This is a genomic window from Ulvibacterium sp., assembly GCF_965248315.1.
Lineage (GTDB): Bacteria > Bacteroidota > Bacteroidia > Flavobacteriales > Flavobacteriaceae > Ulvibacterium.
In genome coordinates, this window is record NZ_CBDFIX010000002.1 from 2,193,650 (window position 1) to 2,308,992 (window position 115,343).

A 115,343-nucleotide genomic window follows, 5' to 3' on the forward strand; every position below is an offset into this window, starting at 1 on the left:
TTGTCCGACTATTGTCCGACCACTTAAAAAAACCATGATTCAATCAAAAAATGTAAGTTTCTGAAAATCAGTATATTACAAGGTATTGTTGTCGGACAATGGTTGGACAGATTATAACAAAATCCTCATAAATAGCTGATTATCATATATTTATGAGGATTTAAATGTGACCGCGGCAGGATTCAAACCTGCAACCTTCTGAGCCGTAATCAGATGCGCTATTCAGTTGCGCCACGCGGCCTTTGCTATCTTTGGGCATGCCATCCGAAGCATGAGGCTTTAACCGACTGCAAAGGAGGGCTGCAAATATATTTCTTTTTAAATTTAAGGCAAAATTACGATCATCAAAATATGGACCTAAAAACCTTTGTACGCGATATACCCGATTTTCCATCCCAAGGAGTTCTTTTTAAGGATATAACCCCACTATTAAAAACCCCTGAGGCACTTAGGACGGCAACAGAGAGATTGCTTCAAATGGTCAATGGGGAAGTAGATATTGTAGTAGGTATGGAAAGCCGGGGTTTTTTCTTCGCCCCAATTTTGGCCTCTACATTAAACGCTGGTTTTGTTCCCGTGCGTAAATCAGGGAAACTTCCAGGAAAGGTAGTGGGGGAGACCTATGCTTTGGAATATGGGCAGGATACCTTGGAAATTCTTGAAGATAGTATTTCCACAGGAGATAGGGTCTTGATACATGATGATGTCTTGGCCACTGGTGGTACAGCCTTGGCTACTTGTGCTTTAGTGGAGCGCTTGGGCGGAAAAGTTGTACAATGTAATTTTCTTATTGAATTGGAATTTTTAAAAGGGAGGGGGCAATTGAACGGTTTTGATGTAAAATCGCTAATGCGCTATTGACCCAGGGCATTTGTAGTAACATAATAGCGCCATCCAATAATGGCCAACTGTAGTTTGGATGCCTTGGACAAATCCAATCCTTTCTTGGAGTAACTCGGCAACAACGCCTTATTTATTTTGGCCAAGAGCTTAAAAAAAGCCTTCTTCAAGATGTTCGATTTTCTCAAAAATACAAAATAAAAACTCGGCCAAGGGCCGAGTTTTTTAAACAAGATACTATTTTGAGTTGCTTTCCATCATCTTTTTGGCCAATTCCGCACCTATCAAGGATTGTAGTAAGTTGGCATCCGTTTTCTGGGAATCTCCGCCACCCTCAATAAAGATTTCAGGTAGGTTAAGCTCCTTTAGCTCCCGAGCTACGCCTACAGAGGTTTTGTACTGCCATTCGGCACGTTCCTGGGGCGTAAGGCCGGCATTGACCAATTTAGCATTTTGATAAGCCTCTGCATCTGCGGCAACTTTTTTACTTTGAGCCTTGAATTTTTCCACTTCAAATTGCTTCTTTTCCTTAACAAGGTTGAATTCCGCTACCTTGGCCTCGGTCTCTGCAGCAATCGTTTTTTGTATCTGCTCTTTCTCCAAACGGGCTCGTTCCGCTGCTTTTTCGGCCTCTCCCCGGGCCTTTTCCTTCTGTGCACGGTAGAACTCGCGCTCCGCTTGCTGCTTTTCCAATTGGGTCTGGGCTACCTCTTCTTTTTGTAATTGGAGGCGCTTATCAAAGGTTTCTTCCCAATCAATTTCTGTAACAACGGCCTGGATTACAGTAAGACCATAGGCTTTTAAGGAATTGCCTTGCTCGCGAACAGGCTCTCCGTTTATTCGCTTTATCCGAAAACGCTTTTGTTTGGATTCTTTGTTTACCACGGTCCGTACTGTTGTACTGTCCCCAATAATTTCCCTTCGCTCACTTTCCGTATATTCTTCAAGGACGTACATGCCATTTTCCAATTGATCTTTAAAGTATCGATCAAAATCCGAGGCTTGTCCGGAAATATAATCCTGGGCATCCATAAGCTTACAGGTATTCTTTATGGATTGGTCAATATTGGGAATAATCCTGGATCGTATCAAGTTTTGTTCCGTCTTGTTGCGATCCGCAACAGATAGGAATTGGGCTTCCCCATCTGTATTTATGCTGATAACTACAGAGGTTGCGATTCTTGCCTTTACGGCATCACTAAAGGCCCAATATTTGGCGGCATCCACATTGGCATATTCGCTTTGCTCGCCCAGTTCACCATTGGCACTGGGTATTACATATTTTATGGGCAGTTCAAATTGGATAGGAATGAGTCTTCCCCACATCTTGGTGTGGATGCCCTGGCGAAAAACCGCCTTTTGTCCGCCCCATGGATATTGAACCGCGTACGCGGTTCCCGGTTCAGCATAGAATAGCGTTCCTGTGACAATGCTCAATACAATGCCCAAAAGTATAATCTGTAGGCTTTTACGTTGGGTAAACCACCCAAGTAAGCTATGATTTTTAAATATTGGTTTCGCTAACAAAGTGAGAATCCCGATACCAATGATGAGTATTCCAAATAAGGTTAACATAATATGAAGTTTTATAGGTTAGACAATAAGGACAGTAACAAAAGGCAAATAATAATTTTTATGATGATGATCATTGCTTTAAATCTTAAAAGGGTTAGGAAATGGATATGAATAATCGATTATCCATTTAAGATATATAATAAAAATCTATACTTCCTAACGATTTGATGGAAAACAATACAATTGAATATAGTATTGTAAGTAAAAAAACGAGTTGAATTTCAAATTTTTTTAGAATCTCTTGAAGTATGTTTTGAATTGTAAACGTAGAAATTCTGGATATTACAGTTTATAACAATTGAAGGGGCTTTTTGGGCACTTTTTTCTAAACCAAGGGCCTTTTCATCCAAAAAAATACGTTTTTTATCATTTTGATTTTTTGATAGCCATTTAGAATTGTCAAATTATGGAAATTCGGCCCTCTCAAGAAATCAAATTCTTAAAGGTATATTTGTTTCAAATATGGGGCATGCAAAATGTATTTTACATTATAGTTGGGCTTATACTATTAATAGCAGGAGGCAATTGGTTATTAAAGTCAGCTGTTGCACTTTCACTTCGTCTTCATATTTCAAGAATTATAATAGGGATGACCGTAGTCTCCTTTGCTACTTCAGCTCCAGAGTTAATAGTAAGTGTTAATGCCGCTTTGAACGGATTTCCTGATTTGGCCTTAGGTAATGTCATAGGGTCTAATATTGCGAATTTAGGATTGGTACTGGCCATTATCATTATTATAGGCAGCATAGATGTACGAAAGAGCTTTTATGTTACGGACTGGCCCGTAATGATGGCATCCTCTCTCTTGTTTTTTGTATTCATTTATTTTGATGGGGAATTGCAACGATATGAAGGAGGAATCATGTTCCTGATTCTATTTTTATTCTTGGTCTATCTTTTGCGTTATCAAAAGCCTGCCGTGGTAGAAGGGGTATCCAAAAATATAACGCTATTACCACTACATAAGGCAGTATTATTATTGGGTATTGGCGGAGGTGCGCTTTGGGGAGGTTCGGAAATATTGGTTAAGGGTGCTGTTGGCTTGGCCACCTTTTATGGTGTTAGTGACCGCATCATTGGGATTACCGTAGTCTCCGTTGGAACCAGTATTCCCGAATTGGCCGCATCCATTATTGCTATCATCCAAAGGGAAAAGGCCATTTCCGTAGGTAATCTTATCGGATCCAATATCTTTAATCTTTTAGCCGTTCTAGGCATTACCGCCATGATTACTCCTATCGAGGTTCGAGATCAAGGATTATTGGAAAATGATATTTTTTGGATGCTGGGTATTTCCTTTTTGATATTGCCCTTGGTCTTCTTGCCCAAAGGACTGCGTTTAGGTTGGCGGGATGGCATAATTCTTGTGGGAATTTACGTGGTATTTGTGTATCTTACTGTAACGTAAAAACCCCAGCCGGCTATGAACAGGACACTTTTTTTAATCTTATATTTCTTACTTTCTCTTGGACCTGTTTCCGCACAACAGGAATTCATACAGGGTAAGCTCCTTGATGCGCAAACCGGGGAGCCCGTCGTTTTCGCCACGATACGGGTAAAGGACCGGGCCAAGGGAGTAATCTCCAACCAGGACGGCGGTTTCCGTATCCCAACCAGGTTCAAGGAGCTCGGGGACGTACTTATCATCTCGAGCATGGGATATCAGAAAAGGGAGATCCCCATTGGGGGCCTATCCCCGGAGCATATCAACATAATAAGGCTCACCCCGGGTGTTCTGAACTTGTCCGAAGCCGTGGTAACCGGCCAAAAAAAGAGGAAACTTTCTGCTAGAAGGATTGTTCGGAAGGCCCTAGCGAATATGGAAAGGAACTATCCGCTAAATACTTTCTCGACCATTGGTTATTACAGGGACTATCAATTGAAACAAGGGAATTATGTGAATCTGAACGAGGCCGTCTTGGAGGTATTCGACCAAGGTTTTTCTCGGATCGATTCGGCGACCACTAAGGTGCGCATCTACGATTACAAAAGGAACACCGATTTTGAACGGGATACCTTGGCCGAGGATCCCTACGATTACAGGCGCTTGCTGAAAATAGTGGATAACGCCTATCTCGATAGTTATGGGGGAAATGAATTTTCGATATTAAGGGTTCATGATGCCATACGCAATTATAAGGTAGGTTCGTATTCATTTGTGGACCAGTTGGATGCCGACCTGTTGAAAAACCATAGCTTCTCAAGGGACAATAATACTTATCTCAATGGGGAGGCGCTGTACACTGTAAAATTCAGGAAGCGACATCCGCATTACAGCGCGTTCGGTATTCTGTACGTTTCCCATGGTGATTTTGCCGTACATAAAATGGAATACACCCTCTACGATGACCGAAAACGGTTACCCGATCGAAAATTGAATAGGCACCAGGGCCGTGGGCAATTGATTTTTGAAATTACCACCGAATATCAGCGGCACGACTACGGGAAGATGTTCCTAAATTATATTTCGTTTGAAAACAGCTTTATTCTGTGGCAGCCACCAAAATTCAAAGTAGAGAACAGTGCCATTGGATTGATGAAGAGTCCCTCTGGCGGAATCGGCGGTTTCAGGCTTGAATTAGTATTCAATCGTGATCCAAATGTTACTGAGGCCGAAGATGTGCGCAACTATTTGGTAAAATATAAGGGGAAGCGTTTGAAAATTAAGACGGCAGGCCTAGTCAAAAATGAAAGAAAAGTGTTTTTACTACCTGACATGACCCAGAAAGAAAGAAAGGAGATTCTTGAGGGACTTTTTGAGGCCATTAAGAAAAAAATAGACTTAAATAATTTATTTTCCATTGATATAAAACCGATTTTGGATTTGGAGGGGATTCATAGACTGCACGAATGGAAAAAAAGGGACTACGACCAATTTAGGGAATATTTTGTACAGCAGGTAAAACCTTCCACCGAATTACCTGATGATGATAAATTCATGGACAAACACAAACCCATCTTCGAGGATCAGCCCATTGTTAAACCTGATGATTTTGAGGAGTATTGGATGAATACCCCTTTGAAATAGGTCATAAAATGGCAGCATAAAACTAGAATACTTTCAAAATGGTATTGAGAAATTTTAAATGTATATACTTTTTGATTTTGTTCTGCTTCAATACAATTTTATTTTCCCAAGAAAATGACTTCATACGGGGCAAACTTTTGGATACCGGATCCGGTGAACCGGTGGTATTTGCTACCATCAGGATAAAGGAAAAGGCCATTGGGGTCATCTCCAATCAAGATGGCGGGTTTCGCATCCCCAAAAAGTTCAAGGAGTTAGGGGATATACTTGTCATTTCCAGTATGGGCTATCAAAAAAAAGAAATTCCCATGGCCGGTCTATCCCCTGATGCCATAAATGTTATTCAACTTTCCCAAGGAGTCATGGAACTGTCCGAGGCCGTGGTTATTGCGCGAAAAAAGAGGAGGTTGTCAGCGAGAAGAATTGTAAGGAAAGCAATAGAGGCTATACCCGCAAACTATCCCCAAAATTCGTTCTCCTTAACCGGATATTACAGGGATTACCAACTTGACCAAAACAATGACTACATAAACCTTAACGAGGCTATTCTTGAAGCCTTTGACTTGGGTTTTGACGAAATCGATAGCACTACGACCAAGGTTAAAATCTATGAATACAAAAAGAACACGGATTTCGAAAGGGATACGTTGGCAGATGACCCCTATAACTATAGGACTTGGAAAAAGGTAATCGACAGGGCCTATTTGTTCAATTATGGGGGTAATGAATTTACAATTCTTAGGATTCATGACGCCGTGCGGAACTTTAAAATCAATTCCTACGATTTTGTAAATCAATTGGAAAAGGATTTTTTGAACAATCATTTTTTCGATCGGGAAGACGATGTGTATTCGGATGACCAGGCCTTGTACGGAATAGACTTTAGAAATTCCAAACCGGGATTAAGAATATCCGGAAAATTTGCAATATCCAAAGAGAACTATGCCATCCATAAGATGGAATATGCCATTTACGACACCGGTAATGAAAAACGGAAACGAAAAAGGAAAGATAAGGACCAACTTATTTTCAAGGTAGTATCCGAGTACAAACCAAAGTACGGTAAAATGTACTTGAATTATATTTCATTCCACAATAGTTTTATGTTGGGTATGCCACCCAAATTTGTAGTAAGTAAAATCTACTTGGATGACTCACGCAAATGTTTTACGGTCAGGTTCAGTGAAGCGGTAGATTTTTTCTCTGCTAAAAACAAAAAGCACTATAACTTCAGTTTCCATAATAGGAAAACTTCCTTTTCAAAAATACTACCTTACCTATACACCGTTGACCTCTATCCTGATTGGACCAAAAGGAAGTTTACGGATATCCGGTCCGAAATAGATGAAATAGTGCGAAGTTTTAAGTTGGATCCCAAGAATACCCCCAGGGAGATGTCCCAAGAATTCAAGTACACCACCGGAGACCTCCATATATACAGAGCACGACTTGACCCCGATTTAATAGAGGAAGGATTGGGGAATATGTTTCAGGTAGAATTGAAGGAAGGAAGTTTTGAATTGAACATGCCAAAGGCGTTTAGCGTAGCTATCGAAAGACTTAAGGATGTCAATGGCAATTATCTTAATAAACGGGTTTATAAGGAATATAAACAATTTAGGGAGTTTTTTGTGCAGCAAGTAAGACCAGGCAAAACTGTCTCGGACGATAGTCTCTTTATGAACAATCGCAGGCCAATTTTTGAAAACCAGCCAATAGCAAAACCCGAAGACGTTGAAAACTACTGGATGAATACACCATTACAAAAAACAGAAAATTAAAAAAGCGTACCGAGGAGGTACGCTTTTCTAGGTAGTACAACAATCAATTAATTATTTATACGTCAGCGGATTTAACGGTTTTTATTATTCTGCCCGCTATCTTATAAGGATCCCCATTGGAAGCTGGTCTTCTATCTTCCAGCCATCCTTTCCATCCTTTTTCAACGGTTATGATTGGAATACGAATAGAAGCGCCACGGTCAGAAATACCATAACTAAAATCATCTATAGAAGCTGTTTCGTGGAGACCTGTTAGGCGTTGGTCATTAAACTCTCCGTAAACCTCGATATGTTCTTTAACGACCGGTCGGAATGCTTCACAAATTTTTTCATATGTTTCTTTAGAACCACAAGTTCTCAAGGTTGTATTAGAAAAGTTAGCATGCATACCGGATCCGTTCCAATCCATGTCTTTTCCAAGTGGTTTTGGGTGGTATTCAATATAGTAACCATATTGTTCCGTTAAACGGGCCAATAAGTATCTAGCGATCCAGATTTCATCCCCAGCTTTCTTTGCACCTTTAGCAAATAATTGAAATTCCCATTGACCAGCAGCAACTTCTTGGTTAATCCCTTCAAAATTAAGTCCGGCGTCGATACATAGGTTTGCATGCTCTTCAACTAATTCCCTTCCCCACGTATTTTTTCCACCAACAGAACAATAATACATGCCTTGGGGACCAGGATAACCACCAACAGGGAATCCTAATGGCAATTGGGTTTCGGTATCCATAATGAAGTATTCTTGCTCAAAACCAAACCAGAAATCATTATCATCATCGTCAATAGTAGCTCTACCGTTAGAAACATGAGGTGTACCATCCGCATTTAAGACTTCGGTCATAACCAAGTATCCATTTACTCGAGCAGGGTCTGGATAAATCGCAACGGGCTTTAACAAACAGTCAGAAGATCCTCCCTCAGCCTGTTTTGTTGAGGAACCATCAAAAGACCACATTCCAAGTTCTTCAAGTGTTCCTTTGAAATCTTCGTGCTCCTCCACTTTTGTCTTACCTCTTAAATTTTGGGTTGGATAGTAACCATCTAACCACAGATATTCCAATTTAATCTTTGCCATAATTTTTTGGTTGTTAATATTTATATTTTTAAAGACCAACAAAAATATATTTTTTGATGAATTAATCTAATTTTTCGGGGGTTAAAAATCAAAAAAGCAAACATAATTTAAGATACCCCTATTTTGGCTGGGGTATTTTAGAAAAAGTTTATTTTTTTGAGGATATATTATTAATTCCTTAAATGATTATTTTAGCCAAAAATTACAAAGAAGCCATGTTCAAAATGCGATTTAATGCCATATCGGAAAGCCTAAGGAGAAATAGGATAGTTATTGAAGAGAAAGGCCGTCGTTCCGAGCTGTTCGGTATTCAAGTATTCAATGACGAGAAAATGTTGCAATACCTAACTAAAGATGCTTTGGAAAGCGTTCGGGGAGCCATATTTTCGGGATCTAAAATTGATAGAAAAATTGCCGATCAAGTGGCGGAGGCCATGAAGGGTTGGGCGATAGCTAACGGGGCTACACACTATACACATTGGTTTCAACCGTTAACCGGGTCCACAGCAGAAAAACACGATGCTTTCTTTGACTTGCTACCCGATGGAAAAGGCTTGGAAAAATTTGGAGGAGGACAATTAGTCCAGCAAGAACCGGATGCTTCCAGCTTTCCCAGTGGTGGAATTCGGAACACTTTTGAGGCCAGGGGGTATACCGCCTGGGACCCTACATCACCAGCATTTGTATATGGCACCACCCTTTGTGTGCCGACTATATTCGTTTCCTATACCGGAGAGGCCTTGGATAACAAAGCTCCTTTGTTAAGGGCCTTGCATGCCGTGGATGAAGCTGCGACGGCGGTGGCAAAATATTTTGACAAGAATGTGTCCAAGGTGAATGCTACCTTGGGTTGGGAGCAGGAATACTTCTTAATAGACAAGGCCTTGGCCTATTCTCGTCCGGATATTATTCTAACCGGTCGCACCCTTGTAGGTCACTTGGCCGCTAAGGGACAACAATTGGACGATCACTATTTTGGGGTAATTCCGAATAGGGTACTCAGTTTTATGAGCGATTTGGAAAAGGAGTGCACGAAATTAGGAATTCCGGTAAAAACAAGGCATAATGAGGTTGCACCCAACCAATTTGAACTGGCACCTGTATTTGAGGAGGCCAATTTGGCCGTGGATCACAACCTCTTGCTTATGGACGTTATGGAAAAAATAGCGGATACGCATAATTTTAAGGTTTTGTTCCATGAAAAACCCTTCGCCGGTATCAATGGTTCAGGAAAGCATAATAATTGGTCACTGGCCACGGATACTGGGACCAACTTGTTGAGTCCAGGCTCCACACCCATGAAGAATCTTCAATTTTTGACCTTTTTCGTAAATACCATAAAGGCCGTAGACCATTATGAGGAGTTGTTGCGATCTTCCATAGCATCGGCAAGTAACGATCACAGGTTGGGAGCAAATGAGGCGCCTCCTGCCATTCTTTCCATTTTCATTGGAAAACAGCTCGGCCAGGTGTTGGATGAATTGGAAGGAGTTTCCCAAGGAAAATTATCCCCTGAGGAAAAAACCGAACTTAAATTGAACGTTGTTGGAAAAATTCCGGAAATCCTACTGGACAATACGGATAGGAATCGTACCTCACCCTTTGCCTTTACCGGTAACAAATTTGAAATGAGGGGAGTCGGTTCAAAAACCAATTGTGCCAAACCCATGACAATTTTGAACACTATTGTTGCCAAACAATTGAAGGCGTTCAAAAAAGAAGTGGACGTTCTTATTGACAAGAAAAACCTGAAAAAGGATGAGGCCATTTTTAATATTCTTCGAGAGTATATTAAAACTTCTAAAAAGATACGTTTTGATGGCGATGGGTACAGCGAGGATTGGGAAAAAGAGGCCAAACGAAGAAAATTGAGCAATAACAAAACTACTCCTGAGGCCCTGCAAATAATGACCGGCAAAGATAGTATCGCTCTTTTTAGGGAAATGAAGGTAATGAGCGAAATAGAGGTGAGGGCCCGTCAAGAGGTTGAATTGGAAGCCTATATTCTACATATTCAAATAGAAGGCCGAGTGCTCAATGAGCTGATGTACAATCACGTTATACCATCGTCCATACACTATCAAAACAAACTTATTACCAATGTCAATGGTTTGAAGGAGATTTATGGAGCAGCATATAAAAAGTTAACCGAGGGGCAACTTAACATCATTGAACAGATTGCCGAGCATATTTTGGAAATCAAGAAAAAGACGGACCATATGGTAGAAGCAAGAAAAAAGGCCAATACCCTTAATGATTTGAACAAAAAGGCTACGGCATATTGCGAAAATGTACGCCCTTATTTTGATGAAATCCGCTATCACTCAGATAAATTGGAACGTTTAGTGGACGATGCCGAATGGCCTTTGACCAAGTATAGGGAACTTTTGTTTGTCAAATAAACCCTGCTCCAAACCCATGACATACAGCAGACATGGAAAGACTGTTTCAAAGGAGAGTTGGTTAGGGCAGAATTTCCAATCCATAATCCTTTAGATTGTTCCGATCTTTTAAACCCTAAAGTGTGTGTATTCCTTCAATTCCCCTATTTTTGAGCACAAACAATGAACATGAGCTCTGCCAATAGTAAAAGATATGATTTGCGTGGTGTTTCCGCTTCTAAGGAAGACGTACATAATGCAATAAAAAACTTGGATAAAGGTCTGTTTCCAAAGGCCTTTTGCAAAATTGTACCCGATTACCTAACAAACGACGATGAATATTGTTTAGTGATGCATGCAGATGGTGCCGGGACCAAATCTTCCTTGGCCTATATGTATTGGAAAGAGACTGGTGATATTTCGGTCTGGAAGGGCATAGCCCAGGATGCGTTGATAATGAACATTGATGATTTGGTGTGTGTTGGGGCGGTGGACCATATTATGCTTTCTTCCACCATAGGAAGGAACAAAAATTTGATTCCCGGTGAGGTAATCTCTGCAATCATCAATGGTACGGAGGAGCTGATTTCGGATTTAAAAGAATATGGCATTACAATCCATTCCACTGGCGGGGAAACGGCAGATGTAGGGGATTTGGTGCGCACTATAATCGTAGATTCCACTGTAACTGCAAGGATAAAACGTAGTACCGTCATTGACAATGCCAATATCAAAGCCGGTGATGTCATCGTTGGTCTTGCTTCTTATGGACAAGCTACCTATGAAAAGGAATATAACGGGGGAATGGGGAGTAATGGATTGACTTCCGCCAGACATGATGTTTTTGCCAAATATTTAGCTGAAAAATATCCGGAAAGTTATGATGCCGCGGTTCCCGAGGAATTGATATATTCTGGAAACATTAAACTCACGGAGACTATTGAAGATGCACCGTTGGATGCCGGGAAATTGGTGCTTTCACCTACACGTACCTATGCACCCATAATCAAAAGGATTTTGGAAAAATATACCTCGATCGATATACATGGAATGGTGCATTGTAGTGGTGGAGCCCAGACTAAAATTCTTCATTTTATAGATGACCTTCATGTCATAAAAGACAACCTTTTTCCGCTGCCACCATTGTTTAAATTGATTCAGGAACAATCCAGGACAGATTGGAAGGAAATGTATCAGGTTTTTAACTGTGGCCACCGTTTGGAACTTTATGTAAACGAGGTTGTGGCACAGGATTTGATAAATATCTCCGAAAGCTTCGGGGTGCAAGCCCAAATTGTGGGTAGGGTGGAAGAAAATACATCCAAAAAACTCACGATTGTAAGTGAGTATGGCACCTTCGTATATTAAGGCATACGATTACCCCAAATGCTACGTTGTGTATAGTAAATATAATGCTATGGAACGAAAGGAATTTCTTAGAAGCATAGGAGCCGGAGCGGCCTTTGCCATTACATTTCCCTGTTTGCAAGGATGTTCGAACAGTGATGATACGCCCGGCAATATATCCGAAGTGCCATCTGGAGTGGATTTTACTATTGATCTAACCTCTGAAGAGGGAACCAAATTGATGAACAACGGAGATTTTATCCTAAAAAATTTGGTCGTTGTCGTTAAAAATTTAGAAGGGGAATTCGTTGCCGCGAGCCAGGTATGTAGCCACGAAGCCTACGATCAGGTGCGCTTTGCAAATGTGGACGGGGGTATCTTTTACTGCGATGTTCACGGTTCTCGTTTTGAACAGGACGGTACTCCTCTGAATCAGGTAGACAGCAACCCCGCCAGACCTTTAAAAATATTTAATACCGAGCTGAGCGGAGACACACTTCGCATTTTTGAATAATTTGAATCGATTTTTTGCCCTAAAGAAATATCTTGAGAAAGCTGACCTACATAGTGGTATTTCTTGTATCCGTTACCGGCCACGCCCAAAATTGGCAACGTAGCTATACGGATGCTGTGGCACTTGCCCAAAATGAGGATAAACCCATTATTTTGATTTTTTCTGGATCTGATTGGTGTGCACCTTGTATTAAATTGGATAGAACTATTTGGCAATCCCAGGATTTTAAGGCCCATGCCAGGGATAACTATATACTCTATAAGGCGGATTTTCCAAGAAAAAAAGCAAATCAATTACCGGAAAAAATCAAGATTGAAAACCAAGGGTTGGCCAATACATTTAACCCGGAAGGACATTTTCCGTTGGTCTTGGTTCTTAATAAGAATCAAAAAGTTTTGGGAAAAACAGGATACCAAAAAATATCTCCGGGAGCGTATATATCACTTTTAAATACTTTTTTAAAGTGAGACGACTAATCACCCTACTCTTTGGTCTATGGGCCATAATAGGTTATGGGCAGGGGCGTGAGTACGTTACCGTCAAAAAGACTATGGGTCTTATGGGTAGTCGTTTTGATATCACAGTGGTGGCTGCTACGGAAGAATTGGGATATATCAATATTGAAGAGGCCGCAGCGGAAATTACCCGAATCGAAAAAATGATTTCATCGTGGAATCCGGAATCTGAAACTTCGTTGATCAATAAAAATGCTGGAATAAAACCGGTAAAGGTAAGTTTAGAGCTTTTTAAACTTATTGAAAGAGCTAAACAAATCTCGGAAATTACTGACGGCGCCTTTGATATTTCATATGCTTCAATGGATTTAATTTGGAAATTTGACGGAAGCATGAAATATCTTCCCACAGAAGCGGAAATCAAAAAATCCATTGCCAAGGTCGGCTATAAAAAGATTATTTTGAACTCCGACGAACAGACGGTTTTCCTAAGGCAAAGAGGAATGAAAATTTCGTTTGGGGCCATAGGAAAAGGCTACGCCGCGGACAAGGCCAAAGAGTTGTTGGTTTCCAAACAGGTTATAGCAGGTATTATCAATGCCGCTGGGGACCTTACCACTTGGGGTACCAAAGCAAGTGGCGAAAAGTGGTTGATCGGTATTGCCAACCCTTTGAGCAAGGACAAGATTTTTTCATGGTTGCCCATTGTAGAATCTTCGGTAGCTACCTCGGGTAACTATGAAAAGTACGTATTGTTCAAAGGGAAAAAATATACACATATTATAGACCCAAGAACTGGATGGCCTTCTTCCGGGGTCAACAGTGTATCGATTTTTTCGAAAAGTGCCGAACTCTGTGATGCCTTGGCAACAGCCGTTTTTATTATGGGCAAGGATGCCGGACTTGCACTTATCAATCAACTGGGAGGTACCGAGGTAATTCTGGTAGATGATAATAACAAAATCTATAAAAGCAATGGGATTATGTTTGAGAATAATCCCTAACTTTAAAATATGAAGCAAGTATTGTTCATTTTACTATATGTCCTTCTTCTGACGTCCTGTGTGGCCGTAAAAGAATACGATAAGGTATACATTAACGATGAGGAAATGGTGTTATCTGCCAAAGGAAGCGAACGTTTTGAAACCAATTTCCAAATTTATCGCGAAGGTGCTTCCGGAGCCAATGGTGGTAAGACAGGAGGGGGTTGTGGATGTAACTGATTTAGGCAGTTGGGAGTTCTATCAATGTTCTTAAGCCGTTGGATAGATTGCACTCAAACATTAAAACTTAAAGAATACATAGTAACAATACCATTTAGAAACCCCTTAACTTTTTTCATTGAAAGGAACTTTCTTTTTTGTTTTTATCCTAATTACCACCTTGGGTTTTTCCCAGAACGAGTCTACCACTTATAAAAAAAGAGTCCTGGAGGCCACCGAGATTGATTTGCTATTCAGTTACTATGGGCAGGATGGCAACAATGCGGCGGTAACAGGTGGGGAAGGTACTGAAGAGCTTACCGATGCCACCTCCAGTATTGTGGTTCAAATTCCAATGAATGAGGATGATGTGCTTACCGTGGACGTTGGAATTTCTGCATATACTTCAGCCTCGTCCAGTAATGTGAATCCGTTGGATGGAAACCCCAATAGGCAAATAAGCCCGTTTAGTGCATCTTCTGGAGCGTCCCGCAAAGATCAATTGGTGCATTTTAACCCCTCGTACCGTCACAGTTCGGATGACCGGAATTCCATCTGGACGGGAAATGCCTATGTGTCGTCCGAGTATGACTATTTTTCCATTGGTTTTGGAGGCGGATACACCCGTTTGTTCAATCAAAAAAATACAGAGTTATCGATTAGCGGACAACTCTATTTTGATAGCTGGAATCCGCAGTATCCTATAGAACTACGGGAAGGTTTTTTTGACAACCGTATTACGGGTAATGGAACTTATGCCCCTTCCTCTACCGTCTTTGATCAAGAAAACCGAAATTCATATGCATTATCCTTAGGACTTTCCCAGATTTTGGGAAAAAGGATGCAGGCTTCACTCTTTACCGACCTCGTGCTACAAAGAGGGTTGTTGAGCACGCCTTTCCAACGGGTCTATTTTGAGGATGCAAATGATTTCTTTATTGATGATTTCCAGTTGGCTGATGATGTGGAACGTTTACCGGAAAGCAGGTTTAAATTGCCCATCGGTGCTCGCTTGAATTATTTTTTGGGCGATGCCATTGTACTCCGGAGTTACTATAGATTCTATACGGATGATTGGGGGATCACTGCGCATACGGCTAGTTTGGAAGTTCCTATAAAACTTAATGATACCTTTACCTTATATCCGGCCTACCGATATTACACCCAATCCGAAGCAGACTACTTTTACGCCAAGGAAACCGCGCTTTCTACCTTGGATTTTTATACTTCGGATTATGATCTCTCCAAATATCACGCACATCAGTACGGTATGGGCATACGATACAAGGATATTTTTACCCGGGCCAAACTTTTTACTTTTGGTTTAAAGTCGGTAGACCTTCGTTTTAATGCTTATGACCGAAGTGACGGACTTAATGCCTTTATTATGACGTTGGGAACTACTTTTGTAGGGAATTGATTTTTCCTGAATTATTGAACCTAGCGGTTTTGTTCAAAAATACTATTTTCTTATTCCTGTCCATTTGTAGGCTGTAAACGCCTATTTTGTACCCGTGGAGCGGCCTATGTTCTTGTTTCTTTTTATCGTAAATTCGCAATCTTAGGAGCACGGACTATGATAGACAAGTTGAACATTGTAAAGCAGCGTTTTGATGAGGTTTCGGACCTTATCATTCAGCCTGATGTTATTTCGGATCAAAAGCGTTATGTACAATTGACCAAGGAATATAGCGATCTCAAAGACCTTATGGCCAAACGAGACCAATATATAGAGCTTTCCAATAATTTTAAGGAAGCAGAAGAAATCATATCCGACGGTAGTGATGCCGAGATGTTGGAAATGGCCAAGATGCAATTGGAGGAGGCCAAAGAAGCCCTACCTCAACTGGAAGAAGAGATAAAATTGATGCTTATACCCAAAGACCCTGAAGATGCCAAGGATGTGGTCGTAGAGATTCGTGCAGGAACAGGAGGTGACGAGGCGAGTATTTTTGCGGGAGATTTGTTCAGGATGTACACCAAGTATTGTGAGTCCAAAGGGTGGAGAACCAATGTTATCGATTTGAGTGAGGGTACCAGTGGCGGTTACAAGGAAATCCAGTTTGAAGTAAACGGGGAGGACGTCTATGGGACGTTGAAGTTTGAGGCCGGGGTCCACCGTGTTCAGCGCGTTCCCCAAACCGAGACCCAAGGAAGGGTCCATACCAGCGCAGCAACAGTAATGGTACTTCCCGAAGCCGAGGATTTTGATGTACAGATAGATCCGAAGGATGTTCGGATAGACTTTTTTTGTTCCTCAGGACCGGGCGGCCAATCTGTAAACACAACATATTCTGCCGTTCGCTTAACACATATTCCTACTGGTTTGGTGGCACAGTGCCAAGACCAGAAATCACAGCACAAGAACAAGGAAAAGGCATTTAAGGTATTGCGTTCACGTTTATATGATCTGGAACTGGCAAAGAAGCATGAAGAGGATGCGGCCAAACGCAATTCCCAAGTAAGTAGCGGTGACCGTTCTGCAAAGATTCGCACATATAACTATCCGCAAGGCAGAGTTACCGATCATCGCATTGGACTTACCCTCTACGACCTACAGAATATCATTGATGGGGATATTCAAAAAATCATAGACGAGTTGAGTTTGGTTGAGAATACGGAGAAATTGAGGGAAGCTTCGGAGATTTTTTAAACATGTTTTTATAATCTTGAAGGTAGTTTAAGGCATTTACTAAGTACTAAAAAAACCTCTTGATCGTAATTGAGAGAAACCTAGGTTATGACCACGCAGCAACTCATTGAACAAATACATCTAAAAAAATCCTTTCTCTGTATTGGTCTGGATACCGATTTGGAGAAGATCCCCCCCCACCTTTTAAAAGAAGAAGATCCTATTTTTACATTTAATAAATCCATAATAGACGCTACACATCATTTATGTGTGGCGTATAAGCCTAATATAGCGTTTTATGAGGCCTATGGTCTAAAGGGTTGGCATGCACTGGAGAAGACTATTGCTTACCTAAACAAAGAATATCCGGATATTTTCACTATTGCGGATGCCAAGCGAGGAGATATTGGCAACACCTCCACACGTTATGCGAAGGCATTTTTTGAAGACTTGAGCTTTGACTCCATAACGGTTGCCCCATATATGGGAAAGGATTCAGTGGAACCTTTCTTGGCGTTTACGGATAAGCATACCATATTATTGGCTTTAACCTCTAATGAGGGAGCCTATGATTTTCAGACCAAATTGGTGGATGGCAAAGCGTTGTACAAAACTATTTTGGAGACTTCAAGGGGGTACACAAATTCTAAGAACTTGATGTATGTTGTCGGAGCTACAAAAGCTTCGTATTTAGCGGAAATTCGCAATATAGTTCCTGATAATTTCCTTTTGGTTCCTGGCGTGGGAGCCCAGGGTGGAAGTTTGAGCGAAGTCTGTGAGTATGGTATGAACAAAAATGTTGGGTTATTGGTAAATTCTTCTCGAGGTATTATCTATGCTTCCGGAAAAGAAGATTATGTCCAAGCAGCAGCCAAAAAAGCAAAAGACTTACAAGGTCAAATGACAAAAGAACTGGAAAGGCTCAAATAACGTTATTGCATCAAGCTTTCCAAAGTCCTTTTGACTTTTAATGCCTTTTGCTCAAAAAACTCACTCAATTTCGTATCGGCGTACTCCCTTGAAGCTTTGTCCATAAAATTTTGATACTGATATTCCAAAAGCGCAATAGCTTTTCTTCCTGGAGTTAAGGGGGTAACCGTTCCTACTCTACAATACTGTTTTTCCATAATCAATTTTTGTTCTTACAAATATACGGCCGTAAACAGGTTTTGGATGTCCGGTTATTACTTCATACAACTAAAATAACGGCTATTTGGCTAATTTTTAACTATTTCGTCAAAGAACGTCCAAAGAATCAAGGTTTTGTTCATAAAAAATGCTTTTATGGTGGAGATACAATAAAAAGATTTAATACATTGCAATTTGCTCTAAAATAGGGGCTTTTTAGAGAACACTTTGCTAAACTATACTACACATCTTCACAAGGATTCAACTACCTGGGTTACTTTTGTACACGGGGCTGGTGGAAGTTCATCAATATGGTTCAAACAGGTAAGGGAATTTACAAGACACTTTAATGTGCTGCTATTGGACCTTAGAGGACACGGTAACTCAAAACCGAGTCTTAAAAGAGTATTTAGCGAAAAATATGATTTTGATTCTATAACTCATGATATCGTTGAGGTCATTGATCACTTAAAAATTAAAAAATCCCATTTTATTGGGATTTCACTGGGTACTGTTTTGATTCGGAATCTAGCGGAAAAATACCCACACAAAGTGGAGAGCATGGTCATGGGCGGTGCCATTATGAAATTGGATGTAAGGTTCAAGTTTTTAATGGGTTTTGGAAAAGTTTTTAAGAATATTATACCTTATTTATGGCTTTATAGATTCTTTACTTTTATAATCATGCCCGATAGTAACCATAGGGAATCCAGGTCCGTTTTGGTGCGTGAGGCTAAGAAACTATATCAAAAAGAATTTGTAAAGTGGTTTAGGCTATCCTCTCAAATAAATCCGTTATTGCGGTTTTTCAGGGCCGTTGATTTAAAAATACCTACACTATATGTTATGGGAGGTGAGGATTATCTTTTCTTGCCTTCGGTAAAAAAAGCGGTTCAACGGCAAAGTACTTCCAGTCTTCTATTGATAGAGCACTGTGGTCATGTAGTAAATGTAGAACAGTCTAAGCTCTTTAATGATGTGGTCATTCAGTATGTGGCCGATATGAGTTCCTAACCATTCATATTTGTTTCCATTGACCGGGCGTGGTATATATTTTCTCGTTGTTTTCATTTTATGGATAGGCTCCGTAGTACATGCACAGGAAGATACATGCGCGTGTTGTACTGACAACCATATGGCTTTTGATTTTTGGGTAGGTACATGGAAAGTTAGCGATACCAAAGGGTCTTTTGTTGGAAGAAATAGGATTGAAAAAGTTGAGGATGGCTGTGTGCTTAGAGAACATTGGACCAGCTCCAAAGGGAATTTTTCCGGGACAAGTCTCAATTTTTATAATTCAAAGACTCGGCAGTGGGAACAGCTTTGGGTGGATAACTTTGGAAATCACTTAAAACTAAAGGGCAATAGGTTAGGAAATCAGATGATTCTTTCATCGGAAGATTTTGTACATACAGATGGAAATACCTATCAAAATAGGATTACCTGGACATTGAAAGATAACGGTACCGTTCGACAGCTTTGGGAAGTTTTACATGATGGCAAGGTATCCAACGTAGTTTTTGACGGACTCTATTCTAAAGAAGAAGAATAGTATTGGTTACGTGTAATTTATTGAAATCTATCTGGGTAGTATAGATATGTAAATTGCGACCCTGAATATTTTTGATAGCTAATTCAAATAATTACCCTAAAAAATGAGACAGAAAGTTTTTTTAAGAGTAAGTGCTTCAGGGCCGCTTTACATTTAACTGGTTGTTTTGTCAAAATAACATCTTCTTTGATTAATTGTAGGAAAGACTTATAAACGTTTACGATTCCGATAAATATTTACGTGTATTTTACATTGAACGGATGCCGTTTTATTGACTTTCCACTTTCCAAAAAAATAAAAGTTTTCGAATTCTTTACTTTTTATAGTTGAAAATAGGATAAAAGGCGGCCAAATTTACTTTGGTCGCCTTTCTAGTTTGAGTTAGTTAGTATTTGAACCAATTTTTAGTTAATTGTATCCTGGATTTTGACCTAGATTGGGATTGGCATCGGTTTCCCTTTGTGGAACAGGTGCAACCAAGGAGTTATCGTCATAATTTAGACTTCCGACCATACCCTTTAATCGTTTTATATCATGAAGTGCAAAACCTTCAAATGACAATTCCCTTTTGCGTTCGTCCAGAATATCCTGCAACGTTAGACCAACAATTGCTCCAGCCTCAGATCTGGCCCTAAGGGCATTTATTTCTTCTTCTGGGGACAATCCCACGGAAGTACCTTCCCTAAAGTTACATTCGGCTCTAATCAAATGCATTTCGGCCGTTCTTAGAAACGGAATATTGGAAAACTCTCCCTGCCATTTTGTGGTAGCTGTTCCACCGGTGGTTTCATAGAAAAACATACTTCGTTGATCGTTTGCATCATCATAGATATCAAAATGTTCCTCACTGATAGCCACATCGGGATTTCCCGATCTCCCTCCAAAATCATCTCCCGCCCAAAAGGTATTCATATCGTTCTCCCCATCTTGGGCGGTAATCTGCCATGCAAAAATATCCTCACTGGAATCTTCATCATTATTAAAGGCCGATGCAAAATCTATAGCAAGTGTGTGACCGCCGTTTTCGAGCACATCATCAGCTGCATCCCTGGCCGCCGCATAGTTTTCCTGTTGTAGATATAATCGGGCCAAGAGGGCTTGGGCGGCGTATTTATCCGCAAAAACATCGTTGCTTTCGGGCAATAGGTTGTAGGCTTCCGTCAAATCTGAAATAGCCTGGCTATATACCTCTTCTACCGAATTTCGGCTGGGAGATTCTACCTCGGATGCATCCGTTACGGCATTTAGCACAATGGGAACGGCAGGTTGTGTATTTGATTGTCCAGCCTCGTACGGAAGACCATATATTCTCGCTAAGTCAAAATACATCAAACCTCTCAAGAACTTAGCCTCTCCCTCTATCCTACTTCTGGTTTCCGCATCTTCTACAATTTCTAGGTTTTCCAAGATTAAATTGGCCTGGTTGTTTACCTCATAGGCATTCAACCATATGTCCCTTGCATTTACATTATCCGTCAAAATGGCCTTCTCATTGAACTCTGCCGGCTCCTCAAAAGTTCCATTAAACAAAAGTTCGCCGGAATTGGCCCATAGTTCAACGGATAAATTCAAGATTCCTCCGTAAATGTTTTCTTCAAAGCTTGGGGTTTCCGCACTGCCGTGAGCTGCTTCATCATAAAGACCGACTAAGAGGTTTTCCAGGTTTGCGGCGTTGGAAATTACCACTTCGGGAGACAAACTCTGTTCAGGTAGTAGTTCTAGGTTGTCCTCGCAACTTGATATTGCAAAAACGACAAGTACTGTATATAGGATCTTTTTCATGTGTATTGATTTAAAAGTCGATGTTTAGTCCAATTGTATAGGTTTTGGCCGGTGGTGCCGAATAGAAATCTTCCCCAACTTGAATATCGCTCAAGGAATCATTGAAATCCGCCGTTGATTCTGGATCGTACCCTATATAATCGGTAAAAGTCAACAGATTGAATCCTGAGAAATAAACGCGGAGCCTATCTATATGAAATTTTTGGGTGATGTCCTTAGGGATGGTATAGCCCAAAGTGAGGTTACGTAAACGGATAAAATCGGTCTCATCCAAATAACGGGTAGAAGGCTGTTGTCCATTGGTGGAGAACAGTCTTGCCTGTGGAACATTGGTGATATCCCCAGGTTGTTGCCATCGGTTCAACTGATCTGCTGTTTGATTGTCAAAAAAGCGGGCATTCCCGGATTGAAATCTTCCCGAGTCGTTGTAGATGCTTGCACCCCATTCTCCTTGGAAGGTGAACGAGAAATCGATGTTTTTATAGTTTAGATTGCTGGATAGACCGGCTATCAAATCTGGATAAGGGCTTCCTGCTACGATGCGCTGTGCCTCGTTGAAATTGCTCGTTGTGTTTTTATTTAAGGTTCCGTCGGCATTTGGGGTATTCAATACAAAAAGGGCATCCCCATTTTCGGAATTTACCCCGGCATACTCTACCATATAGAAGGAAGATAAGACCTCCCCTTCCCGTACAATGTTCCTGCCTTCAATAATATCCCCACCGGGTAAGCTTGTTACCTCATTATCCAAAGTTGAAATATTGAAAGAAGTGCTCCATCGTAGATCTTCCGTCTGGATGTTTCTTGTGTTCAAGACAAATTCAAGGCCTTTATTCTGCAACTCTCCTACATTTCTGGTAATGTTAACAAAACCTGTGGTGCCGGGAATAGGCTCATTGAGCAAGAGGTCATTGGTGGTCTTTACGTAATAATCGATTTCCCCGGATATCCTATTGCTGAAAAACCCAAAATCCAGACCTACATCTACCTGTGTGGTCCGTTCCCACTTTACATCTGGATTGCCCAACTGGGTAGGAGCCAGGGCGGCCTTTTGATTATATGGGGAGCCTTGGAAAAGGCTTAGACTTGCAAAATTACCTATTCCTGCATTACCTGTAATACCCCAACTACCCCTAATCTTTAAAAGGGAGAGCGTTTCCGAATCTATCAAAAAATCCTCTTCGGAAACAATCCAGCCTACAGCTGCGGCAGGGAAAATACCAAATCGGTTGTCGGCACCGAATCGGGAGGAACCGTCATATCGTAAGCTACCCTTAAATAGATATTTATTGTCAATGGCGAGACTTGCCCTACCGAAATACGATAAGAAATTGAAGGCAGTTCTACTTGATCCCCCAGCTACTATTTCAGAGGCGCTATTAAGGGTTTCTAGGTCGTCCGAAGGAAAACCTTGTGCTTGTATCAATTGAAGTCGCCTTCTGCTCTCTTCAAAACTCATACCAGCGGTTGCTTCAAAATCAAATCGTTCCCCAAAGATTTTGTTGTAGGAGAAATAATTGGTTAGCACATACTTTTCAGTCTCTACCGTATTTGCCGTGCCAAATCCACCAACAGAAGCTGATTCTGTTAAACTGCCCGAGAAGCGCTCCGCAAGCTGTACACTTAGGTCATAACCTACTTCCGACCTAAAACTAAGTTCAGGCAATATCTGGTATTGCAGGTATGTATTTGCAATGACCCTCCACATATTGGTCTCAAAACTGCCATTGAATTGTTCTGTTAAGAAATTGTAGTATTCCGTGGTATCGTTGTTGGGTGTTACGCCGTCTTCCAGATAGGCAGGGGAAACGGGTACTTGGGCAACAGCCTGTAGGGGAGTGGCAAAAGCATTATCATTCGATATCCTATTGATCTTGCTTTTTGAAATTGTCATATTGAGGCCCGTTTTGAATTTATCGGATATATCATGGTCAAAATTCCCTCTTAAAGAGTAACGTTCCAGAATATTACCGCGTACGATGCCATGGGTCTTGTTGTATCCGCTGGAAAGAAAAAATCGGGTTTTGGCACCGCCTCCGGATATGGATACGCCAAAATCCTCTATGGATCCGTCTATTAGGGCGAGGTCTTGCCAATCCGTGTCCACATTGGCCTGTCCGTTGGAATAGAAATCAAATTGGTCTTGTATTTCTTGTTCGGTAAAACCGTTATTGAGTCCTGCTTCCAAGAAGATCTCCCTGTATTGATCTGCATTCAGAAAATCTAGTTTATTGGTAGCGGTACTCCAGCCGTAGGATGAATTAATAGATACTTTGGTCTTTCCTTCCTTACCCTGTTTTGTGGTAATTAAAACAACTCCATTGGTACCCCTTGCTCCGTAAATAGCCGCGGACGAGGCATCCTTTAAAATTTGAATGGACTCGATATCGTTCGGATTTAATGATACCAAAGGATTTATGGGAGAATCATTTATGGACTCGTCTTGGTTTGTAAGGGGTACACCATCAATTACGTAAAGAGGCTCTTGGGAAGAGGATATGGTGGCCACACCCCTAACTCTTACTTTAATACCTCCTTCTACCTTACCGTTCAATTGTGTAATACGAACACCTGCGGCCTTTCCCGTTAATGCGCTTTGTAGACTGGGGGTGGGGATTTCGTTTATTTGTTCCGAGGATATAGTAGCAATATTATCCGTTATTTTTCTTTTGGATTGTGAACCATAGCCTACAACAATAACCTCTTCCAATTGGGAAGCGTCTTCTTCCATCTGAACATCCAGGGTACTTGAAGTACCAACAGTAAATTCAATGGTTCTTTGTCCTAAATAGGAGAATACCAGAACCTGCCCTTCTTCGGCCTCGATCGTATAATTACCATCAAAATCGGATTGGGTTCCAGAGGTGGTGCCCTTTACCAAAATATTAACGCCAGGCAGCGGAATGGCATTCTGATCGGTTACATTACCGGTCACTGTTTTTTCTTGTGCATAGGCATATGACATTCCAATAAGGAATAGCATACACATGCACTTCAGTTGTTTTTTCATACGTATAGTTTTATTTGGGTTAGTCATGAATAGACTAATGAAAAGAAAAGTAAAGACCTAAATTGTTTAGAGATTCGATTTAAACCTTTGCTCAAAACATGAGGTGAAGATTTTGAAAGCACAGTCGCGAATAAACAAAATGAATTTAGAGTTACTTTAACATTTAATTAGTCATTCGCCCTCAAAGTAACATGCTCTCATTTTGTTAAAGGGAAAATCTTATAAACGTTTACTTTTCCGACAAATACTTACGCTTGTTTTACCTTTCATAACAATTTCAAGGATATATGTTATATTCTGTCTTAAAATGACGGATTTACCTTAGGTTTAAGTAGCAGTTTTTGCATTTTTAAGAATGGCTATTTTTTTAGTGAAAGTATCTCTCTTTCTTTACTGGATTTTTTAGAAGGGAAACATAAGTGGAAAGCGTAATAAGGAGTGAAGAAAAAAAATGCAGCCCCACTGGTTTTGATGACTAATTCAAATATATTACTCTAAAAATGAGAAAAATGTAAAATTTTAGGAATATGACCGGCAGAGCTGCTTTTACAAAATCTTGAATTCATGAGCAACCAAAATATAATGCTTCCGTCTTATTTAAGGAAAATCTTATAAACGTTTACGCTTCCGATAAAAGCTTACGAATTTTTTACGCCGGTGCCCGCATAGCGGTCTTTTGATATTCACTAGGGGTAAGACTCGTATCTTTTTTAAAAGCCTTGTTAAAGGTAACTTTGTTATTGTAACCTACTTCATAGGCTATATCTATGATATTGAGGTTTTTTTTCTGATCACTGTTCAATATGTCCTTGGCTTCCCGAATCCTATACTTGTTTACGAGTTCGTGAAAATTCATGTTGAAATGTTCGTTGATTACCTGCGAAGCGTTATGCCGCGTGGTGTCCAATCGCTGGGCTATCATTTCCAGGCTAATATCACTTTCCTTGTAAATTTTTTCAATATCGAACAAGCGAATCAATTTTTCTCTTAGTTCCTTGGATAAACTGTCCGTCAAACCAGATTTTTCATATTTGAAGAACAGCGCATCGGTAAAGTGGTACATGCCACTAAAAACATTGGGCTGTACATTGGCTGAATAACCGACATACATAACCATAAATGCCATACTTATCACTTGCATATGATAAAGAAAACCGGAAGTGATATTATTGCTTAGCAAGATTCCATAGGCGGCATAGCAGAAAACATACATGATATGAATTCTGAATATATTTTTCTGCCATATTTTACTCTCTTTTGTTAAGCTCTTGCTCTGTCTGGAGCGCATATAAATTTTGCTTATGAAGTAACCATAAATAGCAAGAGAGGATAGTTTTAACACGATTATAGCTATATCATGAAAGCTCCGCCCGCTGGTAATTCTGTCTAAAAGCAGTCCTAGCTTTTCTTCAGCGGACATCATATAAATCGGAAACACATAAATTAAAAACAACAACGTAGGAAGTAAATGGAGCAGGTCCCTAAGTTTAAATCGATATTCTTGAGCAATCCTTTTAAAATAAAAGTAGAGCAAAGGGCCATACAAAAAGGAGAAACCAGTGGACATTGCATAGGTATGGGGATACTGGTAGTGATTGTTGGTGAGATTTACAAAAATGTGTAAAATAAAAAATGAATGGATAAAAATGAAACTGCTAATAAGTATTTTGGCGGTCACTTCAATTTTTTTATTGAAATGTATGATGGCCGCAATGTAAAAGCCAATAAGTGCTACATATAGGTACAGAAAAGACCAAAAATTGAATTTTGGAACATATTTTTTTACTACCCCCTTGAATGCTTCCGTGTTTCTGATGCTATCAAAACTTGGATCCGAAAGGATTACAGGTTTGAAATCCTGTAATAGATATTTCTCAACATATTTGACCGCTTCAGCATTATTTCCTAAGGCCGCTTCGCTTACAGCCAATTTTCTAAGAACCGGCGCCTGTTCAATTTCTGGATAGGTCAATAGCTTGTTGAACTCCTTGATGGCTACGGTGTAATTCCGTTCCATAAAAAGGCTATCCGCTCTTTTGTTTAATAGTGTTGCTATGTTCTCCCTGCCCTGTCCTAAGGAGAAGTCAACCTTATGCGACGCGGAAGTTTTGGTAGAATTGCCTAACAATAGTAAGAATGTAAAGATTACTCCTATAGGCCTCATTTATGGATGGGTGAATTAGCTTAAGTATAAGTTAGAAAATATCGTACTATAAGACCTTAAAATTTTCTTAAAAAAAGTAAGCCCCGATAATAGTTTACTTCAAGTGAGCTCTTGTAAAAGCATATAAAATCAAGAATTATGGATAATGTAACAGAAGATACTATTGATTGTTAAAATCATAAAAAAAACCGGTGCTCCCACCGGTTTTAAAACTAACTAACTCAAAAAAATACTAACTCAAACAATTCAGTACGAAGTCTTTAAGGGCCTTTAGCAACATTAACAAATGTAAAGTAATGCCCTGTTCTTTTACAACGACTTACTAGTGGATATATTGTGCAAGCTAAATGGAATAATTGTTCGTTAATCCTGCAAGGCGAATACCTTTCTTAAAATATCGGTTGTTCTTGCCGATACTTTGTCCCGAATCTCTTTTTCCTCCACAGCAATCATAGTAAATACGCCATCTAACGCTTGAGTGGTAACATAGTCCGTTAAATCTGGATTTACGTTGTTGGTAAAAGGTAAGTTGTTGTACTTATTGATTAGATTGCTCCATATTTTATCGGCCCCCACTTTCTCAAAGGATTCCTTTATTATGGGGTTGAATTTAGCATAAAGCGATGTTTGTGTTCCATTTCTTAAGTACAAGGTGGCTGCATTTTCATTTCCCATTAGTATATCTCTGGCATCGGAGAATGTAATACCTTTTATGGCATCTACAAAGATAGGGGTGGCCTCTCCTACGGCATCTTCTGCGGCCCTGTTCAATATTTTAAGTCCTTCGTCAGCTAAATTGCCGAGGCCTATATCTCGCAAGGTTTTATCCACTTTTCTCAATTCCTCAGGCAAAAGTATTTTAACCAATTCATTTTTGAAAAAACCATTTTCAAGGGTGAGTTTTGATACTTGTTTGTCTACTCCTTCGTCCAAGGCTTGTCGAAGACCTTGTGCAATCTGTGCATTTCCAATCCCTGTTTCCCCTTGTGGAAGTTGATCTACCACCTGCTGTAATTCCGCGCAGGACAAAAACTGAAAGACGATACATAAAGAAATGATTTTTTTGTACATAAGCTTTAATTTCTTAGGTGGGAAAGTTTCTTTGTTCGGTTCACTACTAACTTTTACGAAAAAATCACAGTTTTATTGTTGTAGACCATAGTCTTTCTTTTTACATGGAGTTGTACTGCCCGTGATAGTACAATTTTTTCCAAGTCGCGTCCCTTGGCAATGAAATCCTTAATGGTATGTGAGTGGGACACAGCTGTAACATCTTGTTCTATAATAGGCCCTGCATCCAGTTCTTCGGTAACGTAATGGCTCGTTGCCCCTATAATCTTTACCCCTCTTGCAAAAGCGGCATGGTAGGGTTTGGCCCCTGCAAATGCGGGAAGGAAAGAATGATGAATATTAATGATCTTGTTGGGGTATTCGTTTATAATTTTACTACTAACAATTTGCATATATCTGGCCAATACAATGAAATCCACATGATATTGATTTAAATATTCCAATTGTTTGCTTTCTGCTATATTCTTGGTATCCTTAGTAACCGGAATGTGATAAAACGGTATTTCAAATTGTTCCGCTATATAAGTGAGGTCATTGTGGTTGCTTATGATAAAAGGAATTTCCACAAGAAGCTCACCGGACTTATACCTACTTAAAAGGTCGTAAAGACAATGATTGTATTTGGAGACGAACAAGGCCATTTTTGGTTTTACACCGTCCAAGTGGTGAGACCATTGCATTTGATAGGGTAGTGCCAATGTAGCATTGAACTCTTCATTAAAATTGACGATATCCGGCAGATCCCCTTCAAAGTCACTTTCCAAACGCATAAAGAAAACATCAGCTTCCTTATCAACGTGCTGATCTAAATAAACGATGTTACCGCCTTGCCGATGAATAAAGGCCGTTACGGCACTGATAATGCCGGATTGATCTGGACAGTGTATAAGAATGGTTGTTTTCAAGTCTGGTATTTTAGTGTTCAAAATTAGAACAATAAAAAATAGACAACCAAAAAAATAGGAGGTTTTTCCAAAGAAGTGTATTGAAAATTTGGGTCTTAGCCCCAGCTGCTAGCTTCATCATCAGAAAGGGACTTTCTCCATTCCTTAAATGACCGTCGGAAACTGCGTATTTCCTCCCGCAGAAGATTCAGATATTCCTTTTCCCTTACGCCATCCTTTTCAAGCCCGGTACAATACGAATTGATATTTCGTATCATGATATTGATGTAGGTTGCGCTTTTCATCCTTTCGGAAAGTGAGCTCGAGGATTCTGCCTGTGCAATTTTCTGTGGTATAAGAATGGTATCCGTTAACAAGGAATCGGCAATAATGTCCCTAAGACTGTTGGATTTATACAGCTTTAGCAAATCCTTGTTAAAAGATACATAGGATGCAATTTCTCTGCTCATTTGACAAAGTTCCAAGGCCTTTCTGTAGACGGGCAAACTTCTAAAGCTCTGATAGGACATTATTTCTTAAACTAGCAATTGACTATCATAAAGTTACAAACGTAAAATGTAAGTTTGCTTTGGAATATAAAGCAATTTTGTAATTTTACCTTGGATACTAATTTTTTTTACTAGTAAACTTTGGATAGAAAGATAGATGATTTGAATTGGAAGATACTGGAGTGTCTTCAGCAAAATGCCCGTGAATCTTTTGCGGACATTGGAAGGAAAGTGGGTCTTTCACCACCTGCAGTCGCTGAGCGGGTAAAGAAGATGGAGGATGCAGGAATCCTAATAGGTTACAAAGCGGTGGTCTCCCATTCCTTATCGGGATATCAACTCAAAGCCATTATTACTTTGCGTGCATTTATGGGGAAACTAAAACCATTCCTCGCCATGGTGAGCACACTTAACGAAGTGGTTAACTGCTACCGGATAACGGGGAACGAAAACATTGTTATGGAAGTAGTCTTAAAGGACCAATTCCATTTGGAAAAATTCATTGATAAATTAATTCAATATGGGGAAACTCGTACCCATATTGTTTTGTCACAAGTGGTTTCATATGCCCCTTTGGAAAAGGTGTCCTTTTAAACCGTAATTGCACGAGATATCTCATGGGAAAAACAATTTCAAAAATTTGTCGGTAATTTATTTAATCACTTATTTTATTTTATGGAATTTGACAAACTAAACGAGTATTTTCAAATAGCCGTTGATAAGGCCGTTTTTTATCTTCCTAGAATCATAGCGGCGGGCTTCATACTTTGGATAGGATTCAAGATTGTGAGGAAACTGGTACAGCTGATTTCCACTGCTCTGAAGAAAACGGGTTTTTCAGAAACACTAAGGCCCTTTTTGTCCTCCACGGCCAGTATTATCCTAAAAGGCACGGTATTGTTTATCATCGCCTCGGTTCTCGGGGCCGACCTCACTGGGTTAGTGGCTATCCTTGCGGCTGCGGGATTTGCGATAGGAATGGCATTACAAGGTAGCCTGGGGAATTTTGCCTCCGGTATCTTGATATTAACCTTAAAACCTTATAAAATAGGGGATTGGATACAAGTTGAAGATAAATTTGGACGTGTTGAGGAAATAGGCATTTTTAGCACTGATGTTTTGACGCCGGGGAACAAGATTTTAATCATTCCCAATTCCAAGGTTACGGATTCCGTGGTCACCAACTATTCCGAAAAAGGAATGATTCGCTTAGAATTGGAAGTCACTATGCCCTATGAAGAAAGCTTTCCCAAAGTACAGCAAATAATATCCTCTGCTCTTCAAGGAGTCCCTAAAATATTGGAGGCTCCAAGACCGGAAATAGGAATTCTCAATTTTGATTCGCATAACATACAGCTAATAGTACGTCCTTATGTACTTCCGGACGACTTTTGGGAAGTGACTTTTACCGCCAATAAAGCCATAAAAAGGGCGTTTAATAAAAGCAACATTGCCGTTGCATATTCGGAGGGTATAGAAATTGGAAGTATCGGGGAATAATTTGTAGCAGAGGTATTTTATCTTTTTTAAACTATTTCTATTGACTCAGTATTTTTTTGGCCGGATTTTTGATGAAATATATGGTATGAAGAGATTTTTACTGTTCCTGGCCCTTGCTGTAGCTTTTACTTCGCATGCACAACTATTAACCCTAAAAAAAGGAACCATAACCGACGGTATTATGGTTCATGATACCATTCCAGAGACTTTTGCCCTATACCTTCCTGCCAATTTTGATGCTTCCAAGGAATGGCCGGTAATTTTTGTTTATGATATGAAGGGCCGCGGGAAGCAAGCCCTAAGTATGTTTACCGGTGCGGCCGAGGAGGAAGGCTATATTTTAGCAGCCTCCAATGACATTAGGGATAGCCTGTCCATTACACAAAATATTAAGATTTCCACCAGAATGTTCAACACGGTCTCATCAATGCTCCCCATACACACAAAAAGAGGTTATACCGCTGGATTTTCCAATGGTGCGCGTTTTGCAAGCTTAGTGCCCACTTTTGTAAAAAATATCCAGGGCGTTATTTCATGTGGAGCCTCTGTTGCCAATACTGAAGTTTTGACCAGTAAAAGGCCGTTTCACTTTGTTGGAATTGTAGGAAATTCCGATTTCAATTATCCAGAGATGTTGGCCCTGGAAAAAATATTGAATAGATTGAGATTTCCCAACCAACTATTGGTTTTTGAAGGCGGGCATCAATGGCCTACACAAGAATATCTCTCCACCGCGATGGAATTTTTGACCTTGGCATCAATGGCCAAAGGGCATATTCCAAGTGACAACGGTTTTATAAAGAAGGTTTATGAGGAAAATCTTGTAATGGTCAATAACTGGGTCGCCTCACAAAAGCCTTTGATTGCAAATGGACTGTTGGATGAAGTAATCGATGTATTTAGGCCACATCTGACTGTTGATTCTTTGGCAAACAGCAAAAAGATATTAAAAAGGAGCAAGCTTTTCAAGGTGCAAAGTCGAGATCAAAATGCTATTTTTTTTAAGGAGACACTTATTAAGGAAGATTATGTGTACTATTTAGAAGAGGACATCCTTACCTATAACTACAATAACCTTGGGTGGTGGAATTATCAAATGGAGGAACTTAAGAAATTGGGTAAAAGCGCAAAAGTATTTGAGCGTCAAATGGGAAAACGGTTAAAAGGTTATGTCAACGCCCTTATAGAAGACAATATTGATATAATCAGTATAGAGAAAGACGTAGATCGGGAAGCCTTAATCTTTTTGTGGATGTTAAAGACCATTACGGATCCAGATAACTTTTCCTATTATCTAAAAGTGATTTCCGAAAGCTCAAAAATGGAGGATTATGGAACGGCGTTATTTTATTTGGAAGAACTCTTAAAGAATGGTTTTCAAGACAAAAAAGAACTTTACAGCTTGGAGAATACGGCCCTATTGCGGATTACACCTCAGTTCAATGAAATTGTGGAGAAATATTTGAAAGAGGCCAGATATGACATTATTGACGAATAAACCTTGGAACCTCTTCCAGATCCCAATCTATGACCAGGCCCTTGGCGATGGACTTGGCGATTTCCTTCCCGTACAATAACTCACATAGATATAAGGCAGCCTCAAAGCTTTTGGCACCTCCGGCTGAGGTAATGTACTTACCATCATGGACAAATAGTACTTCGTCCTTTACCTGTAGATTTGGAAACATTTCTCTATACTGGTCAATATCACTTGGGAAAGTCGTAGAGGACACATGGTCCAAAAGTCCGGCCTTGGCCAAAACAAATGCACCATCACAATGTGAGGTCATGAATAATGCATTTCTGTCTATACGTTTTACAAAATTCAACATAGCCGTATCCTTCAAATCCGTGTTCAGATGATGTTCCGCGCTGGGTATTACCAAAATGTCAATTTTAGGGAGGGAATCCTTGGTATAATCCATATCAGGTAGAATCCGTAAACCTTCAAAAGTGGTTACAGGCTCCAAAGTATTGGCTACCGTAAAAGTATTCATTGCTCGTATCCCTTTCCGATATTGCGTGTGTTGAAAAATATCGTAGGGAGCGGTAAATTCCGTGTTGTAGGTACCTTCCATTATTAAAAAAGCGACATTGTATCTGTCCGGTTTAAGCTTTGGCCTTAAATGCACAGGTTCAGGTTGTTGCGTTTTTGAGGTACTAGCCCTATTGCAGGATAATAGGACCAATGCAGAAATCAATATCCCAAATATTTTGACCATGAATTTTAATTTATGACAATGTAAGGCGGTTCAATCAAAGTACGAATTCTTAAAATTGTATTTTTGAAGAAACCTTTAATGGAAATGCGTTTTTATACCTTTATTTTAATTTGTTTTTTTCTCGGTTGTAAACAGGGGAAAAAATACCATGACCTATCGCTACGGGAAAGTAATGCCGTTCAAGTCGGTGCGATTCAGGATATTTTGGATTTTCAAAATGAACTGAACAAAGAATTCAAAGATCCGGAGACATCACCTTTGCCCGATAGATATCGCAAGAATTTTGAAAGTTTGGATTTTTTTGCTCCGGATACCAACTTTATCGTTCATGCCAAATTTATGCGAACCCCGAATGCCGTTCCTTTTTTAATGCCCACCACCACGGATAGAAAATCCAAGGAAGTAGTATATGGTATCGCCCATTTTATGTTAGATGGAAAAAGACGGCAACTGGAAATCTATCAAAACCCGGAATTGATGCTTCAAGAGGGCTATGAAGACTATCTCTTTTTACCTTTTACGGACAAAACTAACGGTGAAGAAACCTATACCGGAGGGCGGTATATCGATTTGCGGATTCCAAGGGGCGATATTATGACTATAGATTTCAATAGGGCTTACAATCCCTATTGTGCCTACAATAAAAAATATTCATGTCCTATAGTACCCAGTATCAATGCTTTGGGTACACGGATTTTGGCGGGTGTAAAGGCATTTACACCGGATGTTGAATAAAAAAGAACCCTGGCATTGCTGCCAGGGTCTTCGATTGCTCGAAATATATAAATAAATCAACCAATTAAAGGTTTAGAACTGATAGATAGCGGCCAATAAAAAAGATGAAAGACTTTTTTGAGGATTTAAATCGCTATCCAGAAAATTTCCGGATTCCTCAGATGCACTATCCAATCGTAATTCAGGCTTGATGATTAAATCTCCAATAGTAGCACTACCTGTTAGGGTAACTGCAAAAACACTAGCATCTCCATCGGCATCCGATCCTCCGATAGCTCCAAAAAAATCGGTCTCCGTAAAGTATTCGCCCCTAAGACCTATGGTAAAGTTTTCGGAAGTTGCCAATTGGGGATAAAGTGCTACCCCTGCAAAATCACCGGCACCATCGCCATCAAAATAGGCAGCGTTTATACCTAGGAAAAATGAATCAGAGAGATCAAAACCTCCTGTAAAATCTATTTCATAAGCCCCATTGTCAATGAGTAGGTTCAAGTATTGGCCACTATAACCCAATTGTAGGCCATAGGCGTACTTTCCGTCTAAATTAAGCTCGGTAACATCAGTCCGGTTCATTACCGCCAGCATCAAACTAAAATCATCAGACAATGCAAAATCCGCCTTTAACCCAGTATGGCTAAAAGGCCCGTAGGAGAATAAGTAGGATGTGCTATAGTTAAAATTGGCAGAGGGTGAAATTACCTCATATCCCAAAAAGGTATTGAAATTACCGACAGTAAGGGTAACAGCATCACTAACATTCCAATAGGCATATAATTGGTTGACCACATTTCCTGTTGCGGAATATATTGGAGAGTTAAAAATAGCATCCGTTCCCCTGGGTCCAAAAACCAAATCGGCAACGAAGCCTACTTTTTCCCCTTCATAACCAGCAATAACATTGGCCATACCCAGAGCAAAACCGGGTAAGTTTGCAAAGGAAGAACCTGGAGCGGCATTAGGTGTCCCTCCCGGAGCTGAATTGTCCGCATTTAGATTTGCACGATAATAAACATCTACGGTACCACTAAAGGAAAACTTTTTTTCTTCCTCGTCCTCTTCTTGGGCAAAAGAGACCGTTCCTACAAGCATAATTGCCAATAGAACAACATTTTTTACGAAATTTGTATTTGTAATCGTTTTCATAAGTTTAGATTTTAGATATCCCAAAGGGATTTTTATATTGATTGATTTAAACTATTTTGAAAAAGGTTTTTTAAACGGAGCGTTCTGCCAAACGCTCCGTTTCTTTCTCATTTTAATTAGTCATTTGTAAAATCAGGGTAAGCGTCCATACCATGTTCGTGGAGATCCAAACCTTCTACTTCTTCTTCCTTGGATACTCTTAGACCCATGATGGCTTTTAGTGCTCCTAATATAATTAAGGATGTCACGACACAGAATGCTCCAATGATAAGTACACCGTACAACTGGGTCATAAATTGACCTCCTCCGGCCATGGACCCAAAAATACCAACGGCCAAGGTTCCCCAGATACCGCAGATCAAGTGAACGGTAACCGCACCTACGGGATCGTCCAGTTTTAGTTTATCTATCAAGGCCACACCGCCTACGATAATAAGACCTGCAATAAAACCGATAACAACAGCTTCATTAGGGGACATAAGATCTGCACCTGCGGTTATACCTACCAACCCTCCAAGAATTCCGTTAAGGAACATGGTCAAATCTAAATTTTTATAAAGTACGGTTGAAAGGAAAAAGGCACCGACACCACCAGCTGCTGCCGCTAAACATGTAGTTACCAACACTAGGGAAGTCAATTCCGGGTCTGCGGAAAGTACGGAACCCCCGTTAAATCCGAACCAACCCAACCACAGAATAAGAACACCTGCGGTTGCCATAGGAATACTATGGCCAGGGATAGCCTTGGGTTTTCCATCTTCCCCAAATTTACCGATTCGTGCACCTAATAGAGCTATAGCTACCAATGCGGCCCATCCTCCTACTGAATGTACCAGGGTAGATCCTGCAAAGTCGTAGAACCCCCAGGAATCCAAGAAGCCACCACCCCATTTCCAAGCACCTACTATGGGGTAAACTAGTCCAACATAGATTACGGTAAAAATCATGAAGGATCCAATTTTAATACGTTCTGCAACAGCTCCGGATACGATGGTAGCCGCTGTGGCCGCGAACATTCCCTGGAAAAGGAAATCTGTCCACCAAGTATATCCTCCGTCTGCATAGTCAGGAGTCATACCACCATCCGGTGCTCCGATTCCAAAACCGGCGAATTTTAGAAAACCTGAATCCCCATCCTCAAAGCCTGGGTACATTAAATTGAAGCCCCATGCATAATAAAGTAAAAGGCCCACGGTGATAATAAAGATATTCTTGAAGAGAATATTGATTGTATTCTTTTGCCGGGTCAAGCCAATTTCCAAAAAGGCAAAGCCCGTATGCATGAAAAATACTAAGGCCGTAGCCAACATCATCCATACATTATTCGCTGTAAATAATCCTGCGTCCATTTTATAATACGTTTAGTTAGTTTAAAATTTAGTTTATACCCGCTTGTCCGTTTTCTTTGGTCCGTATCCTATAGGCCTCGATGACCTCGGATACAAAAATTTTCCCGTCCCCAACATTGCCGGTGTAAGCAGATTCCAGGATGGCATCTACGGTGCTCTGTAAAAACTCATCCGAGACAACGATGGACAAATACCTTCTTTGTATATCTGTAGTACTATAGGAAATACCACGATATACATGTCCTTGTTTTTCATTTCCAACCCCAGTTACATCCCAGTAACTAAAGAAGTTGACCTCAATTTGATGTAATGCATCCTTGACATCATCAAATTTGGATTTTCTGATAATTGCTTCGATCTGTTTCATTGTTGATTTAATTATTTATGTTGCCAAATATTGTTAAAAAAAACATAACCCCAAAAAATTAGGGGGTATGTTCTTGATTTTTATCACTATTCTAATTTAACCCTATAAATTTTGAGGGTATGTACTAAATAAATGTAAAAAAATGAAAATATGAATTGATAGGTATACACCTGTTCATGGTTCGTTGAAGGAAATTCTAAAAAAAGAAGATTTTTTTAAGAAATATTCAAAAAATCAATTGAAATCATCAATAATGTTAATAATGGATAAAAGAATTGCAGTATTGTTATATTTATAACAACTTGGCCAGCCATAGACCCAGGGCAATAGCGAAGATGCCAATAATAATACTGCATAAGGTATACAAGGAAAAATGAAAGAGTTCTCCCGACGTAAGAAGTGAGTGCTTTTCAAAGGCAAAAGCCGAGAAGGTTGTAAAGCCACCACAGAAGCCCGTGGCCAATATCAATATTTGATTTTGAGTAAGATAATCACCTTTTAAGGAAAGGCCTAGGATAAGCCCCATAAGTAAACATCCCAGAACGTTGACTAAGAAGGTACCTAAAAAAAAGTATTGAAAATGATCGTTGAAAATTCTGGAGACAAGATATCTGAGCATGCTCCCAAAACCACCTCCCAAAAAAACAAGAAGAAGTTGCTTCATGCCCAAAGGTAAAAAACTAAACGGCTTTCTTGTACTTGGAAGAAGCCGAATCTATGGGATAAATCTTTGAAGTAATTGAAGTTCTGGCATTACCTTCTGATTTCTTCGTCTTTGGACCTACGCTGCTAAGACTAAAAATCATCATCAATGCATTAATTCCGATTAATACGAATAATATGGTAAAAAAAGTTATCATATAAAATTGCCCCTTTTAGATGATTAACGCAAAATTACGTCATTTGTTATCTTAAACGAAGAAAATGGATAAAATGTTGTCAGAAGATACCTTTTTTGTGGTCAAATCAATTTTCAGGGTCAATTTTTAAGAAAGAACTTGATACAGAAAAGAATTATTATGAATACTGCGAAGCCAAAAGCCACCCATTGGACTCCTTTATAATTCTTGAGGTGTAATTTTTTATCCTTGCCGTATGCCTTAACAATGAGAATAGTGAATAAAATGATGAAAAGTAGCGCAAAAATCACTTGCCCGGTGCTGAACATATACCGTATTTTTATGCAAAGCTAACGTAAAAAGTAAAGGAATGAAAAGCAAAATCAGCGCGGTTGAACAGTTTCATAAATCTTTTGGCCTGGGGGTTTCCCATACCATGAAGGCTAATTTGGGCGCAGATAAGAACCTTCTTAGGTTTAACCTGATGGACGAAGAGAATCGCGAATATCTAGAAGCTGCTACTGCAGATGATTTAACCGAAGTTGCCGATGCCCTAGGCGATATGCTCTATATTCTTTGTGGCACCATTTTGGAACATGGAATGCAACATAAGATAGAGGAGGTATTTGAGGAAATACAGCGTAGTAATATGAGCAAATTAGGAGCCGATGGCAAGCCAATTTATCGCGAAGACGGTAAAGTGCTGAAGGGCCCCAATTACTTTAAACCAGATATCCAAGGGGTGTTGGATCGTTGATCGAGGTTGAATTTTAGATAAAACTAGTCCTGATCTTTTAGAAGAGCAGTTATACTGTATTTAGTTTTTGCAAACCACAAATCTAAACCTTAAACCGCCATCCGAACGGATCTTCGGATCGGTTATATTGAATGTCCGTTATGCGCTTTTTAAATCGTGAAGCATAGCTCTTTTCTAGCTGCGGTAGATCGTAATCGGATCCACGATAGCCAAAGGCAGCAATGGGGGAGACCACGGCGGCAGTACCTGCACCGAACATTTCTTTTAAAGTTCCATTTTTGGCAGCTTCAACTACCTCGTTTACTTTAAGTTTTCGAACCTCTGCGGGAATACCCTCCTCCTGGGCAATTTCTAAAATACTCTTTCGGGTAATTCCATCCAATATACGGTCGCTAACCGGTCCTGTAACCAAAGTGTCTTTGATTCGAACAAAAATGTTCATGGCTCCGGCCTCTTCAATGTATTCATGCGTATTGTCATCGGTCCAGATAACCTGTTGGTATCCTTTTTCAACGGCAAGCTGTGTAGGGTAAAATTGCCCTGCATAATTTCCGCCTGCTTTGGCAAAACCTACGCCACCATTGGCAGCCCTAGAATAGGTTTCCTCTATTAAGACCTTTACTTTGCCCGAGGAAAAGTAGGCGCCGGAGGGTGCCGTGGCAATGATAAACTTGTATTCATCGGCGGGGGAGGCATGGAAGCCTCGCCCTGAAGCAAAAATGAACGGCCTTACATATAAGGAACTACCCTCTGATTGGGGGATCCAATCTCGGTCCAACTGTAAAAGGGTCTTTAACCCTTCCATGAAATACTCCTTGGGCAGTTCTGGCATAGCCATCCGTTTTGAGGAAACGTTCAAGCGTTTGTAATTGTCCTCAGGACGAAATAACCATATGTTATGGTCTTTATCCCGGTATGCCTTCATTCCTTCGAAAACGGATTGTCCGTAATGAAAAATTTTGGCGGAAGGATCCAAACTTATGGGTTGATAGGGCATAATCTTTGGAGCTTCCCAAGTGCCGTTTCTATAATCGCAGACCAGCATATGGTCAGAGAATACGCTTCCAAAAGGAAGATTGTCAAAATCTACCGATGTAATTCTAGAGGTTTTGGTCTTCTCTATCGCAATTTTCTGGGCCGTACCAATCATCTTGATAAACTTTTAAACCATAAAATTAGTGATTTCTCTTTATCGGCTCTTCTTTTTTCGTTCAAAATTGATCAGATTTGTAGTAGGAAATCAATTTTTATCAGAAATGAAAAGATTTAACATTTTAGCCGCTATTTTGATGTTATATATAGGTGGTTACGGGCAAAATATCCAGAAGGGCATCGAAAATAGTGATGGAAGTAACAAAAGAGATCTTACATTTGGAAACGCAATTGTAGCCAACGATGCAATTTCCAATAGAGATATGTATGCCAAGTACCAAGCCATGGCGGTTATGGACTCGTTCAAAGTCAAATTCAAGGCTACCGTTACCGATGTGTGCCAGGCCAAGGGCTGTTGGATGAAGCTTAAACTAAATGATGATAGTGTGGCCATGGTCCGTTTTAAGGATTACGGTTTTTTTGTGCCCAATGATATTGCTGGAAAAAAGGTGGTAGTAAGTGGAACTGCATTTGTTGAGGAAATGAGTGTTGCCGATCAAAAACACTTTGCAAGGGATGGGGGTAAGTCCGAAATAGAAATCGAAAAAATCACGGAACCCAAAAAGACTTATGGTTTTGAGGCAGTAGGGGTTTTGCTAAAAGACTAATTTGTAAGGAGTCATTACGTAAAAATTTACCGCTTCCAAGACATTCATTCTACCATTTCCAAAACAAGCTTTTTTAACTCTTCCATCCAGTAAAATGAAAAGAAAAGTCGTTACCACGGCAGATGGCTCAAAGACCATTTATTTGGAGGATTGGGACGAACATTACCATTCCAAACATGGTGCAGTCCAAGAAGCATACCATGTATTCATTAAAAATGGGCTTTCTCTTTTTAAAAACAGTCCTATTTCTATTTTTGAAATCGGTTTTGGTACGGGCCTAAACGCCCTGATTACCTTTATGGAAGCGCAAAGAATGGATTTAAATATCCGTTATACCGGAGTGGAGGCGTATCCACCTTCCCCAAAAGAACTTGGGCAGTTAAACTATAGTACAGAATTAAAAGCAAAGGAGTTTCAAAGTATCTTTGAAAAAATGCACGAATGTCCTTGGGAGGATGATTGTGGGATTTCGAACAACTTTATATTACATAAACAACAGATGGACTTTATGGACATAGATGCCAAAGCTTTGTTTGATCTGGTGTATTTTGATGCTTTTGGGGCTAGGGTACAACCGGAGCTTTGGACCGATACCATTTTTGAGAAAATGTTTAAGGCCCTAAAAAAAGGAGGGATTTTGGTTACATATTCCGCTAAAGGCAGCGTACGTAGGGCCATGCAATCGGTTGGATTCATTGTAGAACGTCTGCCCGGCCCTCCGGGAAAACGTGAAATGCTTCGGGCCAAGAAGCCTTAAAATGCCTTATCCCGAAAGGTAGGGCGGATTTCCAGTTTACGCTGTCAATCGAGAACATAACCTTAAACAACATTGTTAAACCTTAATTAAATCTAGATGTTCTGCCTTCTAAATCAATTAGTTTTGCATTATGAGAATTTTGATTTCAGGAGCAACGGGATTGATTGGTCGCGAAATTGTAGACCTTTGCCACTCACAAGGCATTTCCGTTAACTACTTGTCCACAAGCAAGGATAAAATTGTTTCTAGAGATAATTACAAAGGGTTTTATTGGAACCCAAGCTCCGGGGAAATAGATATGGACTGTTTCAACGAGGTCGATGCCATAATAAATTTGGCAGGATCTAGTATTTCCCAAAGATGGACATCCGGTTATAAAAAGGAAATAATGTCCAGCAGAATCAATACGGTCAGAACGCTGTACCATGCTTTAGAGAAAATAGATGGTCACAGTATCAACTCCTTTGTTTCGGCGTCCGCTATTGGCATCTATCCCAATTCCTTGACCAGCTATTATTCAGAGGATGAAAGAGAAGTTGATCAAAGTTTTTTAGGTGAAGTCGTTCTGGCTTGGGAAAAGGAAATAGATTCATTAACATCTTTTGGTTTTTCCGTTGCCAAAATCCGAATCGGTTTGGTAATGGCCTCAGATGGCGGTGCCTTGCCCGAAATGGCCAAACCTATCAAGAATTATATCGGAACAGGATTCGGTTCAGGTGAGCAATGGCAATCCTGGATACACATACGTGACTTGGCCCGTATTTTTCTCTTTAGTGCGGAAAATAGATTACAAGGTACGTACAATGGTGTAGGCCCTAACCCGGTTACGAACAATAAACTTATAAAGGAAATCGCCAAAGTCTTGGAGAGACCCTTGCTTTTACCAAATATTCCAAAATTCGTTATGAAGGCAATTCTTGGTGAGATGTCCTATATTTTATTTGCGAGTCAGCGTGTAAGCTCTAAAAAAATAGAAGAAGAAGGTTTTGTTTTCCATCATAAGAACATTTGTAAAACCTTGGAAAATATTTATGATAGGGAGAACGGAAAAAAAACGCCTAATAAACTTCTTCAAAAAGAATTTCTCTCCTAACGTGGAACAATACACTTTTCTACTTTAAGATATCCGCTTATGGCGGATTTTTTTATAAAGTTTGATGACATTTTGACATTTTTAAAGAAATGGCAGTACTTTTGCCACCTGGAAAAAAGATTGATTAATAAGTTAGAGATTTTATGAGTAAGAAAGCCAAGGCAGAGGAAATGGATGGAATCGTTTCCGAAGAAAATATATCCACGGAGGAAAATGGTCAAGATCAGGAAATTGATTCCGAGAAGAGCGCACTAACGGAGGAGGAGATACTTCGGGAAGATTTGGCCAAGGAAAAAGATAAATTTCTGCGCCTATTTGCCGAGTTCGAAAATTACAAAAAGAGGACTTCCAAAGAAAGGATGGACCTGTTCAAAACCGCAGGGCAAGAAGTCATAGTTTCACTTTTACCGGTTATCGATGATTTTGACAGGGCTTTGAAAGAGTTGGCAAAGTCGGACGATACCGAAATGTTTAAAGGTGTAGAATTGATAAGTACAAAATTAAGGGAAACCCTTAAGTCCAAAGGATTGGAAGAAGTAGCTGTGGAACAGGGCGATAAGTTTGACGCGGAAGTACATGATGCCATTACTCAGATCGCCGCACCCAATAAGAAATTAAAGGGAAAAATTATCGATGTCATAGAAAAGGGTTATAAGTTGGGAGATAGGATAATCCGTCATCCCAAAGTCGTGTACGGAAATTAAAAACGAGGTATGAAGGAAGACTATTACGATATATTGGGAGTGAACAAAAATGCCACTGCCGCCGAAATTAAAAAGGCGTATCGCAAAAAGGCGTTGGAGTATCATCCTGATAAAAACCCTGGAGATTCCCAGGCCGAAGAAATGTTTAAAAAATCGGCAGAGGCTTATGAAGTTCTTAGTAATCCGGATAAAAAAGCGAGATATGACCAATTTGGGCATGCTGCCTTTGAAGGTGGAGGCGGCTTTGGCGGTGGCGGAATGAATATGGAAGATATCTTCAGCCAATTCGGAGATATCTTTGGGAGTGCCTTTGGTGGCGGTGGTTTCTCTGGTTTTGGTGGTTTTGGCGGAGGAGGCCAGCGTAGGGTAAAAGGCAGTAATTTAAGAATACGTGTAAAACTTAACTTGGAAGAAGTTGCCCAAGGAGTTGAAAAAAAGGTAAAAGTTCGTAGAAAAGTCCAGGCCCAAGGTGTTACCTATAAAACATGTGGAACTTGCAATGGCACGGGCCAAGTGACCAAGATAACCAATACCATATTGGGGCGTATGCAAACAGCTACCACTTGTACTACCTGTGGTGGTAGTGGTCAAATCCTGGATAAGAGACCCAGTGATGCCGATTCCCAGGGTCTAAAAGTAACCGAAGAAACGGTATCGATCAAGATTCCGGCCGGAGTAGAGGAAGGGATGCAGTTAAAGGTAACAGGCAAAGGGAACGAAGCTCCAGGAAACGGGATTCCAGGCGATTTGTTAGTGGCAATAGAGACCGAAGATCATAACACATTAAAACGTGAGGGAGATAATCTCCATTATGACCTCTACATTAGTATTTCCGAGGCTGTTTTGGGAACTTCCAAAGAAATTGATGCCGTAGGAGGAAAAGTTAGAATAAAACTAGAACCCGGAATTCAGTCGGGCAAGATATTGAGATTGCGTGGCAAAGGGATTTCAAGTCTCAACGGATATGGAAGTGGCGACCTTTTGGTCCATGTTAATGTTTGGACTCCAAAAGAGCTAACCAAGGAACAAAGGGAGTTTTTTGAACGCATGCAGGGGAATGATAATTTTGAGCCAAAACCCGAAAAATCAGATAAATCTTTTTTCGAGAAAGTTAAAGATATGTTCTCTTGACCAAATAATATTTGGGTTTTAAATAAAAAACGTATATTTGATTTGATATTGGGAAACCAATATTAATTTTCTTTTTCATAGCAATTTTTTTCCCATCCTTAATTTCTTTAAGGGTGGGTTTTGTTTTTTGGAGAGGTTAAGTTCTGGACAAGTCTATTCTGTTTTGTAGGAGTGCTCCCAAAGGCACACGGAAACTAGCCATTAGGTTAGGTATAACCAATATATTACCCGTTGCTATGGATGCTGAAAGCAAAGGCCATTTACTTTCCCATTGAGTAGAAAATACCGAAAAACCGGAACACTTTTTAAAGCAATTCTATATCTTTGGCAAAATTGCTTGCATGAATAACATTTTGGTTACTAAAGAGGTTACCAAACGATTTGGAGAGCATACAGCACTGAACAAAGTATCCCTAGAAATTCCCAAGAACAGCATTTATGGACTGCTAGGCCCAAACGGAGCTGGGAAAACTACCCTAATACGAATCATAAACCAAATAGCCTTTCCTGACGCAGGCGAGGTATTTTTTGACGGGGAGCCCTTAAATGCACATCATATTGCACAAATAGGATATTTACCGGAAGAAAGAGGCCTTTACAAGAGTATGAAGGTCGGCGAGCAAGCCCTGTATTTGGCACAATTAAAGGGCCTTGGTAAATCCGAAGCCAAAAAACGTCTAAAGTTTTGGTTCGAGCGATTTGAAATAGAAGGATGGTGGCATAAAAAGGTACAGGAGCTTTCTAAGGGAATGGCTCAAAAAATACAGTTCATCGTAACTGTTCTCCATAGACCCAAACTTTTGATTTTTGACGAACCTTTTAGCGGTTTTGACCCTATCAACGCTAATATTATCAAGGACGAGATATTGAAACTTAAGGAAAATGGTACCTCCATTATCTTTTCTACCCACAGAATGGAGTCCGTTGAGGAGTTATGCGAGTATATTGCATTGCTCCATAATTCCGAAAAAGTATTGGATGGAAAATTATCGGATATAAAAAAGGAATACAAAAACAATGTATTTGATGTTTGCCTGGAAGTTGAAGATGGCGATTCCCTTTTGAAGGAATTGGAGGGGAAATTTAAAGTACGCTCATCAACGTATCTTCCAGGAGAAGGGCAATTGGAATTTACGGTAGAATTACCTTTTGCCGATTCCAAGGAAATGTTGGCACACCTCTCCAATAGGGCCAATATTGTTCGCTTCGTAGAAACTATACCTTCTGCGAACGATATTTTTATAGAAACAGTACAAAGTAAGGAGGTCTATGAATAAACTACCTTTAATTATAAAAAGGGAATATTTGGCCAAAGTACGGAACAAGTCTTTTGTGATAATGACTTTTTTGAGCCCAATTTTAATGGTGGGTATGGTGGTTTTAATTGCCTACCTAACCAAAATAAATGACAATGAAAAAAGAATAATCGGTGTATTAAATGAAAGTGACTTCTTTTCCAACGAATTTCTAACAACGGAGACCACGTCATATGTTAATTTTAAGGATATAGCCTTACAGTCCGCCAAAGATTCTACATTGCACATGGGGTATTATGGATTGCTTTACATACCTAAGGCGGCAAGTCTTGAACAGGTGGCCAAAAATGCGTTTTTTTATAGTAAGGAAGCACCTAGTACCGCCGTGCTAGAGAGGTTGGAGCGCATTTTTCAAAACCGTCTTTTCCAGCAAAGGATTCAAAATTTAGGAGTTTCCGCCAAGGAATTTGCCAATGTGGATAATCGTTTTGAAATTAAAACGGCTACATTTTCGGGTCAGCTCAACCTTAAGGGCATTAATGAGGTCAAAGCTTTTATTGGTGGTGGATTTGGTTATCTTATAATGATGTTCATAATTATTTATGGAGGTTTTGTCATGCGAAGTGTAATCGAGGAGAAAACCAGTAGGATTATTGAAGTCATCATTTCTTCCGTTAAACCCTTTCAATTAATGATGGGCAAAATAATAGGTACTTCCCTAGCGGGTGTTACACAATTTGCCATTTGGATTCTTTCCGCTTCTTTGCTTCTATTCTTGGTATTTGCATTTTTTGGGGTGGATCTTTCGGTATTAAACAGTAGTGCACATTTAGCCCCGGGAATGGCACAATCCATATCTCCAATGGATCAGGACATACAGTTGTATGCCATGGAATTCATGAAAATACCATGGTTTATGCTTATTGCATTTTTTGTCCTATACTTCATATTGGGATATTTGATTTACAGTTCCATCTATGCCGCTATTGGGGCAGCCGTGGATAACGAAACGGATACTCAACAGTTTATCTTTCCAATTATACTGCCTTTAATGCTTGCCATCTATGTTGGTTTTTTTTCAGTATTCAGTAATCCTCACGGACCCATAGCCGTTGGCTTTTCCCTATTTCCACTTACATCTCCGATTGTTATGCTCATGCGGTTGCCCGGTGGAATAGGAGAGGGAGGTGTACCCATTTGGCAGCTTATCGCCTCAGTTGTATTATTGGTAGGAACATTCATAGGAATCGTCTGGTTGGCGGCAAAGATTTATAGGGTAGGAATTTTAATGTATGGTAAAAAACCGAGCTATAAGGAATTGTACAAGTGGCTAAAATATTGATCATGGTTCAGGAAGAGGGAAATAAGGTAGAGGAAATCATTAAGGAGGATATTTGGGGCGCAATAAAGGAGTTTTTGGACCTTGGCCTTCATGTAGGTCAAGGCGATAAGCGCATAGATATAACTATCGGAATATTGCTACTCCTCATTGTCGCTTTTTTAGCGACCAGTTTTCTTCTCAAATGGCTACGCCGATTGTTTACCCGAAAGATGGATGTTGATGACAAGCTGAAGTTCATCAGTATTTTCAAATTTATCAAGTATGTGGTGTACGTCGCCGTAATCTTGATAACCATGAGTGCTGCCGGTATAGACATTACCATACTCATTACGGCCTCTGCGGCACTGTTCGTTGGGCTAGGATTGGCGTTACAGGAACTTTTTCAGGACGTCATTGGAGGGATTTTTATCATCTTGGATAAATCCGTGCATGTAGGGGATATTGTGGAAGTGGAAGGAAAAGTAGGTAAGGTGTACGAAATAAAGTTAAGGACTACTAGGGCCATTACCCGGGATGATAAGGTGATTATAATTCCAAATCATAAGTTTATCAGTGATATTGTTTTTAACTACACCCAAAACCATGCTACGACACGTGAAAAAGTACATGTTGGTGTGGCCTATGGAAGTGATGTCGATGAGGTGACGCGTATATTGGAAGAAGTTGCCAATAACCAAGAGGGTGTACTTAAAAATCCAAGGCCATTTGTTCTATTTGAAGATTTTGGCGATTCCGCATTGCTGTTTTCCATTAACTTTTTTACAAATGACAGTTTTGGAGACCCTCGAATAAAAAGCGAAATGCGATATAGAATAGATTCTGGGTTTAGGGAAAACAATATCACTATCCCGTTTCCGCAAAGAGACGTTCATATATTACAGGATCGGCCCATTCAATATCATCAAGTGGATAAATCCAAGGAAAAGAATGGGGATTAATCTGGCAAAGGGTTTAGCAAGTATTTTGGGGGTAGTTTTAGTGCAAACGGTAGGTCTTTCGCAGACAACTGACTTGTTGCGAATGGAATATACACATATCCCCGAGAACGATTTTGGGATCAGCACCTCAAGATATCGGGCCTTGTTTAACCTACCTATTAAAATGGGCAAGGAGAACTATTTGGTAGCGGGATCTGAGTATAACACCTATCGTTTTGAATTTAACAGTCCATTGCCTTTTCCTTCCAATTCCTTGGAAGAGATTCATATTATTGATGTGAACTTGGGATATATCCTCAAATGGAATCCAAGTTGGCGATTTGTAGGCATCGCCACCCCCCGTTTGGCATCCAATTTTGTAGAAGGCATAGAGAATAATGATTTTCTCTTCAACTTTTCCGCTTTGGTTTGGAAAGAGAAACCGGATATCGATAAACCTTTTCGTTTAATATTGGGACTTACCTTCAATAGTGCTACAGGGCTTCCCTTTCCACTGCCATTGATCAACTATCAAAAAAGATTTCATCCCAATTGGTCCTACACGCTGGGTATTCCCAGGATGGATTTAAAATATTACATTCGAAAGAAGCATATTTTACAAACGGCACTATTTTTGGACGGGTATTTTGTAAATATTCAGAATGATATCCTACTTCCTGGTAACGTATTGGGAACAACGGTTTCGCTTTCTGCGTTGGTAAGTGCTATAGGTTACCAATATAAAATATCAAAGTTTATTTCATTTTATAGTCTTTTGGGGTATTCCTTAATACAAGAAGGATTGCTAAGAGATGGTGGTCGGAACAGGGCCTATACCTTGAATGATGAGGGAAATATTTATCTTAGGACAGGATTTAAGATATCAATTTTTTAAAATTAACGCATGTCAAAAATATTGGTAATAGAGGACGAATCGGCCATAAGGAGAGTTTTGGTTAAAATCCTTTCGGAAGAGAATGATACCTATCAAGTGGAGGAGGCCGAGGATGGTCTAAAAGGCTTGGAAACTATTAAGAATAACGATTATGATCTGGTGCTTTGCGATATAAAAATGCCCAAAATGGACGGTGTTGAGGTTTTGGAGGCGGCCCGGAAAATTAAGCCTGAAATTCCCTTTATCATGATATCCGGACATGGCGATTTGGATACGGCCGTTAATACCATGCGTTTGGGAGCGTTTGATTATATATCCAAGCCCCCGGATTTGAACCGGCTTTTGACTACGGTACGCAACGCCTTGGATCGTAAGGAATTGGTTGTGGAAAACAAGATTCTTAAGAAAAAAGTAAGTAAGAACTATGAAATGGTGGGCGAAAGCAAGGAAATCAATGTTATTAAGGACATGATAGAAAAGGTGGCCCCTACGGATGCTAGGGTTTTGATAACTGGTTCCAATGGAACGGGAAAAGAATTGGTAGCACATTGGATTCATGAAAAAAGCCAAAGAAGCAGTGCTCCTTTTATAGAGGTCAACTGTGCCGCTATACCGTCCGAACTTATAGAGAGTGAGCTTTTTGGTCACGTCAAGGGAGCCTTTACCTCTGCTGTAAAGGACAGGGCGGGAAAGTTTGAGGCGGCCAACAAGGGGACCATTTTTTTGGACGAAATAGGTGATATGAGCCTTTCCGCTCAGGCAAAAGTGCTCCGGGCCTCACAGGAAAACAAGATTTCAAGGGTTGGGACGGACAAGGATATTAAAGTTGATGTACGTGTGATTGCGGCCACCAATAAAAATCTAAAAAAGGAAATTGAAGAAGGAAGATTCAGGGAGGATCTATACCATAGATTGGCGGTTATCTTGGTAAAAGTTCCTTCCTTGAACGAACGCAGGGAGGATATTCCATTGCTGATAGCACATTTTGCTAAAAAAATTGCATCCGAACAAGGTATAGTTCCAAAGGCTTTCTCGGACAAGGCCATTAAACTGTTGAAGACCTACGATTGGACCGGAAATATCCGTGAGCTTCGAAATGTGGTAGAACGGCTAATAATTTTAGGCGGGAAAGAAGTTAGTGAGGCAGATGTTACCCTTTTTGCCAGCAAATAATCTACATATATGGCAGATTATGCTCCCGAATAAATGCTATTTGAAATGGGTGGAAGCTAAAAATTCGTTTATCTGCTACTTAGTAATTGATCTCCACAGCCCTCCAAGCGCTCCAGGGCTTCCTTGGAAATCTGCTTGGTCCTAAGATTGTAGTATTTTTTACCCTCGGTTAAATTGGGTTTTAGAAGTTGTTGTTCGCAATGGTCGTGAATTTTTTTGGCAAAGGCTTTGGCCTCCTTACAGTTCACGGAATTAATTACATTATCCAATGACTTTTGGTAGTTTACCAAGGACATATCGATCTTCTTCCTTAGGGCATTAATATCGGTATCTTTAAGAACTATCTTTTTTTTCTTTGCCATCTTGGTGTTCATTACTAAAACATCACTTGGATAAGGGCTATCATGTGCTTCGTATGTTAAGACTGCTTCCAAGCCTTCAAGGGTATTCTCTAGAGCCCTATTCAATAATATCTTGGTGGCCCTCAATGTAGTGGTACGGGTGGCTCTTTTCAAGTTATCGAACCCTTCCTCTATACTTAGTACTGCATGCTCGCAACCACATTCCGAAAGTTGTTGTCTGGATTTAACAATAGCGTTCAAGGCCTTATAGGTATAATACCGGGCTAGATTGATATTTTCCATGGCAATGGCCTTTTCGGTCTGAGACTTAACAAAGCCAATATTAGAACCCGCATATTCGCAAGCGGGGCTAGGCTTATAGGAAGATAATAGGCAGGAAAAAAGAGCGCATAGCACTATTGTACACTTTTCCATGTTGTGATCATTTAAGGGTAAAATTTGGGACATTTTACAGTGTAAAGTTAAGCATTACAGCGTAGAGGGGCCTATTTTTTCGATAGACGGGATATCAGAACCCAAATTTTGGATGAAGCGGTTTTATTGGATGACAAACGGTCAATTTTTTTAACATTCGCTGTATTTCAACGAGAAAATATTTTATATTCCACTCATGAAGAAAGTAGATTTAGCCCATTATAAGGTGGGAACACCCATAAAATTGCAAGATTCTCCAACCTATGTGGACCTAGATGCATCAAAAAAGGACTTGAAAAAAGCGTTGGAGCAAACCCGAGAGGAACTTGGGGAGTTTCAAGATACTTTGTATGCCCATGGTAAATACGGTGTTCTGGTGTGCCTCCAAGGAATGGATGCAGCAGGGAAGGACAGTTTGATCAGAGAAGTATTCAAGGATTTTAATGCACGTGGTGTTGTGGTACATAGTTTTAAAGTGCCCACGGATTTAGAACGCAAGCACGACTATATTTGGCGGCACTACATCGCCCTTCCGCCCAAAGGAAAATTCGGTGTATTTAACCGAACTCACTATGAAAATGTATTGGTGACCCGAGTTCATCCAGAATACCTTTTGAGTGAAAATATGCCGGATATTCTTAGCGTTGAAGATGTAGATCAGAAGTTTTGGGATAGGCGTTTTGAGAGGATTAACAATTTTGAACGCCATATTGCTGAAAACGGAATGATAATTTTCAAATTTTTCCTGCATCTTTCAAAAGAGGAGCAACGTCAAAGACAGTTAAGGCGATTAAGGTTAAAAAGAAAAAACTGGAAATTCTCCCCAGGCGATTTGGAAGAACGCAAGCTTTGGGATCAATATCAGATATGTTATGAGGAGGCAATCAATAAAACTTCCAAACCGCATGCACCATGGTACATTATCCCATCAGATAATAAGGATGCTGCAAGGGTAATTACAGCTTCCATCCTACTTCAAGAGTTAAAAAAATACAAAGATATCCAAGAACCTGAGCTAGATCCGGAAATACAGACTAATTTAGAGGCTTACATCCGGCAATTGGAAAATGAAGGGAAATGAAAAAAATTAGTGTACTGTTTTTTTTTGCAAGTCTGATTACCATAGCACAGACCAAAGATGAGCAACAAATAAAACGTATTTATGATGCCGCCCTGACCCAGGGATCAGCTTACAACTGGCTCAACCATCTTTCCAATCAAATAGGAGGAAGACTTTCTGGTTCCGTACAGGCGCAACAGGCGGTAGACTACACCAAGGCCCAGTTGGATAAGCTAGGCTTAGATCGTGTTTGGTTACAGCCCGTTATGGTTCCCAAGTGGGTAAGGGGAACCCCTGAATTTGCCTATATTGAGACCAATCCTGGAATAACCACCAATGTACCCATATGTGCTTTAGGGGGATCTGTAGCTACACCTCTGGTTGGTCTAAAGGCCAATGTTGTAGAGGTTAAGGGCTTGGAAGATTTAAAGGCTTTGGGGGAAGAGAAGATAAGGGGTAGGATCGTATTTTTCAATCGACCGATGAATCCTACGGAAATAGATACTTTTGAATCTTATACCGGTTGCGTGGACCAGCGTTATAACGGGGCAGAGGAGGCGGCCAAGTATGGTGCCGTGGGTGTTGTAGTCCGTTCAATGACACTTCGTTTGGACGATTACCCACATGCTGGTGCCATGAGCTATGGTGATACTCCTTTGGAGAATAGGATTCCCGCCGCGGCCATAAGTACCAAAGGAGCTGAATTGTTAAGTACTACCTTAAAACTTAATCCGAAAATTAAATTCTATTTTAAGCAAAGTTGCAGACAGGAGGAAGACGTGGAATCCTTTAACGTTATTGGTGAAATTACCGGAACTACCCATGCTGATGAGATAATTTTAGTAGGTGGTCACTTAGATTCATGGGATTTAGGAGACGGTTCACATGATGATGGGGCCGGCTGTGTACAGAGCATGGAAGTGCTTAACCTTTTAAAAACAACAGGATACAAACCAAAACGAACCATCCGTGCTGTTTTGTTCATGAATGAGGAAAATGGACTTCGCGGTGGAAACAGGTACAAGAAAATCGCCTACGAAAAGAAAGAGAACCACATTTTTGCTTTGGAAAGTGATGCTGGCGGTTTTTCTCCTAGAGGTTTTTCCTTTGAATCCTCGAAGGCCAATTTAGAACAGGCACAGTCCTGGGCCTCATTATTTGAACCTTATTTGGTCCATTTTTTTAAAGAAGGGTATTCCGGGGCCGACATTCGTCCATTGGATAATGGAGAAATGGTATTGGCGGGGCTTCGTCCTGATTCCCAACGCTATTTTGACCATCATCATGCGGAAAACGATACGTTCGAGCATGTTAATAAACGTGAATTGGAATTGGGCGCAGCTGCCATGACCAGTTTGGTTTATCTTTTTGATACCTATGGAATTGTGAATTAGAGGTAAATTGTAGAGGCTTATTTTTTGCTTTCAGGGCCTCCAATTGAAACTCCATACCCAACAAAATTTCCTACCTTTGCCGCTCATTAAAAAAAGCGAAAAATGCAAGACGGAATCTATGCCAAATTCAATACCTCAAAAGGAGAGATAGTAGTAAAACTTACCCACGATAAAACTCCTGGGACCGTTGGTAACTTTGTGGCACTGGCCGAAGGTAAAAAGAACAATTCGGCGAAGGCCGAAGGTGAACCTTATTATGATGGCCTAAAGTTCCATAGGGTGATACCGGACTTTATGATTCAAGGTGGTTGTCCTCAAGGTACCGGTACTGGGGATCCGGGCTATAAGTTTGATGACGAATTTCATCCTGATTTGAAGCATTCCGAACCAGGTATTCTATCTATGGCAAATGCAGGGCCAGGTACCAATGGAAGCCAGTTTTTCATAACACATGTACCTACGCCATGGTTAGATAACAAGCATACTGTATTCGGTCATGTAGCATCAGGACAGGAAACGGTTGATGAAATTGCTCAGGGAGATGTTATTGAGAACTTGGAAATTCTACGAGTGGGTGATGAGGCAGAACAATGGAATGCGTTGGACGCATTTAATAGTTTTGAAAGTTCCAAAGCAAAGAGATTGGAAGAAGAGCGAAAGCTTCAAGCCGCAGAACTGGACAAAGTCGCAGCAGGATTTAATGAGACCCCTAGTGGACTTCGCTATAAGATTATTGAGAATGGAAGTGGATCTAAAGCCGAAAAAGGTCAACAAGTCTCTGTGCACTATGAAGGAGCGTTACTTAACGGGCAAGTTTTTGACTCATCCTATCAGCGCAATCAACCCATAGATTTCAAGCTAGGAATTGGTCAGGTAATCCCCGGATGGGATGAGGGCATCTCACTATTAAAGGTTGGTGATAAGGCCCGATTTGTTATTCCACCGGATTTGGCCTATGGCAGTGCAGGGGCCGGCGGAGTTATTCCGCCAAATGCCACCCTTCTATTCGATGTTGAATTGGTAAAAGTAGGTTAGGGACTAAACATAGTGTTTTCCGAGTAAATACTGTTTAGGTTTTTTTAAGCCTCACCTATTTGGCGCGATTAATACTGACCAATAGCAGTAATATATTTACAAGAACCAAGATTAATAATAGTATAAAGAAGTTCAACATCTTTGAGGTTTATTGCTTTGTAGGTCAATTTATAGTATCACCTATACATCGTAAACAACTAAAGAGGCTAGCACCCTACCTGTATCTATAAATATTTCTATTTATCCAAGGTTTTGGCACTTTTCGTACTTAAAAGAAGCAGGATGATATTGATTACAAGCAACAAAAAAAGAATCCCAAAAAAGGTTAACATAGTGCGTTCTTGTTAGAAGTGGGGTATTGTTTTGTTTAAATTTAGATGGAAATAAATGCAAAAGGTTGCGTAATTGTTAAACAAAATCAATGGAATAGTAGTATTATTCTTATAATTATTTGAAAAGCATATAAAAAAACCCTGGCAAAACTGCCAGGGCTATCCTATAAAAAAGTCTATTCTTTACCTAGTCAACAACTTTCACATTAACGGCGTTCAATCCTTTTTTACCTTGTTGTAGCTCAAATTCCACAACATCGCCTTCTCGAACCTCATCGATTAAGCCAGAAATGTGTACAAAATGATCTTCGTTTGAACCATCTTCTGTAATGAAACCATATCCTTTGGAATCATTGAAGAATTTTACTGTTCCTTTACCCATAATAAAAAAAATTAAAAATTAAATTAAAACGCGAAGGTAATGTTAAAATTTTTAATTCGGTGATTTTTTGAAGGTTATCTTTTTGTAAAAACATCTTGTAAGACTTATTGGAGATTTAATACGGACAGATTAGCCACTTTTAGATTAGGACTTCCAAATCACATTTAGTATTCTTTTTATCTTTAAATGATGGGAGGAGTACAATCATACAATAAGATTTCGGACTTATTGAAATCCGAGGATTTGGGTGGGCAAGTCCATCAGGATTCTGATTTCACCGTAAACCGATTGGAAGACATACACCCAAGGCCTACAAAATCCCCTACTTTTAGGGCCAATTACTATTCCTTTGTATTGTTACAAAAAGGAAGTACGGATTATAGCATAGACAATAGAACATTTTCAACAAAAGAGCGGACGTTATATTTTACCAATCCTGGACATTTAAAATCTTTTCATATCAGGGAGGTAAGCTATGGTTTTATATTCACGGTTTCCGAGAACTTCCTAAAAGAATATATCCACAAGGATGTCTTTGACGAATTCTCATTTTTATTGACGGAAATAGTACCGCCCTGTTACTTGGATGAACATCGCTTTAAAGAACTACATGCTTTAGCGGAACAAATCATAATTGAGGAGCAAAAGGATACTATTCTGAAGCATAAAATTGTTAGTTCATTTTTTTTGATCTTTTTGCTTAAGGTCAAGGAATATCTTTTGAAGGATAGGGGTTTTAAAACGGAATATAGTAGGGATTCGGAAATTGTAAATAGATTTAAAAAGGATTTGGAAAAATATTTCCGAATACTCCTGAACGATTTCAAAGGGCAAAAGGAAATCCCTAAAGTTCAATACTTTTCCGCTCAACAGCAGTTAAACCCTAGCTACTTTAGTACTGTAGTCAAAGCCAAGACCGGCCGAACCGCCAATACTTGGATACACGAAAAAATACTATCCGAAGCCAAGGCCATGTTATCCCACTCCAAAAATCCGATTAAGGAAATAGCTTATAGTTTAGGATTTCAGGAAGCGACCCACTTTTCCAAATTCTTCAAAAAGTACGTAGGCAAATCACCGGTTAAGTACAGAAAAGGCTTCTAAGAATATTATCAAAGAAATATACCTTCTTTTCTAAAAAATACACCTTTATCCCAGTAAGTGTAAGTTTCATCTTTGTTTTAGAAATAATACAAATCTCTAAAAACAAAAAAGATGAAAAATTTGGAAGGAAAAATAGCCTTGGTAACAGGAAGCAGCCGAGGTTTGGGAAAGGAAATGGCCATACGGCTTTCGGAAAATGGAGCCAACATAGTGGTTACCTACCACTCGGATAGGGAAGCTGCCAATGATACGGTCGCTCAAATTGAAAAAGGTGGTGGTAAGGCTTTTGCATTGCAATTGGATACCGGGAAAGTATCTACTTTTGATGATTTTTTTAACCGACTAAACATGGAACTAAAACCCAACTTGAATGCTTCAAATATTGATATTTTGGTAAATAATGCAGGTATTATTCCACAAGCTCCAATAGCTTCTATGGATGAGGATACTTTTGACAGAGTTACCGATATACAATACAAAGGAGTATTCTTTCTTACCCAAAAAGCGCTAAAGCTCTTAAATGAAGGAGGGAGGATTATCAACATCTCAACAGGGCTCGCAAGGTTCAGCCTTCCCGGACATGCGGCCTATGCCGCAGCGAAGAGCGCCGTTGAGACGTTTACCAGATATTTGGCCAAGGAGTTGGGTTCAAGAAGGATTACGGTAAATGTAGTGGCTCCCGGGGCAATAAATACCGATGTTAACCGGGAAGCTTTTAAAAACCCACAAGTATCCGGATTTATTTCGCAGATGACCGCCTTGGGCAGGGTAGGAGAGTCCGAGGACATCGGTGGTGTAGTTTCCTTTTTAGCCTCGGATGACGCCCGATGGATTACTGGTCAACGTGTGGAGGTTTCCGGAGGTATGTTTCTATAAAAAGCACCATTTTGATAGGCAAGGGGAAGCACTGGTAGATGCTTTTAGAAGCTGATAGAAGGTAATTTAAAGAAGGTTTTTGGGAGCTCAATATCAAATTAATATACAATCCAGAAAAGTGTTCTCCATTTAAATTGGATATAAAAAAGCCCCCTTGTGAAAGCAAGGGGGCTTTTTTACAAATACATTTCTTGTTACGCGGTTGGATCCGGTGTCATTCTAAGATAAGGTTTCACTTCTTCCACACCCTTGGCAAACATTTCCTTGGCTTGTTCTGTTGGGATGGCGGGACTAACCACAACATCTTGTCCGTGTTCCCAATTGGCTGGGGTAGCAACTTTATGATAGGCTGTTAATTGCAGGGAATCCACAACACGAAGCAATTCATAAAAATTACGCCCCGTAGAAGCAGGGTAGGTGAGTATTAACTTCACGGCCTTGTCCGGAGCTATGATAAAGACGGAACGCACGGTAAGTTTATCATCCGCATTTGGGTGGATCATATCATACAACGTAGCTACTTTCCTATCCTCATCGGCAATAATAGGAAAATTGACGGTGGTCTTTTCTACTTCATTGATGTCCTTGATCCATTCCGCATGGGACTCTGCCCCATCTACGCTCAATGCGATCATTTTCACATTGCGCTTGTCAAACTCGTCCTTGAATTTTGCAGCCGTTCCCAATTCTGTAGTACATACCGGCGTAAAGTCAGCAGGGTGGGAAAAAAGAATTCCCCAACTATCACCCAAATAATCATAAAAATTTATGGTTCCTTGAGAAGTGTCAGCAGTGAAATCTGGGGCAGTATCGCCCAATCGTATAGTAGCCATATCCTATATTTTTAGGTTGTTAATTTTAAAGTGTTACAAAATTATTGGATTAAACAGCAATCCCTTATTTTTTTGGTTAAAAATCTATTAAAGTTTAATGTTACTTTAATTGTACAGGCCATGGTTTTATTTCGAATAACATGTAATCTTATCTATCTTTGTTTTTATGGAGAAAATCGATTTGGAAAAACTGCGCTACCCGATAGGACATTTTGTGTTTCCAGAAAACTTTGATGATTCAATTGTCGAGGATTGGATTTTGGAATTGGAGACCTTTCCCCAAAAATTAAAGCTTCTGGTCAAGAATCTTTCCGATGAACAGTTGGATACCCCGTACAGACTGGAGGGATGGACCGTGAGGCAGGTAATCCATCATGTTTCGGACAGTCACCACAATAGCTATATGCGATTTAAATGGGCGTTGACGGAAGATCAACCTATAATCAAGGCGTATGATGAAAAGGCTTGGGCCGATTTATTGGATACTAGGACGGGACCCATTGAAATGTCCTTGAATCACTTAAGCGCTATACATGCCAAGTTGGTTTATTTGTTAAGAAGGCTTTCCCCTAAGGATTTGGAAAGAACGTTCGTCCACCCTGAAAGTAAGGCCGAAACATCCTTAAAAGAGAATATAGGAAGATATGTGTGGCATGGGAACCATCATTACGCACACATCAAAAATGTACTGATCAAGAATAACTGGTAAGTCCCCTGAGATTCGTAAGTATTGATAAAACAGGACTAAATAGCTTTATACAGTATAAGCATCTGTCGTTCGCTTTTCAAAACATTTGGAAACTCCAATACTCCTTCCCTAAGAATTTCAAACCCGTTTTTTAGATAAAAATTTACTGCAGGACCCTTTTTCATAGTATCCAGCCAAAGTATCCTTTTATTTAGTTCCTTGGTCCTCTTTTCAACAAAATTCAATACCTCGGTCCCGATACCCTTACCGGAGTATTCCCTTAAGAGATAGAGCTTTTCCAATAGGAGCGCTTCTTTGGAGGAGTAGGTTGCAATTTTGGAATGCAATAGTACTTTAAAAATACCCACTGGAGAAGCTCCATGGTAAATAATGAAATGTTCATTGTTGGGATGCGCCAATTCTCGATCAAGAACGGTATGGGTAAAACTAGCGTCTATATAGGGTGCAGGATCTGCGTTTTCCCAGAGATGTAGATAGTACTGCCTATAGGATTTAATTCCAATGGCACAATAGACATCAAATAACTCTTGGGTCAATGCAGTGATAGCAATGTCCATAAATTAGGTTTTCTTTTCCCCTCCTTCGGGGCCATAGAAAAGTACCCAAGTAGCAAAATCCTCGCTGAAGTTCTCAAAACGATGCTCTATCCCCGCAGGGACAAAAAGAAAATCACCGGGGGAAAAATCCGTACGGACCCCACCATTCAAAAATTCACCATTACCGGAAATTACAATATATACTTCATCCCGGGTATGCGGTTTTTGTAAATCGACTTTTTGGGGCTTATATACTTCTACAACCAAAGTGCCGTGCTCAAAAAGGTTCAAAAAAAGTGATTCAGAATCCGCTAATCTGTCCAATGCTTCTTGGGTACCTATTTTCATTTTAGGAAATTTATGTTAAGCGTCTGCCCATTTGATGTTGCAGCCAATACTTGGTTTTTGAAACGTATCAATTTTTTTCTCCTCCAAAACGGCATCAATGGCATTTCTAAGATCCTTTCCGGTTACCGGTATTCCATTACCAGGGCGGGAGTCGTCCAATTGTCCGCGGTAAATCAGTTTTAGAGTACCATCGAAAAGATAAAAATCAGGCGTACACGCGGCGTCATAGGCCTTTGCTACTTCCTGGGTCTCGTCATAAAGATAGGGGAAGGAGAATCCTTCCTGTTGGGCTGTCTCCTTCATTAAATCTGGGGCATCCTGGGGATAATTCTTAACATCGTTACTAGATATGGCGATAAAACCAATCCCATTTTTTTGGTATTCCCGACCTAGTTTTGAGATTTCGGGATTTACATGTTTCACAAAGGGACAATGATTACAGATAAACATGATTACGGTTCCCTTATCACCTTTTAAATCCTGAAGGGCCTCTTCTTTTCCGGTAACGGTATTCGTTAAACTAAATTCAGGGGCCATTGTACCCAAGGGTAACATATTGCTAGGGGTATTTGCCATTTGATTTAAATTTTTGTTTTTATCGCCATTGAATACATCCATGGAACGATTAAACCGTTTGGTCTATCAAAGTTAAAAAGAATTTTGCCGACCTTGTGTTTTAACAAACTAGTGGTATATTCAAAAATTTTTAATAGAGTACCCCAAATACAACTTGTAAGTTTTTAGTATGGATTACGTTAAATTAAACCACGATGTTTGCTATTTGCGTTTGAATTTTTACAAATCCAGATTGAAAAAACGGAAAAATTAAAAAATTGACTTAAAGAAAATGGGGTATTATCTCATAAAGGCTTGGATAAAAAGTGGACTGCATCTATACTTTTCCAAAATTAAGGTCCATGGTCTTGAGAATGTTCCAAAAGACAAGCCTGTGCTTTTTCTGGCCAATCACCAAAGTGCACTATTGGATGTCCTGCTCATTGCCGTAGACTGTAATCGCAAGCCTTATTTTCTTACTAGGGCCGATGTATTCAAAAAACCTTTGCTAAAAAAGTTTTTTGGTTTTCTACAGATGATACCTATTTATCGGATTCGTGATGGTCGTGAATCCTTAAAGAACAATACGGAGGTATTTGATAATTGCGCAAATTTATTGGGTAATGAAAAGGCCATATTGATGTTCCCGGAGGCCAATCATAATCTAAAGCGTAGAGTTAGACCCTTAAGCAAAGGTTTTACACGTATCCTATTTGCTGCATTACGGCAAAACCCAAATTTGGACATTCGTTTGGTACCTATTGGATTAAATTATCAGAATGCCGAAGGTTTCCCGGATTCAGCAGCAATTTATTTCGGCAAGGATATTTCCGTACAACGGTTTTATGATGCCTCTAATTTAATTTCGTCTACCCATATCATCAAAGAAAGGGTTTCAGAGGCACTAAAAATGTTGACCACCCACATAGAGGACGAAGCCTCGTATGATACCATTATAAAACGTTTGGATACGGAAAGAACAGATTATTTGGACCCGACGAAAGTCAATTCAAAATTGAAAAACCTAAAACCCTTGGAGATTCAGACCCATGTAAAGAGGAAACGGGAAAAAGGGTTTCTCCAAATTGCTTTTTACATTTTTAATTTCCCTATTATACTGCTTTGGAAGACTATGGTAAAACCTAGGGTTTGGGAACCGGAGTTTACCGCCACCATCAGATTTGGTTTTGCCCTTATGGCCTACCCGTGCTATTACGTATTCTTGTTTGTAGTGTTTATGATTTTGTATGCCCCCTTAACTGCCTTTATTATAGTCCTAGGCATTTTTCTTTTCAATTTGGGTTATGTGAAGTTGCAGAATGATTAGGGATGTTATTGTCCTGGTTTTTTAGCTTTACGTTACATGATCCCACCGAAGAAAATGGCGTTCATCAATAATTTATTGGTACCATACCAGAATGCCCTAAAGTTTGTGTTATCCGTAAATACCACAACTCTGCCTTTACCCAACTTCTGGACCTGAAAAGGTACACTTCCCTTTAACATGGCCAAATTCTCCTCAGAAATGTACCCGCTTAATAATGGGGTATCCGTATACTGGATTGGATTGTTATAACTATCCTTATCCGGTTCAATAAAAATATTTGTATTTCTAAAAAGTGCCAATCGATTATTTTTATACCCATAGTTAATAGGATGGGATCGATCCAATTTGGCCTGGAAAATAGCCCCGCCAGTCACTTGCGCACCCTTGAAATCATTTTTTGCCCCAAACGAAATATTTTTGGCGACTAAAGTATCCTTTCGGAATTTGAGCTTGATCAGCTCATTTTTTTCAAACCACTCGGTTGCGCTTCTGTAACCTATTAAAGTTCCACCTTGCATTACCCAGTCCTTTAGCTTTTGGGAACCTTTCGCGGCCAAAGCCATGCTGGCACTGCTGGAGCTTGGTATTATAAGGTCCGTATACTTTGTCAAATCTACCTTATCCAAATAGGAAACGTCGATTTTGGTGATTTTCATATCATATCGGGTATCGAACAAATGCCAGACCTCACCTGCATCATAAGAACGTATGCCTTGGCCGACCAAGATGGCCACTTTTTGTTTTTTTAAGGGATCAAAGTCGTTACTGCCTAAGTCTATCCCTTTAGTAAGCCCAGTACTGACTGACTTTATATGTACTTTGCTTTTTTGGGCAACTGTACTTAAAAAATCATGAAGTTCCTTAGGTTGCAATTCCTGATTCTGAACGGGGATCATAATGGTTCCATAGTCGTATTGCTTGCCCTCTAAGGAGAAAGGATATTTGGCGACTTTGGCGCGTAACCCTTTTTCCAATATCATGTTAAGGGCTTTGGGGGTATAATACTCGTGCCATTCGAAAAGATAGGCATAATTGCTATTGGTATCAATACTTCCCGATACATCGGTAAGTTCGGTTATTTCAGAACCTATATTTTCCAATGTGTTTACTTCAGCATAGTCCATATTAAAGGCCAGGGGGAAGGTCCAAGCGGATACGTCATAGAAAAGGCTGTCCTTAAATGTGGTCCGTTTTTCGAACATTGCTTTTATGAGGCGGTGATGTTTTTGGCGCATGGGCACTACATAACCATAGCCCTTGCTATAACGCTTCCCGTCTAATGTCATGTCGTTGGCCAATTCATGAAATTTTATGCCGTGCCGATGTAGAACTTCGGCCAAATGCCAAGCCTTGGAAGCATCCTTACTATTTCCAAAAATAATGGCCTGGGTCTTACTGCGCGAAGCTTCATTCCTTGCACTGGTATAAAAATCGCGTTGATACTCCAGGATTTTGGTCCGCATATTTTTAGCCGCCTCTATAGTGGAAAGTGAGGTGGTGAATTGATTACGGATCGTAAATGGGAAGGTGAGGAGACCATTTTCGCTCTCCTGGATATGTCCACGGGAACTGCCCTGCTCAAAAAGAATTCCAATACTTCCGTTAACATCCGGAAAGGTAGAGCCTTTGCCGTAATAATAATCGTCATAGTTCTCCTCCGAATAATACAACGATCCAATCTTATCCAAGGCCTTAGTGTGATATGTTCCGATTTCTGCCGTTAGTTCTTGATTCAAATTGGATGTTAGGGGATGGACCCGAGAAGGTTCCCCTGGTTGAAAAAAGAAAGTGGAATTCGTGCCCATTTCATGATGGTCTGTTAAGATGTTTGGCTGCCATTTATGAAAGGTATGGATGCGTGCCCGGCTTTCCGGCAATTGAACAGGTAGCCAATCACGGTTCATATCAAACCAGTAGTGATTGGTACGCCCACCGGGCCATACCTCATGGTATTCCCTTTCGTTATTATCGGCATTTAGGTTCTGGCTCCTGTTCGTATTGGCCCAATAGGCAAAACGTTGTAGCCCATCTGGATTAAAGCAGGGATCCAATAAAATGACCAAGTTGTCCAAGGTCTCTGCAATCTCGGGCCCTTCGGCCGCCGCCAAATAGTAGGCATAGGCCAATGCTGCATTAGATCCGCTAGGCTCATTGCCGTGTATGGAAAATCCTTGATACACGACCAAGGGCATTTTTTCGGTATTCAAGGAATTTCCTCCTTCTTCTGTCAAGGCAAGATGTTCCTGTCTGATGTTTTCAAGTTTCCTATGGTTTTTTGGTGAGGTTACCGTGAGTAATAAAATTGGTCGCCCCTCAAAGGTTTCGCCTCTACTCTCAATGGTAATGCGCTCACTTGCTTCGGCCAAAGTCTGCATATAAAACATAAGCTTGTCATGGGTTACGTGCCATTCACCTACCTCATGGCCAATAATTTCTTTCGGAGTGGGAATATCCTCTTTGTAGCTGATGCCTTGGGGAAGGTAGTAATTCAAGTCCAAGGATTCTTGGGACAGACATGTAAGACAAGTAAAAAAGAGCAAAAACAAGGGAATAGCTGTTCTCATATAAGACCTAAAATTTATAAATGGCAAAAACAAAAAACGACCCTTTGTCCGAAGAGCCGTTATCATACTATTTAAGAAACTCCTAATTTAAATATCATCAAAATCAACATCTGTGAAGCTTTCCGCGGATTTTATTTCTCCATTCTCACTGGGTTCCTCTTTTTTAAAATCTTTCTGATGACGCTCGGAAATTACCTCGGAACCTTTTTCATCAAAAATAAAATCCATCATTTCTTCAACATTTTCCCTGAACGCCTGAAAATCCTCTTTGTAAAGGTATATCTTGTGTTTTTTATAGTGGAAAGAACCGTCATCATGTGTAAACTTTTTACTTTCCGTAATGGTCAAATAATAGTCCCCGGCCTTAGTGCTTCTTACATCAAAAAAATAGGTTCTTCTGCCAGCCCTTAAAACCTTGGAATGGATTTCTTCCTGATCCATTAGTTCTCTCTCGCTCATTTTGTGTAGTTTATAGTTGTTAAATAAATGGTATTAATCCTTCAAAAATGTGAAAAAAATGGGAATAAGGCAACAATTTGATTGTTTATTTCTCAGAGAGTTGGTTGATATAAAGCTCTCTGTAATACCCCTCTACATTGTTCAATTCCTCATGTGTACCCTCCTGTAAAAGCTGGCCATCCTCCAGGACGAAAACCTTGTCCGCATTCTTTGCCGATGAAACCCTATGACTTACGATAATGGTCGTTTTATTATTGGAAACTTTCTTTAAATTATTTAAGATTTCCTCTTCTGTTTCGGTATCCACGGCCGAGAGACAGTCATCGAACAAATATACCTTAGGGTCTTTTAATAGCGCCCTGGCTATGGAGACCCTTTGTTTTTGACCTCCACTTAAAGTAATTCCCCTTTCCCCAAGTACGGTATCATACTTCTTGGTAAAGCCCATGATATTTTCGTGTACCGCGGCGTTTTTTGCCACGGTTATAACTTCTTCCTCCATGGCATCATATTTACCGAACTTTATATTGCTTTCAATGGTGTCGGAAAATAGCAAGGCATCCTGAGGTACCGCCCCAATAGATTCTCTCAGGGTTTTTAGGTTTATATTTTTTACTGGAATGTCATCTATTAAGATTTCACCGGAAGACACATCGTAAAGACGGGTAATTAAATCGAGAATGGTAGATTTCCCGGCCCCTGTTTTACCCAAAATGGCGACCGTTTCTCCTGGGTCAATGGAAAATGAAATATCCTTTAACGCAGTAATATTGGTATCCTCATAGGTAAAGGATACGTTTTTGAACTCGATTTTTCCTCTAATGGGAATTGATTCAACTACCTGATTACGTATTTTAGGACGCTCTTTTAGAAATTCATTTATTCGCTTCTGCGAGGCCTCCGCGCGTTGTACGATGGAGGTTAGCCATCCCACTATGGCTACGGGCCAAGTAAGCATATTTACATATAAAATAAATTCGGCGATAACCCCCACGGAATTTATCTCTCCGTCTATGTATTGTTTCCCACCAATGTAGATAACAAAAATATTGCTTATACCTATTAGCAGGATCATTAAAGGAAAGAACCATGCGTTTACCTTGGCCAGGTCCATACTTTTATTCTTCCCTTCTACGGCCAAGACCCCTAGATCACCGCTCACCTGAGTCTCCAGGGCATATGCCTTTATTACGGACACTCCGGAAAAAACTTCTTGCGTAAAAGTAGATAGGGTAGACAGGTATTCTTGGACCACCGTACTACGTTTATGGATGACTTTACTGATTTTATAAATAAGGACGGACAAAATGGGAAGCGGTATCAAAGTATATGCCGCCAAGGTAGGTGCCTTTATGAACATAATGGGGATGATACAGGCAAAAAGGGTAACCGTATTCATACCATACATCACTGCCGGCCCGGCATACATACGTACTTGGCCCACATCTTCGCTTATGCGGTTCATCAAATCCCCGGTTCTATTTTTTTTATAAAAACTAAGGCTTAACAATTGATAGTGGTCAAAAACCTCGTTCTTCAGGTCATATTCAATATATCGTGAAACATTAATAATCGTTTGACGCATTAAAAAAGTAAAGAACCCGGATAGCAAGGCTGCACCTACAATAATCAAGATGAACTCCAAAAGCATTTCTTTTGCCACAGGTTCAGTTATTTTTTGGGCCATGAAATCCTCCACCACTTGTATGGAATTGTTCACATAAGAAGGCATCACCAATTGAAATATTCGGGCAATGATGGTAATTAAAATGCCCACCAATAGTTTGAACCAATATTTTTTGAAGTATTTATTAACGTGCTTTAATTCCTTCATGCAACCGTTGGGCTAGGTGTAATGCGTATTTTCGATTTTGCCAAAGATAGGCCTTTGGTAGATAAACAAATGTTATAAAATACCTAAGATAAAGCTTGGAGCCTTGGCACAGAATAAAAATAGATTGCTATTTTTGCGGGGCGATGATTAACCCAATTCTTTCAAAAGTTCTGCGCAAATGTTGACGAGAAGGCATATTAGGGTAAAGGTGATGCAGTGCATTTACGCTTTGACCCAATCCCAAGATGATTCCCTGGAAAAACAACAAAAATTTCTAAGGACGAGTATTGAAGGGATGTACGTTCTCTATTTATTGGTACTAAGTTTGTTATCCGAAATACAACATAAGGCCAGCGGTCATTTAAAAATTACCTCAAAAAAATATTTGTCGGGCGCCTCTGATGAGTATCCCAAAAAAGAGAAATTCATAAACAACAGGCTACTGTTGCAGATTTCCAATAATAGTTTATTGGAGGGTGAGCTGAAAAAAAGAAAACTTCAAAATTGGTATCTGAACGAAGAATATGTAAAACTGATTTATAAGGAAATTTTGGAAAGTAAGCAGTATGACCAGTATATGCGTTCCAATCAAAGCGGTTATGAAGAAGATAGGCAGTTTGTTCTCGATATATTCCGTGAAATAATTGCCCCTAACGAAAAGATTTACGAATATTTTGAAGACGACAAATTGACCTGGGTGGATGACATTCCTATTGTAAATACCTTTGTTTTAAAACTATTGAAGAAATCCAAGGAAAGCCATAATGAATCCTTCTTCTTGCCCAAACTGCTAAAGGATCAGGCCGATATGGATTTTGCCCAAAAGCTCCTGACAACTACATTGCTGAATAATTCGCGTTGGGAGAAGGAGATAGAGGGCAAGACCCCAAATTGGGACAAAGACCGTATAGCGGATGTTGATGCTATTTTACTTAAAATGGCGATTTGCGAACTTTTGAACTTCCCATCCATTCCTGAAAAAGTGACCATAAATGAATTTTTGGAAATTGCAAAGGAGTATTCAACACCAAAAAGTAGCATATTCATCAATGGTATTTTGGATAAACTGGTAAAGGAATACAGGGTAGCGGGAAAACTTAAAAAAACAGGCAGGGGCTTGTTATAAACAATATTTCTGTAATTTTACGGAATATAAAAAATATTACATAATGAAAAGAATAGTTTTAAGCCTAGGTTTAATAGCGCTATTGTCAGTTTCCTGTAAGGAAAATGCATCGAGTAAAATAGACACCGATAAGGTGGCACAAGCCGCTGAAAGAGACGAGGCGGCCAAAAAACTTCCAGTCATGGCTTTTGAAAAGTCTGAGCACGATTTTGGAACCATTGAACAAGGAACTCCCCAAGAGACCGTATTCAAGTTTACCAATACCGGCGATGCCCCATTGATCATAACGGATGCCAAAAGTAGCTGTGGTTGTACGGTGCCTAACCCACCGAAAGACCCCATAGCCCCGGGAGAAACAGGGGAGTTGTTGGTAAAGTTCAACGGATCCGGTCAAAACCAGGTTACAAAGACCATTACGGTTACCGCCAACACCGAGAAGGGTTCCGAGCTTTTGCGCATAAAGGCCTTTGTAAACCCTAAAGGTACTGCTCCTGTAGGTCCTACAGTGAACTAATTAACTAAGAACTAGATTCGTAAACAATGGAAGAAGGTATAGCGGGGATGTGGCCAATGATCCTCATTTTTGTGGTGGCTTATTTTTTTATGATCCGTCCACAGATGAAAAGGCAAAAGGATGAAAAACGTTTTGCCGCAGAACTTAAAAGAGGAGATAAGGTAGTCACAAAAAGTGGGATGTACGGTAAGGTGGTGGACCTTAATGACAAGGATCACTCTTGTGTCTTGGAGACCATGGCGGGAAAGATCAAGTTTGATCGCTCCGCCATATCTTTGGAAATGAGCAAGAAACTAAGCGCCCCGGCCAAGAAGTAGATTTGTTTACATAAACATACTCAGGACGTCGATTTCTAAAATCGGCGTTTTTTTATGCAAAATTTTAAATCATTTTATGGCTTAGGGCCTACCTAAAATAGATGTTTGGCCATCTTCTCTGCCAAGACCTAAATTAATAGATTAACGTCTAAAAATTACATCGGTGCATTTGGATGTAAAGAAGGTAGTCTCCTGCCTAAATTATAGAATAATTTTCATTGAAAATCACTATCTTGAAAGGCAAAATAAAATACTACAGTTATGTACCAAAATCGACGAAACTTTATCAAAAAAAGTTCCCTGGCCCTCGCCGGAACAGGAGCTGCATTTGCATTCCCTATGGAACTGTTGGCGACCATGCGAAAAAGAGTAGGACCTAATGATCGTATCAATGTGGGGGTCATCGGTTGTAAAGGGATGGGTTTTAGTGACCTAAGCTCCATGCTGAAAATAAGCGAGACCAATGTAATCGCTTTGTGCGATGTCGATGAAAATGTACTTGAGTCCCGCACTGCGGATTTGGAAAAAGCGGGAATCAAAAAACCAAAATGGTATAAGGACTATAGACGACTTTTAGAAAACAAGGACATAGACGTGGTTATCATAGGTACTCCAGATCACTGGCATTGCCTTCAATTAACAGATGCCCTACAGGCAGGCAAGGATGTATATTGTGAAAAACCCATTGCGAATTCAATCGAGGAGGCCGATATTATGCTGAATTATGTAAATTCCAGTGATCGTATGGTCCAAATCGGTCAATGGCAGCGTAGTCAACCGCATTTTGTAGATGCAATTGACTTTGTGCATTCGGGTAAATTGGGAGAGATACGCTTGGCCAAGGCATGGGCTTATCAAGGATGGATGAAACCTGTTCCGGTTGTTGGCGATGAAGCCGTACCCAAAGGCGTGGATTATAATATGTGGTTGGGCCCTGCTCCGCAAAGAGCCTTTAATACAAATCGATTCCACTTTAACTTTAGATGGTTTTGGGATTATGCCGGCGGATTGATGACGGACTGGGGCGTTCACTTAATAGATTACGCCCTTTATGGAATGAAGGCGGGCAGACCAAAGTCCGTAATGGCGCTAGGGGGGAAATTTGCCTATCCGGATGATGCCTCTGAAACCCCAGATACTTTACAGACGGTTTTTGAATACGATGGCTTCTCCATTCTTTGGGAACATGCTACGGGTATAGATGGTGGCAATTACGGCCGCAATCACGGTATTTCCTTTATTGGGAATAACGGCACTTTAGTACTGGATAGAAATGGGTGGGAGGTAATTCCAGAAAAAAGCTTCAATGGATGGGGCAAGGAAAGAACACCAAAAATGGAAGCAATTTTAAAAGATAAAGATGGGGTTAGTGGCCTTGACCTGCATACCGTTAATTTTATTGATGCCGTTAAGGCAAGGGATGCCTCCAAGCTCACGGCACCAATACAGGTGGGCTATGATGCGGCATTGGTATCCCATATGGGAAATGTTGCCTTTAAAACAGGCAATAGAATTTACTGGGACACGGCCAATGCAAAGTTCAAGGAAGAGGAAGCCAACCAGTATATGAAGGCGAATTATCAAAACGGTTGGAAACTACCTATGATTTAAAAAACTCAAATTCCAAATCCCTTCCAAAAAGACCTATCATGTGTTGGAAGGGATTTGGAATTTTGATACTGTCTAGGGTTGCTATTTAATGTCTTTTGGGTTTTGTATTTAGGAGGTTTATTCTTTTTTATTTCCTAAGGGCCTTTGCGTCAATGCCCTTTTTTTGATTTTCCAAGGCCTCTTTCATATAGTCAAGCACACCCTCTTCATCAATTTCATCATTTTTGGTGAATTTCCAATGTCTCATGGCCAAGGTCTTTCCCTTCTGAGCATTTTCCAAGACCCTTTTTGGGTCACTTAGAAGTACTCCATTAAAAAAACCCAATCCAAAATGATTCTTAAACCGTGCTATCCAAAACACATTTTTGTTGTTAACGGTATATACCGGGGCATGCCACTTAAAAGTTTCTGTGGCCTCCGTTTTGTGCGCTAAATTTCGTAAAGTGGCAATCTTCTCTTTAAATAGGTGATCCTCTTGAAAATATGTTTCGACCTTTTTTAAATTGTCCATGATTGCGATGTAGATGTTTAGATACTAAGTTATATATTTTTCAATAACTTTTTACGGCCACCAGTTCACATATTTTTACAATGACCTCTACGGCCTTCTGCATACTTTGGATCGGGATGTACTCGTATTTTCCATGAAAATTATGCCCTCCCGCAAAGATGTTCGGGCAGGGTAGTCCCATATAACTTAATTGGGAGCCATCCGTGCCCCCTCGAATAGGTTTAATAATAGGCTCTATCCCCACAGTTTCCATAGCCTCTTTTGCAATTTCTATAATGTGGAAAACAGGCTCTATTTTTTCACGCATGTTAAAATATTGGTCCTTCAGTTCCAGTTCGATACAATTACCGTGGATTTCGTTAAGCTTATTTGTTACGGTCTTTAAAAATTCCTTTCGTTTTTCGAATTTTTCAAAGTTATGGTCCCGGATTATTAATTCAAATTCTGCATGTTCAATTTCTCCTTTCAGCGTATGTACATGGAAAAAACCTTCCTTGCCGGAGGTGCATTGGGGCGTTTCTTCCGGTGGAAGGATGCTTATAAATTCATTGGCGATACTTATGGCATTGACCATTTTGTTCTTGGCGTAACCGGGATGTACACTTTTTCCGGTGATGCTTACTTGGGCGCCGGCAGCATTAAAATTTTCGTATTCCAATTCGCCAATCTGGCTACCATCCATGGTATAGGCCCAATCTGCCCCAAATTGCTCCACATCAAACTTATGTGCTCCCCGACCTATTTCTTCGTCCGGCGTAAAACCTATCCGTATCTTTCCATGTTTTATGGTCGGGTTATGTATCAAGTATTCCATTGCCGTTATTATTTCCGCAATTCCCGCCTTGTCATCCGCTCCCAAAAGAGTGGTGCCATCCGTTGTAATTAGGGTTTGGCCTTTGTAAAGCAGCAAATCCTCAAAATAATTTGGAGACAGTACAATATTTTCTGCCTCGTTCAATACAATATCCCCACCATCATAGTTTTTTACAACTTTAGGATTTACGTCCGAAGCGGTAAAATCGGGCGTAGTGTCAAAATGGGAAATGAATCCAATTGTGGGCACATCCTTTTCCAGATTGCTGGGTAAAGTCGCCATGATGTAGGCGTTATGATCAATGGTAACCTCTTCCATACCGATCTGTTTTAGCTCTTCCACAAGTTCCAGGGCCAGATGCCATTGTTTTTCCGTGCTTGGGGTTGTTTTGGAGTCAGGATTGCTTTGTGTATCGATTTTCACGTAATTTATAAATCGGTCTACTAATTGTTGCATCGATATAATTTTTGCATAAAAATACTGTTTATACATCAGGAATCTTACTGTTATATTTTTTTTGATGATGATAAAATTCGCAGGGGCATTTTACTTTTTTTTAGGTCTTGTATTCCTTTCCGTGGAATTGCATGCTCAGGATTGTACATTGGATATTGGAGGGGACAACACGGATATGATGGTAGAGGTCTTTCAGCTTAGTGGCGAGCAAATGAAAACAATGGAGAATCTAAAATCCGACTTGGAAATCCGGACCAAAAGTCTAAAGGAAGATATACAAAAACTCTTTAATGACCATCCACAAAGTAGTACGGAGGAGCTACAAGTTTTGGCCGAGAAATATCGGGTGTTGGAACAAAAAATAATGGATGCTTCATGGGAATGCGATAAAAAACTGCTGACAACGTTCAACGAAAAGCAATACAGGCGTTATATGGACCTTTGCCATGAAGCATTTCGCAAACCCATCAAGATTATTCCAGTAAAAGTGAGGGATACTGTTGGTTCTAATTGATTTTTGCATTTCATCGAATATTTAAAAAATCGGCTCAGATAGAAAAAATACTAGGGTTAAGTTTGTATTTTTGACGAAATCTTACTGTTGCCCATGTACAAATTTCTAGTTCGCCCCTTCCTTTTCCTACTTGACGCAGAAAGGGCACATCATCTCACATTTTCATTGGTGCGATTTCTATCAAAAATTGGATTCTCTGGAGTCTTCAAAAGTTTGTACACCCTTGAAGATAAACGACTGGAAAGGGAAATCTTTGGTTTGAAGTTTAAAAATCCCGTGGGCCTTGCGGCCGGATTTGACAAGGACGCCCTATTGTACAATCAGTTTTCCAACTTTGGTTTTGGGTTTGTAGAAATTGGTACATTGACCCCTAAACCCCAAAAAGGCAATCCCAAAAGGCGGTTATTCCGTCTTAAGGCGGATGAGGCCATAATTAACCGTATGGGATTCAATAATAAAGGGGTCTTTGATGCGGTTGAACGCCTAAAAAAAGAGCATCATGTTTTAATAGGTGGTAACATCGGCAAAAACAAGGTTACCTCCAATGATGATGCGATTAAGGATTATTTAATTTGCTTTGACGCACTTTTTGATCACGTAGATTATTTTGCAATTAACGTAAGTTCCCCTAACACCCCTGGCCTTCGGGAACTACAGGGAAAAAAGCCCCTTATGGCCTTGTTAAGGGAACTGAAGAAAGAAAATGTAAAATATGCCAAAGGCAATAAGGGAAAGCCTATACTTTTAAAAATAGCACCGGATTTAACGGATAATCAATTACTGGATATCATCCAAATAGTGGAAACCACTAAAATAGATGGTGTAATTGCGACCAATACTACCATAGAGAGGAAAAATCTTAAATCAGACCTGGTACAAACCGAAGAGAAAGGTGGTTTGAGCGGGAAACCATTGAAGGACAGAAGTACCGATGTCATACGATTCCTGGCCGAAAGGAGTAACAAGGCCTTTCCCATTATCGGAGTAGGGGGGATACACTCACCACAAGATGCTTTGGAGAAATTGGAAGCCGGTGCTGATTTAATTCAATTGTACACAGGATTTATCTACGAGGGGCCTTCATTGATAAAACGCATCAACAAGGCGATTTTAGAAAATCACGAAAAATAAAGTTAGACGAACATATTCCAATAGCGGAGTTACTGACTATAGCCTAGTTGTCCATAGCTACCGAAAACCAGTTACTTCTCCTTACTCCAATAATCCACTACGGTAACATCTTCCAGATGTGGGGACAACAGTTCGCCAAAGGCCTTATGGTCAGGATGTGGCAAATAAGTAGCCCTATCCGCTTCACTTTTAAATGTGAGTAAAAAAGCATGGGTAAGTCCTTTATTAAGTCCTTCCGGGCTATTGTTCAAACCCCATTCGTAACCTGCAATTTCAGGAATTTTAGAGGGAAGTGCTGCAAAAGCATCTTCTATTTCATTGATTTTTTCCGGACTCGTTCCCGCTTTAAATTTAAAAAGTACTACATGACGTAGAACACTGTCTTGCTTCATTATGATCTCGGTTTGGGCCTCTTCCCCATTTTTTTTGTCCATAGGCACTGTGGAAACAGCTAAAAAGGTGAGTAATGGAAGGAGGGTTACATAAAGGATTTTCATTTTTTTCTATTTTTCGGTAAGATATAAAAATTAAACTTTAGTCTTGGGAATTTGTATTTTTCCGTTTTAAAATTTGACACTTGGATTACGAAGTTTTATTAGCTTTTGCGGGGGCCACAGTTGCCTTGGCAATTTCTCCCGGACCGGATAATGTGTATGTTCTTATGCAGGGCATGGTTCATGGAAAAAAATATGGCTTGGCTACTACTGCGGGCCTTATGTCCGGCTGTTTGGTGCATACCTCCCTATTGGCCCTTGGCGTATCAGCAGTTATAAAGGGAAATGACCAACTCTTCTTTGCTATTAAGTTGTTCGGGGCATTGTACTTGTTTTACCTTGCGTTTAAGGTTTTTCAAAGTAGCGGCTCATTAGAGTTATCGGAAGGGGGAGTGCCCAAGAAGAGTTTACTGCAGTTATTTAAACAAGGATTTATCATGAATGTCTTAAATCCTAAAGTGACCATCTTTTTTTTGGCCTTTTTTCCGGCATTCTTGTTCAGTGAGGAGTGGGGTACTGCAATCCAATTTTATGTTCTGGGCCTTATTTTTATTTTGGTGTCCTTTTCCGTTTTTGGAATAATAGCCATTCTTGCAGGTAGCATTTCCAGTTATTTACTTAAAAATTCCAATATTGGAATAGCCCTAAAATGGTTGCAAATATTCGTCTTTGTGGGTATTGGTTTATATGTATTGTTATCGGATAAATAGTGCTAATTTTGGTATTGGTATATAAAAAATATGTCCAAACAGGTCAAGATAATTGAATGTCCACGTGATGCCATGCAGGGTATCAAGACCTTCATTCCTACGGATGATAAGGTAAAATACATTCAATCCCTCTTGGGCTGCGGTTTTGATACCATCGACTTTGGAAGTTTTGTGTCTCCGAGGGCGATTCCGCAAATGGCCGATACCGCTGAAGTACTTTCCAAACTGGATCTTTCCAAGACAAAAAGTAAGCTCCTGGCCATCGTTGCAAATGTTAGGGGCGCCAATGATGCAAGTAAGCATGAAAAGATAGATTTCTTAGGTTATCCGTTTTCCATTTCCGAGAACTTCCAAATGAGGAATACCCACAAAACTATTGCGCAATCTGTGGAAACCCTATCTGAAATTTTAGATATTGCCAATGCGGCCAATAAGGAAGTGGTTACCTATATTTCCATGGGTTTCGGGAATCCGTATGGAGATCCTTGGGATGTACAGATTGTAGGGGAGTGGACGCAAAAGTTGGCGGATATGGGTGTAAGGATATTGTCCCTGTCGGATACTGTAGGGACCTCTACGCCAAAAACTATAGGCTATCTCTTCTCCAATCTTATCCCAAAATATCCAAATATTGAATTTGGAGCGCACCTGCATACCACTCCTTCCAAATGGCATGAAAAAGTAGACGCCGCTTATAAGGCAGGTTGTCGCAGGTTTGATGGCGCCGTACAAGGCTTTGGGGGTTGCCCTATGGCCAAGGATGAACTTACGGGGAACATGCCTACCGAGAAAATGCTCTCGTATTTTACGTCTTTAAAAGTGGATACCCAAGTAAATTGGATGGCCTTTGAAGCGGCATTCAACAAGGCCACGGAACTCTTTTCCGAATACCATTAACTGCAAAAAACTCCGTCGGGTTATAGGTAGAATTATCCAAATGTTAAATATTCAATTTTATTTAGAATTAATTTAAATAATATTTTGTCAGTTCCAGAGGAGCATTTATTTTCGCAACTAAATTATTTATAACTAATCTAAATAAATATATCAAATGTTTCTCAAAAAACTATTTTACCTCTTTATTGTGGTTTCGCTTTTTGTTGCATGTTCCAGTGATGATAATGGGGCAGAAATGCCCGACCCAATAGCCACTTGTGATGATAACCAACAAAATGGCGATGAGACCGGGGTCGATTGTGGTGGTTCGTGCACCCCCTGTGAAACGGCAATAGAAAACCCAGACAGTTACACTTTTGAACGCAATGGAGAATCTTCGGTAAACTTTGGTGGGCAGACTACACGTTTGCTCATGGGAGATGAGATACTGGTCGCATTAATGGACAATACCAGCACGATTGAGAAGTTAAACGCTATGTTTGCTCATATAGAGGGAGAAGCCGATTTCGAGAATACTGACCTCAATGCTTCCGATAAGAATATTCGAAGTAAAACCGCAGCCTCAGCGGATTACTTTGCCTCAAATGCAACGGATCAGGCATTGATACGGGCAGACTTTGATTCGTGGATCAACAATCAAGTTTCCGATGTTTATCCGAACTGGGAGGTGGCTGCCGTTGCGGGTTCTGCAGGCCAAATTTCTGATGGGTCATCCACACGTTACATAAGTGCAAAGGGATTGGAATACAACCAATTGTTCAATAAAGGGCTAATAGGTGCCCTAACGGCCGATCAAGCACTGAACAATTACTTGAGTCCGGCAATATTGGATGAAGGGGATAACCGTGCCAACAACGATGCGGGAACCGTAGAGGAAGGAAAAGCCTACACAAAAATGGAACATAAATGGGATGAAGCCTATGGGTATGTTTATGGCCTGAATGCAGATGCTACAGATCCAAATGCAGATTTAGGGGCGGATAGTTTTTTGAATAAATACATTGGCAGAGTTGAGGGCGACGACGACTTTGCCGGTATAGCAGACGAAATTTTTGAAGCTTTTAAATTAGGCCGTGCCGCCATTGTTGCCCAGAAATATGATGTACGCGATGAACAAGCTGAGATTATTAGGGAAAAGATTTCCGAAATTATTGGTATCCGGGCGGTGTACTATCTGCAACAAGGGAAAAATGCGCTAGATCAAGAGACTCCTGATTTTGGTGGGGCCTTTCACGACTTCTCAGAAGGATATGGTTTTATCTATAGTTTACAATTCACGAGAAAACCTGGTACCGAGGAACCCTATTTTTCAAAAACTGAGGTGGATGCCTTTCTGGTGGATTTAATGGATGATGGTGAAAACGGGCTTTGGGACGTTACTGGTGAAACGTTGGATGCTATTTCGGAAGCCATAGCGGAACGTTTTGATTTCACCGTGGAACAGGCCGGAAGCTAGTATAAAGAAATAAAGTGATTCTCATGTTAATAAAAAGTGCTGTTTTTCCTATGTGAATACAGCACTTTTTATACTTTTGCAAAGCTTAATTGGAATAAATAAAAATAAGGATGCGGCATTTTTTGAGACTTATAACAGTTTTGGTAATGCTCTGGGGGTGTTCCTCCTCGGATAACGGAACAACTATGAGTGATGATGTCGATCCCGGACCGCCCTCGCAAAGTTTTGAGCGAAGGCCTATGCTGATCAATTGGGCGGATAATATTATTATCCCAGGATACGAAGCATTTACTGACGAATTGGATAAGCTTCAAATTGCTTTTGATGACTTCAAGCAAGATTCCAATGAGGCAAACCTATTGGCTTTTCGAACCGCATGGCTAGATTCATATTTGATGTGGCAACGTATTGATATGTTCGAAATAGGTCCTGCGGAAAACGTCGGCCTCCGATTGAACGTTAACATCTACCCTGTCGATTTTGAGAAAGTGGAGCAGCATGTGGCTTCCGGTGACTACGATTTAACGTTGCCCTCTAATCGGGACACAAAAGGTTTTCCGGCATTGGATTATTTAATTAATGGTCTTGGGGATTCAGATGCCGATATCGTATCCAAATACAATGAACTGGCCAGTAAGGACAATTACATAGCTTATGTAGAAGCTGTCCTGGCGGATATGCAACAGCTTTCAAATACCGTACTTTCGGATTGGAAAGAAGGTTATCGGGATACCTTTGTTAACAATGACGGATCCTCTTCCACTGCCTCCGTCGATCGATTTGTGAACGACTATATTTTCTACTACGAAAAGTTTCTAAGAGCTGGAAAGATGGGTATTCCTCTTGGTGTCTTCTCCGGAACCCCATTACCGGAAAATGTGGAGGCCTACCATAAAGGAGATGTCTCAAAACAACTTTTCTTAGAAGGTTTGGACGCTGTCCAGGACTTTTTTAACGGAAGACATTTCGCTTCGTCCACCACGGGTGAAGGTTTGGCGTCCTATTTGGATGCCTTGAATGCCCTTAAGGAAGGAGAAGATCTTAATAAGATTATCAACGATCAATTTGACACCGCCCGGGAATCTGTTAACGGTTTAGGTGCCTTCAGAACGGAAATAGAGGACAATACCCCCCCGACTACTATGTTACAGGCCTATGATGAAGTTCAGCGAGCCGTACCTCTATTAAAGGTGGATATGGTATCCGCTATGAGCATCAGTATCGATTTTGTAGATGCCGACGGGGATTAACCCATGAACATAAATCTCAAAAAATATCTGAACGAACCGGTAGAGGCCGCCCCTTTGGCGGTCTTTCGCATTATGTTCGGGCTTATGATGTTTTTAAGTATTGTACGCTTTTGGAGTTACGGCTGGATTGACAAGCTTTATGTCGATCCTCAATTTTTCTTCTCCTATTATGGCTTTGAATGGATAAAACCTCTGGGTGGATATACATATTTTTTATTTGCCCTATGTGGGTTGTCCGCCATTTTGGTAGCATTGGGGTACAAATATCGGTGGGCCATTGGAATTTTTTTCCTAAGCTTTACGTATATAGAATTAATGGATAAGACCACCTATCTTAATCATTACTATTTCATAAGTGCTCTCAGTTTTTTGATGTTCTTCCTTCCGGCCAATGCCTACTTTTCTTTGGATGCCTTACGGAACAAAAGTGAACAATATCAGCATGTACCTGCTTGGACCATAAATAGTATAAAACTTCTTTTGGCCATGGTCTATTTCTATGCGGGGCTCGCCAAATTAAATTCGGATTGGATGTTGGAGGCCTTGCCCCTCAAGATATGGTTGCCTGCTAAATTTAGTATTCCGTTGTTAGGCAATTTGGTGCACCAGGAATGGTTGGCCTATGCATTTAGTTGGGGCGGGGCATTATATGACCTGGCCATTCCATTCTTACTATTGTATCGGAGAACAAGAATAATGGCTTTCATATTGGTCATTTTCTTTCATGTGGTGACACGTATTTTGTTCCCTATTGGCATGTTTCCCTATATCATGATCGTATCCACTTTAATATTTTTTGACGCAAGTCTGCACAAACGGATTTTATCTGTTTTAAACCGATTATTGCGAATAGGAAAGGAGCATTTCAATACTGGGAAAACATGGAGTCACAATTCCGTAGTATTGAAAAAATTGACCTCAGGAGTACTTATTCTTTTTTTTGGGTTCCAATTGCTTTTTCCCTTTCGTTATACCTTATATCCCGGTGAACTGTTCTGGACAGAGGAAGGGTATCGTTTTTCATGGCGAGTGATGTTGATGGAAAAGTCCGGTTATGCCCAGTTCAAAGTGGTTGATGGCGAAAATGGCCGTTGGTTCTATGTGGACAACACTGATTTTTTGACGCCATTCCAAGAGAAGCAAATGGCCTTTCAACCGGATTTCATTTTGGAATATGCCCACCATCTGAAGCAGCATTACGAGAAAGAAGGATTACGGAACATAGAGATTTATGTAGAAAGTCAGGTTGCCCTTAATGGTCGTTTGAGCAAACCTTTCATTGATCCCAAAGTTGATTTAACCAAACAAAAGGATTCGTTTAAACATAAAAGTTGGATTTTACCTTTTACAGATGACATTAAAGGAATTTAGCATCTTCATGGCATTGGTCTTTTCTTTGTCATTTGGTACCGCGCAACACACCCTGTCGGGTAAAGTAACCAATATCGATAACAAAGCAATCTCGGATGTTGAGGTATATCTTACCGAATTGGAGCGTTTGGCAAAAACCGATACCCAAGGGTTTTATACTTTTATGGATGTCCCTACCGGAGATTACAAACTTATACTATTTGGCTATGGATTCCGGGTTTTGGAGAAAACGGTCACTATTTCCGGGAATACCACGTTGAACCTAAAGTTGGAATCTTTGGGAGAGCAACTTTCCGAAGTGGTAATTACCCAGCAAAGGGAGCGGATTTTTGCCCTAAAACAATTGAAGAAAGTAGAGGGCACGGCCATTTATGCCGGAAAGAAAAGTGAGGTAGTGCTCTTGGACAATATCACTGGAAATCTGGCGGCCAATAATCCCAGGCAAATCTACAATCAAGTGGTTGGTCTCAATATTTATGACTATGGCGATGCCGGGCTACAACTGAATATAGGGGGTAGGGGATTGGATCCCAATCGCACGGCCAACTTCAATGTGCGTCAAAATGGATATGATATTAGTGCTGATGCCCTAGGTTACCCGGAAAGTTATTATACCCCACCAGCCGAGGCCTTACGGGAAATTCAAGTAGTACGAGGTGCGGCTTCATTGCAATATGGGCCACAATTTGGTGGACTTATCAATTTTAAGTTCAAACAACCGAATCCAAATAAAAAAATAGAATGGGTATCCCGGCAAACCTTAGGTTCCTTTGATTTATTAACAAGCTTCAATAGCCTAAGCGGCACGCTGGGCAAGTTTTCATATTATACTTATTTCAACTACAAGGAAGGTAATGGATTTAGGCCCAACTCCAATTTTAATAGTAGAAACTACTTTGGACATTTCGGATATCAACTTACCCGGAAAACTAAGCTAACCTTTGAAGCGACCCTTTTAAACTATTTGGCAAAGCAACCGGGCGGATTGACCGATGCTCAATTTTTGGAAGATCCTACTTTTAGCAATCGTAATCGGAACTGGTTCAATGTAGACTGGAAATTGTTCTCGTTACGTTTAGACCATGCATTTTCAGTGAACACGGATTTTAGTCTAAATCTATTCACTTTAGATGCCTCAAGAAAGGCATTGGGTTTTAGAACCAATCGGGTTTCGCAGGATGATGATTTAAACGAACCCAGGGAATTGTTGGTCGATAATTTTAATAACTGGGGCGCGGAAACGCGATTGTTGACGAGATATCGTGTGGGCACCAAGGACGCCGTTTTCCTAATAGGTTCCAAGTATTACCAGTCCAATAATGATCAGAGGCAGGGACCCGGAAGTATTGCAGATACGGCGGATTTCACTTTTGCGGAAACCGACTTTCCAAATTATGAGAGACAATCACAATTTGATTTTCCCAATCTAAACCTGGTTCTTTTTGGAGAGAATATATTCAACCTGTCCAAAAGATTTTCACTTACCCCAGGCTTTAGATACGAGTATATTAAAACAGAAAGTGAGGGTAGCTTCAGGAATATTGTATTGGATTTGGCAGGTAACCCCATATTAAATGAAGAGGTGCCGGATAACCGGACTTTTGAGCGTGGTTTTTTACTGTTGGGGCTTGGGGCAGCGTACAAACTTTCTCCGTCCATGGAATTCTATGCCAACTTTTCACAGAATTACAGGTCAGTTACGTTCAATGACATTCGAATCGTAAATCCTTCATTTCAAGTAGACGAGAACATTACGGATGAAGATGGATTTACTGCTGATTTAGGAGCTCGAGGTAGGTGGAAGGACAACCTGTCCTATGATTTAAGCGTTTTCGGTTTACTTTACGACAATAGACTTGGTGAGATTCAAGATGTTGATCCTACAGATGATTCGGTGTTTCGAAGAAGAGGCAATATTGGTACGGCATTCATATATGGCTTTGAAAGTTTTATGGATTGGAACCTCAAAAATTGGATAGCTCCTTCCAGAGAAAAAATAAAATTGAATTACTTTATGAACTTGGCCCTGACAGATTCCGAATACACAAAGTCTGATCAGAATAATGTACAAGGTAAAAAGGTGGAGTTTATTCCCCAGTTCAACATAAAAACTGGCCTTAACTTTGGTTACGGAAATCTATTGGGAAGCTTACAGTATACTTATATTTCCGAACAGTTTACAGATGCGACCAATGCAGAACCCCTTTTTGGAAATGAACCTGGTGCCGGTGTGGTTGGGACTATCCCTGCTTATGATATACTAGATTTTTCGCTCTCGTATACGTATAGGAAATGGAGATTGGAAGCCGGTATCAACAATGTTTTGGATAATAGCTATTTTACCAGAAGGGCCACAGGATACCCAGGCCCAGGAATAATTCCGGCGGAGCCAAGAACCTTTTATACCACCCTGCAATTGAAGCTATAAATTGTCCTCTCAAGATCATTTAATATCTAAAGTAAAGTCTGGCGACATAATTTATAGTATGTCTATATGGATTTGAAAGGCCCCGGAATAGGAAAACCTTGATGCTTTATAAAGTTTAAAAGGATATTTTCGTAAATATTGGGGAATAGGTAGGTAGCAATTTATTCATTACATTTGCACGCAATTAATCCTTAATTGCCATGCAAGCCCACCACAATAAAATTCTAGGAGAAGGTCTTACTTACGATGATGTACTGTTGGTTCCTGCCTATTCTGAAGTACTTCCAAGGGAAGTGAATATCCAGACCAAATTCACAAGGAATATCACTATTAATGTTCCCATAGTATCCGCTGCCATGGACACGGTTACAGAAAGCCGAATGGCTATTGCCATTGCCCAGGAAGGGGGTATAGGGGTTCTGCATAAGAACATGACCATTGAACAACAGGCTATGAAGGTCCGCAAGGTGAAACGGGCCGAAAGTGGGATGATATTAGATCCCGTTACCTTGCCTTCGGATGCCTTGGTAAAGGACGCCAAAGCCAATATGCGGGAGTTTAGTATTGGAGGTATTCCTATAGTGGACAATTCCGGAAAGTTGATAGGTATCGTTACCAATAGGGATTTGCGTTTTGAGAAGAACAATGATAGGCCCATTTCGGAAGTTATGACCTCCGAAAATTTGGTCACCGTTGGTGAAGGCACATCCCTTGCACAGGCGGAGGACATTCTTCAGGAGAATAAAATAGAGAAACTGCCCGTGGTGGATAAGGATTATAAGCTTGTAGGGCTTATTACCTTTAGGGATATCACAAAACTTACCCAAAAGCCCATAGCCAATAAGGACAAATATGGAAGATTACGGGTTGCTGCCGCGCTTGGTGTTACCCCAGATGCCGTAGATAGGGCAGAGGCCTTGGTCAATGCGGGAGTCGATGCCATAGTTATAGATACTGCCCATGGTCATACCCAGGGTGTAGTCACCATACTGCAGAAGGTCAAAAAGAAATTTCCGGATTTAGAGACTATTGTTGGCAATATAGCTACAGGTGAGGCAGCCAAGTATTTGGTGGATGCGGGTGCGGACGCAGTAAAAGTAGGTATTGGACCTGGATCCATTTGTACTACTCGAGTTGTGGCAGGTGTTGGTTTTCCCCAGTTTTCGGCTGTATTGGAGGTCGCTTCGGCCATAAAAGGAAGTGGGGTTCCGGTAATTGCCGACGGAGGAATACGATATACTGGAGATATTCCCAAGGCTATTGCGGCCGGTGCGGATACCGTTATGCTCGGTTCACTTTTGGCCGGTACAAAGGAATCACCCGGAGAGACCATTATTTATGAGGGTAGAAAGTTTAAATCTTACCGCGGAATGGGTTCGGTGGAGGCTATGCGAGAAGGTAGCAAGGACCGTTATTTCCAGGATGTGGAGGATGATATCAAAAAATTGGTTCCTGAAGGTATTGTCGGCCGGGTGCCCTATAAAGGCGAACTGTTTGAAAGTATCCATCAGTTTGTAGGTGGCCTTCGCGCAGGAATGGGTTATTGCGGTGCAAAGGACATTGCTACTTTACAGGAATCGGGGCGCTTTGTTAAAATTACGGCAAGCGGTATTAACGAGAGTCACCCGCATGATGTGACCATCACCAAGGAATCTCCCAATTACAGTAGATAGGCTAAGCAGTTTATTGGTATATTTATGGTACAACTTGCAAATTAAGCAAGTTGTGCATTTATAGATATCTCAATAACTCATGAAATCCAGCGACGGACCATCCAAAAAAACATCAAAATCCAGACGGGAATTTTTGACTTCGGCCATGGCCCTTAGCAGCATCCCCCTATTTCCTTACTCCTTAAATATGGCCAACGAATCGATTTTAGGTTTACCTACCAAAGAAAGTATACTTAAAACAGATGGAAATAAGAGTATTATTGGGGCATATGGAAATTGGGCAACTTCATTAGTGTCCAATCCCCCTGATCTTTCGTTTAGGCATGAAAAATGGAACCATATTGACCAGTGGCAGCCAAAAGCATTGGAAAAAACAAAGGAATTGGTATCAGTTCCCAGTGTTGAAAAAAGTCCATTGAATGTTACCGTAAAAGCAAGTTATGAGTATGATGGTCTACTGGTTGAGGAGTTACAATGGCAACTTCCTTATGGCAATCCCACAAGAGCTATTTTACTTAAGCCAAAAGACACTACTGAATCATTGCCCGCAGTTTTAGGCCTTCATGACCATGGAGGGCAAAAATATTTTGGAAAAAGAAAGATCATCAAAACCTCGGATGAGGTACATCCCATGATTGTAGAGCATCAAAAGGACTCCTACTCCGGTTTGGCTTGGGCCAATGAATTGGCTAAAAGGGGCTATGTGGTACTGGTTCATGACACCTTTACTTTTGGTTCAAGAAGGGTCAAATACGGCAATGTTGATGGCATTACCTGGGGTCATTGTAGGATTGATGATAAAACAGATCAAAACCCAGAGGATTCCGAGAAAATCAAGATATATAATGAATGGGCTGCAGAACACGAGCATATTATGTCGAAATCCCTTTTTTGTGGGGGAACCACATGGCCGGGCGTGACTTTACTAGAAGATCAAATAGCGTTGGATATTCTATGTGACCGACCTGACGTGGACAAAGAAAGGGTAGGTTGTTGTGGTCTCTCCGGAGGAGGTCTTCGGACGGATTACCTTGGGGGTTTGGACCATAGGATTCAATGTGCCATCAGCGTAGGGTTTATGTCTACCTGGAATGACTTTTTATTGAATAAATCTTTTACGCATACTTGGATGACCTATGTTCCCCTCTTGCCAAAGTTTTTGGATTTCCCTGAAATTTTGGGGCTCCGGGTACCTTTACCGACCATGGTCATGAGTAATAATGAAGACCAACTGTATACCTTACCGGAAATGAAAAAGGCCGATGCTATTTTACAAGAGGTTTATAAAAAAGCGGGAGCCTCCGACCGGTATAGCGGTAAATTCTATCCTGGGGGGCATAAATTTGATGTAGCCATGCAAGACGACGCATTTAACTGGTTCGATCGGTGGTTGAAGTAGTTTACGGAAAATCAGTTTTGAAGGAGGGTACTTAAGTTTGTCTTAGAATTATTAATTGGACCCGATTTCTATTTCTATAGTATAGAGTTTGCTTTCCTCCATCGTGTATTCAAATTGCTTTTGGATTTCGCCATCCTTCGAGACAACCAATGAAGCTCCTATACACCACCAGCCTTTCCATTCCCCATCCTTGACAAGTCCGGTATTGCTCACTCCGATGACCGGAATATGATGTTTTTGGGCAATTTCCATATAGGACTCTTTCCAAATATTCCCATATGGTGTTTTTTCATTGTCATAATCAGGGGGTACGGCCCAACTACATGGAGAAAGTATAATATCCGCTCCCATGTATCCAAGGGCATGCCCTAGTTCATTGGTAGCCGGAGAATTGTCGGCGCAAATATTCATACCCACCATCCCTAAATCTGTAGGGGTTACGGTACAACTGGTCCCTGGAGTATAGATGTGTTGGGCGATATCCAAAATATTGATTTTTCTATGTTTTCCTAAAATCTTTCCGGTTGGTGAAATTAAGAGGGCCGTATTATGGATTTTATCCCCGTTCCGTTCCGTGAGTCCGGCAATAACATAAATTTTATTTTTCTTTGCGGCCTCCTGCAAGATTTTACTGTGGGCTCCCGGAATGGCATGCGCTCCTTCAATAGCTAAGGAATTTGTCCAACCAAAATCCAAGCATTCCGGTAAAACGACAACATCACATGATTTTTTAGATGCTTCCTTAATAAAAAGAGCGGCATTTTTTAAGTTTACCTCAGGATTTCCTCCTTCCACATGCATTTGCCCTATACCAACATTTAATGTCTCTGTTTTAGCTATGGATTGGGCCATAAGGGTGTGATTTAATGTGGATAAAACTACTGAAGAAAGGAAAAAGGCAAAATGCACTGTTTGTATTGCATGGTAGATTTTCATGATAATTGGCTATATAGAACAAAAAAGGGATACACCAATGTACAACAATTTTGGTTTTGGATACTCCAATGCATCCAACCTTATGCCGTAATTCCAATACAGCACTGCCAATTAATAAAGTTAAAGAAGAAAAACGGTGTTACCCAAAGGTTTTATTTTCCTTTACCCGTGTACGCCTGCCAATCCTTTTCCTTGTATATATCATCCCCGAAGTATTTGGCAATATTTAGAAATGGTTTCGGCTTTTGATATCCTGGCAAGGGAGACAACATATTCATTTCCTCGTCCAGGAAAATGGTAGTGGGGTAGCTTAAGCGACCTTGCATAAGCGCGGCAGCGAATTCATGGTAACCTTTTCTTCCAGAAGGTACAAATTTGTAGGTTTTGCCTTTGTATTCAATAGGGTCCTTGCCTTCGCCATCCAATTTTACCATATAAAAATTCTCGGACATATATGTGGCCACTTCGGGATTTTGAAAGGTGTCCTTGTCCATTTTTTTGCACCAACCGCACCAATCCGTATAAATATCCACAAATACCTTCTTGGGATTTTCTTCGTTCATGGCCAGGGTAGTTGCCTCTTCCCAAGTAAGCCATTCTACTTTTTGGGCATAAGTATTTACTGAAACCAATGCTATAGATAAAAGGGAAATGAATCTGATGATTGCCGTCCTACTCTTGATCATGATATATTTTTTTGAACTATTAGTCCAATTACTATACCAAAGCTAACGAAAATTGAGCACTTTTATTTCGCGGTTACCTTTTCCCTTTGGGAGGTAAACAGATTCTTTACATCTACCTGGTTCTTTATAAGATCTTCAAAAGTTTCGCGTTCCCGAATCAAAATAGCCTTTCCCTTGTGCCATAATACTTCTGGTGGCCTAAATCTGGAATTGTAGTTGCTGGCCATAGTAAAGCAATAGGCTCCCGCGTTACGGAAACAAAGAACATCCCCTTCCGAAATCTCATTGATTCTTCGGTTGCTTCCAAAAGTATCCGTTTCGCAAATATAGCCTACTATGGAGTAGTAGCGTTCCTTTCCCTTAGGGTTCGATATGTTGATTACTTCATGATTGGATCCATAAAACATGGGCCTTATAAGATGATTGAATCCTGAATCTATACTGGCGAATACCGTAGAAGTAGTTTGTTTTACGACGTTTACCTTTGCCAAGAAGAAACCGGCCTCACTGACCAAAAACTTTCCTGGCTCAAAGGCCAAAGTCAATTCTTTGCCATATTCCTTGCAAAAGGTATTAAAACGAGAACCCAGTTTTTTGCCAAGTTCCTCAACATTCGTCTCTATATCACCCTCTTTGTACGGTACTTTAAAACCGCTTCCAAAGTCAATAAAATCCAAATTTTTGAAATTCTTTGCGGTCTCAAATAGAATTTCCGAGGCATAAAGAAATACATCGATATCCAAAATGTCACTTCCTGTGTGCATATGAATACCATTGATATTCATATGGGTAAGCTCAACTATTCGCAACAGATGGGGAATCTGATGGATGCTGATACCGAATTTTGAGTCGATATGACCCACTGAAATCTTTGAGTTCCCACCGGCCATTACATGGGGGTTGATACGGATACATACCGGAATATCGGGATGCTTGCTACCAAACTGTTCTAAAATGGACAGGTTGTCTATATTTATCCGAACTCCCAGTGCCGCTGCTTCTTCTATTTCTTCCAAGGAAACTCCATTCGGCGTAAAAATGATGGATTCCGGTTTAAACCCTGCCAATAAACCCAATTTCACTTCCTGAATGGAAACCGTATCCAAGCCACTGCCCAAGCTGTTCATCAATTTTAAAATGGTAATGTTGGACAACGCTTTGGCGGCGTAGTTCAGTTTCAACTTTTTAACACTCCCAAAAGCACGGGTCAACCTTTGGAATTGGGAAGTTATTTTTTCAGAATCATATACATAAACCGGGTCGCCATAGGTTTTTGCTATTTTAAGCAGGTCGCGGTGCTCCATAATACTTTGTAATTTGAGACAAAACTAAAGTGTTAGGACCGTATGCGCAAAAAAAAACCTTCATAATTAAAAAATACAACAATTTGTTATTTTTAAAACAATATTTGCTGCTTTCTTCCTTTGCCATTACGTTATTTGAATTGTACTTTTAGGAAGAATTCCAAAAATAGAATAACTCATACGTTTACTCCAATCTACATAGCCGTCCTTTAGCATGGTTTCCCAAAAAAATTGGAAAAGCAGGCAGGATGAATATGAAGGTCCAAACGAAAAGCCCATATAATAGAATGAAATTACCATTGTTTCCTTTACAGTCTGTTTTTTTTCCCGGGGAGACCGTACCCCTACATATTTTTGAGGAGCGCTACAAACAGTTGATAAATGATTGTAGAAAAGAGGCCATTACTTTTGGTATTCCTGTATACATATATGATGGGCTTACCTATGGTACCGAAGTACAGCTGGTGGAAGTTGTTACCACATATGAGGGAGGTGAAATGGACGTGGTCTGCGTTGCCAGGCAGGTTTTTAAGATCCTTACTTTTGACAATGAAATTGATGGGAAATCGTATGCGGGAGGCATCGTCCAATTTTTGGATAATGTAAATGACGCCGACCGGGCAATGAAGCAGGAGGTATTAAATGGCATTGAAGAACTTTACGGTCTTATGGGGGTCCCGTATTCTTCCATACCCTTGGAGAAATTCAACAGCTACATATTGGCACATAAAATGGGATTGTCCTTTGAACAAGAATTTGAATTGTTGCAAATGTCCAAGGAAAGTGAACGACTATCATTTATTAAGGCCCATTTGTTGGCTACAGTGAGTGTTTTAAAAGAGGTGGACAGAACCAAACGCACTATAGAGATGAATGGGGATTTTAGAAACTTCGACCCCTTGGATTTCAAGGATTTTAAAATATAGGAAATTGTATAACAAAGTTAATGGATATAGGTTTATTTTGATTAGGGTAATTAACCTTCGTTTCCTATTTTTGCTGCCGAACCTAAAGACGTTTCGCATATGAATCTTCACGAGTATCAGGGAAAAGAGATTTTGGCAAGCTTCGGTGTACGCATACAAAAAGGTATCGTGGCCCATAATTCCAAAGAAGCCGTTGAAGCCGCAAAGCAGCTCACTACGGAGACTGGTACCAGTTGGCACGTAATCAAGGCCCAGGTGCATGCCGGGGGTAGAGGAAAGGGCGGTGGAGTTAAATTGGCCAAAAACTTGAAAGAAGTAGAAGAATTGGCGGGCCAGATAATCGGGATGAACCTGATCACTCCCCAAACTTCGGCAGAAGGAAAGAAAGTACACCAAGTACTTGTTGCCGAAGACGTATATTACCCTGGTGATAGCGAGACTAGTGAATTTTATATGTCCGTTCTGCTCAATAGAGGTACGGGTAGAAACATGATCATGTACTCTACCGAAGGAGGTATGGATATTGAAGAGGTGGCCGACAAGACCCCGCATTTGATATTTACCGAGGAAATTGACCCGGCTACGGGACTTCTTCCTTTTCAAGCCAGAAAAGTGGCTTTTAACCTCGGACTTTCAGGAATGGCTTTTAAGGAGATGACCAAGTTTGTCACATCATTGTACAAGGCCTACGAACAGAGTGATGCTAGCTTGTTCGAAATCAACCCCGTACTAAAAACTTCGGATGATAAAATTATGGCCGTGGACGCCAAAGTGTCCATTGACGACAATGCCCTTTATCGCAGAAAGCAGTACGCGGAAATGCGAGATCTTAGAGAAGAAAACCCTATTGAGGTAGAGGCAAGAGCCGTTGGTCTTAACTATGTGGACCTGGATGGCAATGTGGGTTGTATGGTCAACGGTGCCGGTTTGGCAATGGCAACTATGGATCTTATTAAGATGGCAGGTGGGGAACCGGCCAACTTTTTGGATGTTGGAGGAACTGCGGATGCCAAAAGAGTAGAGGAAGCTTTCAGGATTATTCTAAAGGATTCAGCGGTAAAAGCCATATTGATCAATATTTTTGGCGGAATTGTTCGCTGTGACCGGGTTGCGCAAGGGGTGGTGGATGCCTATAAAAATATGGGAGATGCCATTAAGGTGCCTATCATAGTTCGTTTGCAAGGTACCAATGCAGAACTTGCAAAGGAAATCATTGATAATTCCGGACTTGCCGTCCACTCTGCGGTACAATTTCAGGAAGCTGCGGATAAGGTGGAAGAGGTATTGAAGTAATCCAATGATTTAATTACGGAATATTTAGAGCCGCTTCTTCGCGGCTTTTTTTATTCCTATAAACAAGGTTTCACAGGTTTTTCAACACAATCCCTTACCCTTAAAAATCATTCTCTTTTTGTTGGCGAAAATATTAAAGATTGATTAAAATTTTGTTAATCAATGATTTTGCTGTAACACTTTAGGTGTTTTGTGAGTCTTTTTAATAATTCATCAATTTATTAATCAAAAAACCAAGTGTCATGAGAAAAATTAGTTTAGTATTCGTAGCTGCAATGTTATTGTCCACAGGAAGCATTTTTGCCAATGGCCCAAAGGAGACCGATCCTACACAGTCCATTAAAGCCCAAGTGCAGAAACTTTTAAAAGGGTATACTTTAGAACCCACTGAAAAGGATTTGACAGCTACCATCCTATTTACGGTAAACAAGGAAAATGAATTCGTGGTCTTGTCCGTAGAGACCGAAGACAAAGTATTGGAGTATTTTGTCAAGACCAGGTTAAACTACCACAAGGTCGACTCAAAAGAGATTCCTGAAGGTAGAAGATATACTATTCCCGTTAAGATTGTAAGTTAAGGAGCCTATAAAACCCCGGACGCGATGAGAATCAAGTTCGGGGTTTTCCTTTGTTTTTGTACTTAACTGGTGTAATGTCCAGTTTTTTCGAATCAAACTGTTTCTTTTTAAAAGGAGGCTTATTTGGTTTATGTCTTTTTTCTTTGGACAATACCTCACCGGGATTTTTAGGATTTTCTTTTGTTCCCCTTAAATAGATTACCAAACCATTTAAAAAGTTCCGCAAGATTTGATCTCCGCATTCCATATATTTTGGATGATCTTCTTTTCGGAAAAAAGCCCCAAGTTCACTTTTGGATATTTTAAAATCCACCAATTCTAAAATTGCAACAATATCGTCATCCCGCAACATCAGGGCTACCCTCAATTTTTTAAAAACATCGTTATTGCTCATTATCTACTATAATTCCCAGTGAGTTGCAAATTAGGAATTCGATTATGAATTATGGGTCCTTTCCATATTTTTTATACGAAACCCTTCTTTTTTTTGTTATTAAAGTGTGTAGATACTACAAATTTGCGCTTTATGGGCAGCTATGAAGAAAAATTGAGCATTCTTTCTGAAATGATCGCTTTTGCCAAGGCGGATAAAGTTGTTAAGGAATCCGAATATAACTTTCTGTTGGGGGTTGCTTCCCAATTGGGAGTAGATCGAAAGACGTTCGATGATTTATTCGAAACCAAAGTGGAACGCATAATCCCCAACTCCCAAGCTGACCGAATTCTACAATTTCACAGGTTGGTCCTATTGATGAACGTAGATCAAGAGCAAAGTAACATTGAGATCAGTAAGCTGCATAACATTGGATTGGGTTTGGGTTTACCGCCTTCCGCCATAGAACAAGTATTGTCCATAATGCACAAATACCCCGATAAAATAGTACCTCCGGACGTACTCATCAACATCTTCAAAGCGCATTACAATTAAACATCTTTGGTTATGTAGTTAAATCGGCTGCAGAAACACAGGAGACCTTTTCCATAGTCACCTCGATTTTGAATCCGAAGTTTCTTTACTTAAAAGTATAAAGCGACATTATGACATTAACTTCTACCGGTTTAATGTCAAAAAGTCATAATTTCTGAGTTGGTACATACTTTGCCATGTACAGCTTGAAATTTGTGTTTAACCCTATAAAAATAAAATCATGAGTCTAATAAAAAGAAATGATGTATTGTTCCCTTCCTTGATGAACGAAATTTTCAAGCCAGATTGGTTTGGAGGCATGGAAAATTACAGCACGAAAGTGCCTGCCGTAAATATTAAGGAAAATGAGGCCGATTATGAATTGGAATTGGCCGTTCCCGGTAGAACGAAGGAAGACTTCAATATTGAAGTGGATGATAACGTACTGACAATTTCCGCTGAAGCGAAATCCGAAAAAACCAAGTCGGAGGAAAACTATACAAGAAGGGAATTTGGATTCTATTCTTTTAAAAGAGCCTTTACTTTACCTGAGACTATTGACGAGGACAAAATCAAAGCTTCCTATACGGATGGTTTGTTGAAGTTCGTTTTGCCTAAGAAAGAGGAGGCTCTCCCCAAGCCCAAAAGAATGATAGAATTGTCATAAAAAACGATAAGGAAATTATGCGATTTCCTGCTCAACAGTAGGAGAGTTTCATAAGGGTTGGTTTAGTTGGTTAGTTGAAGAGTGCCTCGGTTTTTTTCGGGGCGCTCTTTTTTTTACGGATTATTGGATGATAGGGGTAAAAGAAACTAGAAAATCAAAAGAAATTTCGAATTTAGACTCATCTAAAAATAAAATTTAAAGTATTTGTTATCAGTAATTTGGGAGGGGTCAATTAATTTATGAGTTGATATTTCGAAGATTGGATGATAACTTGGATTAAGTTAAGGATTTTAATCCAATATTTCAATCCTGTTCCTGTAACATTTTGATTTCATCCCGAAGTTTTGCAGCCTGCATAAAGTCCAATTCCTTGGCCGCTTTTTCCATAGCCTTTCTTTTTTCGCGTATCAATTTTTCAGTTTGATCTTTGGTCAAATATTCCATATCCGGTTCAGCTGCCCTCATGGTCTCCTTTTCGAAATGATAGGTAGAAACCGAGTTCTTGGCCAGGGCACTATCCAAACTTTTATTCAATGCTTTAGGGGTGATATTGTTCTCGGCATTATAGGTGGATTGTTTTTCACGCCGGTAGTTGGTCTCGTCAATAGTCTTTTGCATACTCTCGGTTATGGTATCCGCGTACATGATAGCTTTTCCATTTAAATGTCTTGCGGCCCGGCCCACAGTCTGCGTAAGCGATCGGTTACTGCGAAGAAAACCTTCCTTGTCGGCATCCAAAATGGCCACTAGGGATACTTCCGGCAAATCCAATCCTTCACGCAATAGGTTAACCCCGATAAGTACATCAAAAATACCCTTTCTTAGGTCTTGCATAATTTCTACCCGCTCCAAAGTATCCACATCACTATGGATGTAACGACACCGCACATCGATTCGACTCAAATATTTGGTCAGTTCCTCAGCCATTCGCTTGGTAAGTGTGGTAACCAAGGTCCTTTCATCCTTTTCTACCCGCGATTGAATCTCCTCGACCAAGTCATCGATTTGATTCAAACTGGGCCTAACTTCTATTATGGGATCTAAAAGGCCTGTTGGTCGTATTACCTGTTCCACATATACCCCTTGGCTCAATTGCAGTTCGTAATCTGCCGGAGTAGCACTTACATAAATCACCTGATTCTGTAAGGCTTCGAACTCCTCAAACTTAAGGGGGCGGTTATCCATGGCGGCCGGAAGCCGAAAACCATATTCGACCAGGTTTTCCTTTCGCGAGCGGTCCCCGCCATACATAGCGTGTACTTGAGGAATGGTGACATGGCTTTCATCCACCACCATGAGATAGTCGTCCGGAAAATAATCCAATAGACAGAAAGGGCGCGTTCCCGGTTCTCTGCCATCCAGGTACCTTGAATAATTTTCTATCCCGGAACAATAGCCTAGCTCCCGTATCATTTCCAAATCAAAGTTAGTACGTTCCTCTAACCTTTTGGCTTCAAGAGGCTTGCCTATTTCCTTGAAATAATCCACTTGCTTCACCAAATCGTCCTGAATTTGATGTATGGCATTCTGGAGCACATCCTGAGAGGTAACGAACATGTTGGCCGGATAAATGTTCAGATTTTCATAAACTTCCAAAATGGTGTTGTTAAAAGGATCAAATGCCTCTATTTCCTCTATCTCATCCCCAAAAAAATGAATTCTAAACGCATGATCCGCATAGCTTGGAAAAACATCGACAACATCTCCCTTAACCCTAAAGTTGCCATTTCTAAAGTCTGCGGTGGTCCGGGAATATAGACTTTGAACCAATTGGTGCATGAATTTGGTTCGAGCTATTACCTGATCTTTACGTATTGAAATTACGTTCTTTTGGAATTCCACCGGATTTCCAATACCATAAAGACACGAAACCGAAGCTACGACCAGGACATCCCTTCTGCCGGAAAGCAAGGATGACGTTGCACTGAGCCGTAACTTTTCGATATCTTCATTGATGGAAAGGTCTTTTTCAATATACAATCCGGATGTGGGGATATAGGCTTCGGGCTGATAATAGTCATAGTAGGACACAAAATACTCTATGGCGTTATTAGGGAAAAACTGTTTGAATTCCGAGTAGAGTTGAGCCGCCAAGGTCTTGTTATGGGCCAATACCAGTGTTGGTCTTTGTGTTTTTTCAATAACATTGGCCACTGTAAAGGTCTTACCGGAACCAGTAACCCCTAAAAGTGTCTGATGTGGTTCCTTTGCAATGATGCCTTCCGATAATTGGTGTATGGCCTCTGGCTGATCTCCGGTAGGCTTAAACTCGGATACGACTTTGAACTTCATGTGCTCTTGTTTGTTTATTCGTATGGACACATGCAATCTACTATTGCATTGTCTTTAAAAAATCATATTTAGACTCGAAGATATTTCAAATAGCCCTTGAATTCTGGGGAAGTGGGTTTCATCGCTTAAAATTACAAAAAGGGCATAAATTGGTGAATACTTTTTGGAAAGTCTTAAGGACGACCTTACCGTTTTAAAGTAAAATGACCCCTTATATTTTGATTGCTGGACGATATGGCCTTAAACCAATAATCGGATGATGGAAGAGCGTTGCCACGGTAATTTCCGTCCCAACCTTGAGAGGTGGGGTCTATTTGGGTGATTAGAAAGCCAAAACGGTCAAAAATCCAAATACGGTCTACCTTTATTTCGCCATCTTCTTGGGGTACAATGTATTGCCAAAAGTCATTGATGCCGTCCCCATTTGGGGTAAAGAATTTTGGGAAATCGTCTATGGAAAGTTCGCGGGCAACAATACCCTCTGTTATACCACAACCATTTTTATCCCTTATGTAAACCCTCTGTCTTCGTTCTGAAACATTGGTAAAGACATTGCTATTTTGGTAAGGGCCATTTGGATCGTTCAGCGCAAACTCGTAATCTCCAGAACCACTTGCGTTAATTCTGATTTCCCTATTGTTGGACGCACCCATGACGTCAATACCATTGACTACGGCAGCTTCGGAAAGGTAAACCGAAAATTCCTTGGTAGCAGAGCATTCTATGGTACTACCTGATATAACAATGTTGTTATAAGCTTCATAACGATATTGGCCTATTTCGGATAAACCTACCTCTGGACCATCGGAAAGGAAGGTTTCGGTACCATCTGGATGTATTCTAAACCATCGAAAACCGTCGGCAAGATCCTCCGTAGGAATTCGTGTTGATAAATTTCCCCGGCATATGGCCACCCTATCCGGAAAGTTTATCTCCGGCCTTCGTTTTACGAGACCACCCTGGGAGCTATCAAAAAAAGGTTCACAGAAATTCGCACTTTCGTCCACCAAAAAGCTTTCCTCCCTACAGGGACCCAGATTCCCGTTTTCGTTATAAGGAACTATGCTCACAAAAATCTCGGTATCTATGGGAAGGCTTAGAGGGGGTTTATAGGAAAGCGTATTTCCTACATCAAAGTCGGACAGAATGTCCTGTGTGCCAGGAGCAGTGCCAATAGACAATCTGTAGCCGGTAGCGCCATAAGCGTAATTCCACTGTATTGGGGTATTGGACGAAACATTTGTTTCTCCATTTATTGGTTCGCTCAACGTAGTGCAGGGCGGGGGTGTTGTAACATCTTCGGTACTAAAGGTCTGCCCTGGGCAAATCTGCGTGGAACCATCCTCAAATTGCAAAATTATAGACATGTAAATTTGTGTATTATCCGGTAATCCCAAAGGAGGCACGTATGAATCAATGGGACCGGAAGTACGTCTATTCAGTATGTCCTCTCCATCTGGAGTGGATCCTAGTGAAAATATAAAAGCCGAAATACCGTTTACCTTTGGCCAGGATATGGTGGCATCAACGGGAACACCTATGGCACCATCCGGAGGATATATTAGACGTGGGCATTGTTGTCCGAACACGGATATCGCGAATAGCAATGTCAGGAAGGTTTGTAGTTTTAGTATTTTATCGATATGCTTTGCCATTGTCCTTGTCAGTACAAGTTTATCGTTTAAGTGTAAAATGCCCATTTACTTCTCCATGGTCAATTGATTTAGCTTTGAACCAATAATCGGATGACGGAAGGGGTATTCCGTCCAAATTTCCATCCCAACCTTGGGATTTTGGGTCTATTCGGGTCAGTAAAGCTCCCAAGCGATTAAAAATATAAATAGATTGTAAATCGATTCCTCCTATATCAATTGAAGGATCGTACTGCCAAAAATCGTTGATACCATCTCCATTCGGGGTAAAGAATTTTGGAAAATCATCTAAGCTGAGCCCATTGTTGGAGCTGCCTTCGGCCACTCCACACCCATTTTTGTCCCTTACAAAGATGGAGTAAAAACCTTGAGGGAGGTTTTCAAAAATATTACTATTCTGAAAGGGGCCATTGGAGTCCAATGCAAATTCATAGTCACCTATGCCCTCGGTTTGTACTATAATGCGCAATCCACTCGTCTGCTCCGTGACATTAATATTGGATATGTTGGGAATCTCGGAGGAGATTACCGCAAACTCCTTTGAACTTGAACATTCAAAAACGGTACCAGGTTGTGAAACCAAATTGGAAATTTCATAGCGATAATTACCTTCTTGGGAAAAGCTTACTTCCGATGTTTGTGAAATAAGAGTTTCCGTATCGTCTGCGTTTAGTCTATACCAACGGTAACTATCCGCTTGATCATTGGACATAATTCTTACAGAACCATCATTTAAACATAGAGAAATGACATCTGGGAAATCTATTTGTGGACTAAAGGAGATGAGTTCCCCGGTAACGGAATCGATAAAAGGGTCGCAACCTAAAATGGTGGAAAATGATTCTTGAACACACCCTATGGCATCACCTCCATCATTAAAAGGGACTATGGTCACGAAAAAAGTCCTTCTGGGCAAGAAATCCAATAGTTCTGCCGTGGTGCCGCTGAAAAGGCCATTATCCAAAATATCATTGGAAGTGGGAGAGGTCCCTATGGAAACGCGATAGCCCTCGGCACCGGGTGCTTCCTCCCATTCCAAAGTAGATGCCAAGGGAACGTTGATAGTTCCGTCCAATGGATTGGTCAATGTGGTGCAATCCGGTATTTCCGAAACAGAGCCGGTGGTAAAGCTATAGTCCGGACATGAACCTGTGGCCGGGCCATTTTCATTAAATGGTAGTATTCTAACAAAGATTTCAGTATTAAAGGGCAGGTCACCAGGAGGGTCAAAATTGACGGAGGTCATAATAGTCTCATCAAGAATGTCATTCCCACCTGGAGATGTGCCTAAAATAAGTCTATATCCAGTGGAACGGGGTGCATAGTTCCAAGATAGTTGTGTGCCGATATCAACCTCGGTTGCCCCATCCACGGGAAACTCCAATGTGGTGCAAGGAGGCGGTATGGTTACATCCTCCGTTCTAAAGGAACCAACACTACAGATAACATCGGCAGCATCAAACAAAAAGAGGGTAATGGTTACATAAATCGTAGTGTTTTCGGGAAGTCCAAAAGGAGGTTGATATGTCGTATCTATTCCCACACCGGCACGATCCAAGATATCTCCTCCTCCTGGTGTTGTACCGATACTAATTAAATAGCTGGTAATCCCATCTACCGGGTTCCAAGAAATACTCGTATTCACGGGTACACTACTATCCCCATCCATGGGATCTGTTAACATTGGACATGTCAATTGTGCTTGGATGCTGAGTCCTCCAAGTATGATGAACGATATATGTAAGATTTTTTTGAGCACTTTTAGTATTCAACTTCCATTAATTCCATTGCTGTTATAACACCGCATTTTGTTCCATTCATCTTTTTAAGGCAAAATGGCCCTTAAATTCTCTTCCATCCTCTAGAATGGCACTGAACCAATAATCTGAAGCGGGTAATGCTTCGGCATTGTACGTGCCGTTCCACCCACTATCATTAGGTACTATTTGAGCCACTTTTTTTCCATATCTGTTAAATATGGTTACTAGAGTATTGGTCTGAAAGCGATTATCCACCCCAATAATCTGCCAAATATCGTTGATGCCATCGCCATTAGGGGTAAAAAACTTTGGGTATCCTATAACCGAAACCAGCTCTTCAATGCTCCCACAGCCATTTTTATCCCTTATGGAAATGGTTCTAAATCCAGGGGCCACATCTTCAAAGAAGGCCTCATCCTGAAATGGGGCTTCATCCATGGAAAACTCATAGTCACCATCCCCGGAAACCATAATTTGAACGGTGTTGTTTTCTGATATGTCCTCAATCAGAATATCTTCTACTACGGCTTTATTGGAGGGCAGTACTGCAAAGCCTTTTTGATTAGTACAGATTTGGGTTTCCCCATCTACCTCATAAACATATCCTACCTCCAAAACATAGTTCCCAATTTCCAGAATATCAATTTGTTGATTATCGGAAACTACTTCTTGGAAATCCCCTTCTTCTTTAAACCAAGTATAGGTATCAAATCCATCGGGTCCCGTTATACTTAAGTTTGGATTGTCCGTACAAAGAAGATGGACCGGTGGTAAGCTAAAGTTTGGTGATGGATTTACCTGCAATTGAATTTGCAGGATATCCTCACATTGATTCAAATTTTCCAGACGGGCAAAGATTACTGTAGGTTCCGTGATATGGATGTTGGGCAGTGGGTTCTGCTCCAAGGTCACATCTTCTAAATTCCCATAGAACACTACCTCATTTTGAGGGTAATTACTTCTCCCAAAACTTTCAAGATCAAAGGTCCCCTTAAGAATTTCATCCCCAGGATCATCATCGCAGGCATAATGGGTCATCTGTGCCGATTCGTCCAAATCTACCGATTGTATCCGAAGTTGCAGCTCCCCAAAACTTTCACACCCCAAAGCGCTGGTAACTTTGTAGTATAGGGTTTGATTAAATGCCTGGGTGTTAACAAACCTTTCGCGATCTGGGATAGGATTGTCCGTATCCCTATCTTGAATGGTTTCAAAAAAAGTATAGGTGTATTCCGAGTTAGGCTCCACTTGTCCTAAATTGGTGGTAGTAATCCCATCGGTTGAATTTTCCATATCTACCTCACATTGTATAAGGGTAAGTGGGTCGTTGGGTGGAAGGGGATGTACATTTATCAGGGATTCTCCCAAAATAGGGCATTCCTTGGGGTCCGGCAACAAAATTTCCAAACTATATTTTCCAGAGTGGGTCTCGTTGGCCGTATCAATTTGAAAGCTATTTACCCCTGGATTCTGAAAAACCACACCATCCTTTTTCCAGGTATAGATGGCTCCAGGGATATTTTCAGTTTCCAACAAAAAGGGCTCGCCCTCACATAAATCCAGTGAACTACTGGTAGTACCATCCCCATTTTGAATCAGTTCTATCTTGTTGAAAAAAGATTGTATAAAGGGTGGAAGCCCTTGGGTCCCTATTTTACCATTTAGGGTAATGGCATTGTGAATGTATTCTGCCCCGAGACCTCCTCCATTAGGATTATGGATAACCCCTAGAAAAGAAGAACCCCTAAAATAACTTTCTGATAGGGTTCTATAAATAGTACCATTACTCCCTAATTGAAGGGCTCCCCGATAAACTTCCCTCCTATCCAGGACCACCCTCGAACTGGAAATGTCTCCTGCTTCCATATCCAATTGGAGTAATGAGGAGGTATGGCCTTGGGCGGCTTGTACGTCGTTGGATGCATGTACATAAAGGTATTTCCCATTTGGTGAGAATTCAATGCCATAAGGGTTGTTGTCCGGTGCGGGGAGACTCACTCGGTTTTGATTTGAAAGTTTTCCTGTTTCTGCATCAAAATCGTAGATATAGAGCCCAAATCTCATATGGGCACTGGCCATTTTTGTTCCATCCGAAGAAAATTTCAGGTAACCCCTGGGGTCTTCAATTTGTAGATCGCTAAAAGTGGTTCGGATGGGATTTGTAACTACGCCGTTGGCATTTACCTCAAAGGCATGATAGGTGTTGAAAAATCCTGTGGTTCCGTTCTCAGAGGCCAAAGTCATCAACCATATAGATTGGTCTGAACATTCTTTGACCACCGCGGTAATTTTTTCAGAGCAATCTTTAAGAAGATTTATATTCTTTTCAACAATAGCACCATTTCCGTTATTTCGGGAAATATCCACGATGGAATAGTTTAATCCGTTGTCGGGATCATTTTCAAAAGTAGAGGTGTCAACGGTAAAGATGTAAAATATATCCGGGCTAGAAGGGGCTGGCACTATAAGGGCAGACTGGGTGCTGGAAGGATCGCCATATAGTCCTCTTCCATTTTCCATGACCGAATGTGTCCAGTCATATACCGTAATACCATCCGTGTAAAAAAGTAAATTTCCAGAACTATCGGAAATGGTGGCACATCCTTCAAAAGTTTCGAGCTTACCATCAGTTATTGGGGATACGCTTCCATCATTGTTGAATACAATACCGGCACCATTCCCAAAATACCAGTTGGAGGTTTCGCCTTGCCCAAAAATGAAGACAGGAAATATTATCCCTAACCATAGGAGGAATGTAATCGTCTTGTTCATAGCGTTTCCCGAAACACTACAAGATACTACAAATCACGCTTTTTTAATAATGCATAGGATAAATAGATGAAAATTGCCGTCCAGCCGAGCACAATTAACATTTCGTACCACTGCACCATATAGTTGCTCTCCAAATTAGCCCCTAATTGTTTTGCGGTAGACTGTATTACATTTAGCCGAGTTATGGGTTGGTCGATTAAATTGTACATGGATTGTAGCGGAAAGAATCCCATGACCATGTCCGCTACTCCGTTTTTAGTGCCAAAAAGCTGTCTTTCGCAAATTATAGTAGCTACACCTTCAACAATTTGCCAAATAAATAAAAACCCTAAAGCAAAGGCCGAACGTTTGATCAGAACACCTAGAAAAAGACAAAAAGAAAAGAACCCTACAAGTTTGAGGAAATATGCTACTACAAACTCAAGATCCGAAAATATGATAGCAACTTCATTGTAGTCTGAATAGATAAGTCCCAAAATTAAGGATACTACAAATAAAAATAAGGTCGAAATGAGGGCAAATGCGATAACCATCAGAAATTTGGAGAGGACAAACTCTTTTTTTGACAGACCGTCTATAAGATTTTGTTTAATGGTCTTATTGCTATATTCATTGGCCATCATAGAAACAATAACGATTGCCAAAAAGAGCTTAAGCCAAGCCACAAAATAGGAGTTGAAATGCCAGATATACGGGAAATTAAAAATACCCTGATCGGCCAATTGAAAATGTATGTCCCCAAAATCGAATTTAATCATCGACACAAGGGCTATTGAGGTCACCAAGATGAAGTAGGAAAACACCAGTACTCTACTAGATCTGTTATTCCAGAGCTTTATAAATTCTATTTGAAGTAATCGGATCATAACTATGTCTAGTTGTTTTGGGATTTGGTAAGGGTAAGGAATTGCTCTTCAAGGCTCTCTTTTCTTTTCACGAGATGGGAGAGAACAATCCCCTTTTCAAATAGAAATCTGTTCAGTACTTCCGCATTCATCTCTTCTTTGAGGAATGCCGTTAGTAGTCCGTTGTCTATTTTAATCTCTCCAAAACTGGAATTATCCTCTAAAATAGATTTCAATTTATCCATGTCATTGAATTTCAGTTCAAAGAAACCATAACTAGCTAACATTCCGTCCACGCGGCCGGAATAGAGTTTTTCGCCCTTTCTCAGAATGACTACATGGCTACATACCTTTTCTACTTCGTCCAGCAAATGCGATGCTAATAAAATAGTAGTGCCCTTGGACGCAATTTTCTTAATTATTTCCCTGATTTGATGAATACCTTGAGGGTCTAGGCCATTGGTGGGCTCATCCAAGATCAGGATTTCAGGATCGTTAAGAAGGGCGGAAGCGATTGCCAAACGTTGCTTCATTCCCAAGGAATAAGCACGGAACTTACTATTTTTTCGGTCCAGCAATCCTACAAGTTCCAATTTCTCCTCTATTTTATCCTCGGAGACCTCTTTGATCTTACATACCAGCTTAAGGTTCTGTACCGCGGTCATGTAGGGGTAAAAATTTGGCCGTTCAATAATGGCACCTACTTTTTTAAGTGCCTCATGGGTAGATGTGTTCCCATCAAACCAAGAGAAGTCACCACTTGTTCGATTTACTACGTTGAGAACAATGCCCAAAGTAGTGGATTTACCACTTCCATTGGGTCCCAGAATACCATATACATTGCCTTTTTCAATTGAAAATGATAGGTCTTTTACGGCGGTCAGATAGCCGAATTTCTTGGTAAGTTTATTTACGGTAAGTATCTTCTCCAAATTAAAAGCCTTTTAGGATGGTTTATGTTAACTTGACGAGGAAAGCTTAACTTTGTTACAGTCCTATCCTATTAAACGTAAAAAAGGCATTATGGAGGATGAAAAAATGATGTCCAAAAAGAAACCCACCTATCCGGTCAGCGGAAAGCTGGACGCTTATTTGGAGGAATATAACCGCAAAATAGAAATCCCCATATTCTATGAGGATTTGTTGCGTTTTGCCGGTTCTGTGGCCGTATACGATGCCGAAGGCGAGGACACTTTGTGGGTACGTGTATATTATTCGGATTCAGAAAGAGAGGAAATTGACCTGAGCCTTAAAAAAGTATATTCCATACTACACTCGGATGGTAGCGATCGGATTTTTCAATATCTCAATGTGGATGCAGTAGACTACTGTACTTTTGGGAATTCAAAACCCTTTCGCATCAAGGTACGAAATATTCTAAATGACAATTTCACCTATTTCTATGTAAAAAAAACAGATGCTTCCCGTATCTACGGGTTGGAATTGGAGCATATGCTTTCTCCGTACAATCTTAATTTTTTGGTCCATAAGGATACCCTTATAGAAGAACATATAGCCGGGATTCCGGGCGACGTGTTCATCAAGGATATGCTACCCAACTGTACAGAATCGGAGAAATCCCAATTGGCCAAGGAATTTGTAAAATTCAATGAGCGCTGCATGATACGGTTATTGGGAGATATGCGTTCCTACAACTATGTGATAATGCCAGTTCACGATTTTGACCATGTGGTATACAAAATAAGGGCCATAGATTTTGACCAGCAATCGTTTGAAGGTAAATTGAAGGTATACTTCCCCCAATTTTTTAAGGAGAATTTTGTAATGGTGGAAATGGTCCAAAAGAAGTTGTTACAAGATTCTGTGGATCAGTATAAAATAGAGGAGCGGTCCATAGTGGCCAAACGTATCCTAAGTTCTGGAAATCGCTTAAAGAAACTTCGGAATGCCTGTAAAACGGATATTATAAGTAAAGAAGAAAATGTAAATCTCCTAAAGGAACAGATTTATGAGCTTGTCCTGGATAAGGATTTTAGGCAATGTAATACCATGGGCGAGATATTGGATTTGGCCTTGAATTTTGTACGCCGCAATTACGAAAATGTGAGCATGAGACAGATTATCGAAAAAAAGTTCGATGTTCAGTAAGCAGTAAGCAGTAAGCAGTAAGCAGTAAGCAGTAAGCAGTAAGCAGTAAGCAGTAAGCAGTAAGCAGTAAACAGTAAACAGTGAAATATGCTCGATATTCCTATTCAGCTAACACAGTTTTCCCTATGTATTTGTAAACTGACCGAATGAAAAAAAATCGTATTCATTTTACGGTAATACCATGCAAGAAGAAAAATAACTGCAACTACTGGATACTGCGATCTCCAAGTAGGTACTAGCTCTTCTGTTCCTTATTGAAATAAACTAGGTAGTAGTACATTTGTCGTTCTTCATCCCAGCCTTTTTCAACAAATTTTTCAGCGGATTCCGGATTGATGAAATCCAGTTTTATTTGGATATTGGTATCTAGATTAATGACATTTTTTATCTTCTTCCGCACATCGGAAACCGCTTTGTTGGCGATGTCAAAATTAGAAACATCCTCAATGCTGTATTTTGGTCCTTTTTCTACCTTATAATGTTTAAATTCTGGAATGAGTTCCGGGTTTTCCATAACTTCATTTAAAAAATTGGATTCCTCGAAGGCATCGTTTTTGGCAAAGTGATTAACGGCTTTGTTCATAAAAAGAACTTCCTGTTGTTTATCCTCTGCCGGCAAAACAACATCCTTGGCAAAATTCTGGCAAAACTTCAAATAGTTTTTGGTATAGAAGTTTTCATCGGCCAATACATCAACCCCCAAAAAGTTCTCCAACCAATATTTGGTGTCATATCGATTACTATCCACAGATAGGACCTTGTACCCTTCTTCTTTGTTTACATTGAATATGAGACAACCTTTATCCAACTTATTAACATTGATTCCCTGTTGAATAACGATATCTAGATTACCATCATTTTCCTTAAATTGTAGAAAATCATGTTTTAATTCACTTTTGAAAATACCAACGGCATCTACTTTGGTGTTGTCCAACAGAATACCCGTGAAATATGCTACATAAACCTCTCCACTTTTTATATGGGGATGATTGGACTGATCAAAGAGATGGGTGGCGATTTTTTTGGAATTCAAATGAATGCTATCCTGATCGGCAAAAACTTCTGTGACAATTTTAAAAAGTTCATTGAATTCAGTATCCACCTCATGGGACAATTTGAAATAGTTTTCCTCCTTTTCCCGAAACGGTTTAAAGAAATATTCCTTTAAAAGACCATTGGTCTCATCGTTCAAAACAAGGGGTTTCTCAGATAAAAAAACGCTCTCATTCTTGTTTTTGTTGCCTACGCTGTGGAGGGAGACACTTTCAATTTGGGTAGGGTATAAATTTAACATAACTCGGGTAATGGTTTTTTGTTAATGGTCAAGGACTAAATGTCAAAAAGTAAATGGTAAAAGGTTGGCGATGACCCAATTTTTAGTTCCAGTTTTCGTCGAAGTCCAAGTCATCATAATTTTCAAAAGTATCCTCAAAATCAAATTTAGGATCGGACTTAAAGTTTTTCTCCGGCGGATTTTCGGGAAGTTCCCCAAAACTAAATAAAAGGTTGGGATACGATCGTCCGTCTTCTTTTTTAACGATATCGGCCAATTCTACAAAGAAGGTCCACATATTAAGAAAATCATATACATAGATCAGTTTTGGAGTTTTTTCGGTAAGGATGTCTTCTAAAAAGGTCTCGTTCATTAGGCGAACATCCGAGCCGTTTTCCGCCATATCAAAAAGGGCTATTTCCTCATCTTGGGCCCAATTGTCGTCGCAAGTGTAGAAAGATGCCATTTCACTGCCCAGAAAACCAAATGATTGGGTAATCGCATTGTGAAAATCTTCCAGGGTATTTTCTGCATTGATCTCTAAATCCCTGAAAATATCCTCCTTTGCATCTAGGATTATCCTGATTTTATAAATCATTCGCTTTCACTTTTGGGTGAAGGCAAAGTTACAAAGATTTGGGACTTCTTTTGAAATTATAAGCTTCAAGTACCAAATAAAACTGAACCCCAAAAAGCAATGATGCCAGTACTAGATGGAGAGGCTGGCTGGCAAATGGGAAATCCCAATAATACATGGCCATCCCCGTTACAACTTCGGCCAACAAAATAATTAGGACCCAATTGATTTTAACAAGGTTCAACTTTAATGTATGGATCTGATGAACTAAATAAAGATTGATCAATACAACAACTATGGAAAACGATCGATGTAGGTAGAACTGAATCGACGGATCTTGCAACCATAAGTATGGTTTTTGCCCTAGCAAATCAATTTGTTCGTCTACAAACTGCCGGACTTGGGTACCTAACACAACCTGTGCTATGGTAATTAAAAGGGCAACAGTTAAAAAAGTAAATATGGTGCGGTTGTATATAGTTTCATGTATTTCTTTTTTTGATAGGTGTATCACATACAACAGCATGGCAACAATAATTAGGGCCATAATCATGTGAAGTGTTATTTTAACAGGTTCCAAAACGGAGTAGACCACTGTGGCACCCAACCATGCCTGAAATCCCATACCGAATACTACGAGCCATGAAAAAATCGTAATCCATTTGTTTTTTTTCCAATAGTTTAAGGAGAACAAGGCAAGAATTAAGGTTGCCAAGCCGGCTAGAGCCCCGAAAAGCCTGTTAATAAACTCTATCCAAGTGTGCCAGGGGTTAAAAACCGCGTAATCATGTTTGGTATAAGCCGTCCAGTTTTTATGCTTGAAAATAGAGGAAGTAACAAAATCCATTTCTGCAACTAAAAGAGTTTCATTGCGAATGATTACCTGCCCTTTTTTGTATTCTTTTTCTGCTTGCCATTGCAATTCGGACTCTTGTGTGGGCGGAATATAATATCCAAAACATTTAGGCCAATCGGGACAGCCCATACCGCTGCCTGTCATGCGCACTACAGCTCCTGCTATGATTACGAGGTAAACCAAAACCAGGGAAGCCTTGGCAATTTTTCTAAAACTTTTTGGCATGGAAAGAATGTCCCGTTATATATGTTGCAAAATTAAGTCAGTAAGAAGAATAAGAACTACATTTTATACTTTAAATTTTTGCGATCAGTCCCATCTCATCTCCTTTTTGAAGCATATATTTTTGAGCGGCACTATATTCATTGGGAATAACACCCTCTAAGATGGCCTCCTTTATGGCCTCTTTTAAAATGCCGATTTCCCTGGAAGGTTTTAGGTTAAAGGTCTTCATAATTTCTTCTCCGCTGATGGGAGGTTGAAAATTGCGAATATGGTCACGTTCCTCTACTTCCTCAATTTTTTGACGTACCAGCTTAAAATTGCGCTTATATTTTTGTTGCTTCCTTGGGTTTTTGGTTGTTATATCAGCCTCACAGAGGGTCATCAAATCTTCTACATGATCTCCTGCATCGAAAATGAGCCTACGGACCGCGGAATCTGTTACAAAATCTTCGGAAAGTATAATAGGTCTAGAACTCATTCGCACCATTTTTTGTACAAACTTCATTTTTTCATTTAGGGGCATATGAAGCCTTTTAAAAAGCGTGTACACCATTTTGGAACCTACAAACTCATGGCCATGAAAGGTCCATCCAATTTTTTTATGAAATCTCTTCGTTGGCGCTTTTCCAATATCGTGAAGCAAGGCCGCCCAGCGCAACCAAACATTCTCCGTAGTCTTGGCTATGTTATCTACCACTTCCAGGGTATGCCAAAAGTTATCCTTATGGCGTTGGCCTTCGATCTCCTCAATACCTTGCAAAGCCTTGAGTTCTGGTAAGATGTACGGAAGAAGACCGGTTTTATGCATTAAGGCAAAACCTACTGATGGCTTGGCACTTCCCAAGATTTTGTGGAGCTCATCAACAATGCGTTCCTTGGATATGATTTTAATGCGCTGTTTGTTTTCTGTAATCGCTTGAAGTGATTCGTTATGAATTTTGAATCCCAATTGCGTAGCAAATCGAATGGCCCGCATCATGCGTAGGGGATCATCGGAATAGGTAATATTTGGTTCCAAAGGAGTTCGAATCAATTTTCTGTTTAGATCGCCCAACCCATCGAACGGGTCGAGTAAAATACCATAATCTGCCTTATTCAGGGATAGGGCCAGGGCGTTGATGGTAAAATCCCTACGCTTTTGATCCTCTTCCAAGGTCCCATCTTCAACCATCGGTTTTCGGCTATCCCTATGATAACTTTCTTTTCGTGCACCCACAAATTCCAATTCCAGACCTGTATGGTTGATCATAGCCGTACCGAAATTCTTAAAAACGGAAATTTTTGGTTTTCCAGGGAGGTTGGAAGCTACTTTTCTGGCAAGTTCTATTCCACTTCCAACGGCGACAACATCAATATCCTTAGGAGTTCCCCTATCCATTAGATAATCGCGCACAAAACCACCGATAACGTAGGTATCCATGCCGAGTTCTTTAGCAGAGTTGGCAATTATCGTAAATATTGGGTCTAAAAGTGCCTTTCTATGGTCTTGTTCTTGCATTTTAATACTATTTCCTAGGGCTTTATGGGATAGGTTAAAGAATTAAAAATTGTTTATGTTAGGCAAGGGACAATACATCTTTATTTAAAACTGAGATAAAGCAATATTACCCGAATCGAAGGAAAACCTGCTATTTTTGATATTTCAACTTATCCCTTTGTACTTTTTCAATATCTAGGATGTCCTTTTTTTTGTAGGTCAATGCTTTATGTGTAGCCCTTAAATCGCGACATAATTTCCGCAATCCCATAGGTTCCAAGGATGCTGCATGATCTGTACCTTTCCAAGTCCGGTCCAACGTAAAATGCCGCTCAATGACATGGGCTCCTAAAGTGAAGGCCGCTACATCCACGGCAATACCCAAATGATGTCCCGAGAACCCAATACTTTTTACCTTATCCTCATATTTGTCCCGAAGTTTCAAAATATCCAATAAACAGATATCCTCAAAAGGAACCGGATAACCAGAAGTGCAGTTATATACCACCAAATCTTTCCCCCGGCCGTGTTCTTCAAAAAAAACAACAAGTTTCTCAATCTCATCCTTGGTAGTCATACCCGTAGAGATATGGATTTCACCGTGGTAGTTTTCACACAACCAGCCAAGCATTTCATAATTGTTATTACAGGCCGATGGAATCTTGATAAAGTTCGGTTCCAGACTGGCCATTTCCTGGGCGGAAATAGTTTCCCAGACTGAGGTAGAATACGTAATGCCCACCTCTTCACAATAATCCTTAAGTTCGCGGTGCTGGTCTACATCAAATTCCAAAAACTCCCGGTGTGCGCCATAGGTTTCCCCATAGGAATTTATTGGATTTGGGTGCGGCGCGTTGTATTGCTCCTCGGTAAGAAGCTCTCGATTGTTTCTTTTTTGAAACTTTACTGCATTGGCATTGCCAAAAATCTTGGCCATATTAATAAGTTCTTTGGCAATTTTCATATCGCCTTTATGGTTACAACCAATTTCAGCTATGATATAGGGTTCTTTATAGGTCATTAAATCTTAGATTATAATTGATGATAAATTCGGAAGCTTCACGGATTGCGCCTTCAGCCGATTTGCTCTTCAAAACGATGTCCGCATGGAATTGAATGGGTTTGGTGGCATTGGAGGGACAAAGGGACCAACCTGCCCTTAGCATATTGCTAAGATCGTTCACATCATCTCCGATATAAGCAATTTCTTTAGGGGAAATGTTCCGTTCTGCACAAATATCCTCCAAACAGGAATACTTGTCCTTGATCCCGAGAAAGACATCCTTTATTTTTAATTTTTTCATGCGTTGTGCCACAACTTCCGAGTTTTCGGATGTCATTACCATGACTTTTACCTTATGCTGTCTCAATATTTCAAGCCCCATGCCGTCCCGCATGTCAAACACTTTGGAGAATTCCCCGTCGCTATTGAACGTCACACGTCCATCTGTAAATACCCCGTCTACATCCAAAATCACATAATTGATACGTTGTGTGGATTTGTTTTGCTTAAAGTTGGAAATCAATAATTGTTCTACAACTTGCCAATCGGTTTCCGAATCGATTTCTACCAATGTATCCTCGGACATTTCTATAATGCCAATTTCTCCACTTAATCGATTCTTAGAGGCCAATAAAGCGGGTTTAGTGGAGCAATAGAGTGCTCCGTTTTCTATGAGTAGACCTTCAAAATCTTGCCTACGAGGACGACTACGGAAATCGTAGTTCAGAGGTTTTCCACCTTTTGACCATGTAAACCTGTGCGTATTTACAACACTTAGAACAGCATCTAATTTTTCTTTTTTCAATTTTTCCAATCCCCTGTTAATATCCGTTCTTTGGGTCAAGGGCGATGTGGCTTGTAGCAGGCAGAAAATATCAAAATTCGTTTCTACCTTGTCGCAAAATTCCAGCATGGCCGCTTCCGTTGAAGAGGTGTCCGAGGCATTTTCCGAAGAACGTTCGAGACACTTCACCTTGGTCGACCAATTAAAATGGGTGTTCACATAATCAATGATTTCCAAATCATCTGTGAAAATAAAAACCTCGTCCAAGTTGGAAAAAATGGCCTCTGTAAGCACCCAGGTAAACAAAGGCCTGCCCAGCAATTTTTTCTTGTTTTTGCCCGGAATACCTTTGGAGTTTTTTCTGAGTGGAATGAATCCTATCGATTTAGACATATGCTTATTTATTGGTCCACGACCATGTTTTCTATTAAATTCCGGGTAGCCTTAACTGTAAATTTATCTAAATAATCCTTACCCAGAAAAAATCGCTCCTTCACGATTTCCAAATTGGAAAGTGCAGTGGAGAAAAGGGTATACCCTTGTTCAAAATAAAATCCTTTTCTAAGCCCTAAAATTTCAATGGGGAATAGTGCGGGAAGGATAACAATATCGGTAAAATGTTCCTCGTACCTTGTTGTTTCCCTAGGATGTACTTTTAGTACAACGGTCATATTTTTTGGCACTTTGGCGATTACATCCGAGTAGATTTTTATTTTTTCCGACTCATTTTTAATGACCTTGTCCTCGGAAATGGGCTGGCTAAGAATCAAAGCGTTGTTTTGCCCTTCTATTTTAAATGTATCCTTGGGAAGAAATACTTCAAAAATTTCATTTTTTGTCGTTTCGTCCAATTTCGCCGTCTCTTTTTTAATGTTAAGCTCCACAGCCTTTTTTTGTAGAGGTTGGGGTAGCCTATTGGGAAATTGGGCAAAAATAGTCTTCACTTCCTTATCGAAGCCACCGCCAATCGGAGTGTTCGTTAGGTATCGCTTTATCAGCTGTTCAAAAAAACTATGTCGCTGACTATAGGTTCTCGCACCGTCCTCGATCATGTTGATTTCCTTCTTGCCAAACTCATATAAAAAATAGCTTTTGGAAGAATCCGTATCACAGAGATAAATATCCGATGAATAGATGAATTCTTTTTCTTTTATTAAAGAAGGATACTTTCCTTCCAAATAGGGAGCTAATTTTTTCTTTCGACGAAAGGAGTAATCAAATTTACCTAAATCAGCTACGTGATCCTTGCGCTCTGAGATTATCTGGACATCTCGAAAAAACCGCTTTTTGAGATTAGGAATCAGAGTCTCTATCATGGGTGTGCTTTCCACTAGGAACAAAAGATTATTTCCGCAGTTGTTGGATTCATATCCCGAATCTCGGATAATATGTAATATGGAAAGGTATATGTGGTAGATGGTGGATCCTACGTAGGTACGGCGTACAGAATTTTTTGGATTTATATTGGAGATGGAACTCAAAAAACTACATTTGTAAAGTTGGACAAATTTAAGGAAAATAGCTTGAGCACGGTCAGTGTAATCATAAGTACCTATAATAAACCAGAATGGCTCAAAAAGGTCCTTTGGGGCTTTCAATGTCAGACCTATAAGGATTTTGAGGTTATTATAGCCGATGACGGTTCCGGTGCAGAAACCCGGGAGCTTTTGGCCGAAATGGAGGAAAAGGCCAGTTACCCAATACATCATGTATGGCAGGAGGATGATGGCTTTCAAAAATGTAGGATTCTCAACAAGGCCATCCAAGCAAGTAAGACCGAATATATCATTATGACGGATGGGGACTGTATTCCACGTGAAGATTTTGTTCAGGTACATTACATCAACAAGGAACCGGGTTATTTTATATCCGGTGGGTATTACATGTTGCCCATGAATATTTCAAAGGCAATAACCCTGAAAGACATTGAAGTACAGAATTGTTTTAATATTCAATGGCTTAAGGATAAAGGTATCCCAAAGACATTCAAGAACAACAAACTAACGGCTAGGGGTTTTATCTCTACATTGTTCAATACGTTTACACCCACCAATGCCAGTTGGAACGGTCATAACTCTTCCGGATGGAAAAAAGATATTCTTAATGTAAACGGATTTGACGAGCGGATGCAATATGGAGGTGAAGATCGTGAATTTGGGGAACGTCTCTTTAATTTCGGGGTCCGATCAAAGCAATTGCGCTATAGTGCAGTCTGTGTTCATTTGGATCATGAACGGGGGTATAGAACTCCGGAGGCTATTGCCAAGAATCAAGTAATCCGTAAGGAAGTAAGACAGAAAAAAAGTGTGTGGACCTATTATGGCATTACCAAGTAGTATGCCAGTTCGTTCTTTTTCTCCAGTTTTTTAAGCTCGCGATACCTTTCCAAATCGCTCAAGGCGTTAAGGTAGCAAATGGTAATTCCATTTTTACCGTCCAGAATACCTAAACGAAGAAAGTAGTGATTAAAAAACTTCCATAAAGGCTTAACGATTAGTGAAAAAAAGCTAAATTTTCGCTCCCTATAAAAATCCTCTTTTGCTTTTAGACGCCCATATTTTAGCATTTTTGCCTTGTAATCTTCATAATTCTTGTAGCAATAATGGGTCAATTTTTCCTTAAGGATACCACATGTGCCATCTACTACCAATGTCTCATGAACTATTTTTTTATCGGAAAACCGGGCTTTGCTTTTCCGAAATAGCCTATAATTTTTATCTGTTTGCCATCCACTAAAGTGTAATGGACTATCCTGAAACATAAATTTTCTATAGAACCAATATGCCGCATGGTCCATATCGCCATTCACCGTATCAATTATCTCCAATTTCAGTTCTGAGGAAACCACCTCGTCTGCATCCAAAAACAATATCCAATCATAGGAAGCCTGCTTCAAGGCAAAAGATTTTTGCAAGGTAAAGTTGGAAAAGGGATGTTGAATGACCCTGACTTTGGGATGATTTTGCAAAAATTCATATGTACCATCCGTACTATAGGAATCTACCACTATAATCTCATCGGCAAACGATATGGAGTCTATACATCTTTCAATATAACCAATTTCGTTATAGGCAATTATCAGTGCTGATATCTTTTCTTTGGGGGGGGTCATAACAAATTGTGTTAAGCAGGTATATTCAATTCTATAAACAAATTTATAACTAAAAAAAATGGAAAATAGTATATTACCCTGTAAATTTCCTACAAATATTCTTCTACACAGCTACATCATACTCCCTAAGCGCATCGTTAAGAGAAGTCTTTTTATTCGTACTTTCCTTTCTAGTGCCGATAATTAGGGCACATGGCACTTGATAATCCCCTGCGTTGAACTTCTTTGTGTAGCTCCCTGGTATAACAACTGAACGCGCAGGAACCCTACCTTTGGTTTCCAAAGGTGTATCCCCGGTAACATCAATGATTTTGGTAGAAGCGGTAAGGACTACATTGGCTCCCAAAACGGCCTCACTTTCCACCCGGACCCCTTCAACCACAATACATCGTGAACCGATGAACGCATTATCCTCAATTATGACAGGGGCCGCTTGCAAAGGTTCCAGAACACCTCCAATACCGACACCGCCACTTAAATGCACATTTTTCCCTATTTGGGCACAGCTACCAACCGTTGCCCAGGTATCTACCATGGTGCCTTGATCCACATATGCCCCGATATTCACATAACTGGGCATTAAGATGGTTCCCGGAGAAATATAGGCGCCATGTCTGGCCACGGCGTGGGGCACTACTCGTATACCCTTTTCTTGATACCCTCGTTTTAATGGAATTTTATCGTGATATTCAAAAATACCTGCTTCCAAAACCTCCATTTTTTGTATAGGGAAATAGAGCACTACGCCCTTTTTTACCCATTCATTAATTTGCCACCCATCCTTTGTAGGTTCTGCACAACGCAGTTTTCCTTCATCAATGTGATCTATAAGCTTGCGAATGGCATCTTGGGTGCCAGATTGTTTGAGAAGTTCCCGGTTTTCCCATGCATTTTCGATTATTTGTCTCAATTCGGTCATTGGTTGTTTAAAATTTTATCAAATATACAGGTCATTGTTCAATTCATCCATCCTTATGTGCCGTTATTACGTATAATGAATTATTTTTGCCAAAAATTTAGGATTGGGACGATTTTTGGCACTAGATTATGGAAAAAAGAAAACGGGCATTGCCGTTACCGATGAATTAAAGTTGATCGCTTCTGGCTTAACAACTGTGCCTACACATGAATTATTTGCTTTTCTTACGGAGTATTTGCGGAATGAAACGGTAGATCAAATTATTGTAGGCGAACCTAAACAAATGGATAATACGCCTTCTGAAATAGAAGAATTGATAAGGCCTTTCTTAAAGCGGTTGTCCTTGAAATTTCCTGAAATACCCGTAGACCGGCAAGACGAGCGTTTTACCTCAAAAATAGCTTTTCGAACCATGATCGATTCAGGATTGAAGAAAAAACAACGTAGGAACAAAGCTTTGGTAGATGAAATAAGTGCAACCCTAATCCTACAGGACTATTTAAAAAGAAAGCAATGACTTTACCTATAGTAGCCTATGGCGACCCAGTTTTACGAAAGGTGGGCAAGGAAATAAACAAACAATATCCCCAATTGGATGAACTCTTGGCCAATATGTGGGAGACCATGTATAACGCCAACGGTGTGGGTTTGGCCGCACCACAAATAGGGTTGCCCATTCGCCTTTTTTTGGTGGATACCACCCCATTTGCGGATGATGAAGAGCTCTCGGAAGAAGAACGAAAAAAGTTGAACGGCTTCAAAAAGGCCTTTATCAATGCCAAAATAGAGAAGGAAGTAGGGGAGGAATGGACTTTTAACGAAGGTTGCCTAAGCATTCCTGATATCCGCGAGGACATAAAGCGCATGGATACAATTACCGTTTCTTATTTGGACGAAAATTTTAAAGAACATACAGAAACCTATGATGGACTTTTAGCCCGAGTTATTCAGCATGAATATGATCATATAGAAGGTATTCTCTTTACCGACAAGCTTTCACCTTTGAAAAAACGATTGCTGAAAGGGAGGTTGAACAATATTTCCAAAGGTAAGATTGAGGTGGACTATCGCATGCGTTTTCCCAATCTAAAAAAAGGACGTTAAATTTGAAGCCTCTGGTATCAAAAGACTCTTTTTTGTTTAGCTTGCTTATAAACTTGGGTTCCTATTTTTGGTTTTGATAAAAACACAAATATGGAATTAGAACAAATCGTTCCAAAAAAATTCTTTATTTAATTTCCAAGTCAAACGAAAAGTATCATATTTGCGGCTTTAAATTCTTTGAATACATGAGTTTGGACAAAATTCTTTCCATAGGCGGTAAACCAGGTCTTTACAGACTGTTGACCCAGACACGAACCGGTTTTGTGGCCGAGTCCCTTTTGGACAAAAAAAGAATATCCGTTGGTGCACACAACAATGTTAGCGTGCTTTCGGAAATAGCCATATATACCTTGGAAGAGGAATTACCGTTACGGCAAGTTTTCCAAAAGATTCAAGTAAAGGAAAAAGGGGGGAAAACTTCCGTTGCCCATAAGGCCGAGAAAATAGCCCTAGAGGAATACTTCTTTGAAATATTGCCCAACTATGATGAAGATAGGGTATATGCCAGCGATATCAAAAAAGTGATTCAATGGTATAACCTCTTACTTGATAATGGTATTACCGATTTTTCCGATGACGAGGAAAACTCTTCTGAGGAAGAATAGTAACGCAATAGTAGAAAAGGAAAAGCCTGGCAATTTGCCAAGGCTTTTTTTGTTAAATGGCCGGTGGCCTATTGGTTATTCAAACACTTATATATTTAAGTTCGGCAAACAAGGGTTCTCCCATAGTGCCTTTTCTTTCGTTCTGGATTTTTCAATCCTTCTCTATCTCTTCGTAGGTGTACTTGCTCTTTTCCCAGTCTATTAAAGGTGAAGGATAGTATTTTACATCCATACGATCCAAGAACGGGGCCTGTTTGGCCAAGCGCACTTTATAATCCTCCCAATCGCGGTTTTCCTCAGTACTCCAACTCAGTTCGGAATAACCCAGGATACGTGGAAAGGCCAGATATTCCAGTTCGTCTATGTTGCTGATGGTCTCTGACCAAAGCGGGGCCTCTACGCCCAGAATATTCTCTTTGGGAATACCGCCATAGGTATCGGGATTCCACACATAGGCAGTATCCACCGGAATATAGGCCGCCCAATGGAGCCCATGTTTGGAAAGTGTATCGTATTGCATATCCAAATAAGCCTTTTTGGCAGGGGATACGATGAGTTGCATCCCTTTTTCAACCGCTTTTTTGGCATTTTCCTCGCTGGCCCACCATTGTGCTATAGAGGTGGAATCGATATCTGCGGTGGCCACTTCGTCCCAGCCTATCATCCGCTTGCCGTGTTTTTGTACAATTTTTTCTACCCTTTCTACAAAATAGATATAATCCCTTTTCTTGGTTACATGACTTTCGTCACCTCCTATATGGAAGTAAGGTCCTGGTGTAATCGCAGAAATTTCCCGTACTACATCATCAATAAAGGCATATACCGTATCCTTTCGCGTGTTAAAGGTGCTAAAGCCTACGTGCGTACCTTCATAGAGTTTGGGTGTTTTTCCATTGCCATTCAAAAAGGGATAGGAAACGGATGCCGCATTGGTATGACCTGGCATATCTACTTCAGGTATTATGGTCATATAGCGTTCCGCGGCATAGGCAACAATTTCTTTGTAGTCCTC

General features: G+C 40.3%; 110 protein-coding genes and 1 tRNA gene (1 of these 111 cut by a window edge). 61 read left to right on the forward strand and 50 right to left on the reverse strand.

Annotation, left to right across the window (positions count from 1 at the left end; translation table 11 throughout):
• Positions 1-167: 167 nt before the first annotated feature.
• A tRNA-Arg gene (locus ACP2AF_RS11020) sits at positions 168-241 on the reverse strand.
• 110 nt (positions 242-351) lie between these two features.
• Here ACP2AF_RS11020 and ACP2AF_RS11025 point away from each other — a divergent pair.
• Positions 352-861: an adenine phosphoribosyltransferase gene (locus ACP2AF_RS11025; protein ID WP_425236207.1), complete on the forward strand. Its 510-nt coding sequence runs from the start codon at positions 352-354 to the stop codon at positions 859-861.
• Here ACP2AF_RS11025 and ACP2AF_RS11030 read toward each other — a convergent pair.
• Both ACP2AF_RS11030 and ACP2AF_RS11035 read right to left on the reverse strand, forming a co-directional pair.
• Positions 855-1,010 carry an SsrA-binding protein gene (locus ACP2AF_RS11030; RefSeq protein ID WP_425236208.1) on the reverse strand — a complete coding sequence of 52 codons (156 nt, stop codon included), beginning with the start codon at positions 1,008-1,010 and terminating at the stop codon, positions 855-857. The two genes, ACP2AF_RS11025 and ACP2AF_RS11030, sit on opposite strands and share 7 nt — an antisense overlap.
• Before the next feature lie 67 nt (positions 1,011-1,077).
• Positions 1,078-2,415 (reverse strand): hypothetical protein, encoded by a 1,338-nt coding sequence (locus ACP2AF_RS11035; protein WP_425236209.1) that lies wholly within the window; start codon positions 2,413-2,415, stop codon positions 1,078-1,080.
• A gap of 469 nt (positions 2,416-2,884) precedes the next feature.
• Here ACP2AF_RS11035 and ACP2AF_RS11040 point away from each other — a divergent pair, with 469 nt between their 5' ends.
• The 3 genes from ACP2AF_RS11040 (at position 2,885) to ACP2AF_RS11050 (ending at position 7,224) form a co-directional block, all read left to right on the forward strand.
• On the forward strand, positions 2,885-3,823 hold the full coding sequence (locus ACP2AF_RS11040; RefSeq protein ID WP_425236210.1) for a calcium/sodium antiporter: 939 nt from the start codon (positions 2,885-2,887) through the stop codon (positions 3,821-3,823).
• A 15-nt stretch (positions 3,824-3,838) separates the two neighbouring features.
• Positions 3,839-5,443, forward strand: a complete 1,605-nt coding sequence (locus ACP2AF_RS11045) for a carboxypeptidase-like regulatory domain-containing protein (protein ID WP_425236211.1) — start codon at positions 3,839-3,841, stop codon at positions 5,441-5,443.
• A gap of 71 nt (positions 5,444-5,514) precedes the next feature.
• A complete protein-coding gene (locus ACP2AF_RS11050; protein WP_425236212.1) occupies positions 5,515-7,224 on the forward strand; it encodes a carboxypeptidase-like regulatory domain-containing protein in 1,710 nt (569 codons plus the stop codon).
• Between the two features lie 55 nt (positions 7,225-7,279).
• On the opposite strand, the gene ACP2AF_RS11055 is transcribed toward ACP2AF_RS11050, so the two are convergent.
• Complete coding sequence (locus ACP2AF_RS11055) at positions 7,280-8,302, reverse strand: glutamine synthetase beta-grasp domain-containing protein (protein WP_425236213.1); 1,023 nt, start codon at positions 8,300-8,302, stop codon at positions 7,280-7,282.
• Between the two features lie 215 nt (positions 8,303-8,517).
• Between ACP2AF_RS11055 and ACP2AF_RS11060 the strand changes: the two genes are divergently transcribed.
• The 9 genes from ACP2AF_RS11060 to pyrF all read left to right on the forward strand — a co-directional run bounded on the left by ACP2AF_RS11060 (position 8,518) and on the right by pyrF (position 17,763).
• Complete coding sequence (locus ACP2AF_RS11060; RefSeq protein WP_425236214.1) at positions 8,518-10,704, forward strand: glutamine synthetase III; 2,187 nt, start codon at positions 8,518-8,520, stop codon at positions 10,702-10,704.
• A 168-nt stretch (positions 10,705-10,872) separates the two neighbouring features.
• Complete coding sequence (locus ACP2AF_RS11065) at positions 10,873-12,051, forward strand: AIR synthase related protein (RefSeq protein WP_425236215.1); 1,179 nt, start codon at positions 10,873-10,875, stop codon at positions 12,049-12,051.
• 49 nt (positions 12,052-12,100) lie between these two features.
• Positions 12,101-12,544, forward strand: a complete 444-nt coding sequence (locus ACP2AF_RS11070; RefSeq protein WP_425236216.1) for a ubiquinol-cytochrome c reductase iron-sulfur subunit — start codon at positions 12,101-12,103, stop codon at positions 12,542-12,544.
• 32 nt (positions 12,545-12,576) lie between these two features.
• On the forward strand, positions 12,577-13,011 hold the full coding sequence (locus tag ACP2AF_RS11075; protein ID WP_425236217.1) for a thioredoxin family protein: 435 nt from the start codon (positions 12,577-12,579) through the stop codon (positions 13,009-13,011).
• Complete coding sequence (locus tag ACP2AF_RS11080) at positions 13,008-14,003, forward strand: FAD:protein FMN transferase (RefSeq protein ID WP_425236218.1); 996 nt, start codon at positions 13,008-13,010, stop codon at positions 14,001-14,003. The genes ACP2AF_RS11075 and ACP2AF_RS11080 overlap by 4 nt, the downstream gene beginning before the upstream one ends.
• Before the next feature lie 9 nt (positions 14,004-14,012).
• Complete coding sequence (locus ACP2AF_RS11085) at positions 14,013-14,222, forward strand: DUF4266 domain-containing protein (protein WP_425236219.1); 210 nt, start codon at positions 14,013-14,015, stop codon at positions 14,220-14,222.
• Positions 14,223-14,340: 118 nt separating this feature from the next.
• Positions 14,341-15,621, forward strand: a complete 1,281-nt coding sequence (locus ACP2AF_RS11090; protein ID WP_425236220.1) for a DUF3570 domain-containing protein — start codon at positions 14,341-14,343, stop codon at positions 15,619-15,621.
• A gap of 156 nt (positions 15,622-15,777) precedes the next feature.
• Positions 15,778-16,854 (forward strand): peptide chain release factor 1, encoded by a 1,077-nt coding sequence (gene prfA, locus ACP2AF_RS11095; protein ID WP_425236221.1) that lies wholly within the window; start codon positions 15,778-15,780, stop codon positions 16,852-16,854.
• A gap of 87 nt (positions 16,855-16,941) precedes the next feature.
• A complete protein-coding gene (gene pyrF, locus ACP2AF_RS11100) occupies positions 16,942-17,763 on the forward strand; it encodes an orotidine-5'-phosphate decarboxylase (protein WP_425236222.1) in 822 nt (273 codons plus the stop codon).
• 2 nt (positions 17,764-17,765) lie between these two features.
• On the opposite strand, the gene ACP2AF_RS11105 is transcribed toward pyrF, so the two are convergent.
• Complete coding sequence (locus ACP2AF_RS11105; RefSeq protein WP_425236223.1) at positions 17,766-17,960, reverse strand: hypothetical protein; 195 nt, start codon at positions 17,958-17,960, stop codon at positions 17,766-17,768.
• A 229-nt stretch (positions 17,961-18,189) separates the two neighbouring features.
• On the opposite strand from ACP2AF_RS11105, the gene ACP2AF_RS11110 reads away from it, so the two are divergent.
• Both ACP2AF_RS11110 and ACP2AF_RS11115 read left to right on the forward strand, forming a co-directional pair.
• Complete coding sequence (locus ACP2AF_RS11110; protein ID WP_425236224.1) at positions 18,190-18,975, forward strand: alpha/beta fold hydrolase; 786 nt, start codon at positions 18,190-18,192, stop codon at positions 18,973-18,975.
• A 121-nt stretch (positions 18,976-19,096) separates the two neighbouring features.
• Entirely contained in the window at positions 19,097-19,513 is a 417-nt protein-coding gene (locus tag ACP2AF_RS11115; protein ID WP_425236225.1) for a hypothetical protein, read from the forward strand.
• Between the two features lie 408 nt (positions 19,514-19,921).
• On the opposite strand, the gene ACP2AF_RS11120 is transcribed toward ACP2AF_RS11115, so the two are convergent.
• The 6 genes from ACP2AF_RS11120 to ACP2AF_RS11145 all read right to left on the reverse strand — a co-directional run bounded on the left by ACP2AF_RS11120 (position 19,922) and on the right by ACP2AF_RS11145 (position 28,894).
• Positions 19,922-21,295: a RagB/SusD family nutrient uptake outer membrane protein gene (locus ACP2AF_RS11120; RefSeq protein ID WP_425236226.1), complete on the reverse strand. Its 1,374-nt coding sequence runs from the start codon at positions 21,293-21,295 to the stop codon at positions 19,922-19,924.
• A gap of 10 nt (positions 21,296-21,305) precedes the next feature.
• A complete protein-coding gene (locus ACP2AF_RS11125) occupies positions 21,306-24,305 on the reverse strand; it encodes a SusC/RagA family TonB-linked outer membrane protein (RefSeq protein ID WP_425236227.1) in 3,000 nt (999 codons plus the stop codon).
• 649 nt (positions 24,306-24,954) lie between these two features.
• Positions 24,955-26,469, reverse strand: a complete 1,515-nt coding sequence (locus ACP2AF_RS11130; protein ID WP_425236228.1) for a helix-turn-helix domain-containing protein — start codon at positions 26,467-26,469, stop codon at positions 24,955-24,957.
• A gap of 363 nt (positions 26,470-26,832) precedes the next feature.
• Positions 26,833-27,540, reverse strand: a complete 708-nt coding sequence (locus ACP2AF_RS11135) for a DUF4197 domain-containing protein (RefSeq protein ID WP_425236229.1) — start codon at positions 27,538-27,540, stop codon at positions 26,833-26,835.
• Between the two features lie 53 nt (positions 27,541-27,593).
• The gene (gene purU, locus ACP2AF_RS11140) at positions 27,594-28,445 is read right to left on the reverse strand and encodes a formyltetrahydrofolate deformylase (RefSeq protein ID WP_425236230.1); all 852 of its coding nucleotides are present in this window, start codon (positions 28,443-28,445) and stop codon (positions 27,594-27,596) included.
• A gap of 95 nt (positions 28,446-28,540) precedes the next feature.
• On the reverse strand, positions 28,541-28,894 hold the full coding sequence (locus tag ACP2AF_RS11145; protein ID WP_425236231.1) for a hypothetical protein: 354 nt from the start codon (positions 28,892-28,894) through the stop codon (positions 28,541-28,543).
• A gap of 180 nt (positions 28,895-29,074) precedes the next feature.
• On the opposite strand from ACP2AF_RS11145, the gene ACP2AF_RS11150 reads away from it, so the two are divergent.
• The 3 genes from ACP2AF_RS11150 to ACP2AF_RS11160 all read left to right on the forward strand — a co-directional run bounded on the left by ACP2AF_RS11150 (position 29,075) and on the right by ACP2AF_RS11160 (position 31,931).
• Positions 29,075-29,527, forward strand: a complete 453-nt coding sequence (locus ACP2AF_RS11150) for an Lrp/AsnC family transcriptional regulator (protein ID WP_425236232.1) — start codon at positions 29,075-29,077, stop codon at positions 29,525-29,527.
• 81 nt (positions 29,528-29,608) lie between these two features.
• Positions 29,609-30,433 (forward strand): mechanosensitive ion channel family protein, encoded by an 825-nt coding sequence (locus ACP2AF_RS11155; RefSeq protein ID WP_425236233.1) that lies wholly within the window; start codon positions 29,609-29,611, stop codon positions 30,431-30,433.
• Positions 30,434-30,518: 85 nt separating this feature from the next.
• Positions 30,519-31,931, forward strand: a complete 1,413-nt coding sequence (locus ACP2AF_RS11160) for an alpha/beta hydrolase (protein ID WP_425236234.1) — start codon at positions 30,519-30,521, stop codon at positions 31,929-31,931.
• On the opposite strand, the gene ACP2AF_RS11165 is transcribed toward ACP2AF_RS11160, so the two are convergent.
• Positions 31,918-32,655, reverse strand: coding sequence for a DJ-1/PfpI family protein (locus tag ACP2AF_RS11165; protein WP_425236235.1), 738 nt, complete (start codon positions 32,653-32,655; stop codon positions 31,918-31,920). The two genes, ACP2AF_RS11160 and ACP2AF_RS11165, sit on opposite strands and share 14 nt — an antisense overlap.
• A 63-nt stretch (positions 32,656-32,718) precedes the next feature.
• Here ACP2AF_RS11165 and ACP2AF_RS11170 point away from each other — a divergent pair, with 63 nt between their 5' ends.
• Positions 32,719-33,390 carry a DUF1684 domain-containing protein gene (locus tag ACP2AF_RS11170; RefSeq protein ID WP_425236236.1) on the forward strand — a complete coding sequence of 224 codons (672 nt, stop codon included), beginning with the start codon at positions 32,719-32,721 and terminating at the stop codon, positions 33,388-33,390.
• A gap of 72 nt (positions 33,391-33,462) precedes the next feature.
• Here ACP2AF_RS11170 and ACP2AF_RS11175 read toward each other — a convergent pair whose 3' ends face one another.
• The 5 genes from ACP2AF_RS11175 to ACP2AF_RS11195 form a co-directional block, all read right to left on the reverse strand.
• Positions 33,463-34,533 (reverse strand): outer membrane beta-barrel protein, encoded by a 1,071-nt coding sequence (locus tag ACP2AF_RS11175; protein ID WP_425236237.1) that lies wholly within the window; start codon positions 34,531-34,533, stop codon positions 33,463-33,465.
• A gap of 116 nt (positions 34,534-34,649) precedes the next feature.
• Positions 34,650-35,882 carry an ammonium transporter gene (locus ACP2AF_RS11180; RefSeq protein WP_282161296.1) on the reverse strand — a complete coding sequence of 411 codons (1,233 nt, stop codon included), beginning with the start codon at positions 35,880-35,882 and terminating at the stop codon, positions 34,650-34,652.
• Positions 35,883-35,910: 28 nt separating this feature from the next.
• Entirely contained in the window at positions 35,911-36,249 is a 339-nt protein-coding gene (locus tag ACP2AF_RS11185) for a P-II family nitrogen regulator (protein ID WP_425236238.1), read from the reverse strand.
• A 292-nt stretch (positions 36,250-36,541) separates the two neighbouring features.
• Complete coding sequence (gene crcB / locus ACP2AF_RS11190) at positions 36,542-36,913, reverse strand: fluoride efflux transporter CrcB (protein ID WP_425236239.1); 372 nt, start codon at positions 36,911-36,913, stop codon at positions 36,542-36,544.
• A gap of 16 nt (positions 36,914-36,929) precedes the next feature.
• The gene (locus tag ACP2AF_RS11195) at positions 36,930-37,109 is read right to left on the reverse strand and encodes a hypothetical protein (RefSeq protein ID WP_425236240.1); all 180 of its coding nucleotides are present in this window, start codon (positions 37,107-37,109) and stop codon (positions 36,930-36,932) included.
• Positions 37,110-37,458: 349 nt separating this feature from the next.
• Between ACP2AF_RS11195 and ACP2AF_RS11200 the strand changes: the two genes are divergently transcribed.
• Positions 37,459-37,845 carry a hypothetical protein gene (locus ACP2AF_RS11200; protein ID WP_425236241.1) on the forward strand — a complete coding sequence of 129 codons (387 nt, stop codon included), beginning with the start codon at positions 37,459-37,461 and terminating at the stop codon, positions 37,843-37,845.
• An 82-nt stretch (positions 37,846-37,927) separates the two neighbouring features.
• Here the strand turns inward: ACP2AF_RS11200 and ACP2AF_RS11205 are convergent, their stop codons facing one another.
• Positions 37,928-38,995, reverse strand: a complete 1,068-nt coding sequence (locus tag ACP2AF_RS11205) for a branched-chain amino acid aminotransferase (RefSeq protein WP_425236242.1) — start codon at positions 38,993-38,995, stop codon at positions 37,928-37,930.
• Between the two features lie 106 nt (positions 38,996-39,101).
• On the opposite strand from ACP2AF_RS11205, the gene ACP2AF_RS11210 reads away from it, so the two are divergent.
• The 10 genes from ACP2AF_RS11210 to ACP2AF_RS11255 all read left to right on the forward strand — a co-directional run bounded on the left by ACP2AF_RS11210 (position 39,102) and on the right by ACP2AF_RS11255 (position 48,873).
• Positions 39,102-39,605, forward strand: coding sequence for a DUF4920 domain-containing protein (locus tag ACP2AF_RS11210; protein WP_425236243.1), 504 nt, complete (start codon positions 39,102-39,104; stop codon positions 39,603-39,605).
• Between the two features lie 94 nt (positions 39,606-39,699).
• On the forward strand, positions 39,700-40,362 hold the full coding sequence (gene mnmD, locus ACP2AF_RS11215; protein ID WP_425236244.1) for a tRNA (5-methylaminomethyl-2-thiouridine)(34)-methyltransferase MnmD: 663 nt from the start codon (positions 39,700-39,702) through the stop codon (positions 40,360-40,362).
• Positions 40,363-40,492: 130 nt separating this feature from the next.
• On the forward strand, positions 40,493-41,455 hold the full coding sequence (locus ACP2AF_RS11220) for a TIGR01777 family oxidoreductase (RefSeq protein WP_425236245.1): 963 nt from the start codon (positions 40,493-40,495) through the stop codon (positions 41,453-41,455).
• Between the two features lie 143 nt (positions 41,456-41,598).
• Complete coding sequence (locus ACP2AF_RS11225) at positions 41,599-42,159, forward strand: nucleotide exchange factor GrpE (protein WP_425236246.1); 561 nt, start codon at positions 41,599-41,601, stop codon at positions 42,157-42,159.
• 9 nt (positions 42,160-42,168) lie between these two features.
• Entirely contained in the window at positions 42,169-43,290 is a 1,122-nt protein-coding gene (gene dnaJ / locus ACP2AF_RS11230) for a molecular chaperone DnaJ (RefSeq protein WP_425236247.1), read from the forward strand.
• Positions 43,291-43,631: 341 nt separating this feature from the next.
• Positions 43,632-44,567 (forward strand): ABC transporter ATP-binding protein, encoded by a 936-nt coding sequence (locus ACP2AF_RS11235; protein ID WP_425236248.1) that lies wholly within the window; start codon positions 43,632-43,634, stop codon positions 44,565-44,567.
• Positions 44,560-45,888 (forward strand): ABC transporter permease, encoded by a 1,329-nt coding sequence (locus ACP2AF_RS11240; RefSeq protein ID WP_425236249.1) that lies wholly within the window; start codon positions 44,560-44,562, stop codon positions 45,886-45,888. The genes ACP2AF_RS11235 and ACP2AF_RS11240 overlap by 8 nt, the downstream gene beginning before the upstream one ends.
• Positions 45,889-45,890: 2 nt before the next feature.
• Positions 45,891-46,826, forward strand: coding sequence for a mechanosensitive ion channel family protein (locus ACP2AF_RS11245; protein WP_425236250.1), 936 nt, complete (start codon positions 45,891-45,893; stop codon positions 46,824-46,826).
• Between the two features lie 82 nt (positions 46,827-46,908).
• Positions 46,909-47,700 (forward strand): DUF6268 family outer membrane beta-barrel protein, encoded by a 792-nt coding sequence (locus ACP2AF_RS11250; protein ID WP_425236251.1) that lies wholly within the window; start codon positions 46,909-46,911, stop codon positions 47,698-47,700.
• A gap of 9 nt (positions 47,701-47,709) precedes the next feature.
• Positions 47,710-48,873 carry a sigma-54-dependent transcriptional regulator gene (locus ACP2AF_RS11255; RefSeq protein ID WP_425236252.1) on the forward strand — a complete coding sequence of 388 codons (1,164 nt, stop codon included), beginning with the start codon at positions 47,710-47,712 and terminating at the stop codon, positions 48,871-48,873.
• Between the two features lie 68 nt (positions 48,874-48,941).
• Here the strand turns inward: ACP2AF_RS11255 and ACP2AF_RS11260 are convergent, their stop codons facing one another.
• A complete protein-coding gene (locus tag ACP2AF_RS11260; protein ID WP_425236253.1) occupies positions 48,942-49,649 on the reverse strand; it encodes a hypothetical protein in 708 nt (235 codons plus the stop codon).
• A 196-nt stretch (positions 49,650-49,845) separates the two neighbouring features.
• Here ACP2AF_RS11260 and ACP2AF_RS11265 point away from each other — a divergent pair, with 196 nt between their 5' ends.
• From ACP2AF_RS11265 to ACP2AF_RS11275, 3 genes are all read left to right on the forward strand, one after another.
• Entirely contained in the window at positions 49,846-50,730 is an 885-nt protein-coding gene (locus ACP2AF_RS11265) for a PPK2 family polyphosphate kinase (protein ID WP_425236254.1), read from the forward strand.
• Complete coding sequence (locus ACP2AF_RS11270; protein ID WP_425236255.1) at positions 50,727-52,103, forward strand: M28 family peptidase; 1,377 nt, start codon at positions 50,727-50,729, stop codon at positions 52,101-52,103. Before ACP2AF_RS11265 ends, ACP2AF_RS11270 begins: the two co-directional genes overlap by 4 nt.
• Positions 52,104-52,205: 102 nt before the next feature.
• Positions 52,206-53,138, forward strand: a complete 933-nt coding sequence (locus tag ACP2AF_RS11275) for a peptidylprolyl isomerase (protein ID WP_425236256.1) — start codon at positions 52,206-52,208, stop codon at positions 53,136-53,138.
• Between the two features lie 519 nt (positions 53,139-53,657).
• Here the strand turns inward: ACP2AF_RS11275 and ACP2AF_RS11280 are convergent.
• Positions 53,658-53,852, reverse strand: a complete 195-nt coding sequence (locus ACP2AF_RS11280) for a cold-shock protein (protein ID WP_120712775.1) — start codon at positions 53,850-53,852, stop codon at positions 53,658-53,660.
• A 189-nt stretch (positions 53,853-54,041) separates the two neighbouring features.
• Here ACP2AF_RS11280 and ACP2AF_RS11285 point away from each other — a divergent pair, with 189 nt between their 5' ends.
• On the forward strand, positions 54,042-54,956 hold the full coding sequence (locus tag ACP2AF_RS11285) for a helix-turn-helix domain-containing protein (protein ID WP_425236257.1): 915 nt from the start codon (positions 54,042-54,044) through the stop codon (positions 54,954-54,956).
• A gap of 111 nt (positions 54,957-55,067) precedes the next feature.
• Positions 55,068-55,832: an SDR family oxidoreductase gene (locus ACP2AF_RS11290; RefSeq protein WP_425236258.1), complete on the forward strand. Its 765-nt coding sequence runs from the start codon at positions 55,068-55,070 to the stop codon at positions 55,830-55,832.
• 194 nt (positions 55,833-56,026) lie between these two features.
• Here ACP2AF_RS11290 and ACP2AF_RS11295 read toward each other — a convergent pair whose 3' ends face one another.
• Positions 56,027-56,665 (reverse strand): peroxiredoxin, encoded by a 639-nt coding sequence (locus ACP2AF_RS11295; RefSeq protein WP_425236259.1) that lies wholly within the window; start codon positions 56,663-56,665, stop codon positions 56,027-56,029.
• A 166-nt stretch (positions 56,666-56,831) separates the two neighbouring features.
• On the opposite strand from ACP2AF_RS11295, the gene ACP2AF_RS11300 reads away from it, so the two are divergent.
• Entirely contained in the window at positions 56,832-57,374 is a 543-nt protein-coding gene (locus ACP2AF_RS11300) for a YfiT family bacillithiol transferase (RefSeq protein WP_425236260.1), read from the forward strand.
• A gap of 35 nt (positions 57,375-57,409) precedes the next feature.
• Here the strand turns inward: ACP2AF_RS11300 and ACP2AF_RS11305 are convergent, their stop codons facing one another.
• From ACP2AF_RS11305 to ACP2AF_RS11315, 3 genes are read right to left on the reverse strand one after another with little or no spacing between them, the layout of a single operon-like run.
• Positions 57,410-57,931 carry a GNAT family N-acetyltransferase gene (locus ACP2AF_RS11305; protein WP_425236261.1) on the reverse strand — a complete coding sequence of 174 codons (522 nt, stop codon included), beginning with the start codon at positions 57,929-57,931 and terminating at the stop codon, positions 57,410-57,412.
• 3 nt (positions 57,932-57,934) lie between these two features.
• Entirely contained in the window at positions 57,935-58,258 is a 324-nt protein-coding gene (locus ACP2AF_RS11310) for a cupin domain-containing protein (RefSeq protein ID WP_425236262.1), read from the reverse strand.
• Between the two features lie 15 nt (positions 58,259-58,273).
• Positions 58,274-58,834, reverse strand: a complete 561-nt coding sequence (locus ACP2AF_RS11315) for a thioredoxin family protein (protein WP_425236263.1) — start codon at positions 58,832-58,834, stop codon at positions 58,274-58,276.
• 271 nt (positions 58,835-59,105) lie between these two features.
• Here ACP2AF_RS11315 and ACP2AF_RS11320 point away from each other — a divergent pair, with 271 nt between their 5' ends.
• Positions 59,106-60,140: a lysophospholipid acyltransferase family protein gene (locus tag ACP2AF_RS11320; protein WP_425236264.1), complete on the forward strand. Its 1,035-nt coding sequence runs from the start codon at positions 59,106-59,108 to the stop codon at positions 60,138-60,140.
• A gap of 32 nt (positions 60,141-60,172) precedes the next feature.
• Here the strand turns inward: ACP2AF_RS11320 and ACP2AF_RS11325 are convergent, their stop codons facing one another.
• From ACP2AF_RS11325 to ACP2AF_RS11335, 3 genes are all read right to left on the reverse strand, one after another.
• Positions 60,173-62,704 carry a M14 family zinc carboxypeptidase gene (locus tag ACP2AF_RS11325; RefSeq protein WP_425236265.1) on the reverse strand — a complete coding sequence of 844 codons (2,532 nt, stop codon included), beginning with the start codon at positions 62,702-62,704 and terminating at the stop codon, positions 60,173-60,175.
• Between the two features lie 87 nt (positions 62,705-62,791).
• On the reverse strand, positions 62,792-63,163 hold the full coding sequence (locus ACP2AF_RS11330) for a PUR family DNA/RNA-binding protein (protein WP_120712784.1): 372 nt from the start codon (positions 63,161-63,163) through the stop codon (positions 62,792-62,794).
• 85 nt (positions 63,164-63,248) lie between these two features.
• Positions 63,249-64,997 (reverse strand): ABC transporter ATP-binding protein, encoded by a 1,749-nt coding sequence (locus tag ACP2AF_RS11335; protein WP_425236266.1) that lies wholly within the window; start codon positions 64,995-64,997, stop codon positions 63,249-63,251.
• Positions 64,998-65,175: 178 nt separating this feature from the next.
• Between ACP2AF_RS11335 and nusB the strand changes: the two genes are divergently transcribed.
• The 4 genes from nusB to ACP2AF_RS11355 all read left to right on the forward strand — a co-directional run bounded on the left by nusB (position 65,176) and on the right by ACP2AF_RS11355 (position 68,565).
• Positions 65,176-66,123, forward strand: a complete 948-nt coding sequence (gene nusB / locus ACP2AF_RS11340; protein WP_425236267.1) for a transcription antitermination factor NusB — start codon at positions 65,176-65,178, stop codon at positions 66,121-66,123.
• A gap of 43 nt (positions 66,124-66,166) precedes the next feature.
• Complete coding sequence (locus ACP2AF_RS11345; RefSeq protein ID WP_425236268.1) at positions 66,167-66,637, forward strand: DUF1573 domain-containing protein; 471 nt, start codon at positions 66,167-66,169, stop codon at positions 66,635-66,637.
• Between the two features lie 26 nt (positions 66,638-66,663).
• The gene (gene yajC / locus ACP2AF_RS11350) at positions 66,664-66,954 is read left to right on the forward strand and encodes a preprotein translocase subunit YajC (RefSeq protein WP_425236269.1); all 291 of its coding nucleotides are present in this window, start codon (positions 66,664-66,666) and stop codon (positions 66,952-66,954) included.
• A gap of 261 nt (positions 66,955-67,215) precedes the next feature.
• A complete protein-coding gene (locus ACP2AF_RS11355; RefSeq protein WP_425236270.1) occupies positions 67,216-68,565 on the forward strand; it encodes a Gfo/Idh/MocA family protein in 1,350 nt (449 codons plus the stop codon).
• Positions 68,566-68,692: 127 nt separating this feature from the next.
• On the opposite strand, the gene ACP2AF_RS11360 is transcribed toward ACP2AF_RS11355, so the two are convergent.
• Both ACP2AF_RS11360 and pepT read right to left on the reverse strand, forming a co-directional pair.
• Positions 68,693-69,076, reverse strand: coding sequence for a DUF1801 domain-containing protein (locus tag ACP2AF_RS11360; protein WP_425236271.1), 384 nt, complete (start codon positions 69,074-69,076; stop codon positions 68,693-68,695).
• 40 nt (positions 69,077-69,116) lie between these two features.
• Positions 69,117-70,346 carry a peptidase T gene (pepT, locus tag ACP2AF_RS11365; protein WP_425236272.1) on the reverse strand — a complete coding sequence of 410 codons (1,230 nt, stop codon included), beginning with the start codon at positions 70,344-70,346 and terminating at the stop codon, positions 69,117-69,119.
• A gap of 64 nt (positions 70,347-70,410) precedes the next feature.
• Between pepT and ACP2AF_RS11370 the strand changes: the two genes are divergently transcribed.
• Together ACP2AF_RS11370 and ACP2AF_RS11375 are read left to right on the forward strand one after the other, a co-directional pair.
• Complete coding sequence (locus ACP2AF_RS11370) at positions 70,411-70,860, forward strand: hypothetical protein (protein WP_425236273.1); 450 nt, start codon at positions 70,411-70,413, stop codon at positions 70,858-70,860.
• A gap of 93 nt (positions 70,861-70,953) precedes the next feature.
• The gene (locus ACP2AF_RS11375) at positions 70,954-71,991 is read left to right on the forward strand and encodes a quinone-dependent dihydroorotate dehydrogenase (protein WP_425236274.1); all 1,038 of its coding nucleotides are present in this window, start codon (positions 70,954-70,956) and stop codon (positions 71,989-71,991) included.
• A gap of 71 nt (positions 71,992-72,062) precedes the next feature.
• Here ACP2AF_RS11375 and ACP2AF_RS11380 read toward each other — a convergent pair whose 3' ends face one another.
• Positions 72,063-72,488: a Dabb family protein gene (locus ACP2AF_RS11380; RefSeq protein WP_425236275.1), complete on the reverse strand. Its 426-nt coding sequence runs from the start codon at positions 72,486-72,488 to the stop codon at positions 72,063-72,065.
• Between the two features lie 80 nt (positions 72,489-72,568).
• On the opposite strand from ACP2AF_RS11380, the gene ACP2AF_RS11385 reads away from it, so the two are divergent.
• The 8 genes from ACP2AF_RS11385 to ACP2AF_RS11420 all read left to right on the forward strand — a co-directional run bounded on the left by ACP2AF_RS11385 (position 72,569) and on the right by ACP2AF_RS11420 (position 83,669).
• Entirely contained in the window at positions 72,569-73,195 is a 627-nt protein-coding gene (locus ACP2AF_RS11385; protein WP_425236276.1) for a LysE family translocator, read from the forward strand.
• A gap of 30 nt (positions 73,196-73,225) precedes the next feature.
• On the forward strand, positions 73,226-74,092 hold the full coding sequence (locus ACP2AF_RS11390; RefSeq protein WP_425236277.1) for a hydroxymethylglutaryl-CoA lyase: 867 nt from the start codon (positions 73,226-73,228) through the stop codon (positions 74,090-74,092).
• Positions 74,093-74,246: 154 nt separating this feature from the next.
• The gene (locus ACP2AF_RS11395; RefSeq protein WP_425236278.1) at positions 74,247-75,548 is read left to right on the forward strand and encodes a DUF4856 domain-containing protein; all 1,302 of its coding nucleotides are present in this window, start codon (positions 74,247-74,249) and stop codon (positions 75,546-75,548) included.
• A gap of 110 nt (positions 75,549-75,658) precedes the next feature.
• Positions 75,659-76,798: an imelysin family protein gene (locus ACP2AF_RS11400; protein WP_425236279.1), complete on the forward strand. Its 1,140-nt coding sequence runs from the start codon at positions 75,659-75,661 to the stop codon at positions 76,796-76,798.
• Between the two features lie 3 nt (positions 76,799-76,801).
• Positions 76,802-78,169 (forward strand): HTTM domain-containing protein, encoded by a 1,368-nt coding sequence (locus ACP2AF_RS11405; RefSeq protein ID WP_425236280.1) that lies wholly within the window; start codon positions 76,802-76,804, stop codon positions 78,167-78,169.
• Positions 78,150-80,597 carry a TonB-dependent receptor domain-containing protein gene (locus tag ACP2AF_RS11410; RefSeq protein WP_425236281.1) on the forward strand — a complete coding sequence of 816 codons (2,448 nt, stop codon included), beginning with the start codon at positions 78,150-78,152 and terminating at the stop codon, positions 80,595-80,597. The genes ACP2AF_RS11405 and ACP2AF_RS11410 overlap by 20 nt, the downstream gene beginning before the upstream one ends.
• 200 nt (positions 80,598-80,797) lie before the next feature.
• Positions 80,798-82,270, forward strand: coding sequence for an IMP dehydrogenase (guaB, locus tag ACP2AF_RS11415; RefSeq protein WP_425236282.1), 1,473 nt, complete (start codon positions 80,798-80,800; stop codon positions 82,268-82,270).
• A gap of 79 nt (positions 82,271-82,349) precedes the next feature.
• Positions 82,350-83,669: a hypothetical protein gene (locus ACP2AF_RS11420; RefSeq protein ID WP_425236283.1), complete on the forward strand. Its 1,320-nt coding sequence runs from the start codon at positions 82,350-82,352 to the stop codon at positions 83,667-83,669.
• 51 nt (positions 83,670-83,720) lie between these two features.
• Here ACP2AF_RS11420 and ACP2AF_RS11425 read toward each other — a convergent pair whose 3' ends face one another.
• From ACP2AF_RS11425 to lysA, 3 genes are all read right to left on the reverse strand, one after another.
• Positions 83,721-84,605 carry a carbon-nitrogen hydrolase family protein gene (locus ACP2AF_RS11425; RefSeq protein WP_425236284.1) on the reverse strand — a complete coding sequence of 295 codons (885 nt, stop codon included), beginning with the start codon at positions 84,603-84,605 and terminating at the stop codon, positions 83,721-83,723.
• 152 nt (positions 84,606-84,757) lie between these two features.
• Positions 84,758-85,291: a thioredoxin family protein gene (locus ACP2AF_RS11430; RefSeq protein ID WP_425236285.1), complete on the reverse strand. Its 534-nt coding sequence runs from the start codon at positions 85,289-85,291 to the stop codon at positions 84,758-84,760.
• Between the two features lie 62 nt (positions 85,292-85,353).
• Complete coding sequence (lysA, locus tag ACP2AF_RS11435) at positions 85,354-86,595, reverse strand: diaminopimelate decarboxylase (RefSeq protein ID WP_425236286.1); 1,242 nt, start codon at positions 86,593-86,595, stop codon at positions 85,354-85,356.
• A 287-nt stretch (positions 86,596-86,882) separates the two neighbouring features.
• On the opposite strand from lysA, the gene ACP2AF_RS11440 reads away from it, so the two are divergent.
• From ACP2AF_RS11440 to ACP2AF_RS11450, 3 genes are all read left to right on the forward strand, one after another.
• Positions 86,883-87,521 (forward strand): LON peptidase substrate-binding domain-containing protein, encoded by a 639-nt coding sequence (locus tag ACP2AF_RS11440; RefSeq protein WP_425236287.1) that lies wholly within the window; start codon positions 86,883-86,885, stop codon positions 87,519-87,521.
• Between the two features lie 99 nt (positions 87,522-87,620).
• A complete protein-coding gene (gene sucC / locus ACP2AF_RS11445; protein ID WP_425236288.1) occupies positions 87,621-88,814 on the forward strand; it encodes an ADP-forming succinate--CoA ligase subunit beta in 1,194 nt (397 codons plus the stop codon).
• A 242-nt stretch (positions 88,815-89,056) separates the two neighbouring features.
• Positions 89,057-89,392, forward strand: a complete 336-nt coding sequence (locus tag ACP2AF_RS11450; RefSeq protein WP_425236289.1) for a hypothetical protein — start codon at positions 89,057-89,059, stop codon at positions 89,390-89,392.
• Between the two features lie 31 nt (positions 89,393-89,423).
• On the opposite strand, the gene ACP2AF_RS11455 is transcribed toward ACP2AF_RS11450, so the two are convergent.
• Entirely contained in the window at positions 89,424-89,786 is a 363-nt protein-coding gene (locus tag ACP2AF_RS11455; RefSeq protein ID WP_425236290.1) for a DUF1456 family protein, read from the reverse strand.
• Positions 89,787-89,918: 132 nt separating this feature from the next.
• Between ACP2AF_RS11455 and ACP2AF_RS11460 the strand changes: the two genes are divergently transcribed.
• Positions 89,919-90,320, forward strand: coding sequence for a TerB family tellurite resistance protein (locus ACP2AF_RS11460; protein ID WP_425236291.1), 402 nt, complete (start codon positions 89,919-89,921; stop codon positions 90,318-90,320).
• Positions 90,321-90,540: 220 nt separating this feature from the next.
• Entirely contained in the window at positions 90,541-90,966 is a 426-nt protein-coding gene (locus ACP2AF_RS11465) for an Hsp20/alpha crystallin family protein (RefSeq protein WP_425236292.1), read from the forward strand.
• 303 nt (positions 90,967-91,269) lie between these two features.
• Here ACP2AF_RS11465 and uvrB read toward each other — a convergent pair whose 3' ends face one another.
• From uvrB to ACP2AF_RS11495, 6 genes are all read right to left on the reverse strand, one after another.
• Positions 91,270-93,258, reverse strand: coding sequence for an excinuclease ABC subunit UvrB (gene uvrB / locus ACP2AF_RS11470; RefSeq protein ID WP_425236293.1), 1,989 nt, complete (start codon positions 93,256-93,258; stop codon positions 91,270-91,272).
• A gap of 185 nt (positions 93,259-93,443) precedes the next feature.
• A complete protein-coding gene (locus ACP2AF_RS11475; RefSeq protein ID WP_425236294.1) occupies positions 93,444-94,913 on the reverse strand; it encodes a T9SS type B sorting domain-containing protein in 1,470 nt (489 codons plus the stop codon).
• A gap of 19 nt (positions 94,914-94,932) precedes the next feature.
• Positions 94,933-96,594, reverse strand: coding sequence for a T9SS type B sorting domain-containing protein (locus ACP2AF_RS11480; protein ID WP_425236295.1), 1,662 nt, complete (start codon positions 96,592-96,594; stop codon positions 94,933-94,935).
• Positions 96,595-96,727: 133 nt separating this feature from the next.
• Positions 96,728-99,442: a T9SS type B sorting domain-containing protein gene (locus ACP2AF_RS11485; protein WP_425236296.1), complete on the reverse strand. Its 2,715-nt coding sequence runs from the start codon at positions 99,440-99,442 to the stop codon at positions 96,728-96,730.
• Positions 99,443-99,468: 26 nt separating this feature from the next.
• Positions 99,469-100,308, reverse strand: coding sequence for an ABC transporter permease (locus ACP2AF_RS11490; RefSeq protein ID WP_425236297.1), 840 nt, complete (start codon positions 100,306-100,308; stop codon positions 99,469-99,471).
• Between the two features lie 8 nt (positions 100,309-100,316).
• Positions 100,317-101,219: an ABC transporter ATP-binding protein gene (locus ACP2AF_RS11495; RefSeq protein WP_425236298.1), complete on the reverse strand. Its 903-nt coding sequence runs from the start codon at positions 101,217-101,219 to the stop codon at positions 100,317-100,319.
• A gap of 91 nt (positions 101,220-101,310) precedes the next feature.
• On the opposite strand from ACP2AF_RS11495, the gene ACP2AF_RS11500 reads away from it, so the two are divergent.
• A complete protein-coding gene (locus tag ACP2AF_RS11500; protein WP_425236299.1) occupies positions 101,311-102,396 on the forward strand; it encodes a hypothetical protein in 1,086 nt (361 codons plus the stop codon).
• Positions 102,397-102,631: 235 nt separating this feature from the next.
• On the opposite strand, the gene ACP2AF_RS11505 is transcribed toward ACP2AF_RS11500, so the two are convergent.
• The 7 genes from ACP2AF_RS11505 to ACP2AF_RS11535 all read right to left on the reverse strand — a co-directional run bounded on the left by ACP2AF_RS11505 (position 102,632) and on the right by ACP2AF_RS11535 (position 110,072).
• Positions 102,632-103,690, reverse strand: a complete 1,059-nt coding sequence (locus ACP2AF_RS11505; protein WP_425236300.1) for a nucleoid-associated protein — start codon at positions 103,688-103,690, stop codon at positions 102,632-102,634.
• 82 nt (positions 103,691-103,772) lie between these two features.
• Positions 103,773-104,267 (reverse strand): IS1096 element passenger TnpR family protein, encoded by a 495-nt coding sequence (locus ACP2AF_RS11510; RefSeq protein WP_425236301.1) that lies wholly within the window; start codon positions 104,265-104,267, stop codon positions 103,773-103,775.
• Positions 104,268-104,295: 28 nt separating this feature from the next.
• A complete protein-coding gene (locus ACP2AF_RS11515; protein ID WP_425236302.1) occupies positions 104,296-105,327 on the reverse strand; it encodes a COX15/CtaA family protein in 1,032 nt (343 codons plus the stop codon).
• A gap of 70 nt (positions 105,328-105,397) precedes the next feature.
• Positions 105,398-106,825 carry a CCA tRNA nucleotidyltransferase gene (locus ACP2AF_RS11520; protein WP_425236303.1) on the reverse strand — a complete coding sequence of 476 codons (1,428 nt, stop codon included), beginning with the start codon at positions 106,823-106,825 and terminating at the stop codon, positions 105,398-105,400.
• A gap of 130 nt (positions 106,826-106,955) precedes the next feature.
• Positions 106,956-107,825, reverse strand: coding sequence for an N-acetylneuraminate synthase family protein (locus ACP2AF_RS11525; RefSeq protein ID WP_425236304.1), 870 nt, complete (start codon positions 107,823-107,825; stop codon positions 106,956-106,958).
• On the reverse strand, positions 107,815-108,984 hold the full coding sequence (locus tag ACP2AF_RS11530; RefSeq protein ID WP_425236305.1) for a cytidylyltransferase domain-containing protein: 1,170 nt from the start codon (positions 108,982-108,984) through the stop codon (positions 107,815-107,817). Before ACP2AF_RS11530 ends, ACP2AF_RS11525 begins: the two co-directional genes overlap by 11 nt.
• An 8-nt stretch (positions 108,985-108,992) precedes the next feature.
• Positions 108,993-110,072: a glycosyltransferase family 52 gene (locus ACP2AF_RS11535; protein ID WP_425236306.1), complete on the reverse strand. Its 1,080-nt coding sequence runs from the start codon at positions 110,070-110,072 to the stop codon at positions 108,993-108,995.
• An 18-nt stretch (positions 110,073-110,090) separates the two neighbouring features.
• On the opposite strand from ACP2AF_RS11535, the gene ACP2AF_RS11540 reads away from it, so the two are divergent.
• Positions 110,091-110,927: a glycosyltransferase family 2 protein gene (locus ACP2AF_RS11540; RefSeq protein WP_425236307.1), complete on the forward strand. Its 837-nt coding sequence runs from the start codon at positions 110,091-110,093 to the stop codon at positions 110,925-110,927.
• Here ACP2AF_RS11540 and ACP2AF_RS11545 read toward each other — a convergent pair.
• Together ACP2AF_RS11545 and ACP2AF_RS11550 are read right to left on the reverse strand one after the other, a co-directional pair.
• Positions 110,909-111,703 (reverse strand): glycosyltransferase family 2 protein, encoded by a 795-nt coding sequence (locus tag ACP2AF_RS11545; RefSeq protein ID WP_425236308.1) that lies wholly within the window; start codon positions 111,701-111,703, stop codon positions 110,909-110,911. The genes ACP2AF_RS11540 and ACP2AF_RS11545 overlap by 19 nt on opposite strands.
• Positions 111,704-111,806: 103 nt before the next feature.
• Positions 111,807-112,622, reverse strand: coding sequence for a 2,3,4,5-tetrahydropyridine-2,6-dicarboxylate N-succinyltransferase (locus ACP2AF_RS11550; protein WP_425236309.1), 816 nt, complete (start codon positions 112,620-112,622; stop codon positions 111,807-111,809).
• 103 nt (positions 112,623-112,725) lie between these two features.
• Between ACP2AF_RS11550 and ruvX the strand changes: the two genes are divergently transcribed.
• From ruvX to ACP2AF_RS11565, 3 genes are all read left to right on the forward strand, one after another.
• Positions 112,726-113,139 carry a Holliday junction resolvase RuvX gene (ruvX, locus tag ACP2AF_RS11555; protein ID WP_425236310.1) on the forward strand — a complete coding sequence of 138 codons (414 nt, stop codon included), beginning with the start codon at positions 112,726-112,728 and terminating at the stop codon, positions 113,137-113,139.
• Positions 113,136-113,726 carry a peptide deformylase gene (gene def, locus ACP2AF_RS11560; protein WP_425236311.1) on the forward strand — a complete coding sequence of 197 codons (591 nt, stop codon included), beginning with the start codon at positions 113,136-113,138 and terminating at the stop codon, positions 113,724-113,726. Before ruvX ends, def begins: the two co-directional genes overlap by 4 nt.
• A gap of 185 nt (positions 113,727-113,911) precedes the next feature.
• On the forward strand, positions 113,912-114,331 hold the full coding sequence (locus tag ACP2AF_RS11565; protein WP_425236312.1) for a DUF5606 domain-containing protein: 420 nt from the start codon (positions 113,912-113,914) through the stop codon (positions 114,329-114,331).
• A 151-nt stretch (positions 114,332-114,482) separates the two neighbouring features.
• On the opposite strand, the gene ACP2AF_RS11570 is transcribed toward ACP2AF_RS11565, so the two are convergent.
• Positions 114,483-115,343, reverse strand: partial view of a family 20 glycosylhydrolase gene (locus ACP2AF_RS11570; RefSeq protein ID WP_425236313.1) — the 3' portion only. Its footprint extends 756 nt past the window's final position; the window shows 861 of its 1,617 coding nt (coding positions 757-1,617); its start codon lies off the right edge, out of view — the gene reads right to left on this strand; it ends in the stop codon at positions 114,483-114,485.

Bases quoted from the DNA above. Each gene is read 5' to 3' on its own strand.
- ACP2AF_RS11025 (WP_425236207.1), top strand. From the start codon at position 352: ATGGACCTAAAAACCTTTGTACGCGATATACCCGATTTTCCATCCCAA.
- ACP2AF_RS11035 (WP_425236209.1), bottom strand. From the start codon at position 2,415: ATGTTAACCTTATTTGGAATACTCATCATTGGTATCGGGATTCTCACT.
- ACP2AF_RS11040 (WP_425236210.1), top strand. From the start codon at position 2,885: ATGCAAAATGTATTTTACATTATAGTTGGGCTTATACTATTAATAGCA.
- ACP2AF_RS11045 (WP_425236211.1), top strand. From the start codon at position 3,839: ATGAACAGGACACTTTTTTTAATCTTATATTTCTTACTTTCTCTTGGA.
- ACP2AF_RS11055 (WP_425236213.1), bottom strand. From the start codon at position 8,302: ATGGCAAAGATTAAATTGGAATATCTGTGGTTAGATGGTTACTATCCA.
- ACP2AF_RS11060 (WP_425236214.1), top strand. From the start codon at position 8,518: ATGTTCAAAATGCGATTTAATGCCATATCGGAAAGCCTAAGGAGAAAT.
- ACP2AF_RS11065 (WP_425236215.1), top strand. From the start codon at position 10,873: ATGAGCTCTGCCAATAGTAAAAGATATGATTTGCGTGGTGTTTCCGCT.
- ACP2AF_RS11070 (WP_425236216.1), top strand. From the start codon at position 12,101: ATGGAACGAAAGGAATTTCTTAGAAGCATAGGAGCCGGAGCGGCCTTT.
- ACP2AF_RS11085 (WP_425236219.1), top strand. From the start codon at position 14,013: ATGAAGCAAGTATTGTTCATTTTACTATATGTCCTTCTTCTGACGTCC.
- prfA (WP_425236221.1), top strand. From the start codon at position 15,778: ATGATAGACAAGTTGAACATTGTAAAGCAGCGTTTTGATGAGGTTTCG.
- pyrF (WP_425236222.1), top strand. From the start codon at position 16,942: ATGACCACGCAGCAACTCATTGAACAAATACATCTAAAAAAATCCTTT.
- ACP2AF_RS11105 (WP_425236223.1), bottom strand. From the start codon at position 17,960: ATGGAAAAACAGTATTGTAGAGTAGGAACGGTTACCCCCTTAACTCCA.
- ACP2AF_RS11115 (WP_425236225.1), top strand. From the start codon at position 19,097: ATGGCTTTTGATTTTTGGGTAGGTACATGGAAAGTTAGCGATACCAAA.
- ACP2AF_RS11120 (WP_425236226.1), bottom strand. From the start codon at position 21,295: ATGAAAAAGATCCTATATACAGTACTTGTCGTTTTTGCAATATCAAGT.
- ACP2AF_RS11125 (WP_425236227.1), bottom strand. From the start codon at position 24,305: ATGAAAAAACAACTGAAGTGCATGTGTATGCTATTCCTTATTGGAATG.
- ACP2AF_RS11130 (WP_425236228.1), bottom strand. From the start codon at position 26,469: ATGAGGCCTATAGGAGTAATCTTTACATTCTTACTATTGTTAGGCAAT.
- ACP2AF_RS11135 (WP_425236229.1), bottom strand. From the start codon at position 27,540: ATGTACAAAAAAATCATTTCTTTATGTATCGTCTTTCAGTTTTTGTCC.
- ACP2AF_RS11145 (WP_425236231.1), bottom strand. From the start codon at position 28,894: ATGAGCAGAGAAATTGCATCCTATGTATCTTTTAACAAGGATTTGCTA.
- ACP2AF_RS11155 (WP_425236233.1), top strand. From the start codon at position 29,609: ATGGAATTTGACAAACTAAACGAGTATTTTCAAATAGCCGTTGATAAG.
- ACP2AF_RS11160 (WP_425236234.1), top strand. From the start codon at position 30,519: ATGAAGAGATTTTTACTGTTCCTGGCCCTTGCTGTAGCTTTTACTTCG.
- ACP2AF_RS11165 (WP_425236235.1), bottom strand. From the start codon at position 32,655: ATGGTCAAAATATTTGGGATATTGATTTCTGCATTGGTCCTATTATCC.
- ACP2AF_RS11175 (WP_425236237.1), bottom strand. From the start codon at position 34,533: ATGAAAACGATTACAAATACAAATTTCGTAAAAAATGTTGTTCTATTG.
- ACP2AF_RS11180 (WP_282161296.1), bottom strand. From the start codon at position 35,882: ATGGACGCAGGATTATTTACAGCGAATAATGTATGGATGATGTTGGCT.
- ACP2AF_RS11185 (WP_425236238.1), bottom strand. From the start codon at position 36,249: ATGAAACAGATCGAAGCAATTATCAGAAAATCCAAATTTGATGATGTC.
- crcB (WP_425236239.1), bottom strand. From the start codon at position 36,913: ATGAAGCAACTTCTTCTTGTTTTTTTGGGAGGTGGTTTTGGGAGCATG.
- ACP2AF_RS11195 (WP_425236240.1), bottom strand. From the start codon at position 37,109: ATGATAACTTTTTTTACCATATTATTCGTATTAATCGGAATTAATGCA.
- ACP2AF_RS11200 (WP_425236241.1), top strand. From the start codon at position 37,459: ATGAAAAGCAAAATCAGCGCGGTTGAACAGTTTCATAAATCTTTTGGC.
- ACP2AF_RS11205 (WP_425236242.1), bottom strand. From the start codon at position 38,995: ATGATTGGTACGGCCCAGAAAATTGCGATAGAGAAGACCAAAACCTCT.
- ACP2AF_RS11210 (WP_425236243.1), top strand. From the start codon at position 39,102: ATGAAAAGATTTAACATTTTAGCCGCTATTTTGATGTTATATATAGGT.
- mnmD (WP_425236244.1), top strand. From the start codon at position 39,700: ATGAAAAGAAAAGTCGTTACCACGGCAGATGGCTCAAAGACCATTTAT.
- ACP2AF_RS11220 (WP_425236245.1), top strand. From the start codon at position 40,493: ATGAGAATTTTGATTTCAGGAGCAACGGGATTGATTGGTCGCGAAATT.
- ACP2AF_RS11225 (WP_425236246.1), top strand. From the start codon at position 41,599: ATGAGTAAGAAAGCCAAGGCAGAGGAAATGGATGGAATCGTTTCCGAA.
- dnaJ (WP_425236247.1), top strand. From the start codon at position 42,169: ATGAAGGAAGACTATTACGATATATTGGGAGTGAACAAAAATGCCACT.
- ACP2AF_RS11235 (WP_425236248.1), top strand. From the start codon at position 43,632: ATGAATAACATTTTGGTTACTAAAGAGGTTACCAAACGATTTGGAGAG.
- ACP2AF_RS11240 (WP_425236249.1), top strand. From the start codon at position 44,560: ATGAATAAACTACCTTTAATTATAAAAAGGGAATATTTGGCCAAAGTA.
- ACP2AF_RS11245 (WP_425236250.1), top strand. From the start codon at position 45,891: ATGGTTCAGGAAGAGGGAAATAAGGTAGAGGAAATCATTAAGGAGGAT.
- ACP2AF_RS11250 (WP_425236251.1), top strand. From the start codon at position 46,909: ATGGAATATACACATATCCCCGAGAACGATTTTGGGATCAGCACCTCA.
- ACP2AF_RS11255 (WP_425236252.1), top strand. From the start codon at position 47,710: ATGTCAAAAATATTGGTAATAGAGGACGAATCGGCCATAAGGAGAGTT.
- ACP2AF_RS11260 (WP_425236253.1), bottom strand. From the start codon at position 49,649: ATGGAAAAGTGTACAATAGTGCTATGCGCTCTTTTTTCCTGCCTATTA.
- ACP2AF_RS11265 (WP_425236254.1), top strand. From the start codon at position 49,846: ATGAAGAAAGTAGATTTAGCCCATTATAAGGTGGGAACACCCATAAAA.
- ACP2AF_RS11270 (WP_425236255.1), top strand. From the start codon at position 50,727: ATGAAAAAAATTAGTGTACTGTTTTTTTTTGCAAGTCTGATTACCATA.
- ACP2AF_RS11275 (WP_425236256.1), top strand. From the start codon at position 52,206: ATGCAAGACGGAATCTATGCCAAATTCAATACCTCAAAAGGAGAGATA.
- ACP2AF_RS11280 (WP_120712775.1), bottom strand. From the start codon at position 53,852: ATGGGTAAAGGAACAGTAAAATTCTTCAATGATTCCAAAGGATATGGT.
- ACP2AF_RS11285 (WP_425236257.1), top strand. From the start codon at position 54,042: ATGGGAGGAGTACAATCATACAATAAGATTTCGGACTTATTGAAATCC.
- ACP2AF_RS11290 (WP_425236258.1), top strand. From the start codon at position 55,068: ATGAAAAATTTGGAAGGAAAAATAGCCTTGGTAACAGGAAGCAGCCGA.
- ACP2AF_RS11295 (WP_425236259.1), bottom strand. From the start codon at position 56,665: ATGGCTACTATACGATTGGGCGATACTGCCCCAGATTTCACTGCTGAC.
- ACP2AF_RS11300 (WP_425236260.1), top strand. From the start codon at position 56,832: ATGGAGAAAATCGATTTGGAAAAACTGCGCTACCCGATAGGACATTTT.
- ACP2AF_RS11305 (WP_425236261.1), bottom strand. From the start codon at position 57,931: ATGGACATTGCTATCACTGCATTGACCCAAGAGTTATTTGATGTCTAT.
- ACP2AF_RS11310 (WP_425236262.1), bottom strand. From the start codon at position 58,258: ATGAAAATAGGTACCCAAGAAGCATTGGACAGATTAGCGGATTCTGAA.
- ACP2AF_RS11315 (WP_425236263.1), bottom strand. From the start codon at position 58,834: ATGGCAAATACCCCTAGCAATATGTTACCCTTGGGTACAATGGCCCCT.
- ACP2AF_RS11320 (WP_425236264.1), top strand. From the start codon at position 59,106: ATGGGGTATTATCTCATAAAGGCTTGGATAAAAAGTGGACTGCATCTA.
- ACP2AF_RS11325 (WP_425236265.1), bottom strand. From the start codon at position 62,704: ATGAGAACAGCTATTCCCTTGTTTTTGCTCTTTTTTACTTGTCTTACA.
- ACP2AF_RS11330 (WP_120712784.1), bottom strand. From the start codon at position 63,163: ATGAGCGAGAGAGAACTAATGGATCAGGAAGAAATCCATTCCAAGGTT.
- ACP2AF_RS11335 (WP_425236266.1), bottom strand. From the start codon at position 64,997: ATGAAGGAATTAAAGCACGTTAATAAATACTTCAAAAAATATTGGTTC.
- nusB (WP_425236267.1), top strand. From the start codon at position 65,176: ATGTTGACGAGAAGGCATATTAGGGTAAAGGTGATGCAGTGCATTTAC.
- ACP2AF_RS11345 (WP_425236268.1), top strand. From the start codon at position 66,167: ATGAAAAGAATAGTTTTAAGCCTAGGTTTAATAGCGCTATTGTCAGTT.
- yajC (WP_425236269.1), top strand. From the start codon at position 66,664: ATGGAAGAAGGTATAGCGGGGATGTGGCCAATGATCCTCATTTTTGTG.
- ACP2AF_RS11355 (WP_425236270.1), top strand. From the start codon at position 67,216: ATGTACCAAAATCGACGAAACTTTATCAAAAAAAGTTCCCTGGCCCTC.
- ACP2AF_RS11360 (WP_425236271.1), bottom strand. From the start codon at position 69,076: ATGGACAATTTAAAAAAGGTCGAAACATATTTTCAAGAGGATCACCTA.
- pepT (WP_425236272.1), bottom strand. From the start codon at position 70,346: ATGCAACAATTAGTAGACCGATTTATAAATTACGTGAAAATCGATACA.
- ACP2AF_RS11370 (WP_425236273.1), top strand. From the start codon at position 70,411: ATGATGATAAAATTCGCAGGGGCATTTTACTTTTTTTTAGGTCTTGTA.
- ACP2AF_RS11375 (WP_425236274.1), top strand. From the start codon at position 70,954: ATGTACAAATTTCTAGTTCGCCCCTTCCTTTTCCTACTTGACGCAGAA.
- ACP2AF_RS11380 (WP_425236275.1), bottom strand. From the start codon at position 72,488: ATGAAAATCCTTTATGTAACCCTCCTTCCATTACTCACCTTTTTAGCT.
- ACP2AF_RS11390 (WP_425236277.1), top strand. From the start codon at position 73,226: ATGTCCAAACAGGTCAAGATAATTGAATGTCCACGTGATGCCATGCAG.
- ACP2AF_RS11395 (WP_425236278.1), top strand. From the start codon at position 74,247: ATGTTTCTCAAAAAACTATTTTACCTCTTTATTGTGGTTTCGCTTTTT.
- ACP2AF_RS11400 (WP_425236279.1), top strand. From the start codon at position 75,659: ATGCGGCATTTTTTGAGACTTATAACAGTTTTGGTAATGCTCTGGGGG.
- ACP2AF_RS11405 (WP_425236280.1), top strand. From the start codon at position 76,802: ATGAACATAAATCTCAAAAAATATCTGAACGAACCGGTAGAGGCCGCC.
- ACP2AF_RS11410 (WP_425236281.1), top strand. From the start codon at position 78,150: ATGACATTAAAGGAATTTAGCATCTTCATGGCATTGGTCTTTTCTTTG.
- guaB (WP_425236282.1), top strand. From the start codon at position 80,798: ATGCAAGCCCACCACAATAAAATTCTAGGAGAAGGTCTTACTTACGAT.
- ACP2AF_RS11420 (WP_425236283.1), top strand. From the start codon at position 82,350: ATGAAATCCAGCGACGGACCATCCAAAAAAACATCAAAATCCAGACGG.
- ACP2AF_RS11425 (WP_425236284.1), bottom strand. From the start codon at position 84,605: ATGAAAATCTACCATGCAATACAAACAGTGCATTTTGCCTTTTTCCTT.
- ACP2AF_RS11430 (WP_425236285.1), bottom strand. From the start codon at position 85,291: ATGATCAAGAGTAGGACGGCAATCATCAGATTCATTTCCCTTTTATCT.
- lysA (WP_425236286.1), bottom strand. From the start codon at position 86,595: ATGGAGCACCGCGACCTGCTTAAAATAGCAAAAACCTATGGCGACCCG.
- ACP2AF_RS11440 (WP_425236287.1), top strand. From the start codon at position 86,883: ATGAAATTACCATTGTTTCCTTTACAGTCTGTTTTTTTTCCCGGGGAG.
- sucC (WP_425236288.1), top strand. From the start codon at position 87,621: ATGAATCTTCACGAGTATCAGGGAAAAGAGATTTTGGCAAGCTTCGGT.
- ACP2AF_RS11450 (WP_425236289.1), top strand. From the start codon at position 89,057: ATGAGAAAAATTAGTTTAGTATTCGTAGCTGCAATGTTATTGTCCACA.
- ACP2AF_RS11455 (WP_425236290.1), bottom strand. From the start codon at position 89,786: ATGAGCAATAACGATGTTTTTAAAAAATTGAGGGTAGCCCTGATGTTG.
- ACP2AF_RS11460 (WP_425236291.1), top strand. From the start codon at position 89,919: ATGGGCAGCTATGAAGAAAAATTGAGCATTCTTTCTGAAATGATCGCT.
- ACP2AF_RS11465 (WP_425236292.1), top strand. From the start codon at position 90,541: ATGAGTCTAATAAAAAGAAATGATGTATTGTTCCCTTCCTTGATGAAC.
- uvrB (WP_425236293.1), bottom strand. From the start codon at position 93,258: ATGAAGTTCAAAGTCGTATCCGAGTTTAAGCCTACCGGAGATCAGCCA.
- ACP2AF_RS11475 (WP_425236294.1), bottom strand. From the start codon at position 94,913: ATGGCAAAGCATATCGATAAAATACTAAAACTACAAACCTTCCTGACA.
- ACP2AF_RS11480 (WP_425236295.1), bottom strand. From the start codon at position 96,594: ATGTTAACAGATCCCATGGATGGGGATAGTAGTGTACCCGTGAATACG.
- ACP2AF_RS11485 (WP_425236296.1), bottom strand. From the start codon at position 99,442: ATGAACAAGACGATTACATTCCTCCTATGGTTAGGGATAATATTTCCT.
- ACP2AF_RS11490 (WP_425236297.1), bottom strand. From the start codon at position 100,308: ATGATCCGATTACTTCAAATAGAATTTATAAAGCTCTGGAATAACAGA.
- ACP2AF_RS11500 (WP_425236299.1), top strand. From the start codon at position 101,311: ATGGAGGATGAAAAAATGATGTCCAAAAAGAAACCCACCTATCCGGTC.
- ACP2AF_RS11505 (WP_425236300.1), bottom strand. From the start codon at position 103,690: ATGTTAAATTTATACCCTACCCAAATTGAAAGTGTCTCCCTCCACAGC.
- ACP2AF_RS11510 (WP_425236301.1), bottom strand. From the start codon at position 104,267: ATGATTTATAAAATCAGGATAATCCTAGATGCAAAGGAGGATATTTTC.
- ACP2AF_RS11515 (WP_425236302.1), bottom strand. From the start codon at position 105,327: ATGCCAAAAAGTTTTAGAAAAATTGCCAAGGCTTCCCTGGTTTTGGTT.
- ACP2AF_RS11520 (WP_425236303.1), bottom strand. From the start codon at position 106,825: ATGCAAGAACAAGACCATAGAAAGGCACTTTTAGACCCAATATTTACG.
- ACP2AF_RS11525 (WP_425236304.1), bottom strand. From the start codon at position 107,825: ATGACCTATAAAGAACCCTATATCATAGCTGAAATTGGTTGTAACCAT.
- ACP2AF_RS11530 (WP_425236305.1), bottom strand. From the start codon at position 108,984: ATGTCTAAATCGATAGGATTCATTCCACTCAGAAAAAACTCCAAAGGT.
- ACP2AF_RS11545 (WP_425236308.1), bottom strand. From the start codon at position 111,703: ATGACCCCCCCCAAAGAAAAGATATCAGCACTGATAATTGCCTATAAC.
- ACP2AF_RS11550 (WP_425236309.1), bottom strand. From the start codon at position 112,622: ATGACCGAATTGAGACAAATAATCGAAAATGCATGGGAAAACCGGGAA.
- def (WP_425236311.1), top strand. From the start codon at position 113,136: ATGACTTTACCTATAGTAGCCTATGGCGACCCAGTTTTACGAAAGGTG.
- ACP2AF_RS11565 (WP_425236312.1), top strand. From the start codon at position 113,912: ATGAGTTTGGACAAAATTCTTTCCATAGGCGGTAAACCAGGTCTTTAC.